We start from the raw sequence: 115,343 nt of genomic DNA, 5'->3' as shown, positions 1-115,343 counted from the left end.
ATTGTCTCTCTAGTTAAATACTTTTTAGCGAATATTCTTGCATTTTTCCCTAATTGCTCTCGTTCCTGTTTATTTACAATGACATATTTTAATGCCCGTGCCAGTTCTATTGCATCTCCTCCCTCAACAAGAATACCTGTCTTAGAATGGCGAACAAGTTCAGGTATACCTCCCGATGGCGTAGAAATGACACAAACTCCACTATGCATTGCCTCTATAATAGAAATAGGTAGGCTATCGTTTAAAGTTGGAAGTACAAAAATATCAGTTTTACTTAAAATATCTGGAACATCATTTCTTTGCCCTAAAAACTCTACCATGGAAAGATTCAAATGATTAACTTGATCCTCTAACGAATGCCTCATCTCACCGTCTCCGACAATGAGAACTTTTACATTATCTGTGTATTTCTTTCCGATTTGTGAAAGAGCATCAAGTAATATGTTATGGCCTTTTCTTGGACCTAATCTAGCTACACATGTAATGACGATTTTCTTATGTGATGATGATGTATTTTCAGTATGATACTTATGGGGATAATCAATGCCAGTTAATACAGTTGTCATATTCTGTTGTTTTGCCCCTAACTTCATTAATGGACGGCGAAATGAATCGCTGAGAATAATAATATGATCTGCATTATCAATTGCCTTTTTTTCTAAGACCATATGATAAAACTCTTCTAGCGAACCCTTTTTAAATATGCCGAACTTTATACGATTAAAAGTAAACATACCATGAGGTGTGAATATTAATCTTTTTCCATACTGTTCATTGATTCTTCCTAATATATTAGCTGTAAATATATCTTGCGCATGAAAGATATCATATTTTTTAAAGTTAATATTTTCGAGCAGCATTCTTTCGTAAATATACATATTTTTTTGATTTCTAATAATTGTGCTATTAGAACTTCCATATCGTGTATTAAAAAAACTTTTTAATTCCGGAACAACCGCTTGACGCATCTTTTCGGCTCTACTTTTAGAAAATTGATTAGGAGATACGATGTCTACGTGATGGCCTTGTTTTCTTAACCCTTCACTAAGTGCCGTAATATAATTTGATAACCCCCCAATATGAGGATAATCCCAAAATGTAGCAATTAATATTGAGAGCTTTTTCTTTTTATAAGTCTTTGACTCTCTATTTATATTACGCTCTTCCACTGTATCCTTCTTTTTTTGCATCGAGTATGCATGAACTCCATAATACTTATCTAATGTTTTAATTACATAAGAATAAGGAAACTCAAATCTCTTTTTCACTTCCAAACCCTCCTTATCACTTCGAATGCCTCGGCATATGGTACACCGACCGTCATTCCCCTTACTCTTCCTAAATATTGAACCCCTTCGTATGAACGAGGATGCGGAAAATCTCTCATTTCTACATCGTAATGTTTAAGCGCAGCAATTTTCGAATCTATTTGATCGGTAATGTTCACAAAATAATTGGGTTTGAAAGATTTATCATTCGTGTGGATATTCCACTCGCTTGAGGAAACGGTTTCAAATGTAATCAATTCGATTGGTTGTTGGTTTGATAGGGGACGTGTCGCAGTCAAAACCGCTTGAAAAGTAACGTAGTGATCTTTATTGAGGTCTCCATAATGATGGGTAAAGATTTTGCTTGGTTTATAGATATTTATTAATTGTTCAATTTCTTTCGTTAATTGGTGCAGTGGAATTAGTTCCAACTCTAAATTACTGTGCTCGAGGAATATCACCTCTTCAATACCAATCTCCTTGTTTGCACACCTGCCTAATTGCTGTATGTGATGAGCTTGCTCTTTTCTTCCTAGAGCAGTAATGATTGAAATTACTTGATGGCCTTCTTCTACTAATCTTTTTAAAGTCCCGCCAGATCCTAATAACTCATCGTCGGGATGTGCGCCAATGACTAATATACACTCTTTCATTAGTATTTTCACTCCTTGTACTACCTAATTTATGATTAGTACCACAAAAAGAAACTGTCATTAGCGGAAAACTTGTTTTTATTTATTACTAATAACCAATGGTTCAGCTATATAAATACATGTGTATTTCTCCCTATGAGATAAAGAGCACCTTTTATCACCAATGTGAATATCTTAGCAATTAGCTATACACAAACAGGTATCGGCCGTATATTTTAGAAAAGCAAGAATCAAAAACCAGAAATGGCTTTCATATTAAAGTGATAACCCCCTGACAATTCGTTTTTTATTAGTACTTCATCCATGAATTGTATACGGAAGGATGTGCTTTCTTCACACCTCTTAAAAATTCCTGATCCAGCCCAAATTTTTGAAATCCTTTTAATAACTTAGTAGGCACTTTACTATTTGAAGTAAAGGCTCTTTTATGATCAATGACTTTTAGCTGTCCTTCTTCATTTATTAAAACGTGTCTCACTTCCGTATCCCATCTAGTAAATCCTAATTTTTTCAATTCGCCCAACATTAGTATTATTTTTCCAGTTAATTCTTCTGTAAATTTTTTTTCTCTTTTCAAATGACGTGCAAGTGATATTCCCTGTACATACTCCATAACAATATAATTGTCTCCATATTCATACAGTCGTGGAATAATAGGTGATGATTGTCCAACTTTAAGAGCTTCCAACTCTTGTTTTTGCGTTTTTTCTAGAAAAAATACTTTCACACATTTATTATGGGATATTTGATATACTTCCCCATCCTTCCCATCTCCAATGAGCTTATATTTTTCTATATCTCCTCTACTTACTCTTCTTGTATTAAAGTATGATTTCATTTCATTTCTCCTTAATCTAGATTTCATATTTTTGTAATCCCTTCATCTCATATTCTATGATTCTTCACTCGCAAATGTACCCTAGATTAATATATATTTTTATAATTTAATTCAATTGAAAAATGATTAGTAGTTGATACGTGATGGAATGCCTCTGTTTTAACAAGCGGGGTACTATTAACTATTTTTATTATATTCTTATAATTAAACTAGGTAATAGTGTTTTATCAAACGTAAAATAGAAAAAAATCATTCTATTCATTCTTTCTAGTATTGGAATATTCATAGAAAGGTTTCGTCGTTTTCATTCCATTCACTTATTGACTAAATCATTTTCAGTGGTTATTTGCTACGTTCAATAAAGTGAAACTTCCATCAGTGGGGATCTTACTGCTCACGTATAGCAGGATAAACGGGGATTCGTTGATATTTATTGAAAAATGAATAAGAAAAAACCACCTTTAAAACACGCAGGGCATAGCCCAGTTTAAGGTGGGGATGAATTGCCATCACATTCGTAAAAGTATTTTCGCACCTAGGCGAATGTATGTTCTTTTTAGTATTTTGTAGTATCATAAAGGAAAGAAGGAGGTGAAAATGATGAAGAAAGAATATGCAGCCTATCAAATTGAGATCAAAAGAGGTGATAAATTATACCCTTACTTCCTAGAAATATGTCAAAACGCAAAAAATCTCTACAATACAACAAACTCTATATTCGCCAAGTGTATACAGCTACTCAATAACAAGAAGTTCTCTACACATTACAAGTACATATTGAAATCATGAATGAAAATCAACTTTATACGTACCAAAAACACGTGCACAAACAGAAAGGAAAACTTCATCTCGAAACATTCGCTTTTCTTATCGCATCTATTTTGTTTTATTTTCTTGGTTATTCATTGCTGCTAATACTTGAAGTTGCTGTTTAGCTTTCTTTAAAGCAGTATGAAAATAATTTTGCAACAGACGTAAGGTCGGATTATCAAAATGATATTGTTCTAACACATTCTCCCATGTCTTACTCTTCATGAATGTATTCCATGTCAAGCGGCAATGTCCACTTCTCTTTACCTCTTTAAATACCCATCTCTTCATTTTCTTTCTACCCTTATCAGTCAAAGAGCCACTTTTCACAAGGACTAGCTCCACATTTCTCTTATAACGTTTACGAATGTCTTTTTGTTTAACTGCTGTAAGAAAAATATTTGCCGTGTTCTTGGCATCGTCAAAGGCGCGATGTTGTTTTCCTTCCCATTCTAAAGCCAATTGTGCTACTGCAAGTTTCAAACTAGGTGGATTTACAAATAATTCTTTATATGCATGAAATACAAATCTCTGTAAATCAAATCTTCTTTCTTTCTCAAGATTAGGACATTTCACATTATATCGTGCACAATCTTCTGTTAGAAATCCATAATCCTCTTTTCCCCACGTTACAAACATGTAATCTTCTTCCAAAAACTTACGAAAGCGCTCAATTACTTTCGGGAATTTTTCTGCACCTTTTACATCTTGTTTTGTAATTCCTGTTAATTTTGTTGTATGACGAGATAGGGATGCCGTTGGTTTCACTAATGACGAAAAAACTTCGATGATGCTCATTGTACTTGCTTCAATCTTGACGGCTCCGATATCAACTATTTCCGTCGGAGCATCTGATTGATAAGGTCTAAAATTCCGCTCAATATCAAATACAATATAATATTTTGGTTCATACATACCACATACCTCTTCCTTATCACTTCTTAACAGTATATCCCTTATTTCCAATATGTATTAACAATTACTCATATTTAAGGTATTAAAAAAGAGAAGGGAGTTCCCTTCTCTTTCACTTCAATTATTTTTTTGTTACGTTAGTAGCTTGTGGTCCACGGTTACCTTGTTCAACTTCGAAAGTAACTTCTTGACCTTCTTCTAAAGTTTTGAAGCCGTCGCCTTGGATAGCTGAGAAGTGAACAAATACGTCTTCTCCACCTTCAACTTCGATGAAACCGAAACCTTTGTCAGCGTTAAACCATTTTACTTTACCGTTTTGCATGAAAAAATCCTCCTAAAATATGTACCTTAATGTACATGTCCATTTTCTACCATTTTACAAATAATCATCAGATAAAAAAACTGTAACCAAGAGAAGATTTAACATTGCTATCCCCTCTGAAGTTACAGCTTATTTAAATCTCTATGGTATTAAAAGTAAAATGGTTTAACCTCACTATACACCTTTATTAACATAAATGCAAATTTTTATTTTTAAAATTTATGTAAAGTGTACCTTAACACCCTTTACTTCATATAGCCCATGACTTGAACGAATCACAAACTTTGTTTTATTGTTTTCCTCTATTTTGTCTATTTCTTTCTAAATGAGATTCACTTATTTTTCCTATCATTATGAATCTGACCGTTTTTATTGTGATTTAACAATACACCTTCATATTTTTCTCTTGCCAAATTATTCATACCATCTTATTGTATAGGAATCTACGCTATAAAAAAGCAGTGATTGCACCAAAAACCATATATGTCTATTTGGTTTTTTCGACATCTTTGTCTAGCTCTGACCGTTTCTATGCATGGCCAGATGCTCTCATCTCACTAAAAAAAAGGGGTTTTATGTCGGGTTTTTAATTGGTATATAAAAGTTGAATTATATAAGAGGAGTTTTCAGAATGAAAAAGTATCTAAAAAAAGCAATAAAAATATCCTCCATTTTATTACTTGTTTTCATTGTAATTGGTGCTGGTGTTTTGTTTGGTACTCCGTATGGACATAAATTACGTGTAATTGCTGCGGAAAGTATTCTAACTTCACAACATCGTGATTTGGCAAAATTCACTTTTTTATCACAACAAGAACTGGAGGATATCTCGAATTCAATTAATAATCCAAAATGGAAAAATAGCCAATCCGGTGGTCTTCAAAAACTTACAAAACAACAATTAGAAGCGAAAAAACATATGCCCCTTCATGTGAAAATCGAAACCGTTCAAAAAAAGTATGCGGATCATTATTTTGAAGGCAAACTCATGACAATTAGTAATCCTTTTAATGTAAAGCTTGTAACACAGCAAGGTACACAAGGTAACGATGTTGGTGAAAAAATTTACGTGATGGCGAAGCGGAATCATGCACTTGCTGCGGTAAATGCAAGTGGGTTTTCGGATGAAACAGGACATGGTGGCGGTAAAGTTGGTCTAGGCATTGTGATTGAAAACGGACAAGTTATTCATACACCTCAAAATGATAATACACCAGCTATTATCACGGGTTTAACAAAATATGGGCAAATGATAACAGGCGACTACTCTGCACAACAATTGTTGAATAAAAATGTTGTTTCTGCAGCTGGTTTTATGCCCCAACTTATCGTAAATGGTGAAAAAATGCTTACGAATGACGGTGGCTGGGGATATGGCCCGCGAAGCATCATGGCTCAAAAAAAAGATGGCTCAATTATGTTTCTTATCGTAGATGGTAGACAACCTCACAGTATTGGCGCTTCTTTAAAAGATTGTCAGGACCTTTTATATGACAAGGGCGCTGACAACGCGATGGCTATGGATGGCGGCTCTTCTGCAACTATGTATGCCTTAGGAGATATATTAAATATCCCTTCTACTTTATCTCATAAGTCTCGCTATCTTCCAAACTGTTGGGTTGTAACTACTAATAAAGATCAAAAAGTGGATGTTACAATTGACGGTCACCCGGCAGAAACTTCGAAGCTTGCGGAAGTTACAGGAACATCTGCTGTTGCTTCTAACAAAACAAAGAGCAGCTAAGTATCTCACAGATACGTAGCTGCTCTTTTCTATTTCATTCATACTGCTATATTTTATTTTTTGAAGATACCGAATGGCTTACCAACCGGTAATACAATGTTTCCGAAATGTGTATTTAATACTGCAGCTGCTGATCCGTAGAATGAAAGCAGTGAAATAAGCAGTTCAGAAATTGCTGCTAATTTATGCATTGCATGTGGCATAACACCTAAAGTACTAAATGAAAGGCCTATAAATAAGAAATCAATAAGTACAAAAATCGTAAATAATACTTTATGTGTTTCCATTGCGCCAATTGTCATAAACAAGCTAAAAATTAAGTAACCAACAAATGCTACTCCAAGTTGTTTTGGATCCACACTTGCTGCTAATTTTCCACCAAATACGCCAAGCTGAATTAGCCATGAAGTACCAACACCAAACCAAAATAATGCGAATCCACCAAACGCTGTTGTACCGAATGTATTATTGTGCTTTGCATCGTTAATGCAAGCAAATAATTGAGCAAAACCTCCTAAGAAGATCGCCCATGGCAATACAAATGAAATACCACTTGTTAAGCCAAGTTTTTGTGAGGACGCAACAAGTGTAACCATTGCAAGTCCAAATAAACCTAGTGCAGACGGATCTGCTGTTGTCATTTTCACATGATGTGTAGTTTGCTTTTCCATAATACCCTCCTGATTTAAACACATACTTGAATACAATACTGAAATCAGAAGGTACTGTCAATCTTTTTTAATACATTCACACAAATTACATATTTCCATATAAACGATATACATACTCCCCGACTTCTAACGGTTTAATGTTTATGTTTAGTACATCCTTTATCGGTACCCATATCGGAATGTATTCGCCTCGGTCCCTGCCATTTTGTATATATTCCTCACCCTTTCCATTACCAAACGTACCACCTACAATGATTGCTTCATAAAAATATTGTGTCCCATTGTAGCTCACCTTCTTGGCAAGTCGCGTAATTTGTATATGTATCCCAAGTTCCTCATATACTTCTCTAACTGTTGCTTCTTCTGAGGTTTCTCCTTCCTCAATACCACCGCCTGGAAACACATATTAAACATCTTTACCTCGAATCCTTTTTATAAGAGCTAGTTTTCCTTCTTGTGTAATAATTGCTGCGCCTCGATCTCGCATTCTTATAACATCTCCTCATAATATTATTTTTTCTATTTCTACCTCTTTCAACAACTTCATTCATTGATAAAGTAAAACTTCCATTAGTGGGTCCAATCTTAAGATAATGATTTTACTGCCCTCGAATAGTTGACATAAAAAAACTAGACAACCTCGTCTAGTTTTAGGATAAGGAAGATCGTAAAAAACCAAAACGTATAGCATGCTCTATTTCATCTGTCATCGCTCGAAAAAAAACATCTCGAACTGCTAAGTTTTGCGTTAGCAAATAGGCATTCCGATAATCTTCATACGCTTCTAATTCATCTTCATACGCACGTTCTAATCCCTCTTTATAAGAAGAATATTGCGTTTGTACTACTTGATACGTTGGCTGTTGCCCCGTTAATGTTGTAAACAATTGTATAAACTGCTGTAAATGAACTTTTTCATCTTCTAATGCATGTGAAATATCTTTCTTATGTTTCGCATTTGGCGCTTCGTTTACGAGTCGGCTATAAAAATCAATTGCGGCAGCTTCGCCTTGGATCGCCTCTAAAATCGCTTGCGATACTTGTTTATTAGTGCCTTCATTTACTCGATAAAATTGATAATACGAATTAGGATTTACATAGTACATATCTATTCCCCCTCAAAACAATGCATTACTTTATTGTATGTAGGGGTAATTATTTCGTTCAGTTTCGTTTCGCTTATAAAGTGAAACTTCAATCATGGTTATATTATACGTATTAATGAACATTAGAAAAAACTCGTTATTAACGAGTTTTTTCTAATGTTTGGATTCTAAAAATAATAGAACCGACTCCATTATTAATTCACAACCAATTTCTTTATATATTTTATTCGATGTAGGATTGGCTAAATCAGTGTATAATGAAGTCATTTCATATCCATTGTCCAACATACGTTGGCTCAGTGCCGATACAGAATTCTCATCTTTTTCTAAAGGTGCAGAATTTGTGACAATAACTTGTCGCTTATGTGTTTGAAGCATGACGAACACAAGCTTTTCCTCTTTTATAGCTGTTGCCATGAATAATGGAAGCTGAGAGGATCGTAACACACCCAGTATTAAATTATTCTCTTGCTCATATGTTTCTAAAAAAGGAAGAACATCATTTGTGAACTACCCACCACTTAACGACCTTACGATCTGTTTGAAGTGGGGGCTTCAAAAGTCAAAAGACCTTCTCTTTTATTGCTAATTCATCCATAAGCCTAGCGGCTCATGTCCAAAGCCTTGAATTCGCGGCGTCCCTACCGCTAATAAAATCGATACAAACTACGCGATTAGATTTTGTTCGCGCAGAACACGAATGCCATAATATTTTAGATTACGACCCGCATTGTAATCTCTATCGATTTTCGTGCCACAATGATCGCACGTATAGATTCTTTCAGATAATTTCAACTTATCTTTTTTGTGATTACACTCACTGCATAATTTACTCGATGCAAAATACTGATCCGCAATGATGTAATGTTTGCCTTTTTTCTTAGATTTGTACTGTAACATCGTTCGAAAAATACCAAATCCATTATCATGCAGCTTTTTCCCTAAACTCAGACATTGGGCAAGGTTACTTAAGTTCAAATCTTCTACAACAATGGCGTGATAATCATTGGTTATCTGATTACTTTTCTTGTGTAGAAAATCTTTTCTTTGTTTTTTTGCTTTTGTTGTTACTTTTTGATATTCTTTCACTTGCTTTTCATAATTTTTACTATATACGATATTTCCTGTTTCATCTGTTTTTGCATTGTTCTTCTTGCGAGCTAAGGATTTATTTATTCTTCGCTGCCTTTTTTCTATGATTTTGTTATACCGACTGTACTGAGCTGTTCGTCCTTCGCTGTCTACATACAATTCGCTTTGACTGTAATCTAGTCCAATTACTTCGTCAGCATTCACTAATTCTACTTGTTTTTCATTTGGACAAAAATAATCAACAGAAAGAGAAACAACATATTTTGTTCCTTCTCGTTTAATTGTTGCTTTTTTTATGGTTCCATCAATCGGTAATTCTCGATGTAGATGAATAGAAATACCTTCTTGAAACTTTGGAATACATAAAAAATACGAACCGTTTTCTTTTGTGATTTTTATGTTTCCGTTGGTCTGATTGGTAGTATAGCTTAATTTCCCCTGTTTTTTACTATGGAATTTAGGCATACCTTTTATGTCTTTTAACGTAGGAACATACCCTATTGTTTGCATCTTTTTACGAACTGACTTTTTATATTGGATAGGTTGTTTCGCGTAGGTTTCATTATATTTTTTAATGGCTGCCTGGAATCTCATTTTTGCGTCATTATAAACAAAAGAATCATTACTTTTATCTAAGTAATCATATCTGGTTGTAATCGCTGTATAATTCGGAATTTTATAATGAATAAATCCACCTTCAAAACCCATAGATTCTAAATATTCATACAAACCAGATACATATTCGTTATACACTTTTCGTTCACACCCAAACGATTTTTCTAATTTCGTTACTTGTTCAGATGTGGGAAAAATAGCGTATCGAAATGCATAGGTAGACCATCCATCCGGTAACGACTTTTTTGTTCCTTTTATATGTACACCCTCTTTTGTGGTTGCCATATACATTCTCCTTTCTTTCGTATTTTCATATTTATTATATCGCATAGTCTCAAAAGTACATACAAAGAACATATGTAGGCGATCTCATCCCCCGCCTACTCGCTGGGCTACGCCCCTCTCGCTCCTTGAGGAAGGGGACTTCTTTTCGGAAAGTTGTTAAATTGGGTAAAGTTTGTATATATATGGAGTCGTATCACTATAATCTCTTCTCTCTTTCCTAAATATATAGTGATATATTGGCGATTTAAAAGAGAAATCCTTCTTTATCCCGCATTAACGGGCAGTAATACTCCCGCCTCAAAATACAGCACAAGCAAAGAAGTTAGGCGGGAGATAAACTGCCCGTAAAAGCCCGATTGGTTCAACTAATAATCAGTGGGGGATAAAGACCCCCCACTGATTAAAGTTTCACTTTATTTTATGAGTTTACAATCGTTCTAACAATTGCATTCACTTGTGTTTCAGCTTCGCTAAGCCGCTTTTTCACATCTTCTAACGTTTGTTTTTGGTTTGCGACATTCACTTTTCTTTCTCTAATCATCCGTTGCATTTGTTCGCGGCTCGGTCCTCCATATACGTTTCTCTTTGCAACAAAAGAATGAGGTGAAATCATTTCTTTCCACTCATCTTCTGCTAGTACAACATGCAGTTCTTTTTGTAAATACACATTAATATCAGCAAAGTTTAGTTCATGCAAATCCTTTTTCTGTTCTTCTGAAAATTTTGCTATATAACTAGCTGCTTGATGAGCACGGCGAAATGGAACATCATACTTCCGAGTTAATGAATCAGCTAATTCAGTTATCGTAATTGCATGCCTATTGGCGCGACTTTGTAAAATCCCCTTTTCAACTGTCATTGTACGTACGACCGCATTCATTACAGAAACAACTCGAATAGCTTTCTCAAACCCTTCATATAAATGAGGCTGTAAATCATCTTCTGTATCGACTATATCTCCAAACGGGGTATTATGAATCATTTGAAAAACTGTAAACGCTTCTCCCCAAATACTACTCGCGAGAGATCTAGCATGTTCAATAGATACTGGATTTCGTTTTTGCGGCATAATACTACTAATTTGCACATAAGGATCTGCAACTGTAATGCCGCTATATTCTTTCGTAGCCAATAATAAAAAGTCTTGGAGCCATCTACTTGTATTTGTCATCATTATCATAAGTGCGCTACTTGTTTCTAATAAATAATCAGTACTTGCAATTGCATCATATGAATTTTCAATTACCTTCGAAAAGCCAAGAAGATCCGCAACGCGCTTTCGGTTAATTGGAAAACTCGTTGTAGCAAGCGCCGCTGCCCCTAAAGGAGATTGATTTACAGCACGATACGCGCTCCATAAACGCTCCGTATCACGCCCCATCATATCATAGATGGCAAGTAAATAATGTCCAAACGTTGTTGGCTGTGCTGGCTGTGTATGCGTATATGCTGGCATAATCGTTTCCATATGCTCATCGGCCTGCTCTAGAATACCATCTTGCAGTAACATAAAATGTTCGATGTATCGGAGTAAATAACGTCGTAAGCTCATCCGATACATCGCCACTCCCATGTCATTTCGACTTCTCCCAATATGCATATTGCTAATACAATCACTGTCTGCTTCTTCTTGAATCAGATGCTCAACTAAAAAAAAGAGGTCTTCATGCTCTTTACTATATACAAGCTTGTCTAATGGGATCGCTTTTACTTTTTCTACTGCCATTACAATTTTTTTAGCATCTTGTTTTTTTAACAAACCTTCTCCTTCCAACATAATGACATGTGCATGATGTATACGAAACATGTCATTTAACAAATAATTTCTCTGAAAATAGAATATGTTTTGCAGTATACAATCTGCATATGTCTTACCAGGAAAGACTACTCCTTCCCGTTGCAAAAGCTTCTCTCTCCCCTCCTGCATTTCAAATAGCTCCCCTCGTCTATTGATTATTAATCATCATACCCAGCTACTTAAAATAATGTGTTTATCCAAAGAAAAAAAACCGATGCATACACATCGGTTTTACTTAATAATAGTTGCTTTATATTTGTCGCTTTGTAATATCTGAAAATGCAAATTAAGTAAATGTTTACGTAATTCAGCACTGTCGTCTTCATTTACATCATTTGCCAAAAAGACAATTTCTGTACAGTTCCCCTGTTTATCTGTAGCATATACAGCTTTAGATAATGCCCATGGTGTATAGCCGTTTTTTTGACCAGCATGTCGAAAAACTTGGCGATACTTTTTCCCTTGCATATCTGATTCTACAAGTTGTGCCCATTCTTTCTCTTCTTCTTTTGTAAGATTCCTCTTATGATTTGCTTTCTCTAATAAAATCATATAGTCATTCGCAGAAGCGGCCGGAAATCTATCTGACCATATTTTTTCATACTTTTCTCCTAAGAAAAGTGGAATTTCATTTTCCAACTGCGAGCCTTTTTTCTTTAAACGCTCATGCATTAACATCGCATATTTACGATATTCTTCTTGCGACATATTTTTCAACTTACTTTCTAGTTGCTGTTTCGGAACATGCAATTCCTTGTGTAAATATCCCGGAATATACAAAGATGCAACGATTGGAAATAACGGCTGATGTGATGGCAATCCTAGTTTATTTATATTTGCATTAATATTGTCAATACCAAGACGATCCATTAAATACTCTGTATTTGCATTTGAGCTAAATTTCATCATTCCTCTTGCAATTTCTTCTAGCGTAACAGCATTTTCCTCTATAAGACCTTTTTTCATTAAAACTTTCTGCCATCTTTCATGGGCACCGCCGTCTGTCTTTGGTATATAATAATGATTTACATCAGCCAATGATACAAGCTCATTTGGATCAATTTTTCCTTCTCCAACTTGTTTTGTAAATTCTAATGCTACAATAAGCTTCATCGTACTCGCTACAGGTAATACAACATTAGAATTTACAGAATACACCAATTTATCATTTCGTTTTACTAACAATGCGCTGTTTTTTTGCTCTTTATTTTCTTCTACAAATGACGCAACATACTGTGCATCATCATAATTTGAACTCCATACTTTTTTTGTTAAAAAATTACCCGAGATAATAAATGCGAATAAACCAATTATCCCCACACACAATCCAATTGTTCTCAAATGGAATTCCTCTCCTAAATTTTCTCTTTTAATCTATTATATAATTCATATTCAAAACAATAGAGGCAATCTGTAGATTGCCTCTATTGTAACTTGTAAACTTGCTCATTGTCTATGTCATTATCCGAATAAAATCTTCAAGAAATTTCTTATAGTGTAACTTCCAGCCGATTCTCACCCAATTTTTCATCGCCTCTGCACTTGGCTTCGGTCTAAAATCAGCAATACTTTCCCCTTTTGCAAGACCATCTACGTCAACTTGAACACGACGATATACATATTCCATCAAAGAAGGATTCGCAACAGCCATCATTGTGACAACATCATGAATCGGACTTCCTCCTATTTTAGGATTTAATTTTTTATAAGCAGCGTAATAATAATTAAAAATGGGTTCAATCAATTCATTAAAATTTGTTTTTGTCTTCTTTGCGATATATATAACAGTATTAGGCGTAATGATTGCTTCATTCGTTACATTTAGCGGGATTAACGTAACATGTTCAGCATATTGCATTACTAAATTTGAAGCAATCGCATCTCCGTGAAAATTTGCTTCTGCAACAGGAGTAACATTGCCTGGGACAAGAAACCCTCCCCCCATTATGTAATACTCTTTTACACTTTTCATCAGTTCTTTTTCTAAAATAAAAGCCGTTGCTAAACTTGTTGAGCGCCCTGCATCAACGATAATTAGCTCCCCTTTGTATCTTTTAATAATCTCAAATATTTCACAAAACGGCCTCACATTCGCTTTAACCGTTTCAGGTGGCCGAATAGGACCTAATCCTTCTTTCCCATGTATTTCTGGATAATATGTTATAAATTCTCCTGATAAAGGAATCTTTGCTCCATTAATAATTGGAATATCTTCTCTTCCAGCTATTTGTAATAAATATGCTGCATTATTTGTGGCTTGTTCTTGTGTAACGTTTCCATATCCTGTCACAATGCCAACAATATCAATATCAGGATGTAATAAACCGTAAATGATTGCCAATGAATCATCAATACCTGGATCTCCAAGAAACAGTACTTTTTTCAAGGCATTCAACTCCATCCTATCAATTGCTATTACTATATGAACAAAGAAAAGTATGCAGAAGTAAATTATAAGCATTTTTAATTTCATACATAAAACATTATAAATAAAAGGTAATCCGCCAAAGACGCTTTGGGAACAATCATTTTGTAGAGTACTACGATAAAGTGAAACTTTATTTCATGTCGAATCGCCGATATATTGCAAAGAACGGTCGAAAACGAAAAAAAGACTGGCTTCAAAAGGCATTTATGTGCCTTTCTAGACAGCCTCTAAGACCGTTGAAAAAACTTCAGTTGCTTCATGTAATCAATAGCCTTCGTTTTATTCTTTTGTTCAGAAACATATATTGCTTCGTTTTTAACTCTAAAATAGTTATTAAAGCTTTCCACTGAGAAAACGCCTTCAGAAATCGCTTTTTTAACTGCACAGCCAGGCTCTGTTGTATGAGTGCAATTAGAAAACTTACATTTCATGGATAACTCTAATATATCTTCAAATCCATCATCTAAGTTTTCTACAGAATCTATTATTTCAAATACCTTTTTATTCAACTTCATTTTCCAACCCCCACCACTTTTTAATATTTCATAATCATCATTTTATTCTATCATATTGCATACAATTGCAAAACATCCATTTACCTTATATAAACCCATTCAATTAAAGCACGCATTAGTTGAAAAAGCTTTGTTTGTCAATCCTAATACGTTCCTTTAATATTTTATACATCATAGACTACCTTTCTAAACACTGAATATGCACTAAATAATATAAAAAGAAGAGGCACTATGCCCTCATATTTGACATAGTAGCCTCTTCTTTCTATAGTACGTTTCATAATATTCTCTTTTTATCAAATTTGTTGCAACTTACGTGAAAACAACATGCTTCCTATAATATATGCAATAAGTGCTAAACAGACCGGAAATACGACCGTGTGAATACCAAAAGGATTAGGGAGAAGCAAATGAAATCCCATATAAGAACCTACTCCAACAATAATAGAAGCAAGTGCCCCGGCAGCATTTCCTTTTTTCCAATACAATCCAAGTACAAGTGGCCAAATAAATGCTGCTTCTAAACCACCAAAGGAAAATAAATTTAACCAAATTAAAAAATCAGGCGGTTTAATCGCTGCAGCATAAACAAGTAGGCCAACAATTGCTGTAATCCAGAGTGTTCCACGTTTTACTGTTTGATCCGCAGCATTTTCGTTTATATAATTTACATAAATATCTTTAATAATGGAAGAACTCACAAGTAACAATAATGAGTTCACTGTCGACATAATAGCTGCCATTGGAGCTGCTAAGAAAATACCAGCGAGCCATGGCGGCAATACTTTCATCGCAAGCAACGGCATTACTTTATCCGGTACATCCACTCCTGGCAAAACGACACGAGCGAATACACCTGTTAAATGCATGCCAATCATAATTGTACCAACAACAACAGTACCGATAATTAAAGCTTGATGCATCGCTTTTGAATTTTTATAAGACATAGCACGCACACTAATTTGCGGCAAGCCAACTACTCCAACACCAATTAAAATCCAAAATGATGACACATACACTTTTGTTAAACTACCATCTGCTCCAAATGGCGTTAAAAGATTTGGATTAATTTGTACAAGCTCTTGCATGATATTTGAAATACCACCGCCTGCAACAATTGTACCAATTAAAATAATTGTCGTACCAACTAACATAATAAGACCGAGTATTGTATCTGAAAGCGCAACAGCACGAAAACCACCCATTAAAACATAGACAAGTACAAAAAACGTAAATAGAAATAAGGACGTTGTATATGACATACCTGTTAATGACTCAATTAATCTTCCGCCGCCAACCCACTGCGCAACAGTTGCTGAAAACAAAAAAATAATAATACATAGTGCTGATAAAATAACAACAACTTTATTATTATATCTTCCTTTCAAGTAATCAATTAACGTAATAGCTTCCATTTTCCTTGCAATAATCGCAAATTTCTTTCCAAGTACAATTAAAACAATATAACCCGTTACAACTTGAATAGACGCCAATAATACCCAACCAAGACCCATATTGTAGGCAATGCCAGGTCCACCGATAAAGCTACTTGCACTTCCGTAAGTGGCAATCATCGTCATTGCTAATAATAATCCGCCTAGTTCGCGGCCACCAAGAAAATACTCTTGCAAAAATTTGTTATGCGCAGTTGCTTGCACACGTCTCGATGCATATACACCAATTAAAAATACAACGATAAAAGATAACATCATTGGAATAATTACATACCAGTTCATTTTCATTCCTCACTCTTTTCTTCCTCATCAAACGAAACATCTTGAAATACGAAACGAACAACAAAGATAATAAGTAAAACCATTACAACAAATCCTACTATACAACTATAAAAGAACCAGGCTGGAAATCCTAATACATATGTATACTCTTTTGGATTACCGCTACCTAATCCATATGCAAATCCGTACCATAACAGAAAGTTGATAACAGCAAGTCCAATTCCAATCCAAGCTTCACGATGTGCAATACGAAAACGTGGATCATCATGATGTCGATTCATTTCTTTCCCCTCCTTCCACGGTGTATTATTATAACATTCTTTGTATAGTTTTTCCTACAAAAAAACAAAATGAACACCTTTTCCGAAAAACATTTTACTTACTTTTGGTTTATCACCAAAAGACAGGGTGACATACAAGATGTTCACTCCACTCCGAGTGGACGCTTTCCGCGGGAGTCGCCACTCTCCGTTCCGTTTTTCAATAAATCACCTCCATGTTACGGGGATGAACCTCACATCAAAAATTTTACATATTTTTAACAATTTCAACGTAAATAAAGATTGAAATTTCTGATTTTTTAAGTTACGATTGAAATTAGATGTCATTCACCTAGTTTATCTGACACCTCCTCTTTTATTTGGAATAAACGTAGTATTTTGCTGCGTTTACATTATATATTTTTAAGGGGGTTATACAATGAGTCAACTAGCTGTGAACCTTCATGAAAAAGTAGAGAATTTTTTGCAAGGAACAAAAAAGTTATATGTAAATGGAGCTTTTATCGAAAGCGCTTCAGGGAAAACATTTAAAACACCAAATCCAGCAACTGGAGATACGTTAGCGATTGTATACGAAGGTGGCCGTGAAGATATTCATAAAGCCGTCTTAGCAGCACGCCTCGCATTTGATGAAGGTCCATGGTCACGTATGAGCGGTGCTGATCGCAGCCGTCTCATGTACAAGCTTGCCGATTTAATGGAAAAACATAAAGACGAGCTTGCACAGCTTGAAACTTTAGATAATGGAAAACCGATTCAAGAAACAACAACTGCAGATATTCCTCTTGCAATTGAACATATGCGTTATTATGCTGGCTGGGCAACAAAATTAGTTGGTCAAACGATCCCTGTTTCAGGAGATTACTTCAATTATACACGCCATGAACCAGTGGGTGTCGTTGGTCAAATTATCCCTTGGAACTTCCCTCTTTTAATGGCGATGTGGAAACTAGGTGCAGCACTAGCTACTGGATGTACTGTTGTACTAAAACCAGCCGAACAAACTCCCCTTTCCGCACTCTATTTAGCTGAACTAATTGAAGAAGCTGGATTTCCAAAAGGTGTAATTAACATTGTACCTGGATACGGAGAAACAGCTGGTCAAGCTCTTGTCAGTCACCCTCTCGTCGATAAAATTGCATTCACAGGCTCAACTGATGTTGGAAAACACATTATGAAAGAAGCATCTCAATCTTTAAAACGTGTAACATTAGAACTTGGTGGTAAATCGCCAAATATTATTTTACCTGATGCTGATTTGTCTCGCGCAATCCCAGCTGCACTTTCGGGCGTTATGTTTAATCAAGGGCAAGTATGTTGCGCTGGATCTCGCCTATTTATTCCAAAGAAAATGTATGATAATGTTGTCGCAGATCTTGCTTTGTATTCCAAAAGTTTAGTACAGGGTGCTGGATTAGATCCGCAAACAACAATTGGTCCCCTTGTATCAGAAGAACAACAAAACCGAGTGATGAGCTATATCGAAAAAGGAAAAAATGAAGGCGCAGAAGTATTAGTTGGCGGAACGAAACCTTTCGAAAATGGTTATTACATTTCTCCAACAATTTTCGCAGCTGTACAAGATGAAATGACGATTGCAAAAGAAGAAATTTTCGGCCCTGTCGTTGCTGCAATGCCATTTGATGACATTGACGAAGTGATTGAACGTGCTAATAAATCAGCATATGGATTAGCAGCTGGGTTGTGGACAGAAAACATGAAAAATGCGCATTATGTCGCAAATAAATTGCGAGCTGGAACGGTATGGGTAAACTGTTATAACGTCTTTGATGCAGCATCTCCGTTTGGAGGTTATAAACAATCAGGTCTAGGACGCGAAATGGGTTCTTATGCGTTAAATAACTATACAGAAGTAAAAAGCGTTTGGATTAACTTAAACTAGAAGAAAGGTCTTGCCAATTGGCAAGACCTTCTTCATTTAATAAGATTGGTGAGCGGCTTCTACAAACCGCTCACCAATCTTTATACTTGCAATCCCCCGCTTACATTTAACACTTCTCCAGTAATATAGGAAGCAAAGTCTGACGCTAGAAAGGCAGCTGCATGTGCAATGTCATGCGGCGTTCCAATTCGCCCTGCTGGAATTGCGGCAATCATCTTTTCTTTTACTTTGTCCGGTATAGCTTTCGTCATATCGGTATCCATGAATCCCGGACAAATTGCATTACATGTAACACCAAATCCAGCTGCTTCTTTTGATGCTGTTTTTGTTAATCCAATTACACCCGCTTTCGCAGCAGCGTAGTTTGCTTGGCCAATATTTCCCTGCCAACTAATCGAAGAAATATTAATAATGCGTCCATATTCTTGTTTACGCATATGTAAAAGCGCTGGTTGCATACAATTAAATACCCCTGTTACATTTACTTGCAGCACTTGTTCCCATGCTGTTTTTTCCATTTTATGCAGCATTGCATCTCGTGTAATCCCTGCATTATTTACTAAAATATGTAACTCACCGTATGTTTGAATGGCATACTCAATTAATGATTTTGCATCTGTATGACTGCTTACATCACAAACATACGCCCTTACATCATATCCTTCCTGTAACAATTCAGATGTTGCACTATTTAGACCTTCTTGATTCATATCACTTAGTAATACTTTTGCTCCTAAAGTGCAAAATACACGTGCAATTTCTTTTCCAATTCCTTGCGCCGCACCAGTGACAACAGCTGTCTTCCCCTCTAAAAAGTTCATTCTTCTCCCCTACTTTCCAATATATTTTCTATATATTTCGTCTTTTGTATTTCATTTTCCTTTTTGTATAAAAAAGTCTATTTGTGTCACACTATAATTGCAACTTAGCAAAACACAAGGAGATTGTGTGAAATGAAAAATAAGAATGTACAGCAAAACAAAGTATCTGACGGTATTGATGTTGCATTTTCTCGAGAACTTGCTGATCAAGATGACTTAGAAGCACAAGCGCGTGCAGATGCTGCAGATGCGCGTCAAAAAGGTCACTCAAACAAAAAATAAACCGAGAATATGTCTCGGTTTATTTTTTGTATTTTTTCACATAATGTGCAAAGGTCAGTAAAGGAAATAAACGATGATAACTATGATAACGAATATAAAACTCTCCGGGAAGTCCTACTCCAGTCGGATATTCAATATTATGAAAGGCGTTTTCTAACAAATAATTGATTCCGTTTTGAATAGATGGTGTTTCCATATCACATACAGCAATTAGCGCATCTAGAGCCCATGCAGTTTGAGAAGGTGTACTAAAAGACGTTGAAATAAATCGTTTCTCCTTACTACTTTTGCACGATTCCCCCCAGCCTCCATCACGATGTTGAATCATCTCTAACCACCGTACTGCTTTTTCTATTGCTGGATGATTATTTGGTAAACCATTTGCCCGCAGACCTGTTACAGCAGCCCATGTACCATATATGTAACAAACTCCCCATTTTCCATACCAAGAACCATTTTGTTCTTGATTACGTAAAAGCCACTGCATTGCACGGTGTAAATCATAACTGTTTATTTCATCCGGTGCATACGTTCCAAAAAATTCAAGTACCCTTCCTGTTAAATCTGCTGTAGACGGATCGAGAATCATATCTTCTGCGCTATCGAGAGGAATATGCATAAACATATGCTTATCAACATTCTTCTCAAATGCTCCCCAACCCCCATCTTTATTTTGCATTCCAAGAATCCAATGTATCCCTTCATTCCAAGCTCGTTTCACTTTCTTATCTTTCTTTGTGATAGAAGTAAGTGAACGCAGCGCTGCTATTGTATCATCACAATCTGGTACAATCGTATTCGTATCAGTAAACCCCCATCCGCCAGGAGGTAAAGAAGGTGCATGAACATGCCAATCTCCGTAAGAGGTATGCTGCTTCCTTAATAAATAACGATTTGCTCGTTCAATCATCGCATCCTCTTCTGACACATTTGCTTCTTGCAAAGCGTAACTTAAAAGAGCAGTATCCCACACGGTTGAAGGTGAGTTTTGTAAATGGGCACCATTTTTTGTATTCCATATGTACGACTGTATCCCTAATACAGCTTTCTCGATAATAGGAGAATGTATAGAATGACCGAGAGCAAGGAGGGCATAAATCATATAAAAAGTAGCGCTCGCATAAGTGTAAAGTGTTCCATTTCCTTCTATACGTTCTAACATAAAACGTTCCGCTGCTTTATACCCTTTTTGATGAAGTGTATACGGATACGAAATTAGCTTTTTTCCTTCAGATAAAATGGTTTGCCAAACTGACGAACGCTGAGAATGAAACCAATTTGATTTATTTGCACCCACTATATGATTCAAATCAGGAACGTCAATTTCTCCTACTACAAATTTCTTATTCATACAAATAATCGTAGGCACGAAATGAATGCGAGCAGTATTACTCACCTCATACATACTGAACGGGGAATGATCCGGTAGAAAGAAAAAAGGCATAGGGAAGTGAAACAATGGAGGATAATTGTATTGTCCATGCAATGCTAACATCAACTTCGTCATAAAGTGAGCATTTGTAATTCCACCTTGTTCGCGAATAAATTGTTCTGCACGGCGCATAATTCTGTCTTCTTTCTTATATTCTCTAGAAGCTAACAATGCAACATAAGCTTGAATGGTAGCAGAAAGATTCCCATTTGGCTCATCTTCATACAACTTCCACATTCCTTCATTTGCTTGCAAAGAAGTAAGCCTTGCTACAAATGGTTCGATTTCTTTTTCTTTTCTTAACAAACGTAACAAGAAAATCATCGCGCAATCCGTAAGCGGGGCTCCTTCAAAACAAAAGCGCCATGTTCCATCTCTTTGCTGCATCGTACGTAACGCTGTAACCTGGCGCTCCATTTCGTATTTTACTTTGTCATACAATTGCATAGATATCCCCCCTTCTTCACTGAATCCATATACGATATTCAAAAACATACGTAAATATGCGCAAAACAAAAAGCAAAGTAAGGTTCATTCCTTACTTTGCTTATGAACAATAACAAATCGCAACAACAATTCCTAAAAGCGCCCCGATAACGACTTGGTATGGCGTATGTCCGACAAGTTCATTCAATTTTTTATAATCCGTTTGTCTTCCATGGAAAAAATCATTTAAAATTTTTGCTTGTTTACTAACAGCAAGTCTCACTCCAGATGCATCATACATGACAATAATCGCAAAAATCGTTGCAATCGCAAATAGAGAGCTCGACATTCCTTCTTCAATTCCGATTGCCATTGCTAATGCTGTGACGGTGGAAGAATGAGAACTCGGCATTCCGCCAGATGCAAAAAACTTCGCAAAATCAAATTCTCTGTTTTTTACTAAGTTGATGATCACTTTTGTAAATTGCGCTAAAAACCATGCAATCACTGCAGACATTAATGGGTTGTTATGTAAAATTGTTTCCATAATTCGCACCTCACCGCTTATAATGGAATATCCTTACTTTCATTATAAAGAAAACGGCATACATAATACTATGCCGTTTTACGAAACTTTTGCAGATTTATTTTTTATAAATTTCGGCTGCTTATTTAACATAAATTTCGTTTTTGCTATCGAAAAGACAAATAACGCAATCCATATAAAGAAAAATGCGATCATGTGTGCATTGGTAAAATGTTCATGAAAGACGAAAATTCCTAATACAAGGCTAATTGTCGGTGCAATATATTGCAAAAATCCGACCATTGATAACGAAATAAGCTTTGTACCTTTTGCAAAATATAAAAGCGGCAGTGCAGTAACAATACCAGCCCCTGCTAGAAGTAATGTCGATGTAATCGATACTGTCCCAAATGAACTAATCCCCTTTGCACCAAGCATTCCTAAATATACAAGAGCTATCGGTGTTACAATCATCGTTTCCATTGTCAGCCCAATCATTGAATCATAATCTAATAATTTCTTTGATAAACCGTATAATCCAAACGTACATGCTAACGAAATTGCAATCCACGGAATCGATCCATAACGAATTGTCAAAATTGCAACTCCAAATGCAGCTAAACCTACAGCAATGTATTGCCAAAAATTAAGTTTTTCTTTTAACACAAGCGTGCCAAGTAAAATACTAACAAGCGGATTAATATAATAACCTAAACTCGCTTCGATGACGTGGTTATGATTGACTGCCCATATGTACACAAACCAGTTCCCGCTAATTAATATAGACGCTATCGTTAATGACATGAATAATTTAGGCCGTTTAAAAAGTTGTACAAACTCGTTCTTAAATTGACCAAAACGTTTAGAAATGAATAAAATGAATAACATAAAAACGAATGCCCAAACGATGCGATGCGCTAAAATTTCTTCTGCAGGAACGTCGTCAATCAATTTCCAATAAAGCGGCAGGATTCCCCACATCATATATGCACTTGCCGCATATATGATCCCTTTTTTTTGCGCTTCCATTTGACTCCCCTCTTTTCTTTTTTCTTCATTATAAAGTGTCCTTCTATTTGATTACAATTTTCCGCTACATAACTTTTTCATCTAAACCTTTTATAATATCCAAAAGACATATACTCCTAAAGCAGCAAGTAATGGAATACCAAACACAAACTTATTTTTATGCGTCTTGTGATGAAACATATACATGCCAATCCAAGCTCCAACACCTCCCCCTGCTGCTGCAATTAAAAATAACGTACTCTCTGGTGTACGCCACTGTTTCTTCTTTGCTTTCCTTTTATCTAGTCCCATCATTATAAAAGCAAGAATATTAATGAAAACAAAATAACTCCATTTCACCATTTTATGAAAACCTCTTTCATACATTTTTTCAATCCATTATTTATCCCGCACTATTGAGCAGTAACTCCCCACTGATGGGAGTTTTAATTTATTATACACTCATTTTATTTTTTAGTTTTATAAATATGGAACAATGATTTTATCTAATCAAACAAAAATTATTGACTACGATAATCATTTTGTGATAACATATAATATTTTACTTATTATCTTATATATGATAGACTTAGATAGGTTACCATATATGGAGGTGGATTATTTGTTTCAAATTGGCGATAAAATTGTTTATCCAATGCACGGAGCAGGTGTGATTGAAGCAATAGAAGAAAAAGAAATCCTAGGAGAAAAACAAAAATATTATGTAATAAGAATACCAATTAGTAATATGGAAGTAATGATTCCGATGAAAAAAATGATACAAGCACGTATACGATTAATTGCCGATATGCTTACATTAGAAAATGTATTACTTATTTTTCAGTACGGCGAATCAGATCATTCACTCTCATGGAAGCAAAGATATACCCAAAACATGGAGAAAATGAAGACGGGTGAAATACAAGAAGGTGCTGAAGTAGTTCGCGATTTAATACGTAGGAATAAAGTAAGAGCACTTAATACAAGTGAAAAACAAATGTTAGACAACGCACAAAAAATTTTAATTAGTGAATTGAGTTTAATTAAAGGAATTACTGAAAACCAGGCAATTGATTTGTTAAATACGAAAGTCGGCTAGGTAAAGAAATCCGGTTTGAATTTGATTTTAAATTATATAAGATACCTAAAACGACAAAATAGCCTAACATCTATTTTGTTTTTTTTGCTTTATGTACCTCAATATGGTATGATTACAAATACGGTTTGATTATAGGAACATTATCCTCTAAGAAAAAATTCTTTTTCCTCTAAATGAATTATTCTCACCACTTTTTATTCCCATACTTCTAAGTATACGATGAGGTTCATTTATCCAAGCGTTGTTTTTGGATATCCCGATTCATACTGGCACGGTCATCGGAGCCGTAAGGACGAAAGAGAGGTAGGGCTTTCGTTGTTTTGAGGTTTCAAAAACGATAATGAATATTTACTGTTCTTATCTTCCATTTTAACGTAAAAACGAGAACAGATTTAAATACATGTTTATATTTGCTCGGTTCATATAAATAGTAAACACATCTTTAGGAATTTTTTAAAAGTTTTTTATATGAAAACAATCAGGACAGTAAAATGGTTTAATAGTGAAAAAGGATTTGAATGTATGAAGTACCAAATGATAGTAATGTTACAGTAAATTGCATTCAAACAAGTTAACAGAGGTCAAAACCTAAGAATGTTGTAAAACTATAAGAAAACGAGAAGAACATGCAACAGTTTGCTGCATGTTCTTTATTATTCTTCTACAGTTTCATTTTCATCTTTACTACTACCATCACCAATAGATTGCGTATCTTTATTCTCCATACAAACCATTGCGTGATAAATTTCTGCATACAATCCAAATACTTGGTACACACTTCCAAGAAACGGCACGAGAATCCCTCTTTTCAAAGTAATACATTCCAAGATTAAGGATTCCCAATCTTTTCTTAATCATTCGTGATTCTATCTTCCTCTTCTATTTGGATATTAAGAAGGTGTAACCATTTCTTATATGGTGCGCTGTTTGAATCGACAAATTCTTTTGCGTATGAGCGATTCCATAGTTGCTTTACAAATAAAGCTGCTTCTTTTTTGGCCATTGATTCTGCACCAGCTCCGTAATAAGCTTTAAAATACTGTTCAATTTCATCAACGAGTAATCGTAATAACTCATCAGAAGTTTCCCCTAAAGTTGGATCATATTTCGCTTCCTTATCATACATCAATATAATGTCTAAAATATTATGAACTTGTTCTTTCCGAAGCCATTTTATATCTTGGGCACCTAATACAAATGAATGTGTATATAAATGCCCTCCATTTTGCAATGCTTTTTCCTGTTCTTCTTCAAAACGAGAAATGATATTTTCATAAATAAATGGATTATGAAGTAGCGCACGGTGCAATTTATACCCTTCATTCGATACATTTTTTCCCATCGATTGAATAAGAGAACTTCGGCCCACTCCGTTATATTGGTAAACGAACTGACCATCCACAGCAGCAAGGCTAATCCAGCGATATATATATGCATATAGTAAAGCGCGATTACATTTCTCATAATCTAACTTCGTTTGCGTTGCATTTAAATCTGGCATAAAGGCTGGCAAATGCCAATATTTATCGAGATGCGGCGTTAAATTTGATTTACGAATGTTTAATTTATTTACGCGGCGATAATACGCCTGAAAGTAATCTCCCTTCTCGTTTGCATTACCATTTCCAAGATGCCCGGACGAAAACTTTGGAAAATCTGGCAGCGATAACCCGTAATGTGCACGATAACATACAATTTCATACGGTGAAAAATCTGTATCAACGGTTTCTTTTTCTTGAAACATCTCTTGAAGCGCTTCTTCATTTAACTCTTTCTGAACAAGTGGATGAATACCCCAATATTGCAATTCCCTGTGATGAGAAACTTTCGGTATAAATGGACTTGCAAGGTGTAATAAATCTTCTATTTTTTCACTGACATACTCTGTTATATCACGTCTTTGAATAGCAGCTTCTTTTCGAAGTGCTTCAATAATATTTAATTCTAGTTTATCTCTGTACCGTTCTTGCAGTTCTTTTTCACAATACGTTAAAATATGTTTTCGATAAAAATCTTCTACTTTTTGCGATTGCCCTTCCTCCGCCCCTACTTCCCGACAATATTCTCGATATAAACTCATATAAATTTCAGTAGATATCTCTTTTGGCAGCACACCATTGTTTACATGGTGATGAATGTCTTTCCATATTTCTTCCTGCATTCGTTCATCTGCTAATACGTAAACATTTGTTGGATTGGTTTTCCCCTCAAATTCCTTACTACGCTTTTGAATGTCTAATAATAAGTTTTCACGAGTTTCTTGTAAATTATCAAAGAAACGTTCCCAATATTGAATCATTTTATCTACAGCTTGATATAATGATTGATACACAAGTTCTAGCAACATTTCTTTTCGGTACTCATTTAACTTGTGTACATATTGGGTGGCGATATCTTGGAATTCTTTACGGAATAAGCGCTGCTCATTATGGAATATCTTTCCAATCCACCCTTGTTGCTGTGCGAGTTCAACACGCCTGACGGCTGTTACCGTTCCTTCAATATTACCCACATTAAACTTCTTATCATAATTTTGAATGAGATTACGCTTTTGCTCATTATTTTCGTGTAAACGATTCATTTTCTCAGTTAACAATTTACGAATTTCATATAACATATACCTTGCAGCTACAGGATGAACAGGATCTGTTTTCTTCAAAAACCACGTATTTAATTGATAGGACTGTCCTTCTGAACCACTTGGCGTAAAACGATCTGCTTCAATTATGTCATAAACTAATGTTGTGACATGCTCATGTACACGGCTTGGAATTGCATACGCATATAACCGCACCGCATGATCAACTCGCGCTACTTCCCCTTTCATTTGCTCCGTAATTTTCAACTTTGCAGCCGAAATTTTACACTCTCGCTGCAACCGGTTTAACTCTTCATCTTTTTGCACTGTACGCTGCACATAACTTTCTACCGAATCAAGAAACAATTTTGCCTTTGATATACCAATTTTTCCACCTTCTGCTCCTTCACGTGCTTCATAATACATTTGTTTATAAAATACATGCGCTTGTTCTGGACGAGTCGCTAAATGTTCTAAATCCTCTAGGAAACTTTTCCCCCGCTCTAGTTTTTCACGTTGCATACCGCGGCGAACATCTTGCTCATACCGACTTTTCTTCTCTAAAAAGAGTCGATCTAAATGAAGCCACGATTCCTCTAGCCCTTGCACAGCCCATTTCAAAGCACAATAACGAAGAACATTTTCATATGGATAAATAAGTTTCGCGACTCCTGCTCCGCAATAACGGGCTCTACCATTTGAATCAGCAAGTTGCTGAATTTGATTATCTTCCTGCGCGAAATGACTTGTTGACATTGGACTAAATAGTTGTAAATAAATCGTATTTGTCATTTGTTCCATATAGTCAGACAAACTATTTAAATGATGCCCATGTAAATTTTCATAATCATATAAAAAGCAATAATTAAATGGTAAGTGATGTTGCATAATTGTATGATTTGTACGACCATCTTCATCGACTTGATCAGGCCTATATTCTAACTCAATTGTAACACCTCCGCGCCGTGATAATTCTCCAGTAGATCCTAATGTAATAGCGTGTAATTCTTTTAATGATGCGTAACCGTTTGCCTGCACTGCTTCAAATTCTTTCCCGCTTATTGTGCGCGTCTTTACGAGAGCGTCAGGAAGCAAGAAAGCGCCGCGAATTAAAATGTTGTGATGTTGCAACTTTTTCCGAAGCATTTCTCGTAAATAAAGGGCAATTTGCAAAAACATCCCTGAACCTGTACCACCAGCTAATGATGTAATAATAATAACCCGTATACCGTACTCTGTTTTATCACTAGTGACCGGAAAAATTTTCTCGATTTCCTGCCAAAACGCTGTTAATTTATCTTCCTTCATTGCTGCGCGAAGTGCTAAGCGGGAAATAACCCGAAGCTGGCCTGCGCCTTCTGTTAACGGTTTATCTAGTATCGTTGGATCAATCGGAAACCAGTCTGGAATTGTTGGATCTTCTGCAATATATTCGCGCGGTGTTTTACTCGAACTCGTTTGCGTCACAAATTTACGAATATGTTGAAAGTGACTTAACGTATTAATATCTGTATCAAAGACGTGCATCGCTACTTTTTTGCGCCGTTCTAGTGGAAGCTTTCGGTAAATATCATGCGTAATCGTGCTGCCAATTCCTCCAAGTCCAATTAATATTGTCGGCACTTGAAAATCCATGTGAATCACCTTCCTATTTATCCCGCTATTCGTGAGCAGCAAGACCCCAAGAGACCAAAGAAGATAGGTGGAGATAACTGCCCATAAAAGCCCGATTGGTGAGAGCTTTCCATGAGTGGGATGAAGAATCCGCCACTCATGGAAGTTTCACTTTATTCACATTCATACTTATATAACTCTTTTCCATACCCACGATCAATGACAACCATTTCGTTCGGATATAACGTTTTATGCTCACGCCCTGCTTCTTCGTCTGTTATAAACATACCATCAATTACCATACCTTGTACTTGAGAATCTTTCGTCACAAATATAGATTTTGAAGCTTTCTTTGCTACAAATGTAACGGACTGTACCGTTTTTCGTTCTGCTCGAAATGGAATGCCAAAATAATGATTCCACCATTTGGTTCGCAACGGTTCTGGTTCAGATTTATATAACCAATCTTCTGCAATTGATTGGTCCCATTCATAATATATAAGCGCCTTTCTATGAAAACGCGGACGAACTACCCATCCAATTATAAGAATTACAACGATAAGTAAGATGATACTAAACGGTAGAACGAACTGAAAAATAATTGCATAACGCTCGAAAAAAGGGACATCACGAATAGAAAACGAAAATTGTTTGCTTACTTTTTGTAATTGTGAATCTTGTAATGTGATGGTAGCCTCAACGGTGCCAGTTTCTGTGAAATTAAATGTGTTGGAGTAATAAGGACGAGGATAGACGTACAGTTGATTTTTATGTTGCTTTATCTCATAGTTGATAGATTTATGAAATGTAACAGTAGCTGTTTTCATTAATTCCTTTACTTCCGCTTCTGACATCGCTTTATCATTTAATAGCGGCTGTATGATGAATGGTGCGCTATGTTTTAAATTCGTTACTTTTTCCGTATAATTTGTTGTTATAACTTGTAATGATAGTTTTGGTATTGAAACAGATTGAATATAAAATTCTTTTGTTTGGCGATAAAATCCTTTTATATTCAAGTGCACATTTCCACGTATCGATTCTTTTTCTACCTTTGTTTCATAGTAAAAGGCTTTCTTTTCACCATTCCACTTCATCTCGTACATTTGGCCGTTTATTTCTATTTGTGCGGTAAAATATGAAGGATCTACTGGAACATTGCTTGGTTTTGCTTCTATAATTGCTGTTTGCCCTTCATAAAATTGTTCTGTTGTTTTTTTCTGTTCTTTTTCATAGGCGGAAATCGTATAATCTAGTGCTGGTTCGACAAGCACTTTCATATTTTCCTTTGAAACTACTTGATCAATATCTACTATATATGCACCAGGTTCTATTACAGCATTATTTTTAGACATAATGTGTGTAATACCACCATATAATCCCATTCCTGCCGGTGCTTGAATCGAAAATTTTGATTGTAAATGGAGTGGTCCTTTTATATTTTGAATACGATACGGTACGTTCTGAGAAAATTGATTAACGAGCGTAATTCGTTTTAATGGAAATGGTGTTGAGATTTCAATTTTATTTCCTACAATATTTGTTTTCACGGCTTCCTCTACTGATGAAAATGGATCACGATTTGCGATGAATGCAGCCGCTTGGTTCACACTGTGAATAACACCATCTTCTCCGCTTGTTGGTAGTACGACTCCATTTATTTGTTGTTTCCAAATTTCTTTAAAGATGTTCATTTGTATTTGCTCTTGCGCTCCTAAATTCTCTTCCATCGTAATTAATACCGCATGTAAAGAAACTTTTTTTGCTTCCATTTCTTTTTTAAACTTACTTAACGTTTCTGAAATTCGTTTTTTCTCACCTTCATCTTGCTTTTCTAACTCATTAAAAGCACCATCAGTTAGAATAATAAACCAGAATTCACGATTGGCATTCACCTGTGCTTCCCTCTTAATCGCTTGAATTGCGGTTTCTACCGATTGAAAAGGTGTATTCGCTTGCTCATTCCATGTTTGAATTTTCTCAATCTCACCCTGTCGCTTACTATTCTCCAAAGAAACTGATTTCTCCCCTGCTGGATGACTCATTGGTACATAAGAAAACGTATCCTTTTCATCTAACATGGCAATCAAGCTTTGCAGTGCATAATTAGCGTATTTCCACCGATCGTTATTACGCATACTTCCAGAATCATCATACACAAGTGAAACGACACGCTGCCTCCCCTCTTCTCCTTTCGCTAAACTAGAAAAAGGGGCCATACAAATAAGTAGTAGAAACAGAATAGATGTGGCTATAATTCGAGTATACATGTTGAAGCTTCGCCACCTTTGTAGACAAATTCCTATGTTTAAACTTATGAAAAGAAATACAAGATATGACTTGTATTTCGAAAAACGAATAGAAATATAATATTATTATGTAAACTATATTTTAAAAATACTGCATATAATCTTTTTATTCTCTTCTAAATTCCATCATAATTTTCTTTCTCATCCTATATTTCTACCACTTCGCATTGACGTACACTTCAAGTTCCTATGCTATATACAATATGTTACTTTCCAATTTAATTTTATATTCGTTTCTATATATTAATGAAAAAACTGACATTTATGCTTTGGAGTTTATATGTAATAGTAATAACTAAAGATCTGCTCTATAATTCAATTTAATTTACATAACTAAATTACTTTAAACTTTATCGCATTTCCGAAAGAAGCACCATCTACATAACGCTGAACAGCAGCTAATTTTTCTGATTCAGAGAATTTATGCATATAAAAAGCACCTCCAATTGTTTTCCCAAAGCCATTTATAACATATGAACTAGCAAATACTTTTTCTTGAAATAAATTTCCATCGTGCGGTAAAATCGCTGTAACACCAGTACGAATATGCATATCTTCTTTCAAAGTAACGTGACCAACTAAAACACCTGTCACATCAGTAATTGCATTCCATTTACCAACATTATATTTTCCAATTTTCATTCCGAGCTCACTCAGTCGTACCCGTTTCATCCTCTCACCTTTTTCTCGATTTTCTTTCTTTTCATTATAACAAAAATGAGAGTGCCATCGATAAGCACTCTCATTGTTTCACATATACTTCTACAACCGGATTTTCTTTTCGGTCTGCATGAAGGCGAATATTACTTTCTTTCGTATCATATATAGTTGATAATAATAAGATGGTTAGTAGGTTAGGAATTTTGCTATCTGTTCCGTATTTTCGTTCAAGCGCTTCTTTATACTCAAACGCAAGATCTCCCTGTATATACGTATACACTTCAAACCCATCTTTTAAATCACAAACAATACTATCAATAATATCGGATCCAACTTGACGCGTCATTTCTTTTCGCAGTGCGTCTATCAATTCCTCCCATGACATTTCATACGTTTGGAACGTATCTGACCGATTCATTTTTATCTCTCCTTTTTATTTCATCTAACAGGAAATCGGATTTTTCATTTCTAGAAAACACTCATTTCCTATCATTCCCGTTTTCATCGTAATTATGAAGGATTAGACAAACGTACAAGCCGCTCTTGTCCTTTTATCATATCGTAATACTGGAAAGAGAAAGGGGCAAAATTATATGAGTTCTCATAAACATTTCGATACATGTCGGCGTTATTATGGGCGAGTCGTACGTATTGAAGACCATAAAGGCAGGATCCATATTGGAAGAATTGTTGATATAACGGATGAATCAGTTTGGATTGAACCCGTTCATCGTAAGCGATTTGACCACGGGTTTGGCTTTGGCGGTAGCTTCGGCTGTGATTTCTGCGGTGGTTTAGGTAATTGTAACCATTGTGGATTTGATGACTGTAGATCTGGTAGATCTCGTAGATGCGGTAGATGTGGATTTGATGACTGTAGATGTGGATTTGGTGGAGGATTTGGAGGATTTGGTGGATTTGGAGCCGTTGAACTTGGTTTTGGATTCATTTTCGGTATTGCATTAGCCGCTTTATTTTTTATATAAAGAAAGGCCAACATGTCGTTGGCTTTTTCATTTTTGACACATAAAAATTCGGTGCCCTAATCTATGCTTATATTGCTGTATAATATGTTCATGCGCACTCCAGGCATTATACAAATCTTGTGAAATAAAATCCGATATATCCATCTCTAGTTGTTCTACGTGTGAAGATATCGTTTCGGCAATCGTTCCGCCTCCTACCACACGCACTGTAGTAAATTGTGCTTCTTGGAAGAGTGCAATCCATTCGTGCTCTGTTAATAGTTGTTCCATTCCATATAAAGTCATAATCTGCGCTTCCTCATGTATTGATAGATGTTGCTCAGCTACCAATTCAATAACAAGTAGGACCCCGCCGCGTTGTAAGACACGATAACATTCATCGATCGTTTTCCTTTTATTCGTAAAAGCAAGAACAGATTCTCCTAACACAATATGAAACACTTCATCACGAAAAGGTAGTGTCTCTGCACTCCCCTTTATGAGCTCAATATTGACTCCATCTTTATTCCATCTCTTTTTTGCTTTTTCAATCATTGTTTCATTCATTTCAACTGCACTTACAACCGATCCATATTGTTTCACAATATAAGATGCTGTCCTGCCCGTTCCGCATCCAATTTCCAATAACTTTGTATATGGTCCTAGTGAAAGTTGTGTTAATATCTGCTTTGTTAATGTAAACCCTCCTGGATGTGCACTACCAATACCAAATGCTGCAAGGAAATCTAAATAAGAATATTGTTTCATAAGTATCTCCTTCTATCTCATACTTAGCGATGGAATGAAACAAATATCATATTGATGAGAGTTTCGTTTTATTGTAGTACTGCATATGTATTCATCGAGCTTCAAAATGTGCACAGAGAAAAGAGGATACGATATCGCATCCTCTTTTCGAACCATTATTTACCTTCTTTTTCAGTGATATATGCCCATTTGTAGCTGTATTGAGAACCAACATTGTGCTTATAAATGTTGTGTACAGTAGGACGTTGTAAAAATGATTTTCCACTTTGGAACATCGGTACGAGTGCTGCTTCATCATCAAGTAAGATTTTTTCAGCTTTACTCATTTCTTCCCAACGTTTTTTCGGATCTGTTAGCAATTCACCCTGAGATTTCTTAATAATTTCATCATATTTTGCGTTTGAATAGCCCATTTCATTTTGAGGATTTCCTGTTTGGAACATATCTAAGAATGTCATTGGATCCGCATAATCTGGGTTCCATCCTGCGTAAGAGAAATCATAATCTTGCGCTGTTTCTAATTTTAATTTTTGCTTGAACGGCTGAAGTTTCATATTCACTTTTAAACCTGGTAAGTTTTTCTCAAGCTGTTCTTTTAAGTACTCACCAATTTTCTTTGCACTATCCGTATCATAGTTTAAGAACTCAACTGTTACTTCTTCTTTACCCAATTCTTTTTTCGCATCTTCCCAAACTTGTTTCGCTTTCTTTACATCCGTTTTGATGCCTGTAGATTTAAATGTTTCACGGTAATCTTTCCCATCCGGACCAGCAGCAAACTTTTCTGGAATAAGGGCATCTACTGGTTTAGAACCATCATTTAATATGACATTTGTTAATGCTTTTTTATCAAATGCCATCGCAATTGCTTGGCGAACTTTCTTATTCTTAAATACTGTATCTTGGCCATTACGTTTTTGGTTTAAACGTAAGAAGAACGTTGACGGTTCTAACAGCGTGCCAAATTCATCTTTATTTGCCTTATATTTATCAACGTATTCAGCTGTTAAACCAACGCGATCAAGTTGTCCACTTTCATATAAGTTCACACGTGTAGATTGTTCTTTTACAACACTCCAATTGATTTCATCTAACTTAACTGTGGATTTATCCCAGTACTGATCGTTTTTCACTACTTTCCAGCCTTGTTCATGCTTCCATTCTGACATTTTAAATGGTCCATTATACACCATCTTATCAGCTTCTAAACCGTATTTATCTCCATGTTCTTTTACAACTTTTTCATTTAGCGGTAAGAAAGATGTAAATGCTGTTAAGCCTAGGAAATATGGAACCGGATTATCTAATTCTACTTCTAATGTATAATCATCTACCGCTTTTGCACCTAAAGAATCAACTGGTGATTTCCCTTCGTTAATCGCTTTTGCATTTTTTATATCGTATGCAATAAATGCATATTCAGCTGCTGTTTTCGGATCTAGAAGACGTTGCCATGCAAAAACGAAATCTTTTGCTGTTACAGGGTCTCCATTTGACCATTTTGCATCTTTACGTAGTTTAAATGTATACTTTTTACCATCATCGCTCTTTTTATGAGATTCTGCGATCCCTGGAATCGGCTTATTATCTTTATCAAGACGATATAACCCTTCCATCGTATTCCCCAAAATAAGGGAAGAAACTGTATCGGTTGATTTTGAAACATCCATTGAAGGAATTTCATTTGCTTCTACTAAGTTTAACACTTGTTTTGCTGCTAACTTAGCTTCAGTTTTGTTGTCTCCACTTTTCGGCTCTGTACTTGCTTTTTTGTCCCCAGCCCCAGAACATGCTGTTAAAGCCACGCTCATCGCTAACACTGGTGCTACTACAGCTGTGATTTTTTTCATCTTTTTCATTTTGTACCCTCCCTAATTTATATGTACGCTATTAACTATGATAATTTTTCTAATAACTTTATGTTTCTATATAGTTATCAGAAAATTCCTATTAATTAATATTCTACAAATTTTTTATTTTTTGTAAAGTGTTATTATTAAAAAAATTATAAAAATTATTTTAATACATCAATTTTTATAATTATTCTATAAAATAAAGTGAAACTTCGATTTCATGTAACTGCATATGTATTCATCGCTTGTCAAAATGTGCACAGTAAAAAGAGAATACGCTATCGCATCCTCTTTTTAAATGACTATTTACTTTCTTTTTCAGTGATATATGTCCATTTGAAGCTGAGTGGGCTACCAACGTTATGCTTGTATACTTTTTGTACAGTCGGACGTTGTAAAAATGATCCTCCGCTTTGGTACATCGGTACGAGTGCTGCTTCATCCTCAAGTAGGATTTTTTCAGCTTTACTCATTTCTTCCCAACGTTTTTTCTGATCTGTTAACCATTCACCTTGAGATTTCGTAACAATTTCATCATATTTCGCATTTGAATAACTCATTTCATTTTGTGGATTTCCTGTTTTGAACATATCTAAGAATGTCATTGGATCCGCATAATCTGGGTTCCAGCCCGCATAAGTCAGATCATAATCTTGTGCAGTTTCTAATTTTAATTTTTGCTTAAACGGCTGCAGCTTCATATTCACTTTTAAACCTGGTAAGTTTTTCTCAAGCTGTTCTTTTAAGTACTCTCCAACTTTCTTTGCATTATCTGAATCATAGTTTAAAAACTCAATTGTCACTTCTTCTTTGCCCAATTCTTTTTTCGCTTCTTCCCAAACTTGTTTCGCTTTCTTTAAATCCGTTTTGATGCCTGCAGATTTAAATGTTTCTCGGAAATCTTTTCCATCTGGGCCATTAGCTAATTTTTCTGGAATAAGAAAATCGACTGGCTTAGAACCATTATTTAAGATTACATTTGTTAATGCTTTTTTATCAAATGCCATTGCAATTGCTTGACGAACCTTCTTATTCTTAAGCACTGTATCTTGACCGTTACGCTTTTGGTTTAAACGCAAGAAGTACGTTGATGGATCTAACGTTGTTCCAAATTCATCTTTATTCGCTTTATATTTATCCACGTATTCAGCTGTTAAACTAACACGATCAAGTTGGCCGCTTTCATATAAGTTCACACGAGTAGATTGTTCTTTTACAACACTGAAGTTAATTTCCTCTAACTTAACAGTTGCCTTATCCCAGTACTGGTCGTTCTTCACTAATTTCCAGCCTTGTTCATGCTTCCATTCTGACATTTTAAATGGTCCATTGTACACCATCTTATCAGCTTCTAAACCGTATTTATCTCCATGTTCTTTTACAACTTTCTCATTTAACGGCAAGAAAGACGTAAATGCAGTTAAGTTAAGGAAATATGGAACAGGATTATCTAATTCTACTTCTAATGTATAATCATCTACTGCTTTTATCCCTAAAGAATCGACTGGCGATTTACTTTCGTTAATTGCCTTTGCATTTTTTAAATCATACATAATGAATGCATATTCAGCTGCCGTTTTTGGATCTAACAGACGTTTCCATGCAAATACAAAGTCTTTTGCTGTTACAGGATCGCCATTTGACCATTTTGCATCTTTACGTAGTTTAAATGTATACTTTTTACCATCATCACTCTTTTTATGAGATTCTGCAATCCCTGGAATCGGCTTATTTTCTTTATCAAGTCGATACAACCCTTCCATCGTATTCCCTAAGATAAGAGAAGAAGTTGTATCTGTTGATTTAGAAACATCCATAGAAGGAATTTCTGCTGTTTCTGCTAAATTTAATACTTGTTTTTCCGCTAACTTACCTTCTGTCTTTTTGTCTCCATTTTTCGGCTCTGTACTTGCTTTTTTGTCCCCTGCCCCAGAACATGCTGTTAAAGCCACGCTCATCGCTAATACTGGCGCTACTACAGCTGTGATTTTCTTCATCCTTTTCATTTTGTACCCTCCCTAATTTATATGTACGATACTAACTATAAGAAACCTTTTGTTTCTACATACTTATCAGAAAATTCCTACTAATTAATATTTTACTAATTTTCAGAATTTTGTAAAGTCTTATTGTTAAAAATTATTTTAATACAGTACTATTCATAATTATTCTATGAAACAAAGTGAAATCTCCATTTCATGTAACTGCATATGTATTCATCACATAGCAAAATGCGTATAGTAAAAGGAGGATACGATATCGCACCCTCTTTTCTCATAATTATTTACCTTCTTTTTCAGTAATATATGCCCATTTGTAGCTGTATTGGCAACCAACGTTATGCTTGTATATATTGTGTACAGTAGGACGTTGTAAGAATGCTCGTCCCGGTTGATACATCGGTACGAGTGCTACTTCATCCTCAAGTAGGATTTTTTCAGCTTTTGCCATTTCTCCCCAACGTTTTTTCGGATCTGTTAGCAATTCACCCTGAGATTTCTTAATAATTTCATCATAGTTCGCATTTGAATAGCTCATTTCATTTTGCGGATTTCCTGTTTGGAACATATCTAAGAATGTCATTGGATCCGCATAATCTGGGGTCCAGCCCGCATAAGACATATCATAATCTTGCCCTGTTTCTAATTTTAATTTTTGCTTAAACGGTTGCAGTTTAATATTAATCTTTAAACCTGGTAAATTTTTCTCAAGCTGTTCTTTTAAGTATTCACCAATTTTCTTTGCACTATCCGTATCATAGTTTAAGAACTCAATTGTCACCTCTTCTTTACCTAATTCTTTTTTCGCATCTTCCCAAACTTGTTTCGCTTTCTTTAAATCCGTTTTAATGCCAGTAGATTTATATGTTTCATGGTAGTCCTTTCCATCCGGGCCAGCAGTAAACTTTTCTGGAATAAGAGCGTCTACTGGTTTAGATCCATCATTTAATATGACATTTGCTAATGCTTTTTTATCAAATGCCATTGCAATTGCTTGACGAACTTTCTTATTCTTAAGTACTGTATCTTGACCGTTACGTTTTTGATTTAAACGTAAGAAGTACGTTGACGGTTCTAATAGCGTTCCAAATTCATCTTTATTCGCTTTGTATTTATCAACATATTCAGCCGTTAAGCCGACGCGATCTAGTTGACCGCTTTCATATAAGTTCACACGAGTAGATTGTTCTTTTACAACGCTCCAATTGATTTCATCTAACTTAACATTTGCTTTATCCCAATACTGGTCGTTTTTCACTACTTTCCAACCTTGTTCATGCTTCCATTCTGTCATTTTAAATGGTCCATTATACACCATCTTATCAGCTTCTAAGCCGTATTTATCTCCATTTTCTTTTACAACTTTTTCATTTAGCGGTAAGAAAGACGTAAATGCTGTTAAGCCTAGGAAATATGGAACCGGATTATCTAATTCTACCTCTAATGTATAATCATCGACTGCTTTTACACCTAAAGAATCGACTGGCGATTTTCCTTCGTTGATCGCTTTTGCATTTTTCATATCATACATAATGAATGCATATTCAGCTGCCGTTTTTGGATCTAATAGACGTTGCCATGCAAATACAAAGTCTTTTGCTGTTACTGAATCACCATTTGACCATTTTGCATCTTTCCGAAGTTTAAATGTATATTTTTTACCATCATCGCTCTTTTTATAAGATTCTGCGATACCTGGAATTGGTTTATTATCTTTATCAAGACGATATAACCCTTCCATCGTATTCCCTAACATAACAGAAGAAACCGTATCTGTTGATTTAGAAACATCCATTGAAGGAATTTCATTTGCTTCTACTAAGTTTAGCACTTGTTTTGCCGCTAACTTACCTCCTGGTTGTTTTTCTCCAGTTTTTAGTTCAGTACTTGCTTTTTTATCCCCCGCCCCAGAACATGCTGTTAGCGCAACACTCATCGCTAATACTGGTGCTACCACAGCTGTGATTTTTTTTATCTTTTTCATTTTGTACCCTCCCTAATTTTATATTTCTACAAATTTGTCAGAAAATTTCTATTAATTAATATTCTACTGTTTTTTTCTTTTTTGTAAAGTTATATTATTTAAAAATTCAAAAAAACTATTTTATTACAGTAATATTTATTAACATTCTATGAAATAAAGTGAAACTTCCATTTCGCATAACACTGCATATGTATTCATCACCCGTCAAAACGTCCACTGATTAAAGTTTCACTTTATGCCACTATCCCTTGAAGGAGTACAACCATTTATACATAAAAAAAGTGATAGCTTCCTCAAATGCATCGAGAAAGCTATCACTCTTTTATATTATTAGGATTTTCCCACAGACTACTATATTATATCCTCATTTGACTCATTCTTATTTTTTGTTTTCTTTTTCAGTAATGTATGCCCATTTATAACTGAAATCGCCGCCAAAAGTGTGAGAAGCGATGTCATGTACGTACGGACGTACTAAGAAAGAGTTACCACGTTGATATATTGGCGCAATTGCTGCATCTTTAAGTAAGATTTTCTCAGCCTTTCCAAGCTGTTCCCAACGAGTCTTTACATCAGTTAATAGTTCTTTTTTACCTTTTTTCACGATTTCATCATACTCTTTATTTGAATAACTCATTTGGTTATGAGAGTTTGTTGTTTCAAACATATCGATGAATGTCATTGGATCTGGATAATCTGGGCCCCAACCACCGTAAGAGAAATCAAAATCTTGACCTGTTTCTAATTTTAATTTTTGTTTAAATGGTTGATTTTTCAAGTTAACTTTTAAGCCTGGTAAGTTTTTCTCTAATTGTTCTTTTAAGTACTCGCCAATTTTCTTCGCATTGTCAGTATCATAGTTTAACAATTCAAGTGTAACTTCTTCTTTTCCTAATTCTTTCTTCGCTTCTCCCCAAAGCTTTTTCGCTTCTTTTGCATCAAACGCTACGTCTTTAATAGAACCACTGAATGTATCACGGAAATCTTTTTTATCCGGACCAGTTGCAAGCGTTGATGGCACAAGGAAGTCAGCTGGCTTTGAACCGTCATTTAAGATAACGTTCGCTAATGCCTTTTTATCAAATCCTTTTGCAATCGCTTGACGAAGCTTCATGTTTTTCAGCGGTGTATCTTGACCGCCACGTTTTTGGTTTAGGCGCAAGAAAAATGTTGATGGATCTAACTCTGTTTTGAACTCATCTTTGTTTCCTTTATATCTATCAACATATTCTGCTGTTAATCCAACACGGTCAGCTTGGCCACTTTCATATAAGTTAACACGAGTAGATAATTCTTTAACTACGCTAACATTAATTTCCTCTAGCTTTACAGTTTGCTTATCCCAGTATTGATCATTTTTCGTATATTTCCAGCCTTGTTCATGCTTCCATTCTGTCATTTTAAATGGTCCATTGTAAACTAATGTGTCTGCTTCTAAGCTATATTTATCGCCTTTTTCTTTTACAACTTTCTCATTCAACGGATAGAATGAAGCAAATGATGTTAAATTAACAAAATATGGAATTGGATTTTCTAACTCTACCTCTAATGTATAATCATCAATTGCTTTTGCTCCTAATGAGTCAGCCGGTGCTTTTCCTTCATTAATTGTCTTTGCATTTTTCAAATCATACATAATGAATGCATATTCAGCTGCCGTTTTTGGATCTAACAGACGTTGCCATGCAAAAACGAAATCTTTTGCTGTTACAGGGTCTCCGTTTGACCATTTTGCATCTTTACGTAGTTTAAATGTATATTTTTTACCATCATCGCTCTTTTTATGAGATTCTGCCACACCTGGAATTGGCTTATTATCTTTATCAAGGCGGTATAAACCTTCCATTACGTTGTTCAATACGATAAACGAAACTTGATCTGTTGCTTTAGAAGAATCCATTGAAGGAATTTCTTGTGTTTCTAATAAATTCAATACTTGCTTGTCTGCTAACTTACCTTCTGTTTGTTTGTCTCCATTTTTCGGCTCTGTACTTGCTTTTTTGTCCCCTGCCCCAGAACATGCTGTTAGCGCCACACTCATCGCTAATACTGGTGCTACTACAGCTGTGATTTTTTTCATCTTTTTTTTCATTTTTTACCCTCCCTAATTATTATGTGTGATACTAACTTTGAGGTATTTTTGACAACTTTATATTTCTGTATAGTTGCCAGAAAATTTCTTCTAATTAACATTCTACTATTTTTCTCTATTTTGTAAAGTTTTATTATTAAAAAAAATCAAAAAATTATTTTTTTACAGTAATATTTATAATTATTTCATGAAATATAGTGAACCTTCCATTTCATGTTGCATATGTATTCATCACACCTCAAAATGTGCACTGAGAAAAGAGGATGCGATATCGCATCCTCTTTTCTCATGATTATTTACCTTCTTTTTCAGTGATATATGTCCATTTATAACTGAAATCGCCGCCAACATTATGCTTGTAAATATTGTGTACAGTTGGGCGTTGTACGAAGGAAGCGCCACGTTGGTAAATTGGGGCAATTGCAGCCTCATCAAGCAATATCTTCTCTGCCTTTGCAAGTTGTTCCCAACGAGTTTTCGGTTGAGTTAATAAGTCTGTTTTTCCTTTTTTAACAATCCCATCATACTCTTTATTTGAATAACTCATTTCATTATGAGAGTTTGTTGTTTCAAACATATCGATAAATGTCATTGGATCTGCATAGTCAGGACCCCAACCACCAAAAGAAATATCATAGTCTTGTGCGGTTTCTAATTTTAATTTTTGTTTAAAAGGTTGATTTTTTAAGTTAATTTTCAAACCTGGTAAGTTTTTCTCTAACTGCTCTTTTAAGTACTCACCAAGTTTTTTCGAATTGTCGTCATCAAAGTTTAATAATTCTAGCGTAAGTTCATCCTTTCCTAATTCTTTTTTCGCTTCATCCCAAAGTTTTTTTGCTTCTTTCGCATCAAATGTTACGGATTTTATATCACCGTTCTCTTTACGGAAGTCTTTCTCATCTGGACCTTTTACAAAGTCAGATGGTACAAGGGAATTTGCTGGTATAGAACCGTTATTTAAAATTACATTTGCCAATGCCTTCTTATCAAACCCTTTTGCAATCGCTTGACGAATCTTTTTATTTTTTAAAGGTGTATCTTGTTCTTTCATTCGTTTTTGATTTAATCGTAGAAAGAAAGTAGATGCCTCTACATAAGATCCAAATTCATCTTTTCTCGATTTAAATTTATCTACATATTCAGCACTTAAACCTACGCGATCAATCTCACCGCTTTCGTATAAGTTAACACGGGTTGATAATTCTTTTACAACGCTGAAGTTAATTTCTTCTAACTTAACTGTTTTCTTATCCCAATATTGATCATTTTTCTTCAGCTTCCAGCCTTGTTCATGCTTCCATTCTGTCATAGCGAATGGACCGTTGTACACTAACGTGTCTGCTTCTAAACCGTATTTACCACCTTTTTCTTTTACAAATTTTTCATTTAACGGATAGAAAGAGCCAAATGTTGTTAATTGAATGAAATACGGAACAGGATTGTCTAACTCGACTTCTAATGTATTGTCATCAACAGCTTTTACACCTAAAGAATCAGCTGGTTGTTTCCCTTCGTTTATTGCTTGAGCATTTTTCAAATCATACATAATGAATGCATATTCAGCTGCCGTTTTTGGATCTAATAGACGTTGCCATGCAAAAACGAAATCTTTTGCTGTTACAGGGTCTCCATTTGACCATTTTGCATCTTTACGTAGTTTAAATGTATATTTTTTACCATCATCGCTCTTTTTATATGATTCTGCCACACCTGGAGTTGGTTTTTGGTCTTTATCAAGACGATATAACCCTTCCATTACGTTATTTAAAGCAAGGAAAGACACTGCGTCAGTCGCTTTAGAAGAGTCCATAGTTGGAATCTCTTGTGTTTCTACTAAACTTAACACTTGTTTTGCTGCCAGCTTACCCTCTGTTTGTTTTTTTTCATTTTTTGGCTCTGTACTTCCTCTTTTGTCCCCCGACCCAGAACATGCTGTTAGTGCCACACTCACCGCTAATACTGGTGCTACTACAGCTGTGATTTTTTTTATCTTTTTCATTTTTTATCCCCCTAATTTTTATGTACGCTACTAACTAGTAGGAAATTTTCTGATAGCTTTATATTCCTGTTAAATTATCAGAAAATTTATATTAATTAACATTCTACTATTTTATTTCCTTTTGTAAAGTATTATTATCTGAAAAGTCAAAAAATATTTTATTACAGTAATTAATCATTCTATGAAATCCCCCAAGAAAAAGCCCCCTCACTATATGAATGCTATAATTCTTTTATTTATTACTACTTTGTTAAACTCGTATAAAACAATCATTTGGATGATATTAAATTCTTTTGCATTTAAAAACCCGGCAAATGCCGGGTTTTTCCATTATTTACTTACCTCTCCTTTTTGCTTCCCTGGATATTTCGCACCTTCATACTTATAAATGTAAACTTTAGCAAATTTGTTATCACCTTTCTCATCGAAAGCAACTTTCGTAATAACACCATCATATTCTTTTATAGCCCGAACCGCATCGCGTACTTGTTCACGTGTTGGATACTTGCCATCATTTTTCTTAATAGCATCTTTAATTCCTTGTAAAATTACGCCAGCTGAATCATATCCATATGCAGAGTATGCTTCCACATCTTTTTTGAATTTCTCTTTATATTCTGTTACAAATGTTTTCCCTTTCTCTGTTGCTGTTGGTGCTGTCGCTACTGTTGTATAATACGTATCTTTTAATCCGTCTTTTGCAACTTCTGCCATTGTTGGAGAGTCAATACCGTCACCGCCCATAATTGGCGCTGTAACTCCTTTTTCACGTGCTTGTTTTACTAAAACAGATCCTTCTGAATACATACCACCAAAATACACAATGTCTGGCTTTTTCGCGACAACTTGGTTCAACACACCACTAAAATCTTTCTCACCTACCGTTATCCCTTCATAGCCGACAATCTTTGCACCTAGCTTTTCTGCTTCTTTTTTAAATGCATCGGCTAACCCTGTACCGTACGCCGTTTTATCTTGAATTACAAAAATATTCTTTGCTTTTACTGTTTCAAGTGCAAATTTCGCCGCTGCTGGACCTTGGAAATCATCTCTTGCAACAAGGCGTGCAACAGTCTTTAATCCACGCTCTGTTAAGTCAACTGCCGTACTTGATGGCGATACCATAACAAGATTTGCCTTCTCATATGTTTCAGAAGCTGCAATAGATACACCTGACATTAAATGTCCGACAACGCCTAATACTTCTTTATCAGCTGCGACAGACTGAGCATTGGCAACCCCTTTTTTCGAGTCACCTTGATCATCTTGCGGCACAAATTGCAATTCAAAACCTAGTTTTTTAAACTCAGCTTTTTGTTTATCTACTGCAAGCTGCGTTCCAAGCTTAATGGATTCTCCAAACGCAGCTGACCCACCAGAAAGAGGAGATTCTGAAGCAATTTTAATTACTTTACTTGTCTTTTCTTCATTTTTCGTAGTAGCTGAATTATCATTTCCTTTACTCGTACACCCTGCCAGCATTCCCGCTAATAAAACACTTGATAACAAATACGATATCTTTTTCTTCACAGTACTCCCCCTAATATTTCATAATATTTTTAATATTTAAAATACTAATCTATACATAAAGGGTGTACAATAAAAATCGTTAGTGTTTTCTCGTATAATTCCGACATGATTTGCTAACACACAAAAAGAGTCAGTACATACACTGACTCTACCATTTCACTTTAATTCCTTGCTGATTACTTTGTAAACAAGCTGTAATAACACGAATGACATTTAGAGCTTCCTCAGCAGTAACAGGTGGCATTTCTTGTTTCATTATCGCATCTCGCACACCTTTATAATAGGTCTCATAACACCCTATTTCTGTTGGAATGCGAATTTCTTGTTCCTCTGTAGAAAGAACAGTATACATATGTATAGCATCTACTCCATAGTCCACGTCACCAGGTTTCATTCCTACCTTTAGTTGCCCTTCTTGGGAATCCATTCCATATTTTACAATCGAGCCTTTTTCGCCGTGAATGCTAAAATGAGGACCTGCATATTTAACATGACTACTGCTATGAAGGATAACACGCATTTCTTCATAATGAAGAATAATATGAAAATAATCATCTATTTGCGATCCAGGACGCTGATTGATAACATCTGCATAAACTGCTCTCGGCATTCCAAATAGATGTAATGCTTGATCAATGAGATGTGAACCTAAATCAAACAAAATTCCTGATCCTGGCAAATCATGTTCCCGCCAACGATCGCGAACATTCGGACGAAATCTATCAAAATGAGCTTCATATGTATAAACTTTACCAATTGTATCATCTTGTAATAGTTTTTGAACCGTTCTGAAATCGTTATCCAAGCGGCGGTTATGATAGACACTTAACACAACGTCATGCCGCTTTGCCAGCTTTATCAATTCTTCTCCTTCTTCAACAGATACGACAAAAGGCTTTTCAACGACAACATGTTTACCGCAGAGAATTGCTTTTTTTGCATATTCAAAGTGCGTTGTGTTAGGAGATGTAATGATAATAAGATCAATGTTCTCTTGCATAACAAGCTCGTCAATTGTTGTCACAACTTCAACATGTGGTAATGATGCTTTTACTTTCTCTTCTTGTGAAGAAACAATCGCACGAATTTCGTAGTCTTCGATTGTTTGTAGCAGCGGAATATGGAAGGTTGTACTAGAAAAACCATAACCTACAATACCAACACCTATTTTGTTCATAAAACCCCTCCAAATTATGTATGGAATATAATGAAATTTTATTATATCAACTTATCTTTTTTCTACATAATGTTTTGCTTTTTATAATGGTAATATATAAGCACAAATTTAAAAATCGACATAAAAAACCTCTTTCTTTTTAGACGGGCCAGAGCATCTGCCATGCCTTGGAAGAAGAGCTAGACAAAGATGTCGAAACATTATAATGAATTTATATAGATTAACATACAAAAAAGCTGCCCTACTTAGGACAGCCCTCATCCTATGCTAAATACGCTTCTTTCACAAATTCATTATGCATCAATGATTTTCCTTCTCCTACCATTTTAATTTCTCCGGTCTGAATCACATATCCCCGATGCGCAATTTGCAACGCTTGAAACGCATTTTGTTCAACAAGTAGAATTGTCATTCCTTCTTTATTGAGCTCTGAAATAATTTCAAAGATTTGCTCAACAATAATTGGCGCCAGTCCCATTGAAGGTTCATCTAGCATAAGTAAATGAGGCCCACTCATTAGCGCACGTCCAATTGCAAGCATTTGCTGTTCACCACCACTCATCGTGCCGCCCTTTTGCTCTAGCCGCTCTTTCAGCTTTGGAAAATAGTGAAAAGTACGCTCCATCCGTTCATTCACTATTCTTTTATCCTTTACTGAAAATGCTCCCATCTCCAAATTTTCTTTGACGGTGAGGCGTGAAAAAATACGTCTTCCCTCTGGTACATGAGCAATTCCGGATAAAGCTGTTACGTGCGGAGATTGTTTCGTAATTTGTTTCCCCTCAAACGAAATTTCTCCTGACTTCGGTATAACAAGGCCACTAATCGTCTTTAATGTCGTTGATTTCCCTGCCCCGTTACATCCAATAAGCGTAACAATTTCACCTTTTCCTACAGAAATATTAATGCCTTTTAACGCGTGAATGCCACCATAATACGCATTTATATTTGTAAGCTCTAGCAAATTACTCCCCTCCCTTTTATTCCGCATTACTTCTCTAACACTGCGCTTTTTCCTAAATACGCTTCGATAACTTTTGGATTGCTTCGAATATCTTCTGGTCTTCCTTCTGCAATTTTTTCCCCGTGATCTAATACAATGATATGCTCAGAAATCTCCATGACAAGTTTCATATCATGTTCAATCAATACAATTGTTATATCTAGCTCTTCACGCATACGATAAATAAGAGCTGTTAATTCCTTTGTTTCTTTTGGATTCATTCCGGCTGCTGGCTCATCGAGTAGCAATACTTGCGGTTTCGCTGCAAGCGCCCTTGCAATTTCAAGGCGCCGCTGTGCCCCGTACGGTAAATTTTGCGCTTCCTCATTTAACAAGTGAGCTAATCCAACATAATCTAGAAGCTCATATGCTTTTTGCTGCGCTCGTTCTTCTTCTCTCTTTACTCCTGGCAAATGTAACAGAATCCCAAAAAGATTACTTTTCAAATGATTGTGTAGTCCAACCATTACATTTTCAAGCACCGTCATATTGTTAAAAAGACGAATATTTTGAAACGTACGAGCAATACCATGTTTTGAAATATCATGCGGTTTCAAACCAGCTATCTTCTCTTCTCCAAGTAGAATGTCACCTTCATCTGGTTTATACACGCCTGTTACCATATTAAAGAACGTCGTTTTCCCTGCTCCATTCGGTCCAATTACAGCTGTAATGGATCCTTTTTTCACTTTCATATCAACACTTTTTACTGCAACGAGCCCACCAAAACGTTTTGTAATATTTCGCACTGTTAAAATCGTCATATTCTCACCCCTAGGCTCCAAATACATTATCTTTTTGTGTTTTCGATTCGACTTGTTTTATCCTATCTATTTTCAATTGCTCTTCGTTAAATTTCCGATTTTTCGCAGGTATAAGTCCTTGCGGTCGATACAAAGCAAATAAAATTAAGATTCCACCAAAGATGAAACGTTGCATTTTAGCTGGAGATAGTGCATCCGGAATTGTAACCGCTCCACTTAAGTTTAATTGGTTTAGCCAGTTTGTTAATTCAGTAAGTACTTGTAAATTTAAAATTGTCATAACAGCTGCTCCTAAAATAACACCAGGTACACTCCCCATACCACCAAGCAATACCATAACAAGAATGGTAATCGACTCTAGTAATGTAAAACTTGTTGGATCGACAAAAGTTTGTTTCGCAGCAAAAACAACACCCATCATTCCTGAAAATGATGCACCGATTGCGAATGCTAACAACTTTGTTTTCACAAGTGGAATTCCCATCGCTTGAGCGGCAATTTCATTTTCACGAACCGCCTTCCAAGAACGGCCTACTCTCGAGAACTCTAGCCGTTTTACAATAAAAATTACGAGTAATAAAATACCGAGTACAATGTAGTACACTTGACTTGATTGTAAAAATGTAAACCCAAATAAGGAAGGTGGTTTTACGGAAGATAAGCCCATTGCACCGTTTGTAATATTAACCGGTTTATCTAAATTATTAAAGATAATCCGGATAATCTCCCCAAACCCAAGTGTCACAATCGCTAAGTAATCACCTTTCACACGTAAAACCGGGATACCAAGTAAGACTCCAAATACTGCTGCAATAAAACCGCCTAGCAAAATGAAAATCCAAAAACTTTCTCCTGACAGTGGATATTGACCAAATGGCATAAAGTTATTTGCTTGAGCTGTCGCAAAAATACCGTATGTGTAGGCTCCTATTGCAAAAAAAGCAACAAATCCTAAATCTAGTAATCCCGCAAAGCCAACAACAATATTTAACCCGAGCGCCATTGCAATATAAATTCCAACTAATGTTGCCACTTCCATATAAGATTGATAAGCAGGACCGCCACTTGCTGTAAATGGAAGCAATATTACTAATACAAATAGCCCTATTAACCATTTCCATTTACTATGAAAATTTGTAAAATACAATAATAAAAGAGACAATAGTAGTAGTAGAAATGCTGTTACTGACTTTTGGGCAAAATATAAACTTGCAGCAGTAATCCCTATATAAAGGACTAATAGTATAAGTTGCATCTTCGTATTTTCCCTTATCGTTTCGAACCAGTTTTTCATGATCATCACCTACACTTTCTCGGCAACTGCTTTGCCGAAAATTCCTTCTGGTTTAAAAATCAATACGAGAATAAGAATTCCAAACGCAAATACATCTTTATATTCAGCTCCCAATATTCCAGAAGATATAATGGATAAATTTGCAGCCGCAAACATTTCTAGCAGTCCAAGCAATATACCGCCTACCATTGCACCTCGAATATTACCAATGCCCCCTAATACAGCTGCCGTAAAAGCTTTTAGGCCTAAAATAAAGCCAATGTACGGATCTATTGTTCCATATTGGACAGCAAACAGGACACCTGTTGCTCCGCCGAGTGCGGAACCGATAAAAAACGTAAGAGAAATTACTTTATTCACATTTACCGACATTAATGAAGCAGTTTCACGATCTTGCGCAACAGCACGCATCGCCATTCCCCACTTTGTTTTATTGACGAAAAAGTCTAAAGAGAGCATCATTATAACCGCAAGTACGAGGAGAATAAGTGAAGAGCTTTTAAGCTTGGCGTTATTAAAAATAGACAGAATTGCTGAAGCCTGTAGTGTAATTTGATCATTAAATAAAGTGGGACCTGTTATAATGTAATTTCCTTTTTTTAATTCAGCGATAAAGCGAACGATATCTTGCAGTAGAAAAGATACACCAATTGCTGTGATTAACGTAATAAGTTTCGGTGCTTTTCGAAGCGGTCGATACGCAACCCTTTCTATCCCCATCCCAAGAAAACCCGTGATAAGAGATGTTGCAACTAAAACAAGTAACAACGCTAGCAAAGCTGGCATAACCGTCATTAGGCCAAACCCCATAAAGATAAGGAAAATTGTTGTGCCAATAAAAGCACCCGTCATAAAAATTTCTCCATGAGCAAAATTGATAAGTTCTAATATCCCATATACCATCGTATATCCTAACGCAATAACTGCGTACACTGCACCAAGTGTTAATCCGTCAATTAGCACTTGAGGAAGTGTATGCATTATTTCTCCAAACATTAAAATTCCTCCCTTTTATTTTTCTCTAAAAAAGGTACGGAACATAAGTACCGTACCCATATCACTTTACTTCTTCTCTACTTCTCCTTCTTGTCTTCCTGGATATTTTTGCTCTGCAAATTTATAAATATATACTTTTGCAAACTTATTATCACCTTTGCTATCAAACCCTACTTTTGTTACCGCTCCTTCAAAATTATTTGTTTTTCGAACAACATCGCGTACTTGTTCCCTTGTTGGCATTTTATTGTTATTTGTTTTAATCGCATCTTTCATCCCTTGCAATAGTACACCCGCAGCATCATACCCATAAGCTGAATATCCTTCTACCTCTTTATTAAATTTACTCTTATAATTATCTGCAAATTTCTTTCCTTTTTCCGTTGTTTTCGGATCAGCAGCGATAGACGTGTAATATGTGTTTTCAATAGAGGTACCCGCAATTTCTACCATCGTTGCTGAATCCATACCATCACCGCCCATAAACGGAATCGTAAGACCTTTTTCACGCGCTTGCTTCACTAACAGTCCACCTTCTGCATATAGACCACCAAAGAAAATTAAATCTGGTTTTTTTGCGAGTACTTTATTTAATACACCGTTAAAATCTTTTTCTCCGACCGTAATGGATTCATAACCTGCAATCGTTCCACCTAATTTTTCAACTTCTGTTTTAAACGCTTTTGCTAAACCTGTTCCATAAGCTGTTTTATCATCAATAATAAAAACGCTCTTCGCCTTCAGTGTTTGTAGCGCAAACGCCGCCCCAGCAGGACCTTGAAAATCATCTCTTGTACATATACGATTTACTGCTTTCAAATTACGATCCGTTACTTCAACAGCAGTATTTGTAGGCGATACCATAACAACATTGTTTTTCTCATACACTTCAGACGATGGAATTGCAACGCCTGAATTCATATGTCCAACGACACCGAGTATTTCTTTATCAGCACCAATAATTTGTGCGTTCGCAACACCTTTTTTCGGATCAGCTTGATCATCATATGGCACAAGCTGTAGTTCATAACCTAACTTTTTAAACTCTTCTTTTTGTTCTTCTATTTTCAATTGTGCACCAAGTTTAATTGCTTCTCCCTGCGTTGCAGACCCACCAGAGAGCGGTGATTGCGTCGCAATTTTTATGACCTTTCCATTCCCAGATCCCGTACTTGTTGTATCAGTATTACCATTTGTTTTATTGCCGCATCCTGTCAATAAACCAAACATACATACCGCCGAAAGAACCAAAGCAAAGTTCTTCTTTTTTATCATCATATACCCCCGTCATTTTTTCTGAAGATTTAAAATATTTAGTTAAATAATAATAGAAGTGTCTAATTTGTACAACACCATTCCTCAGACAAATTCAGACAAAAAAACCCGACTCCTATAGAGAATCGGGGTTTTTCTTACTATTCTTTTTTCTGCGGCCACGTTTCCACAACATAACCAACATCGCTTACATCTATTAACAAACTTCCGTTACTATAACGATCTTTATTCCGAAGTGTTTGCGGATCTATTTGTTCTATTACTTGTTTTTCTGTCCGCATACAAACTACTTCATCATTTCGAACAATTTCCACACCGACAATTCGATATGGATTCTTTTTCAATTCTTTAAAGATAACAAGACCACGCTTTGCTCTTGTTGATTTTTCAATTTCTGCTGCTTTTAATCGTTTTACTGCCCCCCGCTGTGTAATGAGAACGAGCGCGTCTTTTTCAGAATTAACGGGAAGACCGCATACAACGTAGTCATCTTCCTTCACATTCATTCCTTTCACACCAGCTGCCCTCACACCAACTGGGCTTACTTCTTCTTCATTGAAAATAAGTGCATAGGCACCATGTGTTGTAAGTAGAATATCTTTCGTTCCATCTGTAACAAAAATATCGACGACTTCATCATTTTTCTTTAAATTAACCGCGACAAATGCACGTGAATAACGCTGCACTTTATATTGATTCAATTCTGTTTTCTTAATCATGCCATTTCTAGTGACAAACATAATAAATCGCTTTTCTTCCTCAAAATTCGGAACAACAGTTGCAAAGACGAGCGTTTCATCACGGTCTAACGAAACGATATTCGCAACGTGCTGTCCTAAATCTTTCCATCGAATATCTGGCATTTCGTATACTGGAAGATAAATATAATTCCCTTTGTTTGTAAATAAAAGAATGGTTTCCGTCGTATTCGTATCAAAGCGATCTAATAATAAGTCGCCTTCTTTCATACCGAAGTCTTTTCCATTGGAAGCATTATGAGATCGCCAACTTGTACGCTTTACATAACCTTCCTTCGTTACTGTCACAATCACATCTTCTTGTGGAATCATGACTTCCACATCAATCTTAATTTCTTCAATTTCTTCTTCAATCACAGAACGACGATCGTTACTAAACGTTTTCTTAACCCTCTTCAAATCTGTTTTAATGACCTGAAGAAGCTTCTTCTCACTTTGAAGAATAGCTTGTAACTCTGAAATTTTCTGCTGTAATTCTTCAGCCTCTTTTTCAAGAGCTGTAATATCTGTGTTTGTTAAACGATACAATTGAAGCGACACAATTGCTTCTGCTTGTACTTCTGTAAATGAGAATTTTGCAATTAAGTTATCTTTTGCATCACGCTTATCCTTTGAAGCACGAATTGTCGCAATGACTTCATCTAAAATAGAGAGGGCCTTCATTAAACCTTCAACAACGTGTTGACGTTTCTCTGCCTTGTTTAGTTCGTACTGTGAGCGCCTTGTTACGACTTCCTTCTGATGCCCAATATAAGAATCTAAAATTTTCGGAAGTGTCATCAAGGTTGGACGGCGATTATAAATCGCTACCATATTGAAATTGTATGGTATTTGTAGTTCTGTATTTTTATATAAATAATTTAAAATACCTTCTGCATTTGCATCTTTTTTCAATTCAATAACAATTCGCAGACCTGTACGATCTGTTTCGTCACGCACTTCAGCAATTCCATCTAATTTCTTATCTAAACGAAGTTCATCCATTTTCTTAACAAGATTCGCTTTGTTTACTTCATAAGGAATTTCTGTAATAACAATTTGCTGCTTTCCACCGCGAATTGTTTCCACTTCAGCTTTTCCGCGAATGATGATTTTTCCTTTTCCTGTTTCATACGCCTTCTTAATACCATCAAGGCCTTGAATAATTCCGCCTGTTGGGAAATCTGGTCCTTTAATGACCGTTAATAATTCATCCACATTACAGTTTGGTTTATCAATGCGCATCATCGTCGCATCAATAACTTCGCCAAGATGATGCGGTGGAATTTCAGTTGCATAACCAGCTGAAATTCCCGTAGATCCGTTCACTAAAAGGTTGGGAAACATAGCTGGTAATACAACTGGCTCTTCACTTGTATCATCAAAGTTTGAAACAAATTCCACTGTTTCTTTATCAATATCACGCAATAACTCAGACGCAATCGGTGATAAACGAGCTTCTGTATAACGCATTGCTGCCGCCGGATCACCATCGACACTACCATTATTTCCATGCATTTCAACTAATACGTTTCGTACTTTCCAATCTTGACTTAAACGCACCATTGCTTCATACACGGAAGAATCACCGTGGGGATGATAGTTACCAATTACGTTACCAACTGTTTTTGCGGATTTACGAAATGGTTTATCGTGAACATTTCCTTCCACATACATGGAATATAAAATGCGGCGTTGCACTGGTTTTAAACCGTCGCGCGCATCTGGAAGCGCACGATCTTGAATAATATATTTACTATAACGTGCAAAGCGATCGCCGAGCACATCTTCAAGCGGGAGGTCATGAAACTTCTCTGCCTGCATGTTATTCCACCTCCGTTGCCATAATCATTTCATTTTCTAGAATATTGCCTTCTTCTTGCATACCAAACTGAACATTGCGTTCAATCCATTTACGACGAGGCTCTACTTTATCACCCATCAATGTTGTCACGCGTCGTTCTGCTCTTGCAGCATCATCAATTTTCACGCGAATTAATGTGCGTGTCTCTGGATTCATCGTTGTTTCCCATAATTGATCTGCATTCATTTCACCAAGACCTTTATAACGCTGAATTGTATAACCTTTACCAACCTTTTTTATCGTGCCATCTAACTCTTCATCTGACCAAGCATATTCAATGACTTCTTTCTTTCCTGTCCCTTTACTTACTTTATATAAAGGAGGAAGGGCAATGAATATTTTCCCCGATTCAATAAGTGGCTTCATATAACGATAGAAGAAAGTTAATAGCAGAACTTGAATATGCGCTCCATCTGTATCCGCATCGGTCATAATAACAATTTTGTCATAATTGATATCTTCAACTGAAAATTCTGTTCCAACACCGCCGCCAATCGCATAAATAATCGTGTTAATCTCTTCATTTTTGAAAATATCCGCTAGTTTCGCTTTCTCTGTATTAATTACTTTTCCGCGAAGTGGTAGAACAGCTTGGAAACGACGATCACGTCCTTGCTTTGCTGAACCACCTGCAGAATCGCCCTCCACTAAATAAAGCTCGTTCTTTTGCGGATTACGTGATTGTGCTGGTGTCAGCTTACCACTTAATGTTCCTTCTGAGCGTTTTTTCTTCTTACCGCTTCGTGCTTCTTCACGCGCTTTTCTTGCTGCCTCACGCGCCTGCGCTGCTTTGACTGCTTTTTTCACAAGAAGCGTTGCCACGTCTGGATTTTCTTCTAAAAAATACGCTAAATGCTCTGATACAACAGCATCAACGGCTGAACGTCCTTCACTTGTTCCAAGCTTCCCTTTCGTTTGCCCTTCAAATTGAAGCAACTCTTCAGGAACACGAATGGAAACAATTGCAGCTAATCCTTCACGAATATCCGTTCCTTCTAAATTTTTATCTTTCTCTTTTAACAAAGAAACTTTGCGCGCATACTCATTAAAAACACGAGTCATCGCTGTTTTAAACCCTGCTTCGTGCGTACCGCCATCTTTCGTACGTACATTATTTACAAAGGAAAGAATGTTCTCCGAATACCCATCATTAAATTGAAAAGCTAATTCTGCTTCAATACCATTTTGTTCTCCAGTAAAATATACAACCGGATGTAAAGAATCTTTCTCTTCATTTAGATATGAAACAAACGCTTCAATTCCTGTTTCATAATGAAAAACGTCTTCCAAATCGTTACGTTTATCTTGAAGAACAATTTTCATACCTTTTAATAAAAATGCTGATTCACGTAATCTTTCGCATAACGTTTCATAGTTATAATTCGTTGTGCTAAAAATTGTTCGATCTGGTTTAAAATGAATAGTTGTCCCAGTATCTTTCGCTTTCCCAATCTTCTCAAGTGTCGTAGCCGGAACACCACCATTTTCAAAGCGCTGTTCATATACATAACCATCTCGTTTAATTGTAACAACAAGCCATTCAGACAGTGCATTTACAACGGAGGCACCAACACCGTGTAATCCACCACTTGTTTTATAACCGCCTTGTCCAAATTTACCACCAGCATGAAGTACAGTTAAAATAACTTCTGGTGTAGGCTTTCCAAGCTTATGCATTCCTGTCGGCATACCGCGCCCTTTATCTACTACACTTATACTATTATCTTTATGTATGATCACTTTAATTTCATCGCCAAATCCCGCTAACGCTTCATCAACTGAATTATCTACGATCTCATATACTAAATGATGTAATCCACGGCTATCCGTACTCCCGATATACATACCCGGTCGTTTTCGAACGGCTTCAAGCCCCTCTAGCACTTGAATTGCATCTTCATCATATTGAAACTGACGCTTAGCCAAACTCCTTGCCCCTTCCTATCCAAAAATCAGAACGTATGTTTCTTATTATAGAATAACGCCTTTTCCTTACTTTTGGCAAGTCACGTTATGTCTTTTATATACTATTTTCATAAGAAAAATCCTTGTTTGTCACAAGGATTCCTCTACGCTACTATTTCAGAAAAGTAATTGTTTGTCAAACGAAACATGGATATGTATTCCAAAACAACTACATCTTCCACCATTTTATAATCAACAAAATGATAATCATCCAAAATGGAGTGACAAGCAGCAATCCCCATAAACAACCTTTAAAAACTTCATGATGAACACCTCGTCCATCTTCTTTTCCTTATTATATGAATAGGAACCTAATAAATTTCACAAATAAGACTTATCCCGCTATTCGCGGGCAGTAATACCCCCACCTCAAGATTAGACGAAAGCATTGTCCAGTTCCACATTTCTTTGTTGTCCAGCTCTAGCAGCTAGAATCTCCGGTCATTTCGCCCCCTCAGACGAGGTAAAAGCGCCTCTCTGCCTTGTGCGTAGGCATCCTGCGATTCTGAGCAAGCCGCTTCCACTTTTCTTAAAAAGTTAGATGGGGGATAAAGCCCGATTGGTGTGGGCTGATAATCAGCGGGAGATAAAGCTTTCCACTGATTAAAGTTTCACTTTACCTTGTCATTGCATGCTCAACTTTAATGCAGCGATTCATAATGACAGTATAGCCTTTTTCTTCCAAAAAATGATATGTTTCTTCGTCTTGTAAACCTAATTGTGTCCAAAATGTACCCGCTTCAATCTGAACAAACTCTTTTGCAACATCCATTAAAAACTCTGAACGACGAAATACATTGACTATATCAACAGGCTCATTTATTTCAGTTAGCGATTTTACCGCTTTTTCTCCCAATACAGTATCTACCGTTGGGTTAACAGGAATAATACGGTATCCCGCATCTTGCATCGCTTTTGACACCATATAAGAAGTACGCTCTGGATTATCAGATAATCCAACAACTGCAATCGTCTTACTATTTTTCAAAATCTCTCCAATTTCCGTACGAGTTGGATTTTCAATTGTCATATGTAATCCCTCCTGTTCATTTAGTATAGCCGATAAAGAAAGTCTCTTTCAACATGAAAGAGACTTTCTTTATTAATTCGAGTTAGTAGTAGCAGCTAACGTAACTGTTTTCTTTATTTTCTCACCATTACGATACGCTGTTACTTCGATTTTATCGCCAACTTTTTTCTTCTCGTATAAGTACTTACGGAATTGCACTGCATTTTCTATTTTTTGGTCATCAAAGCCAACAACAATATCATATTTTTGCAATCCTGCTTTTTCTGCTGGTGATGCTGGTTCAACCTGCGCTAACAGAACCCCACCTGTAATATCTTTCGGTAATTTTAATTGACTTAATGCATAGCTTGGAATTTCTTCAAGACCCCTTACTCCAACACCCATAACAGGGCGTTTTACTTCACCGTATTTTTCAAGTGCATCAATGACTGGTTTTGCGACATTAACCGGAATTGCAAAGCCAATTCCTTCTACTTCTTGCTGTGCAATTTTACTAGAGTTAATACCGATTACTTCACCATTTTGGTTAAATAGTGCACCGCCGCTATTCCCTGGGTTAATTGCTGCATCCGTTTGAATTACTTGTGCTTGCCAATCAGGGCGTTTATCCCCATTAATATCAACTGGAATTTCGCGGTCTTTACTGCTGATAATCCCTTCTGTTACACTGCCATCAAAGCCAAGTGGGTTACCAATTGCAATTGCAGATTCTCCCGCACGGATTTTATCTGAATTTCCTAGAGTGGCAACTTTATTAATATTTTTCCCATCAATCTCAACGACAGCTAGATCTAGCCATGGATCTTTTCCTACTAATTTTGCTTCAACCTTTGTTCCATTACTTAACTTTACTTCTAATTTATTTGCACCGTCAACAACGTGGTTATTCGTTACAACCAGCGCCTTATTTCCAACTTTTTTATAAATCACACCTGATCCTGATCCTGCCTCAGATTCTTGCCCTTGTGGATCGGCAGAAAATGGATCTACACTTTTTTGAAAGTTAATTACACCGACAACTACTTCTTTCGCTCCCTCAATCATACCAGGAAGATCTGTTTCACCTTTTGTCTTATTTACAACCGGAACGACCGTTCCCTGTACTTTTGATTGTGAAACGACACTGTTATTTACCCAAGGCATATACGGAGCCGCAACGCTAATTGTCACAGCACCGATCACAGCACCGACAACCCCTGTGAAAAAATATCCTTTTTTGCTTTTTGATTTTACAATCTCCGTCCGAGTTTCATTTGTCTCTGGTTGATCATAGTATCCCATAATTTACTTATCCCCTCTCTGCTGAAATCGTATTTTCAGTATATACACGATGTGTGTCCTTTCTGTGAACTCATCGTGAAATCCAAACAAAAAAATACTACCATATTCATTGTAAAAACATATACAAAAGATTGTACATGCAATCAATATAAAGGTGGATAAATAGCTCAAACTTCTACTCTTCGAATTTATATCCTACACGAATGACTGTACCTATATGCTTCGCTTTATCTCCTAATTTATTTCGAAGTTTCTTAATATGCGTGTCTACTGTGCGATCATCTCCGAAGTAATCATATCCCCAAAGCTGATCTAATAAATGTTGGCGAGATAATACAATTCCTTTATTCTCCATCAAATAAACAAGTAGTTCAAATTCTTTATGTGTTAATATTACTTCTTCCCCTTCAACTGTTACCGTACGCGATAAACGATTCACATCAATACCAGCAAGTGATAGCATATTTTCCTCCACTTGCCCTACTGCGCCGTCAGCACGCTTTAGTAATGTCTTGGCACGAGCAACTAAAATCTTCGGACTAAACGGTTTTGTTACATATTCATCCGCCCCTAATTCAAAACCAAGTAAAGTATCATCTTCATCGGAGCGAGCTGTTAGCATAATAATCGGTACGGCTGATTCTTTCCTTACACGTCTACATACAGACCAACCATCAATTTCTGGTAGCATTATATCTAATATAATTAAATCCACGGAATGTTCCGCAAACAGTTCTAATGCTTGCTTTCCATCTTCCGCTTCAATCACTTCAAAACCTTCATTACGAAAATAATCACTAACAATTTCTCGTAATCTTCTTTCATCTTCAACAAGTAAAACTGTTTTATTCAATCCTATCCCGTCCTTTTACTCTTTCAATCGAATAATACGTTGATTCGAACTCCCTCGAAACGGCAAGGTGAGATCTCGACTCTCTAGCTCAAATCTTCCATCTACTAGTACATCAGCATAGTCCAACAGCTCTATCATATCATTATTTTGCGAATTCTGTATCTCTTCAAACGTATAACCTGTGTAAATCCATAAATTTTTTTGTAAATTTTTCACGTTTTTTGCCAATTCTTTTATTTCAGTGGCTTGAAAAAATGGATCTCCGCCCGAAAATGTTACATCAGTAAGGGGATTTTTTTCAATCTCATTTATGATTTCTTCTTTTGTCATCTCAGTCCCATTACAAATATTCCAAGACTGTGGATTATGACAGCCAAAACAACGATGCGGACAGCCCGCAAAAAATACGACTGTCCGCAATCCTTCCCCATCTACCACACTATCATGAATGATGCTCATTACTCTCATGAGTGTTTCACCCGCTCCTTTTCTTCACTACGCTTCGCGCTGTTCCACTTTGACATGTCTCCTACAAGATATCCAGTAATGCGGCGAATTCTTTCAAAGTCATGTTCATTTGCATTCTCACAGCTTGGACATTCATTTCCAATTATCCCATGATAACCACAACACTTACAGCGATCGACCGGGTGATTAATGGATCCATATCCTACACCATATTGGGCCATTGCCTTCACAATTTGCTGTAAAGCCTTTTGATTATGAATAGCTGCTCCGTCAAGCTCAATATACGTAATATGACCACCATTACAAAGTGCGTGAAACGGTCCTTCTAAACGAATTTTATCAATGGCATGAATAGAATAATAAACAGGAATATGGAATGAATTTGTATAATAATTATGATCTGTTACACCTGTAATTGTTCCAAATTCAGCTCGATCTTTTTTAATAAATTTTCCTGATAATCCTTCTGCCGGAGTTGCAATTAAAGAGAAATTCAATTGATGTTCCTCTGTTGCTTGGTCCATTTTCTTTCTCATATATTCGATAATTTCATAACCAAGCTTCCAAGATTCTACGTCTTCCCCATGATGTTTTCCCGTCAAAGCAACTAAACATTCTGCAAGACCTATAAAACCTATACTTAATGTACCTTGTTTTAAAATTTCAGCTACAGAATCTTCTGGTTGCAGTTTTTCGCCGCCGCGCCATACTCCTTGGGAATATAAAAATTGAAAATCTCTTGCTTTTTTCGTCGATTGATAGGCAAATCTCTCTAATAATTGACAAATACCTAGATCAAGATAATAATTTAATGCTTCAAAAAATGCTTCTTTAGAACCACTAATACACGCTAATTTCACTAAGTTAATAGAAGTAAACGATAAATTCCCTCTTCCAATCGCAGTTTCTTCTCCATGAATATTAGACATGACACGCGTACGACATCCCATATAACACACTTCACTTTCAGGACGCCCATCATAATATGCTGCATTAAATGGTGCATCTAAAAATGAAAAGTTAGGGAATAATCGTTTCGCCGTCGTTTCTATAGCTAATTCAAACAAATCATAATTGGGATCTTTCTCTTCAAAATTTACTCCCTTTTTTAACTTGAAGATTTGAATCGGAAAAATTGGTGTTTCTCCTTTTCCTAATCCAGCTTGAGTCGCTCGTAATAATTGTTTAATTAATAATCTTCCTTCTTTTGATGTATCTGTTCCGTAATTAATAGAAATAAACGGAACTTGCCCCCCGCCTCTGCTATGCATGCTATTGGAATTATGAATAAATGCCTCACACGCTTGATACGTATCATTTTCTGTTTCTTTCCATGCAAACTCTTCTATTTGCTCAGCTGTTAATGGATATGTTGCTAAACGTTTTTTATTTCGTTCAAACGTTTTTCTCACATATAGCGCCAAATCCACGTCAAAAAGCGCAAAAGATTGTCCACCATGTTGCATATTTTGATTCGCTTGAAAAATAATAGAAGAAAGCGCCAACGCACTTTTAATATCTTGCGGCTGTCTCATATGTCCATGCCCTGTATGAAAACCGTTTTGAAGCATCTCTGCTAACGGAATTTGTGAACAAGTTGTCGTACCTGTTGCATAAAAGTCTAAATCATGTGGATATAAAACATTTTGATCAATTGCTTGTTTCACTTTCTCAGAAAGCAGTTGCTCTACCGCATAATACCTTGCGCTCTCAGAAGCAAATTTCCCCATCATTCCCATTGGAGATCGACCGTCAACATTCGCATTTTCTTGTATTAAATCTTGTTCATTTGCATGAATAATTTTCGCGAAAATCTCCTTTAGATTTTCATCATATTCACTTTTTTTATTCATTTCTCGATTCATTCCTTAACCCCCAACAACATCTTGTTCGTTTACTACAGAAATGATACTACATATAGTAAGAGTGGATCTGTGATAAATGTAACATTCTTGTGAAAGTTTTTTTAAGATCTATTGAACTTTCCCCTTATATTTCCAAGTTAAATTTTATCTTACAAAAAAGAAATGTGATCTGTACAAATGTATGGTACAATATACGGGAAAAACTCTTTTTACCCTTTATCAACACATTTGAATAAAGGAGACTGAACTTATGCTTACATATCTTTTATTTATCGTTGCCTATTTACTTGGTTCGATTCCATTTGCACTTGTTGTTGGAAAAATTGGTTATGGAATCGATATTCGCGAACATGGCAGCGGAAATTTAGGAGGAACGAATACATTTCGTACGTTAGGGAAAAAAGCGGGTTTTATTGTTACAATTGCTGATGTTTTAAAAGGGACATTAGCTACAGCACTACCGATCATTTTTGGATTAAACGTTCATCCGCTTTGGTTTGGATTAGCTGCGGTACTTGGTCATGTGTACCCAATTTTCGCAAAGTTCCGCGGCGGAAAAGCAGTTGCTACTTCTGCTGGTGTACTATTATGCTACGCACCACTTACCTTTTTAGTATTGGCTGCAGTCTTTTTTACCCTACTCTTTACGACGAGATACGTTTCACTTTCTTCTATGATAGCAGCTGTCGTTGCTGTTATCGCAGCAATTATAAACGGGGATAAAATCTTCATTGTTGCCATGTGTTTATTAGCTGGTATGGTTATTTATAGACACCGTGCAAATATTGGACGAATTATAAATAAAACAGAACCAAAAGCAAAATTAACAAAAAAACACAAATAAGATTGTGACCCACATAACGCAAAAAGAGAACGCAAAGCATATAAATGGCTTCTTTTTGCGTTATTTTTTATACTAAAAGAAAAGCGATTATGTTGGAGGAATACTAGATGAACATTTCAGTATCAAAAGAAGCACTAAACTGGTATAAAAACGAGCTTGGTTTACAAACAGGCGATTGTCTTCGCTTTTTCGTACAATACGGTGGATGTAGCACTGTTCAAAAAGGGCTTTCATTAGGGATTCGTAAAGATGATCCAGCTACTCCTGTTGTACAATTCCAAGAAGATGGTATTACTTTCTTTATCGAAGGCGATGATGAATGGTTCTTTGACGGACATGACTTATCTGTTACATTTAACGCTGATGATGAGTTCCCGCAATTTCATTATATAAAATAAAAAAACGTGGCCTACGCCACGTTTTTTTATTGCTTTTTAATCTTCTCGTATGTCTCATACCACTCTGGGTACAACTTTTTAAATGACACTGGACGAAAACCTTCTTTTTTAGCACAAATATTCGTTGTAAATGCTGTAATACAACGTTCACCATTTCCATTATAAATTTCATAGCCATATACAACACGTAGTGGGCTCACAGACTCCACCCATGTTTTCACAATAGCTTTTTCTCCGTAACGCATTGCTTTTCGATATGTAATTTGCAAATCAAGTACAGGAGATACAATCCCATCATTCTCCATTTCAACATACGAAAACCCTAAATCTTGAATTAATTTCGTACGGCCAAGTTCTAACCATACTAAATAATTTGCGTGGTACACGACACCCATTTGATCTGTCTCTGCATAACGGATGTCAACCTCCTGTTCTGCTATAAACATTGTTTTAACTCCTTCTCACTTGCATTTCTTTCTACACCTTTAATCATAATACAGAGAATATGAAAATAAAATAGAAGCGGCGGATCTTTTCCTTAAAGGAGTGAGCATATGCTACAAATCATAACTGTACGAAGCGGCGATAATGTGTATAAATTAGCTAAGCAGTACGGAACAACAGCAGAAACCATCGTGAAAGATAATGGGTTAAATCCAGCTGAAACACTCGTCATCGGGCAAGCATTAATTGTGAATACACAAGGAAATACCTACTTTGTACAACCTGGCGATAGCTTATATAAAATTGCCTTAACCTACAACGTTCCTCTCGCTAGCCTAGCAAAAGTAAATCATTTATCATTAAAATCCGCACTTCAAGTCGGACAGCAGCTTTACGTACCAAAAGGGACAAAGAAAATTATTGAATCGATTGCCTACTTACAGCCCTCTACAATTCCGATTAAGGAAAGCTTAATTGCTTCCACCAAAGCGGTCAATGCATATTTAACCTATTTGGCCTACTTTAGCTTTGAAGCAAAACGTGACGGAACACTGAAAGAACCTACACAAACATCTGAAATCGTTTCAATTGCCAAACAAGGACAGACAATCCCAATGCTCGTGATTACAAATCTTGAAAATGGAAGTTTTAGTCCCGAATTAACAAGCGTTATTTTACGCAATGAAACAATTCAAAATACGTTTATTACAAACATTTTACAAACTGCACAGAAATACGGAATGCGTGATATTCACTTTGATTTTGAGAATTTTGCACCAGCAGACCGCGAAGCATATAATCAATTTTTACGCAAAGTAAAAACACGTCTTCCAAAAGGATATACGCTCAGTACAACCCTCGTCCCAAAAACAAGTTCAACTCAAAAGGGACCTGCTGCAGCTCATGACTATAAAGCACAAGGTGAAATTGTTGATTTCGTTGTCATTATGACATACGACTGGGGATGGCAAGGTGGACCACCTCTTGCAGTATCTCCAATTGGTCCTGTCAAACAAGTCATTCAATATGCAAAATCACAAATGTCGCCTCGTAAAATTATGATGGGGCAAAACTTATACGGATTTGATTGGATTCTTCCATTCAAACCAGGAAATCCTCCTGCAAAAGCAGTTAGTTCAATTGCTGCTGTTTCACTGGCCCGGAAACATAATGTCCCAATTCAATATGATTTCATTTCCCAAGCTCCTCATTTCAATTATTACGATGCAAATGGAGTCAAACATGAAGTATGGTTTGAAGACGCTAGGTCCGTTCAAAGTAAGTTTAATTTAATTAAAGAACAAGGAATTCGCGGCATTAGTTATTGGAAAATCGGCTTACCTTTCCCGCAAAATTGGCGTCTCCTGTCTGAAAACTTTTCCATTACAAAAAAAGGCTGACAATTGTCAGCCTTCTCCTACTCATTGCGATATGCCGCTTCCTCTTTAATTTCTTTTCGCATTCCTTCAATACTTTCCATGCGGCGCTCATTTTTCGCCTCGATCGCTGCACGGTCTTTCTCATTTGAAAACTCTGCAGCTTCTCTTGCTTCGTTCATATTTTCAATTGTGTTATATATCGCCTCTTGCAATTTCTCAACGTTATCACTGCGATCATCTGGGTTGGGACTTGTTTTATATTGTTCTGGCATCCTGTCTTCCTCCTTTATTGAAATTACATACAACATTAGTTTGTAAAAAAATTCTTTAATTATGTATACAAAAAGGATCCTACATTATGGATTAAGAATATAAGTGCCTTTTCGAACCGGACGTTCTGCTGTATTATGGAAGATGTGTACCTTTCTGTTTTTAATTGGAAGTTTTTTCACTTCCAACCTACTAAAAAGAATGATGTTATATGTCAATAAGGAAATGTTTCAACAGAGAATATGACACAGACAAAGATGAAAAATGATTTTCAAGGTGCGAAAAATGATTAGATTAGCTTAGTTTACATAACCTTTTCAACAAATTTCTAATTTAAGGGGTACTTGGAATGAGAGAACGCATTATAAGAGCTTTTATTGAAGAGATTCATGATAAAGGCCTAAAGTTTACAATGGATGATTTAGCAAACCGGATTGGTGTAAACAAACGATACCTTTATCAACATTTTTCTTCAAAAGTTGAAATTTTAGAGTTAATTATTGATCAATCGTTATCAGAGTTCGATGAAGAAACAGAACAAATTATGAATAATGCCTCTTTAAGCTTGATTGAAAAAATAAAACAGATTTGTACTGTATTACCTAATTTCGAATTTTACGACTTCAATGTGTTGGAACAAATGAAACGCTATTATCCGGAACAATGGAAAAGAGTAAATGATGCTTTGAATGAGTGGGAAGCTCTACGTTTGTTACTCGAAGAAGGTATACAGAAAGGTGAAATCATTGAAATCAATCCAACACTTGCTGTAAAGCTGATTATAGATGCCACAAATTCTGTCTTTGATCGACGTTTTTATATGGAAAATAATATTACCTTACCGGAAGCACTCTCTTCTATTGTAGACGTATTATTATTCGGCCTAGTCAAAAATAAATCATAATAATAATTAAACTAAAAACCGAGCATGGAACATTCATTCCATGCTCGGTTTTGTTTTTATAAAAGATCTTTATACATCCTGAATCACCTTGAAGTTTATTTGTTTAAATATTCTGAATTTAATAATCGAAGTAAGGAAGCAATTGACATATGCCACAAATATTTAGACAAAGTATTTAACTGTGCTGATTGATTACACGCCTAATTATACATTATTTCAAATTGATCTCATAGTTCATTTTATAGTTCTTTTTCAAAAATTCTGGGCAATCCCATTCGCAAACAAGATCTTTAGCCAAAGAAACGATCCAGCCCTTTGTAATATGATGTCTTTCCCCATCAACAGCAATAAACACTTCACCGTCTGTCACATAGAAAACTTCCTGCTCTTCTACATGCCAAGCTCCTTTATTAGGTTCACCTACCCACGCTTCCCAAGTGTCAACACCTAATTGTTTCGCTTCTTCTGCTGTAAGTTTTTTCGCAAAAAACATGATAATCCTCTCTCTTTCTTATAGGTAATGATTCTATAAACGTGCTGTCTTAACATTCGTATCTTTTAAACGTTTGAACTCTTTTGTTATAAAGTATATGGCAATGAGAACGCCTGGAATTTCTGCAGCAGGACCTGCGTACCATACACCTTCTACACCCCAGAATTTCGGGAAAATAAACATGAATGGGAATGAGAAAAACAACATTTTGCTAACGTTAATAAACGTTGCGATCCAGTTTCTCTCTTGGGATTCGAAATAACCAGATATAAGCAAGCTAACTGCATTAAACATAAACAAAGAGTTGAATACAACTGTCGTCCAAATGCCTAATTTCTGTAATTCAGGATTACCACCAGAAAAAAATGATACAATCGGGTCTGCAAAAATAATTAGTAATGCTGTTGCAATCAAAAAGAAAGCAACCGTAAAAATGAGTCCAATCTTAATCGCTTGTTTAACACGATCAAGATTGCCCGCACCGTAATTATAACTAATGATCGGTTGAAGTCCCGTCATCCCACCGAGTGCTGCTAAGGCGAGCAAATTTGTAATATAACCGTTTTGAATGGTGAAAGCAGCAACGTGTAGCCCACCACCGTAGCTTAGCAGTAAGTTATTGAAAAAAATAATTGCAAAAAACATCATGAATTGACTCGAAAAAGATGCAAATCCTGTCCAAGCCACCTCACCAATTGTCTTGAGCCTAATCATCATATCTTTTATTTTTGGTTTAAGCTTTGTTTTCCCAAACCAAAAATAAAAGATTAGTAAGGCAGGGATCGATTGTGAAATTGTATTTGCCCACGAAGAGCCCATCATCCCCATATCATATTTCACTACCATAATCCATTCGGTAATTCCCGCAACAACTGCTGCAATTAACCAACTGTTCATTGATAATACAGGCTTTTCATCAATATTGGTTAAAATACTTAATACAACCGCCAATATCGTTATTGGCAATGAAATCCACAATAGCCGGCTATATTGCACCGCATATGGAAGTGCATCCTGACTTGCTCCGAATAAAATCATGATTTGATTTTCAAAGACTAATCCAAGTACAGCTAGCAAAATAGAGACAAATAGAGTAAACCATAAAGTTTGCCCCATAATACTCCTAGCTTCTTCAATTTCCCCTTTTCCAAGTCGAAGTGAAATGACCGCTCCGGCTCCTATACCAAAAAGAACACCGAGCATACGGGTAATAACCATGACCGTAAATCCAATCCCAATCCCTTCTACTTCCAGCTCCTGAAAGCCACTAACAAAATAGCCATCGACAACTGATACCACTCCAAGAATCGCATTCGCCATAATTCCTGCCAAAGCAAACCGGAAATATAGTAAAGGAATACTTTTGGTTCCTAGTGTTGAATCTTTTACTTGCTTTTGCTTTATTTCTGCGGTTTCTTTCTTAGGTGAGGGGTGATTTCCTATTATCTCCATTCACATACCCTCCTAAAAATAATTTATAAAGCAAGTTAAGCCAAGTTAATTCACATACCATCCTACAGGTTTAGCATGTTGGTGAATATTGATTTGTTTCGTTTCCATAAAGTGTTCGAGCCCAGCACTACCTAATGCACTGCCGATTCCACTTTGCTTATATCCCCCCCAAGGAGCGTCTACATAAGCAAGATGATAACTATTAATCCAAGTAATTCCCGCACGCAATTTACTAACGACACGTTTTGCTCGGTCCATATCTTCAGTAAATACAGCGCCAGCTAATCCATAAATGGAATCATTAGCTTTTTGAATTGCATCTTCTTCATCTTTAAACTTCTGCACAACAAGGACTGGACCAAAAATCTCCTCTTTAACAATACGCATATTATTGTTTACATCAGCAAAGATCGTTGGCGCAACAAAAAATCCTCGAACAAGCCCATTTTCTGTTAAGCGCTTACCACCACAAACTAATTTTGCACCTTCTTCGATTCCACTCTTAATATAATGTAAGACGTCATTCATATGAGTCTCGTTTGTGAGGGCTCCCATTTCAATTTCTTCACTTTCTCCGTTGCCGACTACAATTTTATTTGCACGCTCAGCCAGTCTTTCAACAAATTTATCATAAATTGTTTCTTGTACAAGCAGACGAGATGCAGCTGAACAAACTTGCCCTGCATTATGAAAAATACCGAACATCGCATTATCGACTGCGGTTTCAAAATCCACATCGTCGAACACAATAAGTGGAGATTTACCTCCCAGTTCAAGTGAAATTTTTTTCATATTTCCCGCAGCTGCGTGCATAATATTTTGCCCTGTTTTTGTTCCACCGGTAAAGGCAACCTTATCAACATCATGACTCTCGGCAAGCTCATTCCCAACCTTTGATCCAGGTCCCAATACAAGGTTTGCCACTCCAGCGGGAATCCCAACTTCCTCAATAATTTCAAATAATTTGAATGCGCTTACAGGAGTGACCTCCGCAGGCTTAATTACGATTGTATTCCCTGCAGCAAGTGCAGGAGCAATTTGCCAAACAGCTAACATAAGCGGGAAGTTCCAAGGTACGATAAGCCCACAAACACCAATCGGTTCATGAATAATGATTGTTTCCGAAGAATCAGCACGGGTGTATGATTCTTTTTTCATACCTTTGATTAAGTCCGCATAATAGCGGAAACATTGAATCGACACTGGAATATCCACATTGGTTGTTGCACGAATAACCTTACCGTTATTTGCAGTTTCCAAACGTGCAATTTCAGCCGCCTTCTCTTCTAGACGATCTGCAATTTTATATAGATATTCAGCTCTTTCTTCGGCTGATAAATCTGACCAAACTCCACTGTCAAACGCTTTGCGTGCCGCCTTGATTGCCACCTTTGCATCCTCTTCTGATCCATCAGCAGATGTTGCGATTACTTCTCCAGTTGCAGGATTAATCACCTTTCTTCTAGAACCAGATAACGCTTCTACCCATTCTCCATCAATGAACATGTTAATTTTCACAAGTACCTCTCCTTTACGCAAAAATATCCAGCAGTTTGAAACCAATGTGCGCTATATTTACAAGCATCGTTTTCTGGTTATGGAACGGAAATGATTTTAGACGTTCCTTTTCAAATCGATATCCACCCGCACTCCCGGTAACAATCCATTCCGCCAATAACTTACCAAACAATGTTGAAAGAGATGCCCCGTGGCCCGTATAACCTGTTGCAAAATATGCACCTTCTTTGGATCTACCGAGAACCGGGAATGTATCAATTGTAACCCCGATAAATCCACCCCAACGGTAGTCAATTTTGCTCCCAGCCAGTTTCGGCATCAAGTTTACCATCGCATCGTAAACTTTTTGATATACGCTATCATCTAAATTTGGACGAATATCGCCACCGCCAAATACAATTCGGTTATCTGGTGTACGACGGAAATAGTAAAGGAAACTACTCGTATCAAAAACCATGCGATCTTGAGGAATGACAGTATTCAACAATGATTCTGGAAGCGGTTCAGTTGCAATAATACGTGCTGAAATTGGCAGGACACCTTTATTTAGTTCATTCATGATCTTTCCAGAGTAACCATCCGTTGCCATAATAATGTCTTTCGCAATAACAGAACCTTTTTCCGTTTCAACTTTCACACTATTTTGACCGTAATCGATGGATAATGCTTTAGAATGTTCAAAGATTCTTGCACCAACCGATTTAGCTGCTTCTCCTAAACCAATTGCATAATTCAATGGATGGAACGAGTAACTCAAGTCGTCGACTAAGCAACCATGATAAACTGGTGAATCGATCTCTTGATGCATTTGACTTCGATCAAGTACTCTTGATTCGTACCCAAAATTTTTATTCAAGTAATCGCTTTCAAGTTTTAATTCTTCAAAATGCTTAGCTTTGTATGCCACTACAATGTGACCTGTATTTCTAAAGTCACAGTTGATTTGATGTTCATCAATAATTTGTTTTACAAGCTCAATACTATACAAAGAGAGATCATTGAGCTGTTTCGCCTCATCAGAACCATACTTTTTAGCAAGCTGCTGCATCGTTGGCTTAAAGCCCGGCAATACCATCCCACCGTTACGACCGCTAGCACCGTATCCGATCGTTTCTTGCTCTAAGACAATGACATTCTTCCCTAATTTTTGTAAATGATAAGCAGAGGAAAGACCTGTGAAACCAGCGCCAATAATAACAACATCCGCCTCTTCATTTCCTACTAGAGTTTTTCCTTTCTCATAGTTGTTTGCAGTCGCTTTCCATAGAGAGAGTGTATTCATTTGATTCATTTGATTCATCTAATCACTTCCTTTTTCCTGTGTGTTTAATAGAGTCATTTTAGTGGAGATATTGATTGAAAAGGTGTAAGAAATTTGTTCTACTACTGGAGTTATGGGGAATCTTCTATTAGAAATTGAATGTTATAACCCTTGTAACTAAAAATGTTATTATAGTTACTTGTTAATTATACTGAAAATAATGAATTATTCAATAATTTTTTAATTTGATTTTAAATTGCTTAATATTACATAAGTAACTCATACATTTAATTCCTTATTTGATTTAAAAAAGGCCGCTACTGACCTGCTCCTTTTGTTTAAAGCTTGGCATGTGGCAGGAAAAGGCCCTGACCGCTTCTATGCGCGGCCAGACGCTCTCGTCCTCTCCTAAATTTATGTCAGCTTTTCAATTTGGATTTATATAAAATAAGAAAGTACACCACTTAAAAAGTGGTGTACTTTCTTATTTTATAAGGTAAATCGCCTTCTTCTTAACCGTTATCAACAATTGGTTGTTTCCCTGATTTATCTTGCATTTGTTTTCCTTTATTACCGCCCGCTGATCTTGACTGCATCCCAATCTGATTTGGTGCAAAATCTTGTGGTTTTTTCTTTGGATTACCCATTATATCGCCTCCTTACAACTAGTATCATTCTAGTTGTAAGAATTATTCAGCCTGTTTAAAAATACGTATTTCGTAGCGCTTTTCTAATTTTTCTTCAATCCGTTCAATCGCATCACGATCATTAAGTAGTTGCCGTTTATTTTCATTCACAAGCTCTTCAAACGATTTTCGTCGAGTTCTTCTCATACTGTTCACCCTTTCTTTCGTATTACTAGTATGAACAGCAAAAAAACACTCTAATCAGATTTATGAGAAAATTTTATTTTCGCACATGAAATGTAACTAACACTTTAAGAACGCTGCAATATTTGGTTTATTTCCTCATACGCCCCAAGAATCACACCTTCAAAAGCAACTAAATCTTCAGGCTGATCAATCATGATTCTTGTAAGACCCCATTCACTTTTCGTCGCAGCTTCACAAATAACACTCGGATACAATGCTACTATTTCCTCTTGTTCTTTATTTGTTAATACATATCTTTTTCTTCCTTTTAGCTTAATCCTCGCAAATGAATACATTGCTTTAATGTCCAAATACTTCCCGACACTTGCGTGATGAATGACTGTTGTATCTTTATTATGTTTTTCCAATATTGCTTTTACAATCTCATAGGCTCTTTCTTCTTCCTGTGTTATAGCTTTAGAAATCACCTTTTTTACTTTTCCGCCCTTTAGCTCTACACACTTTTGATATACAGCTGCACAAGTGAAACAATCATCTAATGCATTGTGAGAAGCCACTTCAATTTGTAACAATCGTTTCAGAGTTTCTAATTTATGATTTGGTACTTGTTTTATATATCGTTTTGCTAAACTAAGTGTATCAATCACGACATTTTTCGGTGTGCCAATTCTTAATCGTTCCATATTACTCTTTAAAAACCTCATATCAAAAGATGCATTATGAGCAATAATTGTATCTTCTCCAAGAAATGAAACAAACTCTGGTAATACAATATCAATTGTCGGCGCGGCTGCAACATCAAAATTCCGAATCCCTGTCAACATTGTAATCCGACTTGGAATCATTTTCTCTGGATTCACATACGAAACAAATTGATCCGTGCAAATATGATCTCGATATCGAATTGCAGCCATTTGAATAATACTATCTTGATAAGGATTAAACCCTGTCGTTTCAAAATCAATTACAACATAATCACCTGTATAATTTCCCATAACCTTCTCCTCAGCTTTTTTATTTATATTATAACTTAATATACTATAAGAAACTCAACTGTATATCCATGCTCACTATTCGAAATATAAAGCTGCTATTCAAAATACTACATGACCGCTACTATGCACGGCTAGATGCTCTCTCCCCCCACTAAAAAAAGGGATTTTCCAACTTGTATATAGCTTTTAAATAGAAAATAGGAATGGTACACATGCCATTCCTACTTGCATCTTTACTTTAAATTTGCAACTCTTTTCTCCATTTCATTCACCGTCATCGGTCCAATAAATTTATCTTGGATAACACCTTTTGTATCAACAAAATATGACGTTGGAATCGTAATGACTTTATAAGTAGTTGTTACCTTTATTTCTGTATCAAGTAGAATTGGAAAGGTAACCCCTTTCTCCTCTGCAAATTTTCGAACCTTCTCTTTTCCTTCTGATCCCTCTGACGCTGTATAATTTACCGCTAATATTTCTACATCATTTTGGTATTTACTATAAAACTCCTGCATATCAGGCATTTCTCTTTGACACGGACCACACCACGTTGCCCAAAAGTTCAAAATTACCTTCTTCCCCTTTAAATCAGAAAGCTTAACCTTAGTACCGTCAAGCTTGGACAATTCAAAATCAGGTGCCGCCTTTCCGATTTCAATGCCATTTTGCGCAATTACTTCTTTCTCATCGTTTGTACTTTGTTCTTGATTATCTGTTACTTCTACCTTCTCTTTCCCAAACTGCTGATAGATTGCATAACCGGCTAAACCTACTAACACAACAACAATTGCTATTTTCCTCCACATATACACCATTCCTTATATTTTATCTTTGTCCCCCTAGAGCTCCAAAAAAACAGTTTTACTTTATTTTAGCTTATACGGAGAAAGATGGAAATATTCTCTATGGGAAGAAATGCATATTCTCTTGAAAATGCAGGAATTTTCTGTTGGTGAATTGTATATTAAAAGTATAGAATTCCCTAAAAGATGTGTTATAAATCCCCAAAAACATACAAACCTCAAGATAAATACTCCTTCTCTTCAATACAATGATTACATAAAGAGAAAAAATATTAAATTTCCCAAAATTATATTTATACTAAGAATTTTATAAAACGAGTGGAGGTTTTCCGATGAAAAGGTGTTCAAATTTTAATACTACATTCAGTAATAAGCAGCTATTTCTAAGAAATAATTCTCATAAGCTCGTTTGCGAGAACTGTAAGGAAGGACTAATCGTTACAAAATTCTCCTTATTCATGTATACTTTTTTTACCATTCTCATATGGTTTTTTATTTTTAAAAGCTCATTTCCTATAGAAATAAAAGTAACTATCACGATATTGTATGGTGTTCTTTCTAGTTTTATTTTGCAGTCTCTTGTTTGCTCGTATAAAGTTAGGAAATATTGAAGGGGTGATTACCATATCAGAGATTACACAAGTAATAATTACTTGGGCTGGGTTCTTTGCTCTTATTTTTCTCTTGATAAGAAGTGTAAGAGTTATGCAGCATCGTAATTGGCAAGCATTTATAACCATACATTTCGGAAAAGATTTCATCATTACTTTGAATATATGGATTATCTTACTTTGGATTTTTTATGCAAACTTTCCAGGACAATTCACTTACATATTAGACTTCTACTACAGAGACTCCATTCTGTTTATAGCCTTAGAATCGTTATTAATCGGTATGATTTGCGGAGCGGCTATTTACTTTTTTACTAAAAATAAATACGGCAGTATTTTCTTAAGTGTCCCATTTAGCGCATTATATCTTTTTCTTGTATATCATTACTCATTTCATCTGTTTTTAATGGTAATTGAATTGAGTATGTCGTACCTTTTCATTAATTGGATTGAAAAGAAATACAAGTGAAAATTACTATTTACAAAAAAGAGATCAAGTACGGATCTCTTTTTTGTATAAACATAAATTTAAAATAATTAATGACCCATATATGATAAAACAAATTTTCCAATCCATATAAAAACAAGTAGCCAAATGCATATGATAAGTATTGCTGTTATCCAATTCTTAGGTTTATTTACAAGTGATTTTTCTTCTATTTTTCTTTTACAATCCTCTAATACTTCTTCAGGGATAAGTTTTAATGCCAAATAAACACCGATAGGAACAAGAATAAGATCATCAAGATATCCTAAGATTGGAATGAAGTCCGGGATTAAATCGATAGGACTAAAAGCATAGGCAACAACGAGCATCGTAAACAGCTTAGCATGCCATGGAACTCTTTTATCTTGGTATGCTAAATACAGCAGAAGAACTTGTTTCTTTAAATTCTTTGCCCACCTTTTCATTTTCTGTATAATTGATAATTCTTTTTCCGTTTGTACCCGTTTATTTTGACTCAAAATAGATCCCATTCATTTTCTTGTAATTTTGCATTCACTATTCAAGATTCCCTACTTTCTCCCAATCAGTTTTCAAAATCAAATAAACTAAAGCATCATTTGATTGATTTCCTTGATAAATATAACCTCTCAACAATCCTTCTTTCTGAAACCCTAATTTTAATAACAAATGAGAAGATGCCGTATTTTCAGGGTATGTAATTGCTCCAATCCGAAATAGATCAAGCTTTTGAAATCCATATGCTAACACTTCTTTTACTGCTTCAGATGCATATCCTTTTCTCCAAAAAGCAGGGTGAATATCGTAACCTATCTCTGCTCGTTTACTCCAAAGTTGTAAATTGTTAAAACCTACTGTACCAACAAAATCACCTGTTTCCTTCACAACGATTCCCCAACGAATCGCTCGTTTTTCTTGAAAATTTTTCGCAAAAGAATTAATCATTTGAATGGCTTGCTCTATCTCATTAAAAGGCTTCATCCCATAGTAACGTGTTACCTCTTCAATTGAAAAAATGTCATATATATTTTGGCTATAGGTCTGATTTATCTCGATTAAGCGTAGACGTTCTGTTTCTAATATTGGGAACATAACTATGTCTCTTCCTTTCGAATTGTTTTTATGAAATTAGTGAAAAAATATTTTAGACCATAGAAGTATGTATTACACTATTAAAAAATTGTTTTAGACTGATAAAGTGTCCCTGCTATGAAAACATCTTTTGTTTACCTAACTTGTGCTAATTATATATATCCAGTTTAATTTTCCGACATATAAGTCACTTCTATGAAAAATACAACATGACTGCTACTTGCTTTTTCTTTTTGTTTTAAACCTTGCATGTGGCAGAAATAGGCCCTGACCGCTCCTATGCCTGGCCAGATACTCTCGCCATCCTAAAAAGAAAGAGGGTTTTTTATGTCGATTTTTTAATTTGTACGTATATAAATTATTAACCCTATATTATTTCATTAATTTTCGGACTACTTCTTCTAGAGCCATTCCTCTTGAACCTTTTACCAAGACTGCATCTTCCGGATTACATACGGACCGGATTTCTATAATAGCCTCTTCTTTTGTGCGAAATGCCTTCACTTTTCCTTTTTTATATCTAGGTTTTGCTTCTTGTGCAATCATGTTCGCAAGTTCTCCAATTGTGAAAATGTAATCTATTGTGTCGGGATTTACTATCTCACCAATTTCTCGGTGGTATTTTTCTTCCTCTAGACCCAACTCCAACATATCACCTAACACAATAATTTTCTGTTTGTATCCTACAAGTTGTTCAAATGTTTCGATCGCTGCTTTAACAGAAGAAGGACTAGCATTCCAAGCATCATTAATAATTGTAGCCCCTGATTTTGCTTTCAACATTTCAAATCGCATTTCTGTTATTTCTACTTGTTTTAATCCTTGTTTAATTTTCTGTCGATTTAAATTGAATTGTTCACCAACTTTTATAGCAATAATAGCGTTGTAAACATTATGTTTTCCATGGAGAGGTATAAAATAAGTTGATTTATCGTTTAATGTAAAATCGATTCCTTTTGAATGTTCTTTCATAGACACAGGATAAACATCATTTAAAAAAGATTCACCAAATTTGATACATTTAATCTGATTGGAGTTAAGCAACGTTTGAATTTTTTCATTTAAAAGAGGTTCATCCCCGATGTAAATAAGTAAACTTTTTTCCTTTAAGTTCATTACTATTTCAAGTTTTGCATCTGCTATTGCTTCTCTTGAACCCAATGTTTGTATGTGCGATTGTCCAATCATTGTGATAACAGATATATTCGGTTCAGCAATTTCTGACAAACGTTGAATTTGTCCGCGTTCACTCATCCCCATCTCTAATACTGCTATTTCACAATCCTCTTCAATTTCTAGGATTGTTAATGGTAAACCAATTTGGCTATTCAAATTACCTTTTGTTTTATGAACTTTGTATGTTGTATTTAATACAGAGTTAATTAAATCCTTTGTTGTTGTCTTTCCGTTGCTTCCTGTAACACCAATTATATTGACAGACAATTGATTTCTGTAAGATCGTGCTAAGTGTTGCAAAGCTACTAATGTATCATTTACAAAAATTAATGGTATATCTTTCGGTGGATTTGGCTGAGATTTCTCCCACAAAGAAGCAATAGCTCCTCGCTGTATCGCCTCTTCCACATAATCATGACCGTTCTTTACCCTAACAATTGGGATAAATAAATTGCCCGGTCTTATCGCTTTCGAATTAATAGAAACCCCTTTTATAAGATGATTATGATATTTCGTCTGTAAACCTTCTCCGATTACCATTTGTTCTATTTCAAGCAATCTTCTTTGAATCAAAATAGTCACTCTCCATTTATAATTATTTCTACTATCTCGTCTACTAATTTTATTTCATTGAAATTAATCAAATATGAATAAAGAAATCTAATTAGGTTGACGATTCTCAATCTGAAATATTTTTTAATGGAATACCAAAAAGCCGGTTATACCAGCTTTACACATTATATTCTTTATTTATATTCTCATTAACCACTTTAGCACTATATATAAAGCCTACAAATGCAAGACCATAGAATCCCAAACTCAGTACTTGTTTGATAATAATCCCTTTACTAAAGGCTTCAGTTCCAAAATTTTGTATAAGCTTGGTCATCACTGCTGCAAGTGAAGCAAAACGTAATGAACTTAAATATCTTCAATACATTAGATTCGAGAAAAAGTTTTCTCATAATAGTGCGACATATATAGCGAACGTTTTTGTTGTTAAAACAAGTTATGAGCAACAAAACAGCTAAACATGAGTTATAATAGACTTCATTCCACAATGCCTGTATTGCCGAATTAGAAAGTACTGTCAATAAAGTGCTGTCAATAAGATTTCCTAACAAAACCAATACTAATAGATTCAATCATTTTACTTGTTGAAAACGATATAAGCTATAAGTTACCCCCGGGACAGTCGAAAGTAACATTGCATAGTGTTCTCCCAAAATTTTTCTTCAAAAGGCTTTGTCCCCTCTTTTTTAACAGCGAATTCTATGCTTCTAACCATCTTAATCCAATTACACATCTAATTTACTGGTATAAATACAACGCCATCAAAACATTATCTGCATATCGACCATCCTCAAATTTAATCTGCCGTTTCTCTCTGCCCTCTTCTTTAAACCCGATTTTTTCATGTAGCTTTATCGCTCGTTCATTTGTTGAGAAAACACCTAAACAAATTTTTTCTATACCTTTTTGTGTTTTTGCCCAATCTATTAATTGTGAAAGCAATTTTGTTCCGACACCTTGATTACGATAACCTTCTAAAATTCCCATGCCAAATGAGCCAGTATGATTCAGGCGTTTCATAGAATTTCTTGTGAAAACTAGAAAACCAACAATTCGTCCACCATCTTCTGCAACAAATGTTATGCCGCCCTGCTGACTAATTGTAATTGTTTTCTTTCGCTGCGTTTCAATATCAACATGAAATTCTTCGCTAGTGGGGATAAAAAATTCATTTTGAGAAATAATGCTCTTTCGAAGATATAAAATTTCCGCTGCATCGCTTTCTGCTGCCTCTCTTATGAACAATTCAATACCCTCTCCCTATAGAACTTTATTTAAGTTACTGTATTTCTCTATTTCTTTTGATGTATTATACTTTTTGAAACGTATTCACTACATGCAACAACTCCCGTAAATCCTCAATAACATGCTCATCTATAAACGGCTGTCCCCAAAATGTATCCTTCTTCCATATTGCATGCATTCCTACATTCCTAGCCGCTATTACATCATTCTCTGGATGATCGCCTATGAATATACTTTCTTCTGGTTTGACACCTAATCTTTCTATAGCTCTTAGGAAGATGTCAGCCTGTGGTTTTTTTATCCCCTCTTGTTCGGACACTAATATAGTATCCATATGCTTCTCAATATTAAGAGCATGAATATTCAGCAATTGAAATTCAGTAAATCCATTTGTGATCATACCTAATAATAACCCTCTATTCTTAAGCTCCTGTAAAACATTCTTCATATGAGGAAAGGGTGTACAGTGATGTTGAAAGTTGTTTATATAATCCTCTAATAATTGCTCCCAAGTTAAACTGGAAATAGCATATTCTCTAAGCAATTGCTCATATACTTTGTCTTTCCAAACATAACCCTTATTATCTAATTCAATGAACCGAGTTACATATTGTTCTTCAGTTATATGATTCAATTCATTGATATACCTTTTATATTGGTCTCTAATGAAGAGATTAAGAGAATGATCTCTGTCTAATAGCGTTCCATCTAAATCGAAAATAACAGCTTTAATCATATTGACTCTCCTTATTTCGAAATTTTGCGATTATTTAAAGTTGTATGTTTTATATTCTCCATTATTTGATGAAAGTCTTAAAATATTACTGTCTTCTGGTATCCCTTCAAAATAAGCAGCAATACAACCTGTTGTACATCTATGTCCGGATAACAAGATATTTAACTCTTTCTGACCGTATTTACTTTCAAGTTCATTCATGAAACTGAAAACTCTTTTCACGTAACAATTCGGTTCTTCAACACCGTTATAAACACTCGTATCGGGCACAGCTCCAGCCATTTTTACTTCACCTTTTTTTAATCCATCAGCTTCTCCTAAATCAAAAACATCAAGTCTTTCATCAATTATTACTTTAATACCTGTTGCTATTTCTGCTGTTTGAATTGCTCTTTCTTGCGGGGAGGAAAATATGTAATCGAATTTTATACCTTTCAAATCGTCTCTTAAACACTTCGCCTGCTCTATACCATGTTCATTTAAAGGTAATCCAGCTCTTCCTTGCAGTCTTCCTTCTTTGTTTAAATCTGTTTGTCCGTGTCGAACCACATAAATCATTGCTCCATCCTCCCATTACTTGCGAGTTTTCCCCCTCTGATTGATAACTTTTCTTATCACTTTTATAGTCTTCTTACTATTTATATAGTAAGCTTTATATTTTCTTTTGGTACCCATCCTTCTTCAAGAGTAAGAACTCTTTGACACCAAATCCATCCATTAAGTTCTTTTAAACCAACTAAATGTACACCTTCATCAACATCCAACTCTTTTGCGGTATAATCTTCCTTAGCAATACCTTCTGTCCCTTTCCATTGGATAATTTGCGCTGGCACCCATCCTGAACTATTTTTATCGACTATCGTACAAAAGTACCAATTCATCCACTTCTCCGGTCCATTATATTTTTCTCCAATAGTAAATGACTGCCCCTTAACTAAGCTAATAGGATTCGGATAATTCGTCCTATGACTTTTTATAACTACATAATTCATTACGAATCCCTTCTTTCTTATCTACGTAATACTATAAATTCACCTATTTCCTGTAAATTCGACAAAAAGTATAGTGAATCCTTTTACAGAAAAAGCAAAAAAATCATTCTTGCACTTTCATTAACATGCTCCCAATTGTATCCGCTCCATTTTTTAAGGTTGCTTTTACATTTCCTGATTCTTTAAATGTGTAAGGAGACATCTCATAAATTTCTTTGATTTTAAACTTCTTATTTACATCTTGTTTCGTTGTATCTGTAAGCAAAGACATTTTCGGCTCCCAAACTTCTACTTTTCCAGATGGATAAGTGATAACCATTTGAGCATCCGCTAGGCGAATATCTTCCCAAAGTGTGATATACATGTGGGTTTCTTTTCCTTTTTTAATCAATTCATCGGAATAATATCCTAACTCCCCAATGTTTCCAAAGACCGTATATTCCTCATTATTCACTTTAATATCAACAAATGGAAGTTTATATGTCATTTTATGATATATACCGTAAGCAGTACAAAGAACACCCGTAACTGTTAATCCTAAAAGAAACTTTTTTAGCTGTTTTCCTTGAAAACTTACCATCATCGCTGAGTTTGCAGCAATTTTTTCTGCTAATAAAAAGACGAGAACAACAATTAAAATTCCACTCCCGATCAAAATATACATAAGATTCCCTCCTTTGATATAAAAAAGATGAGCTGAAATTCCTTCGCCACTTAGATAAGTTATTTCAGTTCATCTTTTTTATAAACGGTACGACTTTCTTCAAAACGATGCATCTTTGTTTCAAACCGACAATTTAAGCATTCAAAATGATCCCCATAATGAATAAACCATGCCTCCAACAAAAAATGCTAAACCTAAAGCAAAAACAGTCAAAGCGAGTATTACATTTTTATTATTTTCCATAAAATTGTCTCCTTGTACTTTTGTATTTGTTTAATTTTTTATACTAAAAAACCTTTAGTCGTAATTACGTCTAAAGGTTATCATCATCATACTTCTCAGTTTATAAAAGTTTATATTCTTCCTGTTTTCACCGCTCTAGCCCAATCTAAGCGACCGTTTATTTCACTTTTGTTAATTGCTCCATCTCGATTATAAGGAATATGTAATTGCTCTATCATCCAATCATTTTCTTGTTTTGTAACAATTGTATAATTAGCAAATGGTGAACCTGATTCCATTTTATGATAGATTGGTAATTCATCTTCATAAGCAGGTAGCCCAACACTTCCTGGGTTAATAATTATTTTATCATTTGGAAGATAAATGACTCTTGATATATGTGTATGCGCACAAAAGATAAGCCTTTGTGGAATACCATTTACTAATTTCATAATATCTCCTGTCTTTTTAAGCACTGATCCACTAGCGTTCATTTCCTCTAACAAATATATTTCATCACTTGTCGGTGTTCCATGACAAAAATAAAAATCATCTGTTTGTAAAAAATTAGGTAAATTAGAAACCCACTTTTTATGCTCATCCTCTAATAAATTCTGTACATATTGAACTGTTAAATTAGATGTATTAGACTCTAATAAAATTCGATCGCAATTCCCTTTAATACTTTGAATATTTTGGTTCATTAAAAGATCATAGGTTTCCAGTGGAAATAAAGGACCATATAAGCTATCCCCTAAATTATAAATAGATTGAATCCCTCGGTTATTAATATCTGTTAGTACAGCTTGTAAGGCATCTTTATTTCCGTGAATGTCGGCTATTATCGCGATTTTCATACCAATTACCCCTTCAGAATTTATAGTTTCGCTTTTATTTCATCATAAATATGAAAAATTCTGCCCTCAATTTATATAAAATGAATATTCACGCTATTATTATACATTAATTGGAAAAAGCCGACACTAAATATTTTTAGGATTAGCTCTTGCTATTAAACATCGTGACTCTATTTCAAATTCACATATATGCGGAAGTTTAACAAATTAGAAGCAAGCAAACTGTGGGTTTGAAATAAAGTCGTATCGTTTTGAAAAAAGATTAACCGAAAACTCTTTATACTTTCCCGCTTAATCTTAAGGAACTAAAGCTACAGTTTAATGGAGCAACACATTTCAAATTCCTGTTAAAATATATATGAAAATGGAACTTGAATAAAAGAATGGAGTGAAAAACGTTGAAAGAGAAAGTATGTCCTAAGTGTAATGCTAATCAAATTGAGAAAGGGATTATAAATGCAGGCAGCGGAGTAGTTCATATGTTTTCCTATAACAACCCAAGAAGTCAATCTTCACCGATATCTTCATATTTTTGTTTGAATTGTGGATATATTCTAGGCTTATATGTTGAAAAGCCAGAGATCTTTTAAAGTAAAATATTACATCAGTCAGTATGTTAGTTGAAGAAGGAATACAAAGCAGTCAAAATTTTTTATAAAACAACGATTTAATTTACCATGGGAAGAGCTTGTATTGATGATTTATCAAAATTAATAACAATATTTCAGACCTACACAAAAAACTGGAGCTGTAGTACATACAGCTCCATTCCTCATATTTCACTCTTGGCAGTATTCACTTATATACCTTCAAAATGTTTCCAATACGATCTTCCCAATCGTACTTCCTGTTTCAATCATCGCATGTGCTTTTCTAATATTAGCTGCATAAATTGGTGATAACGTCTTGTTTACAGTCGTCTTAATCACATTTTGATCCAGTAATTCGCTAACTTGATTTAACAAAAGATGTTGATTCATCATATCTTCAGTCTGGTACATAGCTCTTGTAAACATGAATTCCCAAACAAATGAAGCACTTTTACTTTTTAATAACCCTAACTCTAACGGTTTCTCATTTTCTACAATTGAACAAATTTTCCCCTGTGGTTTGATTACTTCTGCCATGCCGCTCCAGTGTTGATCTGTATTATTTAAGCAGAAAATATAATCAACTTCTTCTATTTCAATTTGTGATAATTGTTTTTTTAATGATTCATGATGATTGATCACATAATCAGCACCTAAACGTTCCACCCACTCTCTCGTCTCCTTTCGAGAGGCAGTTGTTATCACGTTAAGGCCAGCCCATTTTGCTAATTGGATGGCAATAGAACCTACACCGCCTGCACCGCCAATGATTAAAATATTTTTCAGTTCATTCTTTTCCTTATTGTTTACATCAATTGCTAAGCGTTCAAACAAACCTTCCCACGCTGTAATCGCAGTTAAAGGAATCGCAGCTGATTGTGCATGGGTCAAATTTTTCGGTTTCACCCCAACAATTCTCTCATCCACTAGATGATATTCACTATATGTACCTTGTCTAATAATACTTCCTGCATAGAAAACTTCATCACCTGGCTGAAACAAAGTACACTCTTCTCCAACTTCTACAACAACGCCGCTAGCATCCCAGCCGAGTATTTTATACTCTTCTTCTTTCTTATCTTTTGGTGCTCGAACTTTTGTATCAACAGGATTAACAGAAATAGCATGAATTTTTACAAGTAAATCCTTTCCTTTCGGTATTGGACGTGGTAATTCAATATCGATTAAACTGTTCTCATTTTCGATAGGTAAATATTCTAATAAACCAACTGCTTTCATATTCATTCCCTCCGCTTCATAAAATTGAGCTTCTCTTTACATTATAAATTGCAAAAATTCATAAAAGATAAGGACTATCACATATTGATCATGACTAATATGTGATAGTCCTTTTATTTGTTGGTTGTGTTACATATGTAGACGAACAATGTTTAATTTTCGTAATAGGGATAGCGTTACATACCCCCTAGAAGACATCGCATTCATTTCTGTTGACTTTATCAATTCTTCGGTAGTATTTGCAATTGAATTCATGTTATCACAAAGATAAAAAAACATGTAGTATATTTTAGTATTGACATAACATTTAAATTATTTTTATACTGTTAATAACATATTACTGTTAATGACAGTAATATGTTATTAACAGTGTCGACTTTAATGTTATGTTAACGAAAAATTTTTTTTACATTTAAATTAGGAGGTTATATATTTCATGAAACATACAGGAAGACATACAGGTGCATTTCTTTTGCTGTTTTTAACAGAGGGAGATTGCTATGGAGGGAAACTTCTGCAGAAATGTGAAGAAGAGCTTCCCATCAATCCAATTGATAGTGCCATCATATATCGCACACTAAAAAAATTAGAGAAAGAAGGCGCTGTTGAGTCTTATTTGGATACAACTGATCAAGATAAGCCGATAAAGATGTACAAAATTACTACAGTTGGAAAAAGAAAATTAGAAGATTTTCAAGTAGATATTGAAGAAAAAATTAAGAATTTATCATTTTTCTTAAACAAATATAAAGAATGGAAGGAGTATGATCATGATTAATGGTGTTATCCTTTACGCTATCGCTATTATTCTTATCAGTATCTCTTTTATAAAGGATCGAAATAAAACAAAAGATGCTCTATTAAAGTCATGGAAAATGTTTCGTAATCTTATACCTTCCATGCTATCAATTATGCTTTTCGTTGGACTATCACTATCTATATTAACGCCTTCCTTCATTTCTTCCATCATTGGGGAAAAATCTGGATTCATCGGTATTGTTTATTCAGCAATAATTGGCTCTGTTGCACTCATTCCAAGCTTTATTGTGTTTCCGCTAGGAAATACATTAGTTCAAAATGGTGCGGGCCTCCCTCAAGTTGCGGTATTAATGTCTACATTAATGTCAGTAGGAATCACAACTTTACCGATGGAACAAAAGATATTTGGGCGAAGTTTTGCTTATTCTCGTAATGCATCTGCATTGTTAATGTCTCTCATATTCTCGTATATTATTTGGGTGGTGATGGTATGAATGAATTAAAAAGATATCGTTTCTTTTTCATTTTACTATTTGGACTCATTATATTGACTTTTATAAACCAATCGTTGGGATGGAACGCATTTCAATTAACAGGAAAAAGTATTTTAGATATGCTGTTTCTACTTCCTCCTGTCTTAATATTCGTAGGGTTACTTGACCAGTGGGTGAAGAAAGAAACATTAATTAAATATATGGGGGAAAAATCTGGCATCTATGGCATCTTGTTCTCCCTATTACTAGGAGGAATTGCAGCCGGTCCCCTCTATGTTGCTTTTCCAATCGCGGCACTTTTATTAAAAAAAGGAGCGAGCATACGATATATTGTATTTTTTCTAGGAGTTTGGACAACTGCAAAATTACCGGTTATGGTGTATGAATTTGCTTCATTTGGAGCTAAATTTACAATCATTCACATTTGTTTTGGTTTATTATTTTTCTATTTAATGGGTGTTATTTTCGAAAAATTTTATGACCACCGACAATTGTTAAAGTATGATATAACGAAAGAAGTTTAGATTTAGATCAATAAGTCTTTAAACTCCTCAATCACAGATTCTTTTGTAACTGTAGATTTTAAATAACATTTGATCAAAAATCCTTTATAAATCAGCATTTTAAGATAGGAATCATCTTACATCACCATCAACTTAAGAATTTTATAACGACCCTAAACAAAGAATTTGTACATTTTCATCTGAGGTGTCAAATTTCTCATTTTGGGATAGTTTCTTTTCTTAGCTTGATGGCGATGGGGTCGCGTCACATGCCCATCAAACTTACATTTTGAAATGCCCCCAAAACGAAATTTTTATCTTTTCGTAGGTGTCTATGAGGATTTAGTTCATTTTTTCGTTTTGGGGTAATTCTGAATTCTTAAGTTGATGGGTATGGGGAGGCCCCCTTTTTAGTGGTTAAAGTTACTCTATCTTTTAATATTTACATGTGGAGGAGCTATTTAAACTAATGATGGGGTTAGTACGAATAAAATATGATTAGGTTCATCACTCTTGTTCAAAAATCGGTGTTTAACATTTGGTGGAATGCGTACGACATCTCCTTCATCTAAAAAATATTCGGTTTCTTCCAGTTCAACATATGCTTGACCTTTCATAACCACAGCAATCTCTTCTTTATCGTCATGTGAATAATGACTCTCTGTAGTAGTAGTATGCGCATTCAAATCCATCATTAAGAGTTCAATATGCGCCTTCATAAAATCTGGTGTTAATACATCATAGACAATATCGTTTAAAAAGAGCTTCTACATCTCCATAGGTCATCGGTTTACCTCTGTTCTTACCGCGCAGTTTGACGAATACAAAGTTGGTTTCGGTATCCGCTTCTCATTATAGTCTGTTTAAGTTATGTCAACTCCTTATTTTTAGGGATTCGATTGTACTAAATATTCGTGTATATACATCCTTAATATTTGCTTCATTTACATTATCATTGTATAGTCCAAAACCCCAACTTTGAATATTTTCACCCTCTTGAAAATAACCCGTCGCATATTCACCTGATTCTACTTTTGGAAAATCTTCATAAGATACTTTTTCATAAACAAAAGGAATATATGATTTTTTTGTCTCAATAAAGAAAAATGGAATCCCTGTCTCTTTATATACTTTCGCATATTTACTATCGGCAGCCTCTGACAAATGCTCCTTCATAATAAAAACGGCATCAAATTTTGATGCAAGTGTTTTCCCTTCCTCTAACTCATTCAAAGTTATAGTTGTGAACTTCACGTTTTCTTCTCTTACTTGTGGAGCATTTCCTATAATACCGATGTTTAAGCTCTTCCCTTTATATAGGGATGAGTTAACTGTATTAGAATTACATCCAGCTAATATCATTAAAATGAAAAAGAAAATGGGAAGTGTTTTCCTCATTAGCAAAACCTCCTTTAAAAATCATAACGAATCCACTTATTAGATAAAGAAAAACATTTACATGAAGCGCTTCTAACTACCTTGTATTCATTTGGTCACAGACTGAGAAGAAAAATTCAAGATAAAGTCACCCTACAAAGGTTTCTTGTTCATCCATTGGATACAATTAAAATTTTCCGTATATTCATTTCACATATAGAGGTATTGACACATCGCCATCAAGTTAAGAAATGCATTGTTCCCAAAACGAAAAAAATGAGCCGAGTTCTTATAAATAACTGTAGAAAGGTAAAAATTTTCGTTATGGGGGTGTTTCAAAATATTTTTTTATCTCTCAACATTTAACAAATTATAGGAATTAAAAATATGAGATGTTTTCTAATTTAGCCTTATTTGGAACATCATCAATGATTACAATTTGATAGGCACTGTCCCTTCCTTTTGCGGGCGCAAAGATCAAGTGAATTTTAATGTAAGCAAATATGTATAGTTAGCTTTCATTTCCCTGCAATCATTGACTTTGTCCATATTCTCCTTATATCCTCAAAATCAGCAAGAAAAGTATAGATTCAAAACATTATAAAGAGGTAGTGACAGGGTTGCTGTCATAGACCGCAAAGTATCGCTTATAAACTACTAAGTTTCATTACCAAAAACCCCTTCCGTATTCTAAGAAAGAGACATCCTATTCACCTAATCCTTGTTATCAGTAGTTACTTTAATTAATTTTTTACTTAAAACAACACTTCTGTAATTTGTAATTTCCCAATTGATATATTCAATAAAACGATATCCCTTATCACCATAATATTTAATAAGATGACCGGCTCCCTCAGCTGTATCTAATGCGAGCTCCTCTATCCCTTCTTTTATTGCTAACTCTTCAACTAATTCAATCAACTTTCTTCCGATTCCCATTGATTGATAAGAAGGATGGATGCCAAACTGGCCTATTGTTGCTACATTATCTTTGTTATACCAATTACATCCTTTGTTTTTCTCTGGTGAGTAATAAGAAATTGAACCAATAATTTTATTATTTCGAATGGCAACAAGGCATAATGCCTTGTTAATTCGTTCAAGAGTAATACTAGAATCCTGATGACTTGCCAGATAATTAAAACCTAAATCAGCCAATTTTTTATATGACTTATTTAATACTTGGGTTAACTGTTCAATATCATCTTTCTTATTATCGAAAACACGAATATGTATCCCGTTATAACAAGCTAAAATATTTTTTTGAACTGTGCTCACATATATACCCCCTTTTCTCTATCACATCACTTCCAATAATCTTTCATTAAAACAGTAGACCAATTTGCTTGTTTAATTTCATTCTTAGGAAGAAATTCCTTCATTACAGGTTTAATATCAATAATAGGCGTTCCATCTATTGCATCTAATCCTTTTACCACTAACTTATTTCCAGTATGCTCTATCAATTCAACTGTAGTTACACCCAATTTATTCGGTCTATTTTTCCCTCTTTGCGAAAAAATGCCAACTTTCGGGAAATTAGGGTTATTTCTTGGGTGCCTTGCTTCATACTGGACTTTATCATCAGATACTTTATCAAAGTAAAAAATCACTTCTAAGTGTGAAAAATCTTCTATTCCTTGTAATGCAGATTTATTTAATTCATCAGTTAGTTCAATTACTGAAAAAACACAACCCCAATTATCATCTCTCATTTCTTCACGAGAATTATGAACATATGCAACTGGTTTAATTGTAATTTCCATATAAATCCCTCCAGACACTCCTTTTTATTAATCCTATAAGACATTTAGCGATAATTAAATTTTGTTTTTCTTATTAATTTAATAAGTTTTACTAATAACCTACTAAAAAAATATTTCACTCTCTTAAATTATTTCTATTATGGGTCCCACCCCATGCCCATCAAACAAAGTTAAAACCACATCTTCAAAATAAAAAAACGCTATGCTTATCGTAAGAAGTTTATGAGAAAGGATGGTGTTTTTAATGAATCCTACTATTTCAAATGAACTGAATCTTTTCGCACAAGAGCTACAATACTTTTTATCTCCAGTAGCCCTACAAGATATCGCCAACCAAGTTGGCTTTGTACAGCGATTTAGTAAGTATCAAGCAAACGAACTCATTGCCCTTTGCGTATGGCTCAGTCAAGAAATTGCTAGCACATCACTTACACAATTGTGCAGTCAGTTAGAAGATTCCACTGGAGTACTTATGAGCTCAGAAGTACTGAATCAACGCTTTAATCCAGCTTGATATGACACAAATGCTGTCTGGTCTAATCCCTGGTGAAACGATGGAAATCCCCGAGGCATACATTATCCAAAATTAGAAACTTCCAGCACATGTTTGCGTTTAACCGACGATCAAACGCAAACACGTCTGAAAAACCAAGCGATACGTAAAAAGAAAAAAGCATTGTCATGAATGATAAAAGTAAACGTTTAATGGGCATGAATGTATATATCACGAACACGTCGCTAGAAGAAGTACCGACGAACTACGTGCATTCATTATATTCACTTCGTTGGCAGAGTGAAATTTTGTTTAAAACGTGGAAGTCATTCTTTGAAATTGATGAATGTAAAAATATAAAAAGAGAACGCCTAGAGTGTGACTTATATGATTACAGATTACTTTCCGTTACTGTTTCAAGCGATAGCCGTTGGCACAGAAGAACTTTTAAAAATTCTGCATCGCCTTTATCAGCCGCTCAAAAAAACGGTCGTAAATGTCATAGGTATAAGAAGATGACGGTCTTTGATATTCTAGGGATTGTGTATAAAACGACGGTGAAGCATAGACAAGCTGCATAGCGAAAAAATCGCATTTTAATAGGCTTCTTTAGCATGCCTACTTTTTTATCACTTGCTAGTTTTGAAACCAGGATCATTTCGTATCTAATAATTTACTTTATTAGCTTGATGGGCATTGGGTATTGACAGCAAAACGTGAATTTTATACGCTAAGACAGTTTCTAAAAGTGAAATCTCATCTTTGCTATTGTAAAAAACGACTAGCCCCTCTTTCGAGGAGCTAGTTGACGTAAAATTCGTTAGCGGAAGTCATTTTAAAATCCTACATGTGGACTTTTTCCTTATTCCAACGATAAACCACCAAACTAAAGCTAGAAGTAGTATGAGAAGCGGTATTCCCTGAACACAGAGAAATCCTCCCCAAAAATCAAGTTCAGTACTATCTGGGGGAGCTGTTGCCATTCCACCTATAAAAAAAGCCATTGGAATTGCGAGTATATTTATCCCTAAACTGACCATTACGAATGATAGATTTTTTTTCCTGATTTTTGGTGAATCAGACTTGATAATTACGAATATTCCAGTGCCGATTAGAAAAAACAGTATTACATAAAGCTCATTAAGGTATCCCATAATATTCCTCCGTTATCCTAATTGTACCATTAGCAAGGACACTTTTGTGCAAGTTTGGATGAATAGGATATTCATGCTCGGTTAACATAACGTAACATTATCGGGATTCAATGTATTTAGGAGACTATTAAAAGTCCTCCAGATTGTTTAACTGGGGGACTTTTGTGTTCATATAATTCTCGTTAGCGGAAGTTAAATAGGTATGTTGTCGTCTCTTATTTTTCTGCTAAATCGGTTTTCAATTTTACACCATAGAAGGTAACAAACAATACCTACCACAGCACTTATAGTATTTAAGATTACGTCATCAATGTCTGTACTTCTACCTTCGCCTAATCCAAATAGAGCTGATATACAAGTCTGTATGAATTGAATGAATTCAATAGCCACTGTACAAAGGAATGAGTACCAGATAGCTTGTCTAATACTTATTACCCACTTAAAATACAGCATAGCAAATGTAAAAGGAGCAAGCATAATTCCATTTCCGAAGACTTGATAAAAAGCAGAAGGATTATGTTGCAATATATCTATAATTCCTTTGAATGGTATCAGATTGACTGATAATGTAATCATTCTTTTTATTTCCTCTGTTGTGTGATTCATTTGAGAGTAAAAGAAGCTAATTTTAATTGTCTTCATATACAGGAAACAAAAATATATAGAAAAACAACTACCAATGATCCAATCAAAAATATTTTGAAGTGTTGTACGTTTTAAAAGAATAGCTAGCAGAATCAAAACAATTATCATGTTCAATACAATTTGGAAATTGAAATGCGATAATAAGTCCCAACTGAAAAGAATAAGAGGTATACTTAATAATCCATACTTCTTCATAGTGTTCATCTAAACTCCTTATGTTCATTTCTACAACCTCCCCTTATTCAAGAGAAGGGAAAGATTACCTGTTTCAATATCCTATATTAATCTATTTTTCCATTATAATCCATGTTTTTTAGATAAAAATGACTTAAGAAGTTTTTTGCATGCTGGATTTATGTCAGGTTAACATAACGTATCATTATAAGCAGTAACCAAGTCTCAGGAATCCGTTCATACCAAGAGTTTGCCAGCTTTCTGTTCCCTCTGCTGTATGCAGGATTTCATACATCCCTGTCACAACAGCATTTGACAGTTCAAACTGCTCTCGTATCCTGCATATCCTTAGCGTATAAAATCAACATTTTCCTGAACTCTACCCCTACTATAGTTATAAATTCATTATTTCCTAAAACAACAAATGAACTAGACTCCCATAGACAACTAAGAAGAGATAAAATTTTCGTTTTGGGGGTACTTTAAAATCTTAGCTTGATGGGTATGGGCGATACCCCAGAAACAGATTATTGGTAATAAACTTGTTCACCATTTAGGTAGATAGTGCCACCATCATGATTGTTAAATCTAAGAGAGTAATAGGTTTTTTGAGAAGAAGGGACTATATTTATGCTTTAATCGCCATTCATAATCGGACTTAATTATTTGTTCTAAGGAGTACTGGGGTTGCCATCCTAATATCTCTTTTGCTTTTATACAATTTGCTAAAATATTAGCTGGATCACCGTTACGTCTTTCTACAAATCGATAGTTTAATGTTTGTTTCGTCACGCTCTCAACTTTTTGTACAATCTCTAATACAGAATATCCTTTTTCAGTACCTAAATTGAATAAATTCGAATCATTACCAGATAATAAATATCGCATACCCAAGGTATGTGCATTTGCTAAGTCTAAAACATGAATGTAATCTCTTATACATGTTCCATCTTTTGTATCATAATCATTCCCGAAAATTAACAATTCGTTATTTTGTCCTAAAATGGTTTTATTTGCATTTGGAATAATGTGAGTAGTATTTAACATCGCTAAACCATTTGACGCATCCAATTCTGCTCCAGCAACATTGAAATACCTGAATATCACATATTTCATGTCGTATCTATTAGCTACCCAATGAATTAATTTTTCTCCTGCTAATTTTGTTTCTGCATATGGATTAACAGGTGATGTTGGTGTGTTTTCTGTTGCAGGTGAATGGATACAATTGTCACCATAAACAGAAGCTGTTGAAGAGAACATAATATTTTTAATGTTATTTTCAACCAAAGCTTCTAATACCATTTGAAGACCCAAAACGTTAGCATTATAATAATCAAATGGTTGTTCCATACTTTCTTTTACAATTATTTTACCAGCACAGTGTAAAACAGCATCCACTTGTAGTTTGGATAATAGGGCAGAAAATTCCGTTTTATCCGTTACATCTAATTGGTAAAATTCAGCTCTATTGTCAACAGCTTCTCGATAGCCTGTGCTTAAATCATCGACTACAATCACATTAAATCCGTAATCTAGCATTTTCTTTGTAGTATGCGAACCTATGTATCCTGCACCGCCAGTTATTAATATTGTCTGATTCATATTTTTCAGCTCCTAATTATAATAGTATGTAATGTTTTTTATTTGACCAATCATCCTGGATTATTGTTAAATACTCCAGCACCAACTACCACTTTGATTTCTTCTTTTAATAACATTTTATTCTCCTCTTATTTTTTACATATATAAAATCCTACATCTTTCGGATCACGCCATACTCTACCATTACGTGCTAATATATTCTCGGCTTCAAATTTCAACCAATTTATCATATCAGTGTATAGGTCTGTATCGTGAGGTATGTTTAAAGATGGAAACATACTGATAATATAATTCACGATTGGTTCAGGTTGTTCAAAAATTAATGAATTAGAGATAACTTTTTCTTCCACTTTATTAAACGTCGAACTTAGAATTTCTTTTGCATTTTCTATGCAAAATGGCGCGGCGGGCGAAACTCTTTCAGGGAAACCAAATTCAATTAACATGTTATTACAAAGTTCTCTAATCTTCGGTAATGATTCACATGAATTTGTAGTAGTAAGTAGTCCTCCATTTGGCTTAATTACTCTTTTAAAACCTTCAATTGTGCTTTGAAGATTTGGAACATGATATAGCATATGTCTTGCGACCAACCAATCATACGAATTACTTGAAAACGGAAGCTTTCTTGCATCTCCAATTATCCACTCAATATTTAAATTCTTTTGTTGAGATAGCTTATTTGCTTCTTCAATCATATTAGATGACTGATCAAGTCCAGTAAGATGTCCTTTATGCCCCATTGTTTGTAATAGTGAAAGGAATGCACCTGTCGCACATCCAATATCAAGAACCTTTTCATCATGTGTTAAATTTAATAGTTTGATAACCCACTCATCTAAATTAACACGTTTTTCTTCGTACAAAACATGTGTATCCATTCGTACTTGCAAATGAGTACTAGCTCCATATTGACGCTTAACATCATCCATTTTTTGTGATTCCACCTTTGCACAAAAATTTTGAATAGCATGAGTTAGAAACTCTGTTTTGTTTATTCCTTCATATACTAATGCGTCTTCAAAGTTTTCTAAAATTGTTTCATTAATTCTAAAATGAATACTCTTTCCTTTGATGTTGTTTACCTCCCTATTTTTTATCAATAAAAACATAGCACAATTTAAAATTTTCAGTAAGTTTTTGTGTACACAAATTGTTTAAATTCTTTTTTATTGAGTAAACAAGTTCTCCTAATATTGCAGAACAAAATATTAAAGCGGTTGCAATTAAGTAAATAATAAATTTAATATTTGCTATTATTTTAGCTCTCCTTTTTACATTAATTATACAAATAAATTAGATTTTAAGATGATTTGTGGTGTACTATGATTAAGTATTTCTTGCAACATGGGGTCCCACCAATATGAATGAATTAATCGAATTTTTGAGGAGCAATACAAGGTTCCAAAGCCTTTTTTGACTGAGGATACAAAAGAACGGATTGAAAGAGCATTAAAATAGATTAATACTCCATAAATTAATATAATGTAATATGTATGTCCCATTATTTAGAAATTGAAAGGAGTCATTGTAATGATTATTTGGAGAGGTAAGGGACTGTTAGTAGTCCTAGCATTCATTTTAGGGAATGTGATAAATGCAATCCCTTTTATTATTTTGCAAGTGAACACGCAACATAACCCTGGATTTATTTTGAATGGAATATCTTGTACTATATTTATAGCGATAATTAATTATTTTTTAACTAAAAAGTTTATATCTGATAGTGTACGAACACTCGTCGATGAAAAAACCGGAGAAAGAGTTCAAATAAAAGATAACTCTGCATTATTTTTCATTCGAAATAAGTATTGGACTTGGATTATTTTAGTTTTAGGTGTTGCACTTACTATTGCTGTTAGTGCGCAATTATCATAATTTTTTTATTATTATATAAGGGATCACCATGTCATTTAAAAAAACTCTGATCTTTTTAAAATCAGAGTTTTTTATATTAATTATTTTTAATAATTTAAATTACATATATTCATAAATTGATTTTATTTAAAATAAAATTTTTGTTCATGGGTTTCTGTACCTCTTTATTTATAGTGTTTTGAATGTATACTTTTCTTTCTAATTTTGAGGATATTAAGGGGATTGGAATAAAATAAATATTTTCGGTAATTTGAATGTAAACTAATAGTTGAAAGTTTACATTCATTTTTTCATGTAAATATCTAAAAATTTTAACTATCATGTTATAAAGATAGATTATCGAAATTTTTGCGTAATATTAAAGTAATTTCTAAAAAAACAGTTATACTAAGCCACAAAAAAATAATTATAAAAAGACAATTAATAATTATTATTAAATAGTTTTTTGACTCTTTTTTTAGCTCTGTATTTAGTGCTGAAATGAAATTAATTTTCAATAAAATTAAGACTAAAAAAAATAATAAATTGAATAAAAAAATATCCATTATGGAACCCCTTTGTATGTTTTGGTAATAAGCATCATTTATTACCAAATATACACAATTTTTCATTGCAGAGTAAGTCCAGATAGATAAAAAGGTAAACTTTTATTAAGGTGTATCGCCACATACCCATCAAGCTAAAAATAACGAGTTACCCCAGAATGAGAAAAATGTACAAAATTTTCATTCTGGGGTGGTTTCTTTTGTTAGGTTGATAGCCGTGTGGCAGGATTCTATAATCAAGATTATCGGAAGTCATACTGATCATGTGGTCCAGTAAAGTTTCCCGTTTTTTTCTTCGGTAAACTGTAATCCAATTTTCTGTAAAACCTTAATAGACGGTTGATTATCTGGAGAACAAGTAGCTACAACTTTCTTAACACCTGATTGAGAAAGTCCCCATTGAACAAGCGCTTTTCCCATTTCGCTCGCATATCCTTTTCCTCTTTGATCCGGCACTATACTATATCCTATGTTTATAGATCCTTCCTCATTAGGACTACCTTTAAAACCCATATCACCTATAACTGTGTTCGTTTTTTTATGTATGATTAGCCCTTCCCACTTATTTTCTAAAGGAGTTTCTTTAAACTTACTAATCTTGTAAGGGAAAAATTGTTGGTATTCTGGTAAAGGCCATTCAGAATGCACATTTAATGAAATTTCCTCTGTAAAAGTATGTTCGTTTTTCATTACCTTCTCCATCATTTCGACTGTAAATGTAGTCATAATAAGACGATTTGTATGTAGTTCTGGCATATTAATTTCTCCTTTTATTTATATAAAATTTATTAATGGTAGTAATTTAATTTATATTGTTTATCTGTCTTTTAATTTCATTTTTACCGATTTGATAACCGGAAATTGCTCCAAGTATCAATAAGAAAAAGACATTCCAATCAGATTTACCTGTGAAAAAATTAAATACTAAAGAGCATACAAAAGCTCCAACTATGAATAAAAATAACGGATGAAATTTCATTATGTATTCTCCTTTTTTATAAAAAACAATATAACTATATTCGGAAAGGAAGATGGAAAATCCTGTTTTATATTATATTTATATAGGGTCACCTTACATGCCCATCAATTCAAGAGATTTTAATACTCTCAAATAGGGGTCCTGCCGCTTGATTAAATCGTTGATTCAATCCCTCAGGACTGATGAGCACTTCTGTTGATGCTTCCAAACAGCTAAATAATTGAGTTAAAGACGTCGTAGCGATATTTTGACTCATCCATACACATAAAGCGACTAAATCTTTTGCTTGGTATTTACTGGTTCGTTGAACGAAACCAACATCTCTAGCAAAATCTCGTAAGATATTTGGAGATAAAGAGCTTTGAATCTCTTGAGCAAATAGTTGTAATTCATCAAATATAGAAATAGACATACAAAAAACGCCATCCTTTCCTATGATTCTACAGAAAGAATAGCGTATTTTTTCATTTTAGGGGATGTTTTGTTTACAGAAAATTCGATATACTCTCATTTAAAAAGGGTGATGGATTTTTGAATATAACTTGCTATGTTTCAGAAGATACTTATAAATACGTAGTAGCAACCGTTACAAAAAGACTTTTACTCTACAGCGAAATATTTCTCCATATTTTTTCTTTTTCAGCATTCATTATTAATTATTAATTATTAATTATTAATTATCAAATTACTAAACATAAATATGCTACCCTTTTCACTCCAATTTTAGGAATAGTCTTGTCTATAATAGCTTTTTCTATAATAATTCATTTCTTGTTTCAAAAAGTAAAGCCTATAATATTTATACGTAAGATAGTTAAAAAAACTTGGGGTAATAGGAAACATTTCGCTTGAACTCCACAATAAAAAAATATATATAACCTCTAACGGCGAACAATTAGAATACAGTCTTAACAAAATACATAGTGTAAAGGAATTAGATTCAGCATACTGCATCATAATTCCGAAACGTACCCATATTGTAGTTCCTAAACATTTTGGGATAGATAATGTAGATGAGAAAGAATATACAAACAATCTTCAACTGATTATAAAAGAAATACAGGACGTTCAATCAGGGTGATTAATACTAACAGGGGAGCACTCCGTGTCTATTAAGTTAAGGAATTAGTGTTCCCAAAAACGAAAAAATTAAATTCCCCTACTTCTTTTCTTATTTATCCAAAAAATTCTTTAGTTTTCAAATTAAAAAGCGATGAGGTGAGATAAAAATGAAGACTTGCCCCAAATGCCGTTACAAAATAAAAAAGAAAACCCTCTTTTTAAGAAATAGCTCTCGTAAACTTGTTTGCCCAAACTGCGATACAACATTACATGTAACAAAAAACCATCTAAGAATATCCTTCATGATGATCAAAAATACATCGCTCAAAATATTATTTGCAACCATAATAAAAGGAAGTTTACAAGTATGAATAAAAAAAGGGATCTACTTTTCATTAGAAAAGCGAATCCCTCTTCTTTTATCTTTAAATAAGTCTATTTTAGAGTATATTAAAATCCAAACCACTCACGCTACGCTACGATAATTTTCTTGTTTTTCTTTTTGCTGACTAGGTTGTCGAATGAAAATAGCGATAACAAATGACACGACACACAATGCACCAATCACCATAAAAGTTGGTTTAATTCCACCTAAAGTTGCACCGATAAAGGAACCTGTAAGTGCCCCAAGACCAAAGCCTTGATATACAATGCCATAGTTTTTACTATGATTTTTTAGACCGAAGAAATCACCAACAATAGCTGGGAAAATCGTGATATTTCCACCAAAGCAGAAAGCAACACTTGCTACACAGGCGAAATAAATACCATAATTTAAATCTACAAAACTGAGAACAAAAACAGATATAGCTATAACGGCAAACGTTACAGAAACAATTTTTAAACGGCTGATTTTATCTGACAACGATCCTAAAATGAGACGGCCAACCGTATTAAAGATCGCAACCATGGCGACAGCGTTAGCTGCTGTTGCTGCGTTAAGTCCTACGAGTTGAACACCGATATCTTTTACCATACCAATTAAGTATAAGCCACTCATACATGATGCAAAAAACATAATGAATAACAGATAAACTTCTTTTGTGCGCAGCATTTCTTTTGTTGTAAAGTCATGACTTTTTGTTTCATGTACTGTATCTTGTTCAGGGGCTTGATGGATTAAACAAGCGCCTACCACTACCATAACTGCAACAATTAATCCCCAATATAAAAACGCTTGTGATACACCAACTGAATCAATGAACTTTGTGTTAATGTATTTAAAAATTAGGCTACTCGTGCCATAAGCAGCGACAGATATACCAGAAATTAAACCTTTACGCTCTGGAAACCACTTTATTAAATTTGATAGTGAAGTAATATATGCTGTACCATTTGCGTAACCTACAACAACGCCTGCTAGTACATAAAGCATTGGTAATGAGGACACTTGTGAACTAAGCATCAAGCCAATTCCTAAAGCTAATCCGGCTATCATAATGAGTTTACGAATTCCCCATTTCTCTTGTAATTTACCCGCAAACAAAGTTGCAAATGCTAAAGAAAAACTAGTGATTGAGAAGGTTATCGCAACAGCGTTAAGACTCCATCCGTATTTACTCACTAAAGGTTGATTGAATAAACTCCATGTATATATCGTTCCAAGTCCCATTTGTACAATGACTGTACCGAGGACAACAAGCCACGGATTAATAGATGAACGTTTCATACCGTCCTTCCACCTCTTTCGATTTGATAGCTTTATTGTATATGATGTAAATGATTGCGTAGGCACTTACAACACAGAGCGTCAAATATATGAAATCAGTTACAAAAAAAGAAGGATGAAATACAAAAAACTGCTTGTTAAATACAAAGCAGCCTCTTTAATTCTTTTGCATAAGTACAGCTTACAGGCACTTTTGGATCCTCTTTCATAAAGTGAAACTTTAATCAGTGGGGGGTTCTTCATCCCCCACTGATTATCAGCCCTCACCAATCGGACTTTTACGGGCAGTTTATCTCCCGCCTAACTTCTTAAGAAAAGCGGAAGCGGCTCGTTCAGAATCGCAGGACGCCCACGCCCTTGACGAAGGCACTGAAAAAGTGATTACTTTAAAAAAACAACATGTATTTTATCAATATACAGAAAACAAAAAGTGTTTCATCATCTGTATATAGTAGGTGGTGAACTCCTTTTTCTTATAAGGTGGACTTTTTCAATGGCCTCGCCCTTGACAGAGAGGCGCTTTTTCCCTCGTCCGAGGGGGCGAAACGGCCGGAGATTCTAGCCGCTAGAGCTGGACAATGCTTTCGCTGAATTTTGAGGCGGGAGTATTACTGCCCACGAATAGCGGGATAAAATAAAACAGTAAATCAAAAAAGATGTAATATTCATGAAACAAACTTCTTTTCAAGTTTCTCTCATTGAATTATTACATCGATTGTTTAAATTTATATAATACAATATTTCACATCTATCTTATTTGATTTTTCACCCCTGTTAAAAGCTATACTACATATTTTTATAAATGATTAAAGAATTACACCTGAGAAACTTCCTTTTAATACTTCTTTTTCAAATTGATTCATACATGTAAACGCCGCAGTAATTTTTGTGCGATTTTTTTCATCCAGTTCAAATTGTTCAATAATTACATCACAACGGATCGTATCACCACTAAAAACTGGACGTAAAAATTCAAAACCCATCTTACGAGCCAATACATTATAATCACCGCCAACTTTCGTAGGGAGTGTTGATGTTAAAAGTCCTTGTACAACAAATCGCCCTTGTTCATCTGGTGTCACATGATGAACGCCTTCATCCTTTGATACCTTCGTAAATAATACAACATCTTCTTTTGTAAACGTTCGTTCAAAGGTGATTATTTCGCCTACTTGTAATCCCATCGATACCCCTCCTCAAAAACATTTCATGATTCACTTAATTTCACTGTTCGAATATACTTAATTTTTTCTGTACGTAAAAGTACTTGTTGTTAAAGACTCTTTCCTAAAAATAAAATATACACTTAGATTCTTACATAATCCCTTATTAATAAATCAGATGAGACAGGCTCGATACCAATTTCCCGTGACCAAACAGACAGTTGTCCAATGTGATGAATTTCATGCGTAATGATATGACGAATAATTCTTTCATAAGTAAATGAAAATGAATTACCATTCTTACTCTTAACTTCTAAAATTCTCTCCCCAGTATCAAGAGCATATGACTCTAGAAATCTCTGTGTTACTGGTTTTGTTATAATTGAAAATGTCTTTACATCACTTAGGCTAGAAATTGTATTAATATCTTTTTTAATAACAGCAGTCCCTTGCATCTGATTAATCCATAATTGTTCGCAATCAATCACATGAAACAAAGTATGTATAATGCTCCCCATACCGCCTGCACGCTTTTTCGTTAGCTCTTCAATCGCAATTGTTTCACACCACTTAAACCATTCTTCTCTAACTTGCCAATTATAATGACACAAATCTATCAAAGAAATCACTCCATACAAAAAATGTCCGTTCTTTATATACTTAAATAATTCCGTACTTTCTAAGAGCAAAGTCGATCCCATCTTCACTTGACTTTTTCGTGACGAAATCTGCAACTTCTTTTAATTGTTCATTCCCATTTTCCATAGCAATCCCAAGTCCTACTAATTCCAACATGTCTATATCATTCCCTCCATCCCCAAACGCAATAGCCTCTGATTTATCAATGCCAAAATACTGTAATACACTTTTAATCGCTAAAGATTTAGACACTTCTTCTTGTAACACATTTAATACAAAAGGATGCCATCTGCTAAACGTTAAATGCGGGAACTTATGAATATATCTCTCTACTGTTTCATCAGTAGCATACAAACACATCAAATAGACCTCTTGATTATAAATATGTTTATTTATATTTGGATAAGCATTCAATGACAACGTTTCATTTAGTGCTTCTAGTATTGCTTTATCTTCTACACCGTTCATACTAAAGTCTTCTGTAAAGAAAGATAGACCATTATTCTCAATATTTGCAAATTCAACAACTTCTCGAATAACATTTTTATCTATCGGTACTTTATGAAGAATCTCTTGTTTATGCTTTACATAAGCTCCATTGGCTGTAATGAACGTATCCACTCCTAATTCTCTTATTTCATCGCACATCGATAGCGGTCTTCCTGTTGCTGCAACTACTCTTATCCCTCTATTCTTTAATACTTTTATAGCTTCTTTCGTTTTATTTGAAATACTACCATTTTCATGATGTGTAAGAGTTCCATCAACATCAAAAAATACAATTCTATAATCCATATGATAACTCCTTTACAAATAAATAAATACATAAATCAAAAAAATCACCCTAAAGTGAAAAATCAGAAATTTAACACCCTAATAATATAAGTCTAAATATATTATTTAGCAACAGTTCTAAAAATAAGAATTACCAATCTCCATTTACTGTTCATATATAGTTTTCAAAAAGAAATAAACACTTAAAGCATATAATCACTTTAAGTGTTTATTTCTTTTTCTGTATAAATCCCGCCAAACCAAACAGGAACCTATACATAATAAGAAGATATAATTATATAAATAAAAATATCACCTAACAACTTCATTTTCTTTTCCTTGATGTGTATAAGCGAATCATTTGGCAAACCGCAGATCATCTTATAGGGATATTCATTAATATATTCAGTGATAATAGACTCTTTTTCTTCTGTGTAACGCGAAAAATTTCAAAGAAGGTTCTACTTCATTCATAAACCATCTTAAGTGTCTCCGCCTTGTACCCCTCTGCTAAAGCATGGAATATAAATTGTTCTTTTTGCGGAGATGCTTTCGCTAAAAATAACGTTCCCTCTTTTCCATTGACTTCTATATAGTTTACCAAATAACCCTTTTTGGCATGAATGTACCACTTGCCGTCGTGCTGCAAAGTTGTTGTTTCATTTGTTTTTTTCTTTGCTTCCTCCCATTGTGCTTTGATTGCTTCTGGGACGAGATTATCGATATTCCCAGTCGTCATTTGCGACTGGTCCTTTTTAAACAGTTCTTCTTTTTGGTATCCTGTTAAATCTGGTGTAAATCTTTTACTATCAATAGGAATATTGACTTCTAAGCTTGTGGGATATAAATAATCAGCCACTTTGCCAACCGTATCATACGTTTCATATTTTACGAGAATTCCCGTATCTTTATCGACCCAAAAACGGAAGGATTTGTTGATTCGTTTGTTGATATCCCCTTTGATAACAAGCGTATTATGCCCCAATAACTGTTCGTTTTGCTTTTCAATCTCCCAAGTATTCAAATTTCTCGTATAGTTCGAAGCTATTTCATAAGGGAATAGTGAACTCATCGCTTCACCAATAATAGGTCTTTCTCGATAATCTGTTACGTTATCTCCTTCGCCATTTACTGAAAATGCATTTTCAATCTTTAATGGCTTAGAACGTTTTGCTTCTTGCCCATATCTCATTTCTATATACATACCTGTATCTTTTCTAAGATCCCACATCGTACCGTTATTGTAATAATGAGATGTTACCTTTTCTATTTCATTTTCCACACGAGTAGTTTTACTATAACCACCTGCTTGATTATGCAAACTAAGTTCATAATTAATTACCCTGTCACCTGTATTAACAGAATGAATTTTAAATTCACCTTTAGCAGTTTCAAAATTATCAACTGTATTCAGCATTTTCGTCAGTATCTCTTCTTTTGTCATATCCCCAAAATATTCTTCCTGCTTAGGAGGAGTATATACCGTTCCCACTTTTTTTGTTTCTGTCAATGTTACTTTTTTGGAAGCTTGTCCTTTCTGCTGTTCGTTTGTCCCATCTGCACGTGCATTTAACAGAGAAAATAATGAAACAACCACCACAGTAATTACACCAAGCGCAGACCAGCGATACGATTTCTTTTGAAACTTTTTAATCATGAAAATCCTCCTCTTTAAAGCTCTTTTATTTCTGATTAGATTCGCCAAACCTGGTACTTGGTAATAGTTAGAGTAATGTTCTAAAAGATTGATAATGGTATATCCATATGCGATTTTTTCCTTTTCCTCGAAAAACGTGAGCGCAAGTGCATCGCATGCGATTTCTTGATCTTCCCGCATGCATGAGTAGGCATACCAAAGAATTGGGTTAAACCAATTCAAAACTAACAAGCAATACATAATCCAATTAACACAAACGTCCCTTCGCTTAATATGAGCTAACTCATGATGAAAAATATGTTGCAGTTGCTGCTCATTAAGCCGGCTAATATGCACACTCGATACTAATACTTTCGGATGAAAGAATCCAAATACTGTCGGACTTGAAATTTTCCCAGCTAACAATAGCGGGATATTTTGCTGGATGGACATGGATCTTTTACATTTTTCAAAGATGTTAACAACCCTTTCTTCTGTAATAACAGGTTGTTGTTGTATGTAGGAATATAATCTTCTATTGATAAGATAAGTTGTGAAACCTAGTATGATAACACCCATTACCCAAATGTATGAAGCGATTTTATAAAAAGAAATGGAGGTATCTTTTTGCTTCTTATTTTGAGCGGGCTCTACTATATGTTTCTTTGTTGTCTGAGGTGTATGATCGGTGGAGCTTGTCTCTTCTGTAACTGTACTGGTATTTTGCATATTTTCCATCTCATGCACGCGCTCGTTTTTTGAAGAAACAACAGGTTGATTTTGAGTAAAAGTAGTCGTTTTATAACCATATGAAAGGAGTGAATACATACTATAAGAACTATCAGGTGACCAAGGCAGCAGCAATCTTACAATCAAAATCATCCATAATAAATAGTGCCACCTTGGACTTAGCTTGTTTCTTAACAAGACTTTGACACACAAAATAAGTCCCACTAATACACTTGCCATCACAGATGTTTCTATAACCCAATCAAATACGAGCGGGAGATAGATATTTATAAATCTATGTATCATTTCTATCCCCCCTTACGCTGATTCTCTTCATTCTTCTCATCAAGGATTTGTCTAAGTTCGTTTATGTCTTCTGAAGATAATTTTTCTTCTTTTAAAAAGTTTACAAGAAGCGGTTTAAACGCCACCCCACAAAAACGTTTGAGAAGAGACCTTGTTTCTACTTGTAGATAATGATCTTGTGACACTAAAGGATAATAGGCGTACATACGCCCTTTTTCATGATGATAGGAAACAGCTTCTTTTTGAACTAATCTGTTCATCAGTGTTCGAATCGTTTTTGGATTCCAATCTACAATCAATTCTAGTTCTTTAATCACCTCATTTGCTGTTTGAGGAGATTTTCCCCAAAGAACTTTCATGATTTCTAATTCAGCCTCAGATATTCTAGGTAATTCCTTCATTATATATCCCTCCCTATATTACAAATGTAATCTTAAATTCGATATTACATTTGTAATCAGATAATGTCAATAATATTCATAATATTTTCATTAACTATATCAATTGATTAGTCTCTAAAATATAATTCATACATGATGTTGCTATATCAAACATAAGAGAAGCATCTGATGAATAAATTAAATCGCTCCGATATTCTAGAGAAAATGGTAAATAATATTAGAAATAGCTTGTCAAATTTTATTCTTAGAAATACAATAATCGCCTACCCATAAATTTGGTAGGCGATTATTAAAGTTATAAAAAAAATGCTTCACTTTTTCATAAAATGATATTTCACGAACAATAAAACTATTTTATTTTGGAAGGCGAATTGTTACACATAACCGCCTTTCTAAATATTTATTTTAGCCAATATAGATTTAACAAAGTTTGTTTTGTCATCTGTATATTTAAATTTATTATTTGGATTAGCCTTTGAAAGTTGAATCTTTAACTGTTCATACTCTATCCGAGCAGTTTTATTATTTTTTAAGTAATCTCTAAAACACAATTGTTCAATTAAATATTTATTCCCCTTCTCATACATATGAATTTGATGTGTTCTCGGTTCTCCCTTATTAAAATAATATCTCTCGGGTAATACACCTTTTCTATACCTATAATTTAACCGTTCTAGCTTAGCAATACATTCCACACCATTTTCAAAATTCTTTAATTCAATCGCAATATCAATAATAGGTTTTGCACTCAAGTGTGGAATAGAAGTACTTCCAATATGGTGTATTGTCAAAATGTATTCTCCAATTTGTTTTTCAATTAATTGTTTCTCTTTTAAAAATTCGGCTTCCCATTCTTCAGTCCAAGGAACTAAAAAAACTTCACCACGGGGTAACCCTAACATTTGATTCACTCCTCCTGCATACAACCCTTTTCTTTACGGATTAAATATCAAAATATTCTCTCTTTCATTCCTGTCTTAGGTAAATATTTTTGTATGTAGTGCCAATTCACTTGAAACTCTAATGGTTCACGGTCAAGGCGTCCCCATTCGTCGAATGTAGAATAATACTCAAGAACTTTACTCATCGTTTGTTTTCCCCTTTCTATAGAGTTAGTGATGTAAGTTTCGAATCTTTCTTATATACACTTTCCCTTGAATTCGACATTACAATTTTAATTCTACACCGTCAATAAAATTCTGATTTTTCACACCAATTACACATAACGGTTTCAACCCACTGATACTCCTCTTTTCGTAATCAAATAAAACCACGGTCGAGAAGTAAAATTAGCCGTAGTTTTTAAAAGTCATTACATTTTTATCAGGTTTAAATTTTGACTTACAGCTAACCTTGAGTTGAAGAATATCGTGTTCCAGGTCAGCATTACTTTGCAACATAGTTGTGTGGATGAGGTTCTACTTTAAGAAAAGTTTCAAATGTTTATGAAGGAATAGAAATTGTAAGTATTTCAGTTATTGTGGAGAAAATCCTAAATAATAACTAAAATAACACAGGAAATCAAAATTAAAACCACTTAGTAAATAGTCTATATCTTCATGTCTAATTCTCTATTTGAATTATAGAATTGTAGCCATCTATCAGCTTCACTAATCATCCATTTTCCAAATTCATTTAAAAATAATAACAGTACTTTTGTATCGATTACAGGTGTTATTGCATATTCAAGTGCTTTTCTCATATCCTGTTCCTTTTCAGGAAAATATTTCGAAAACAATTTATAAGCAGGATATAAATCTCTTGTATATGTGTTTTCTTTCATTATGACAAGTGCAAGTCCAGCTCTTACTATAACTTTCATAATCCATTTGCAACAATCTTTAATATCCTCTATATCAGAATTATCTTTAAGATCCTCACAAGCATTTTTAATTTGAGCTTGTAAGTAAATAAGGTGGTCATTTGCTAAAGCTTCGTTAGCTTTATATTTGGGTAATTGAGGTATCAAATCCTCTCCAAATACACATATTCCATGGGTTTTAAGTATAAAACTCATTATAGAAAAAGATGAAGTATTTAGAATATCTTCTATGGAGTAGAAGCTTAGTTCAATGCCATCTACACAATCATATTTTTGATTTAAACTGTGTTCTATTTTTTTCACCCAATTTAACTGTAGTTTATTAGGCTGTTGCTTAGTCACCGCTATTGTATCTAAGTCAGCTACACCTTCAATGCCTATCCCTTTTGGAATTGATCCTCTTATGTATACACTATGTAAATCGTCTTTGAGATAGGTCGAATAAGCATTAATCACATCATGAATTACAAGGGAAAAAATGGGATTTATTTTATTCCTATCTGACTGGTTGATAATATATCCATCTTTATCTGTAATGCATAGACTTCCGATTTCTTTAATAGTAGTCATTACATCGCCCCTATTGTACTCTTTTTTGAGTAATATACTGCAAGTAAATTAAACTCCACATGCAAAAATATTGAAAAAACAATTGATAGTGAGTAATCCGTAATCACACCAAATATGATTCCCCCAGAAAATGCGAACAGCATAAACTTTATGCTAGTCTGATTAAAGCTGTAATATTGTAAGTGAGCTACAGCGAATAGAAAGGAAGATATTAAGATCGGTACCGTAACTGGTATGTAAGCTATTTCAAAAAGAGGGTATATTGGGAATGAATTGTTAAGTATTGGTATCATCATCCCTCTAAAAATTACTTCTTCAAAAATAGGATACATAATTACAAAGTTTAAGATATTCTTTTTCCCGCTCGGCCTATATCCTGAGTATCGTGAAATGAAAATATTCGTTATCGCGGCAATCAAGATTAATAGAACAATTGGTTCGTAGTGAATTGGTAAACGGAATACATAATTGTCTTCATAAAAATAATTAATTACTGTCAGCAGTGTTCCCCATATATAAATAATCTCATTTTCTATCTTTCGGTACAACGTCCTTCCAATAATAACGCCCACTGTAATATCAACAATTTTATATGAAAAAGCTAATAAAACAGCAAGTACCAAAGCAATAAGGTAGCTCATATCGATTTACCCCCTTTTTTTAATTTTATATATATTGATTATTTGAAGTGAGAAAGATTAGTTGCATATCGTTCCATAAAATAATAACGTAGCCATCTTCTTTCAAAATCCGCTTGAATTCTACTTTACACAATTGTTTATCAAACCAGTGAAATGCCTGTGCAATCATAATTATATCTATACTCTGTTCTTTTAATTGCGTTTTTTCAGCGAGCGCATTAATATATTCTATGTTTGTATTAGCCGAACAATATTGTTTGCACTCATTAAGCATTTCTTCATTCGGTTCAACTGCTAAAACTTTACAACCTAACTGACATAACATATTAGTAAGTAACCCTGTTCCTGCACCAATATCAGCGATGATAGATTGTGTTCCAATTCCAAGTTCTTTCATTTTATTGATAATTTCTTTTGGATAAGTCGGTCTACCAATCGCATATTCTTTCGTTTTATCGTTAAATTCAGTCCCCATAAAATACTACCCTTGTGTATGTAATAAATTTATATGACATTAAAAATCTCTAGCGCGTATTATCTAATATATCATATTTTCTTTTAATTCTTATTATTTGTTCAATATATAATTATCGTTGAGTGACAATGACTAGGTATACCAATTCCATATCAAAAAATGAACTTGTATGTTTATATCGTGTTGAATCGCCAATATATTGCAAAGAATGGTCGATAACGAAAAAAAGAGAAGATGACTCTCGTCATCTTCCCTTTTTTTGTTTCAGCGTAAATATTTATACTAATCTATATACTATTGTTCATTTAGAACATTGACACCTAAACTTAGTTAGAAACCTTAGACTCTTCTAATTTCTCACGAAGAACCATTTGTAAGATACCGCCGTGACGGTAGTAGTCGATTTCTACTTCGCTGTCGAAGCGTGCTACTACTTCAAATTGTTTTTTGTTTCCATCAAGGTCAGTCGCAACTACTGTTACAAGGTCGCGTGGTTTTACTGTTTTATCGATTTGAATTTCAAATGACTCAATACCCGCAAGACCTAATGTTTCTGCACTTTCGCCGTCTTTAAATTGCAGTGGTAATACACCCATTAATACAAGGTTGCTGCGGTGGATACGCTCGAAGCTTTCTGCGATAACTGCTTTGATGCCTAAAAGGTTTGTTCCTTTTGCAGCCCAGTCACGTGAGCTTCCCATACCGTAGTCTTTTCCAGCGATTACAAGAAGACCTGTGCCGTCTTGTTTGTATTTCATTGCTGCATCATAGATAGATGTCACTTCGCCTGTAGGCCAGTACGTTGTGAATCCACCTTCTGTGCCAGGTGCGATTTGGTTTTTAATGCGGATGTTCGCAAATGTACCACGCATCATAACTTCATGGTTACCACGGCGAGAACCGTAAGAGTTGAAGTCAACTGGCTGCACGCCATTTTCTAATAAATAGCGGCCTGCTGGTGTGTTTTTACCGATAGATCCTGCTGGTGAAATGTGGTCTGTTGTTACAGAATCGCCAAATTTACCAACTACGCGTAGTCCTGAAAGTGCTTCTACTTCACCTGGTTCTTTAGATAATCCTTCAAAGAACGGTGGGTTTTGGATATATGTTGAGTCATTATCCCAAGTATATAACGCTTCGTTTGAAGTTTGGATTTCGTTCCAACGTTCGTTGCTGTTAAATACTTGTGCATATTCTTTCTTAAATAGTTCAGATGTTACAACGTTTTGTACAACTTCTTCGATTTCTGCCGCTGTTGGCCAAATGTCGTTAAAGTAAATTGGGTTGCCGTTTGCATCGTTACCGATTGCATCATTTTTCAAGTCGATATCTACTGTACCAGCAAGTGCGTATGCAACTACAAGCGGTGGTGATGCTAAGTAGTTTGCTTTTACAAGCGGATGAATACGACCTTCAAAGTTACGGTTACCAGATAATACAGATGTTACTAATAAGTCATTTGCAGCAATTGATTCTTCTAATTCTGGAGCTAATGGACCAGAGTTACCGATACAAGTTGTACAACCATAACCTACTGTTTGGAAACCTAGTTGATCTAAATAAGCTGTTAATCCAGACTTATCTAAGTATTCCGTAACAACTTTAGATCCTGGTGCTAATGATGTTTTTACATAACCAGGTACTTTAAGTCCTTTTTCAATTGCTTTTTTCGCAACTAAGCCTGCACCAATTAATACATATGGGTTAGATGTATTTGTACAGCTTGTAATTGCAGCAATTGCAATTGCACCTGTATTCATCGTTACTTCTTCATCTTGTAATACAACTTTCACTTCTTTATCAAATTCTTGCTCAGCGAATCCAAATCCTTGGTTACCAACTGGCGCCACAACAGCTTTACGGAACTCATCTCTCATGCCAGAAAGAGGAATTAAGTCTTGTGGACGTTTCGGACCAGAAAGGTTAGACTCGATTGTATTTAAATCAATTTCAACAAGATCTGTATAAGTTGGATCTTGGCTATCTGCTGTATAGAATAAGCCGTTTGCTTTACAATATTCCTCAACGATACGAATTTGTTCTTCGCTTCTTCCTGTTAAACGTAAGTAATCTAATGAAATATCATCGATTGGGAAGAATCCACAAGTTGCACCGTACTCTGGTGCCATGTTAGAAATTGTTGCACGGTCAGCTAATGGCATGCTTTGTAAACCGCTACCGAAGAATTCAACGAATTTTCCAACTACACCTTTTTGACGTAATACTTGTGTTACTTTTAATGCAACGTCTGTTGCTGTTGTACCACTTGGAAGTGTACCTGTTAATTTTACACCGATTACTTCTGGTACTGGGAAGTATGAAGGCTGTCCAAGCATTCCAGCTTCTGCTTCAATACCACCTACGCCCCATCCAAGAACGCCGATACCGTTAATCATCGTTGTATGAGAATCTGTTCCTACTAATGAATCTGGGTATGCAACAAGTTCACCTTCAGCATTTTTCACTGCATGAACAACTGGTGCTAAATACTCAAGGTTTACTTGGTGAACGATACCTGTTGCTGGTGGAACTGCACGGTAGTTATCAAATGATTTTTGTGCCCAGCTTAAAAATTTATAACGTTCTTCATTACGTTTAAACTCTAAATCCATATTAAATTGAAGCGCATCTGCTGAACCTGCTCTATCAACCTGTACAGAGTGGTCAATAACAAGATCAACTGTAATTTCTGGATTGATTTTATCAGGATCTCCGCCCATATCCGCCATTGCTTTACGAAGAGAAGCTAAATCAACAACAGCTGGAACTCCTGTAAAGTCTTGTAAGATAACGCGAGATGGTTTAAACGGTACATCGATATCTTGAATATCTTTCGTTCCCCATTTCGCTAAATTTTCAACATGCTCTTCTTTAATAACACGGCCATCAACTTGACGAAGTACTGACTCAAGTAATACTTTAACCGAATAAGGTAATTTAGAAACATTACCTGCCCCTGCATTTTCAAGCGCTTTCAAACTATAATAGTGATACGTATTTCCATCTACTTCAAATGTTGCGCGAGTGTTAAATGGATTGTGTTTTACCATTATGGTTACCCCCCTGTTAAACGTGACTAAAGTTGTCTGAATATAAAATGTAGCCAAATTTTTCAATACCTTACGATAATATATTATTACAACTTATTGGATAAGTAAACAATAAGAAACTTATGGTTTCTCATAAGTTTTCTTTATAACCTCGTTGTTGTATAATAATTTTCCCGTTAACAGATACTATTCCTATAAAGTGAAACTTCTTTTTAGAAGGTATTTTACTTTATAAACGAATCGAATTATTCAAATTCTTATGGCCAATTAAGGGGGATAATAATGGGAAAACGTAAAGCAAATCATGTTATTCCTGGAATGAACGCTGCTTCTGCACAAGGACAAGGTACAGGATATAACGAAGAATTTTCAAACGAGCCATTAACACCTGCACAACGCCAAAACAATAAAAAGCGTAAAAAAAATCAATAATTTAAAATCCCAAAAGATCATCTTTTGGGATTTTTCAATGCTTGTACTTTAATAACTCTGACACTTTCACAAATCGATACCCTTGTTTTTGCAAGGCTGGCAAAATTTCTTTTAATGCTTCAACTGTTTGGCTTCTATCGGTTCCGCCGTCATGCAGTAAAACAATATCACCACTTCTTGCATTGTTTAAAACATGTTGTACAATTTTATCTTTTCCGGGATTTGACCAATCCTTTGGGTCTTGATGCCAGGACCATAATACAATTTGATACCCTGCTTCTGTCGCTGTTTTAAACACCGATTCATTAATATAACCACCAGGAGGACGGAAAAGGAGTGGTTTCTCGACCCACTTTTCCAAATATTTTTTCCCCTGTAGAATATCATTTTCGAGCCTTTGTCCTGATGCATTGCGGGCATACAAATGCTTCATTGTATGATTTCCAATTTCATGACCGTCTTTTAATACTTGTTCGATTAAATATGGATTATTTTGTATTCTGAAGCCAATCATAAAAAAAGTTGCTTCAGCATGATATTCGCGTAAAATATTTAAAATTTGCGGTGTATATGTAGGATGAGGACCATCATCGAAAGTAATCGCTATTATTTTTTCATTTGTTGGTACTTCCCACGTTACAAACCCAGTTGGCTCTAACTCTTTTCTCATTAACATTTTTGCTTCGGCTTTTTCAATTCCTATCAAGCTTAACAATACGATTAGACAGCTGATTATTATGCGGTTCGTTTTTTTAATCATTATTATCCCTTTTTATGTGAAAAGGCTGCTGAAGACACTCAACAACCTATTAATCACGCACTTCCTCCACATTTTGCATAATATGCTCTAAATCTTGTTCGTATTGCTGTAATTGCTTTCGCTGCGTTTCAGAAGCAACTTCTAATGCATTTTGGATTTGTTCATATGCCTCTTGCACTTCTTGTCGTAAATGTTTTAAATCCTGAGCATAATTTGGATCATTTTTTACAATGTTGTTATATACATTTTCTGCATCTGTTATTCCTTGCTGTGCAGCTTGAAATGCTTGTTGTTTATCCTTATGGTACGGCATAATCATTCCCCTTTCTGTCATTACTCTCCATTATCATTTACATTTTTCTCAAAAAACATTCTCGTATAAATTTATGAAGTTCTCTCATCCTAATATAAAGCGGAACTTTATGCTGAGGTGTTCTTCTTCAAATAATTCGTTTCGCTAATCGAGCTCTACCGTTTATCAAATGAATCGCTAAAGTTTAATAAAAAAAGGGGTAGTAAAAATGGAGAAAAACAACAGCAAATCCATTCGAAAAAATTCACCGCAAGGACAAGTTTCTGGTGGCCAACCAGAACCATTAAGCGGGTCACACAAAGTTAAAAATCGTCAGCATTCACGCCAAAAAAATCATGCTCACCACGATATGTAAAAAAAATAGACAGTGCATGTGCACTGTCTATTTATCATATATTAATGCTATTTTCTTTTCTTTTTTAACCACATTTCCTCTTTCCCTTTCACCTCTAATTTCAAATTGAATATCGTATTATGAAGGAAATTTTACGGAGGTATTCTTACAATGGGCAAGAAAAAGAAAAAAGACTGCCATTTTCATGTTGATGGCTTTGAAGAATGGATGAATCAATTTTGCTCCGATTTATACGCAAACGCCCCCTCTCCTAACGATATTCACGTTGACCTGTTTGAAACAGAACAAGAATATATTTTAGAAGCTGATATCCCAAACGTAGTTGAGCAAAATATCCTTATTAAAAAGATGGAGACAGGCCTACAAATTAACGTATTTTGTAATAATCCTGCCTTACAGCATATGATTTTCTTACCAAGCAATATTATATATAAAAAAATGTTAGCCTATTTGGAGAATGGTCTTCTTACCATTCACATTTCTAAAACAGAAACAGCACAATCAACAGAACGTACTGTTTTCTTTATAAAATAATCGTATACAAACTTATTAAGTAATACAAAAAATGCCCTTTCTACAACTGGAACAATGAATACGAAAAAAGGTGGCTGACTGTAGTCATCCACCTTTTTCATTTCAAAACCTTATCCCTAAATGTAAACTCACATTACATTTGCATTTCCTATTTTTTCTTCTGTCGTTCTTTTACGCAGTAAACTTCTTGTCACGAAAAGAATCGGAAATGCAAGCAGAGTGAGGGTCGCCAAAATTGTAAAAATCGTAAAACCACTCTGATAGCCATAATAATCTAGCAGAAGTCCGCCAAACCACGGACCAATAACAGCACCGATTCCAGAGAATCCCATTGCCCCAAAATAAGTTCCCTTTAAATTCGAAACCGCAATTTGATCAATAAACATATCTGTCATGCAAAACATTAATACTTCTCCAATTGTGAATATGATTGTACAAGTAAAAACAGCCCACATTGATTCTGCAAATCCAAACCCACATAATCCTGCACTAACAAGTAAGGTACCGATCATAATAGATACGAGCGGTGTATACTTTTTACACACTTGAATGAGTGGGTACTGAACAATTACTACAGTAATTGCGTTTAGTGTTAATGCATAAGAAAATAATTCCACTCCATTTTCAAATTGATGAGAGTTCGCAAAATATTGAGAAAGCGTTGATGAAAACTGTGCGTATCCTGTTGTACTAATGATAATTCCTATTAACGCAACTAAAAAGACAATATCCTTTCTTATAATGCGTAAGGAATCTATAAAAGTAACTCGTTCACTTCCCCCTGTTTTTTCTTCTCCAATACGATACCTGCGAAATTGCAATATGAGTATAATTGTATATAGAACATACATAATAGCTGCCATAAAAAATGGTATTGTTGATTTAGCACTGCCAATCTGAAGACCAACAAGTGGCCCAATCGCGACACCAACATTAATAGCGCCGTAACGTAAGTTAAACACCATTAAACGATGCTCCGGTTTTGTCAAGTCAGATAATAAAGCACGAGACGTTGGCTCAAAAAATGAACGACACATCCCATTTAGTGCATTTAGTAGAAAAAATGCCGCTACATGCTCTGCAAATCCAAATCCAATAAAGACAAGAATCCAAACTAAAATAGAGGATAACATAATCTTCTTTCGCCCATAACGATCTGATAAATTCCCGCCAATAAAACTTGCGAATACACCAACTAATGCACTCGTTCCAATAATCGCTCCTGTAACACCTGCTGATATTCCTTTTGCATTCGTTAAGTAAATCGCTAAAAATGGAATGCTCATCGATGTTGCAAACCTTGCAAATAACGTTCCAATAATGATAGTCATCCCAACTGGATGAATGCTCCCTAACTTCCCCTTCATCACTTTCACCTTCTCTATGTTTAAATACTATGCAAAGAAAAAGAAAGCTGAAAAGCAGCTTCCTTTGAAAACATAATTTTCGTTTCCTTAAACACGAGCTGTTCGTTTCAGCTCCATATCAATACCATATGTAAACTGTAATTCTTTTAATACTTCCTCTAATGTAATATTCACATTATGTTTACTATTAAATTCGGCTACACTGTTCTCTACTTCTTCATGTGTATAAGCATATTCCCCAGAAATGAAACTTTTCATATCAAAACATTCATTCATACAAATTTGAACGAGGAGTTGATCATACATAGAAACAATATCTTCTTTTTTCCATAACAATTCTTTTACATATAACCGATCAAATGTTACACTTTCACGGTTACATTCTTTTAAATGACGGGTCATTTCATACAATTCTCGGTATAGTTCTGAAATATTTGTGTTTAGATGAATCAGTTTACGTACGCCATTTTCATACAACATATCATCCACCCCCGTTATGTTCCCTTTTTCTTATTATAGCAAGAAAATTCTAAAAAAGAGAATTTTTCTTATGAAATATTAGGAAAATTATACGTATTGTTTTACAATGAATACTCCCCCACTTAGCAAGCTTGAAATGGAGGTTTCTAACGTTTCGACCTAACGGACGATTAACGTCAGTGGAGTTAACACACTAGCGAGCTGTTCCACGCCTAACCCCTCTATCCCGTTTGTC

Annotated in this window: 109 protein-coding genes and 7 pseudogenes (1 of these 116 running past the window's edge); 20 read left to right on the top strand and 96 right to left on the bottom strand. The window is 35.0% G+C overall.

The window, feature by feature from the left end; genetic code table 11:
- The 3 genes from BM211_RS13000 to BM211_RS12990 form a co-directional block, all read right to left on the bottom strand.
- Positions 1-1,268, bottom strand: the 5' portion of a protein-coding gene (locus tag BM211_RS13000; protein WP_035430801.1) for a glycosyltransferase family 4 protein. 64 nt of this gene lie to the left of the window's left edge; only the first 1,268 of its 1,332 coding nucleotides appear in the window; its start codon is at positions 1,266-1,268; the stop codon falls past the left edge of the window.
- Positions 1,265-1,921, bottom strand: coding sequence for a PIG-L deacetylase family protein (locus BM211_RS12995; protein WP_035430802.1), 657 nt, complete (start codon positions 1,919-1,921; stop codon positions 1,265-1,267). Before BM211_RS12995 ends, BM211_RS13000 begins: the two co-directional genes overlap by 4 nt.
- Positions 1,922-2,210: 289 nt before the next feature.
- Positions 2,211-2,759: a protein kinase family protein gene (locus tag BM211_RS12990; protein ID WP_035430803.1), complete on the bottom strand. Its 549-nt coding sequence runs from the start codon at positions 2,757-2,759 to the stop codon at positions 2,211-2,213.
- A gap of 248 nt (positions 2,760-3,007) precedes the next feature.
- On the opposite strand from BM211_RS12990, the gene BM211_RS27545 reads away from it, so the two are divergent.
- A complete protein-coding gene (locus tag BM211_RS27545) occupies positions 3,008-3,121 on the top strand; it encodes a DUF1361 domain-containing protein (protein ID WP_141771636.1) in 114 nt (37 codons plus the stop codon).
- Between the two features lie 514 nt (positions 3,122-3,635).
- On the opposite strand, the gene BM211_RS12980 is transcribed toward BM211_RS27545, so the two are convergent.
- Both BM211_RS12980 and cspD read right to left on the bottom strand, forming a co-directional pair.
- Entirely contained in the window at positions 3,636-4,484 is an 849-nt protein-coding gene (locus BM211_RS12980; RefSeq protein WP_035430807.1) for an exonuclease, read from the bottom strand.
- Positions 4,485-4,605: 121 nt separating this feature from the next.
- A complete protein-coding gene (cspD, locus tag BM211_RS12975) occupies positions 4,606-4,806 on the bottom strand; it encodes a cold-shock protein CspD (protein ID WP_035430809.1) in 201 nt (66 codons plus the stop codon).
- A gap of 631 nt (positions 4,807-5,437) precedes the next feature.
- On the opposite strand from cspD, the gene BM211_RS12970 reads away from it, so the two are divergent.
- Positions 5,438-6,550, top strand: a complete 1,113-nt coding sequence (locus BM211_RS12970; protein ID WP_035430810.1) for a phosphodiester glycosidase family protein — start codon at positions 5,438-5,440, stop codon at positions 6,548-6,550.
- 53 nt (positions 6,551-6,603) lie between these two features.
- On the opposite strand, the gene BM211_RS12965 is transcribed toward BM211_RS12970, so the two are convergent.
- The 11 genes and pseudogenes from BM211_RS12965 to BM211_RS12915 all read right to left on the bottom strand — a co-directional run bounded on the left by BM211_RS12965 (position 6,604) and on the right by BM211_RS12915 (position 17,077).
- The gene (locus tag BM211_RS12965; protein WP_035430812.1) at positions 6,604-7,221 is read right to left on the bottom strand and encodes an acetate uptake transporter; all 618 of its coding nucleotides are present in this window, start codon (positions 7,219-7,221) and stop codon (positions 6,604-6,606) included.
- A gap of 85 nt (positions 7,222-7,306) precedes the next feature.
- Positions 7,307-7,624: an NUDIX domain-containing protein gene (locus BM211_RS12960; protein WP_256217099.1), complete on the bottom strand. Its 318-nt coding sequence runs from the start codon at positions 7,622-7,624 to the stop codon at positions 7,307-7,309.
- A gap of 247 nt (positions 7,625-7,871) precedes the next feature.
- Complete coding sequence (locus BM211_RS12955; RefSeq protein ID WP_035430816.1) at positions 7,872-8,327, bottom strand: ferritin family protein; 456 nt, start codon at positions 8,325-8,327, stop codon at positions 7,872-7,874.
- A 153-nt stretch (positions 8,328-8,480) separates the two neighbouring features.
- Positions 8,481-8,642: pseudogene (locus tag BM211_RS12950) on the bottom strand (GNAT family N-acetyltransferase); the annotation flags it as partial.
- A 351-nt stretch (positions 8,643-8,993) separates the two neighbouring features.
- The gene (locus BM211_RS12945; RefSeq protein ID WP_177206933.1) at positions 8,994-10,319 is read right to left on the bottom strand and encodes an RNA-guided endonuclease InsQ/TnpB family protein; all 1,326 of its coding nucleotides are present in this window, start codon (positions 10,317-10,319) and stop codon (positions 8,994-8,996) included.
- Positions 10,320-10,737: 418 nt separating this feature from the next.
- Positions 10,738-12,246 (bottom strand): argininosuccinate lyase, encoded by a 1,509-nt coding sequence (argH, locus tag BM211_RS12940; RefSeq protein WP_035430817.1) that lies wholly within the window; start codon positions 12,244-12,246, stop codon positions 10,738-10,740.
- 102 nt (positions 12,247-12,348) lie between these two features.
- Positions 12,349-13,458, bottom strand: a complete 1,110-nt coding sequence (locus tag BM211_RS12935) for a serine hydrolase (protein WP_035430819.1) — start codon at positions 13,456-13,458, stop codon at positions 12,349-12,351.
- Positions 13,459-13,570: 112 nt separating this feature from the next.
- Positions 13,571-14,518, bottom strand: coding sequence for a nucleoside hydrolase (locus BM211_RS12930; protein WP_035430821.1), 948 nt, complete (start codon positions 14,516-14,518; stop codon positions 13,571-13,573).
- 254 nt (positions 14,519-14,772) lie between these two features.
- Positions 14,773-15,060, bottom strand: a complete 288-nt coding sequence (locus tag BM211_RS12925; protein ID WP_090997850.1) for a ribosome small subunit-dependent GTPase A — start codon at positions 15,058-15,060, stop codon at positions 14,773-14,775.
- A 296-nt stretch (positions 15,061-15,356) separates the two neighbouring features.
- Positions 15,357-16,796: a sodium/pantothenate symporter gene (gene panF / locus BM211_RS12920; protein WP_035431046.1), complete on the bottom strand. Its 1,440-nt coding sequence runs from the start codon at positions 16,794-16,796 to the stop codon at positions 15,357-15,359.
- A 2-nt stretch (positions 16,797-16,798) separates the two neighbouring features.
- On the bottom strand, positions 16,799-17,077 hold the full coding sequence (locus tag BM211_RS12915; RefSeq protein ID WP_035430825.1) for a YhdT family protein: 279 nt from the start codon (positions 17,075-17,077) through the stop codon (positions 16,799-16,801).
- A 418-nt stretch (positions 17,078-17,495) separates the two neighbouring features.
- Here BM211_RS12915 and BM211_RS12910 point away from each other — a divergent pair, with 418 nt between their 5' ends.
- Complete coding sequence (locus tag BM211_RS12910; protein ID WP_035430826.1) at positions 17,496-18,980, top strand: aldehyde dehydrogenase family protein; 1,485 nt, start codon at positions 17,496-17,498, stop codon at positions 18,978-18,980.
- Positions 18,981-19,060: 80 nt separating this feature from the next.
- Here BM211_RS12910 and fabG read toward each other — a convergent pair whose 3' ends face one another.
- Positions 19,061-19,801, bottom strand: a complete 741-nt coding sequence (fabG, locus tag BM211_RS12905) for a 3-oxoacyl-ACP reductase FabG (protein WP_035430827.1) — start codon at positions 19,799-19,801, stop codon at positions 19,061-19,063.
- Between the two features lie 132 nt (positions 19,802-19,933).
- Between fabG and BM211_RS12900 the strand changes: the two genes are divergently transcribed.
- Positions 19,934-20,083, top strand: coding sequence for a YfhD family protein (locus tag BM211_RS12900; RefSeq protein WP_035430828.1), 150 nt, complete (start codon positions 19,934-19,936; stop codon positions 20,081-20,083).
- 19 nt (positions 20,084-20,102) lie between these two features.
- Here BM211_RS12900 and shc read toward each other — a convergent pair whose 3' ends face one another.
- The 4 genes from shc to BM211_RS12880 form a co-directional block, all read right to left on the bottom strand.
- On the bottom strand, positions 20,103-21,962 hold the full coding sequence (shc, locus tag BM211_RS12895; protein ID WP_035430829.1) for a squalene--hopene cyclase: 1,860 nt from the start codon (positions 21,960-21,962) through the stop codon (positions 20,103-20,105).
- 100 nt (positions 21,963-22,062) lie between these two features.
- Positions 22,063-22,488, bottom strand: coding sequence for a divergent PAP2 family protein (locus BM211_RS12890; RefSeq protein ID WP_035430830.1), 426 nt, complete (start codon positions 22,486-22,488; stop codon positions 22,063-22,065).
- Positions 22,489-22,566: 78 nt separating this feature from the next.
- Entirely contained in the window at positions 22,567-23,496 is a 930-nt protein-coding gene (gene rarD / locus BM211_RS12885; protein WP_090997847.1) for an EamA family transporter RarD, read from the bottom strand.
- Positions 23,497-23,586: 90 nt separating this feature from the next.
- Positions 23,587-23,835 carry a DUF1294 domain-containing protein gene (locus tag BM211_RS12880; protein ID WP_035431063.1) on the bottom strand — a complete coding sequence of 83 codons (249 nt, stop codon included), beginning with the start codon at positions 23,833-23,835 and terminating at the stop codon, positions 23,587-23,589.
- Between the two features lie 247 nt (positions 23,836-24,082).
- Here BM211_RS12880 and BM211_RS12875 point away from each other — a divergent pair, with 247 nt between their 5' ends.
- A complete protein-coding gene (locus tag BM211_RS12875) occupies positions 24,083-24,574 on the top strand; it encodes a CarD family transcriptional regulator (RefSeq protein WP_081904803.1) in 492 nt (163 codons plus the stop codon).
- Between the two features lie 653 nt (positions 24,575-25,227).
- Here the strand turns inward: BM211_RS12875 and BM211_RS12870 are convergent.
- From BM211_RS12870 to BM211_RS12850, 5 genes are all read right to left on the bottom strand, one after another.
- On the bottom strand, positions 25,228-25,368 hold the full coding sequence (locus BM211_RS12870) for a hypothetical protein (protein ID WP_035430926.1): 141 nt from the start codon (positions 25,366-25,368) through the stop codon (positions 25,228-25,230).
- Between the two features lie 56 nt (positions 25,369-25,424).
- The gene (locus tag BM211_RS12865; protein WP_035430929.1) at positions 25,425-28,787 is read right to left on the bottom strand and encodes a tubulin-like doman-containing protein; all 3,363 of its coding nucleotides are present in this window, start codon (positions 28,785-28,787) and stop codon (positions 25,425-25,427) included.
- A gap of 152 nt (positions 28,788-28,939) precedes the next feature.
- Positions 28,940-31,036, bottom strand: coding sequence for a vWA domain-containing protein (locus BM211_RS12860; RefSeq protein ID WP_035430932.1), 2,097 nt, complete (start codon positions 31,034-31,036; stop codon positions 28,940-28,942).
- Between the two features lie 372 nt (positions 31,037-31,408).
- Positions 31,409-31,747, bottom strand: a complete 339-nt coding sequence (locus tag BM211_RS12855; protein ID WP_035430934.1) for a P1 family peptidase — start codon at positions 31,745-31,747, stop codon at positions 31,409-31,411.
- Positions 31,748-31,817: 70 nt separating this feature from the next.
- Complete coding sequence (locus tag BM211_RS12850) at positions 31,818-32,153, bottom strand: hypothetical protein (RefSeq protein ID WP_035430937.1); 336 nt, start codon at positions 32,151-32,153, stop codon at positions 31,818-31,820.
- Positions 32,154-32,328: 175 nt separating this feature from the next.
- Between BM211_RS12850 and BM211_RS12845 the strand changes: the two genes are divergently transcribed.
- Positions 32,329-32,721 carry a hypothetical protein gene (locus BM211_RS12845; RefSeq protein WP_090997844.1) on the top strand — a complete coding sequence of 131 codons (393 nt, stop codon included), beginning with the start codon at positions 32,329-32,331 and terminating at the stop codon, positions 32,719-32,721.
- 27 nt (positions 32,722-32,748) lie between these two features.
- On the opposite strand, the gene BM211_RS12840 is transcribed toward BM211_RS12845, so the two are convergent.
- The 20 genes from BM211_RS12840 to BM211_RS12740 all read right to left on the bottom strand — a co-directional run bounded on the left by BM211_RS12840 (position 32,749) and on the right by BM211_RS12740 (position 61,486).
- Positions 32,749-33,468, bottom strand: a complete 720-nt coding sequence (locus BM211_RS12840; protein WP_090997841.1) for a class I SAM-dependent methyltransferase — start codon at positions 33,466-33,468, stop codon at positions 32,749-32,751.
- 155 nt (positions 33,469-33,623) lie between these two features.
- Complete coding sequence (locus BM211_RS12835) at positions 33,624-35,327, bottom strand: peptide ABC transporter substrate-binding protein (protein ID WP_035430946.1); 1,704 nt, start codon at positions 35,325-35,327, stop codon at positions 33,624-33,626.
- A 296-nt stretch (positions 35,328-35,623) separates the two neighbouring features.
- The gene (locus BM211_RS12830; RefSeq protein ID WP_035430949.1) at positions 35,624-37,327 is read right to left on the bottom strand and encodes a peptide ABC transporter substrate-binding protein; all 1,704 of its coding nucleotides are present in this window, start codon (positions 37,325-37,327) and stop codon (positions 35,624-35,626) included.
- Between the two features lie 274 nt (positions 37,328-37,601).
- Positions 37,602-39,305: a peptide ABC transporter substrate-binding protein gene (locus BM211_RS12825; protein WP_090997838.1), complete on the bottom strand. Its 1,704-nt coding sequence runs from the start codon at positions 39,303-39,305 to the stop codon at positions 37,602-37,604.
- Positions 39,306-39,684: 379 nt separating this feature from the next.
- Positions 39,685-41,397 carry a peptide ABC transporter substrate-binding protein gene (locus tag BM211_RS12820; RefSeq protein WP_035430954.1) on the bottom strand — a complete coding sequence of 571 codons (1,713 nt, stop codon included), beginning with the start codon at positions 41,395-41,397 and terminating at the stop codon, positions 39,685-39,687.
- A gap of 292 nt (positions 41,398-41,689) precedes the next feature.
- Complete coding sequence (locus BM211_RS12815; protein WP_035430957.1) at positions 41,690-43,396, bottom strand: peptide ABC transporter substrate-binding protein; 1,707 nt, start codon at positions 43,394-43,396, stop codon at positions 41,690-41,692.
- Positions 43,397-43,726: 330 nt separating this feature from the next.
- Positions 43,727-44,878 carry a branched-chain amino acid ABC transporter substrate-binding protein gene (locus BM211_RS12810; protein WP_051957239.1) on the bottom strand — a complete coding sequence of 384 codons (1,152 nt, stop codon included), beginning with the start codon at positions 44,876-44,878 and terminating at the stop codon, positions 43,727-43,729.
- Positions 44,879-45,074: 196 nt separating this feature from the next.
- Positions 45,075-46,103: an oxidoreductase gene (locus BM211_RS12805; RefSeq protein WP_090997835.1), complete on the bottom strand. Its 1,029-nt coding sequence runs from the start codon at positions 46,101-46,103 to the stop codon at positions 45,075-45,077.
- Positions 46,104-46,365: 262 nt separating this feature from the next.
- A complete protein-coding gene (locus BM211_RS12800) occupies positions 46,366-47,094 on the bottom strand; it encodes an ABC transporter ATP-binding protein (protein WP_035430965.1) in 729 nt (242 codons plus the stop codon).
- Positions 47,094-47,870, bottom strand: coding sequence for an ABC transporter ATP-binding protein (locus BM211_RS12795; RefSeq protein WP_090997832.1), 777 nt, complete (start codon positions 47,868-47,870; stop codon positions 47,094-47,096). The genes BM211_RS12800 and BM211_RS12795 overlap by 1 nt, the downstream gene beginning before the upstream one ends.
- 10 nt (positions 47,871-47,880) lie before the next feature.
- On the bottom strand, positions 47,881-49,164 hold the full coding sequence (locus BM211_RS12790) for a branched-chain amino acid ABC transporter permease (protein WP_035430970.1): 1,284 nt from the start codon (positions 49,162-49,164) through the stop codon (positions 47,881-47,883).
- 9 nt (positions 49,165-49,173) lie between these two features.
- Complete coding sequence (locus BM211_RS12785; RefSeq protein WP_090997829.1) at positions 49,174-50,160, bottom strand: branched-chain amino acid ABC transporter permease; 987 nt, start codon at positions 50,158-50,160, stop codon at positions 49,174-49,176.
- Positions 50,161-50,226: 66 nt separating this feature from the next.
- Positions 50,227-51,435, bottom strand: a complete 1,209-nt coding sequence (locus tag BM211_RS12780) for a branched-chain amino acid ABC transporter substrate-binding protein (RefSeq protein ID WP_035430975.1) — start codon at positions 51,433-51,435, stop codon at positions 50,227-50,229.
- A 140-nt stretch (positions 51,436-51,575) separates the two neighbouring features.
- Positions 51,576-53,996: a DNA topoisomerase IV subunit A gene (gene parC, locus BM211_RS12775; RefSeq protein ID WP_090997826.1), complete on the bottom strand. Its 2,421-nt coding sequence runs from the start codon at positions 53,994-53,996 to the stop codon at positions 51,576-51,578.
- Position 53,997: 1 nt separating this feature from the next.
- The gene (gene parE / locus BM211_RS12770) at positions 53,998-55,962 is read right to left on the bottom strand and encodes a DNA topoisomerase IV subunit B (protein WP_035430979.1); all 1,965 of its coding nucleotides are present in this window, start codon (positions 55,960-55,962) and stop codon (positions 53,998-54,000) included.
- A gap of 655 nt (positions 55,963-56,617) precedes the next feature.
- Positions 56,618-57,031 (bottom strand): CoA-binding protein, encoded by a 414-nt coding sequence (locus tag BM211_RS12760; RefSeq protein WP_035430981.1) that lies wholly within the window; start codon positions 57,029-57,031, stop codon positions 56,618-56,620.
- Between the two features lie 72 nt (positions 57,032-57,103).
- Positions 57,104-58,312: a S1C family serine protease gene (locus tag BM211_RS12755; protein WP_035430983.1), complete on the bottom strand. Its 1,209-nt coding sequence runs from the start codon at positions 58,310-58,312 to the stop codon at positions 57,104-57,106.
- A gap of 175 nt (positions 58,313-58,487) precedes the next feature.
- The gene (locus BM211_RS12750) at positions 58,488-59,165 is read right to left on the bottom strand and encodes a response regulator transcription factor (RefSeq protein ID WP_035430985.1); all 678 of its coding nucleotides are present in this window, start codon (positions 59,163-59,165) and stop codon (positions 58,488-58,490) included.
- A 15-nt stretch (positions 59,166-59,180) separates the two neighbouring features.
- Positions 59,181-59,633: an anaerobic ribonucleoside-triphosphate reductase activating protein gene (gene nrdG, locus BM211_RS12745; protein ID WP_090997824.1), complete on the bottom strand. Its 453-nt coding sequence runs from the start codon at positions 59,631-59,633 to the stop codon at positions 59,181-59,183.
- Positions 59,630-61,486, bottom strand: coding sequence for an anaerobic ribonucleoside triphosphate reductase (locus tag BM211_RS12740; protein WP_090997864.1), 1,857 nt, complete (start codon positions 61,484-61,486; stop codon positions 59,630-59,632). Before BM211_RS12740 ends, nrdG begins: the two co-directional genes overlap by 4 nt.
- 262 nt (positions 61,487-61,748) lie before the next feature.
- On the opposite strand from BM211_RS12740, the gene plsY reads away from it, so the two are divergent.
- On the top strand, positions 61,749-62,342 hold the full coding sequence (gene plsY, locus BM211_RS12735; RefSeq protein ID WP_090997820.1) for a glycerol-3-phosphate 1-O-acyltransferase PlsY: 594 nt from the start codon (positions 61,749-61,751) through the stop codon (positions 62,340-62,342).
- A gap of 107 nt (positions 62,343-62,449) precedes the next feature.
- Positions 62,450-62,740, top strand: a complete 291-nt coding sequence (locus BM211_RS12730; RefSeq protein ID WP_035430991.1) for a HesB/YadR/YfhF family protein — start codon at positions 62,450-62,452, stop codon at positions 62,738-62,740.
- Positions 62,741-62,766: 26 nt separating this feature from the next.
- Here BM211_RS12730 and BM211_RS12725 read toward each other — a convergent pair whose 3' ends face one another.
- Positions 62,767-63,186, bottom strand: coding sequence for an acyl-CoA thioesterase (locus BM211_RS12725; RefSeq protein WP_035430994.1), 420 nt, complete (start codon positions 63,184-63,186; stop codon positions 62,767-62,769).
- Between the two features lie 108 nt (positions 63,187-63,294).
- Here BM211_RS12725 and BM211_RS12720 point away from each other — a divergent pair, with 108 nt between their 5' ends.
- Positions 63,295-64,584: a glycoside hydrolase family 18 protein gene (locus tag BM211_RS12720; RefSeq protein WP_035430997.1), complete on the top strand. Its 1,290-nt coding sequence runs from the start codon at positions 63,295-63,297 to the stop codon at positions 64,582-64,584.
- A gap of 17 nt (positions 64,585-64,601) precedes the next feature.
- Here BM211_RS12720 and tlp read toward each other — a convergent pair whose 3' ends face one another.
- Positions 64,602-64,835 (bottom strand): small acid-soluble spore protein Tlp, encoded by a 234-nt coding sequence (gene tlp / locus BM211_RS12715; RefSeq protein WP_090997817.1) that lies wholly within the window; start codon positions 64,833-64,835, stop codon positions 64,602-64,604.
- 347 nt (positions 64,836-65,182) lie between these two features.
- Here tlp and BM211_RS12710 point away from each other — a divergent pair, with 347 nt between their 5' ends.
- Entirely contained in the window at positions 65,183-65,737 is a 555-nt protein-coding gene (locus tag BM211_RS12710; protein WP_035431003.1) for a TetR/AcrR family transcriptional regulator, read from the top strand.
- 211 nt (positions 65,738-65,948) lie between these two features.
- Here BM211_RS12710 and BM211_RS12705 read toward each other — a convergent pair whose 3' ends face one another.
- From BM211_RS12705 to BM211_RS12670, 8 genes are all read right to left on the bottom strand, one after another.
- The gene (locus BM211_RS12705) at positions 65,949-66,230 is read right to left on the bottom strand and encodes a cupin domain-containing protein (protein ID WP_090997814.1); all 282 of its coding nucleotides are present in this window, start codon (positions 66,228-66,230) and stop codon (positions 65,949-65,951) included.
- Between the two features lie 33 nt (positions 66,231-66,263).
- Positions 66,264-67,682: an MATE family efflux transporter gene (locus BM211_RS12700; protein ID WP_090997811.1), complete on the bottom strand. Its 1,419-nt coding sequence runs from the start codon at positions 67,680-67,682 to the stop codon at positions 66,264-66,266.
- A 45-nt stretch (positions 67,683-67,727) separates the two neighbouring features.
- Positions 67,728-69,200, bottom strand: coding sequence for an aldehyde dehydrogenase family protein (locus tag BM211_RS12695; protein WP_090997808.1), 1,473 nt, complete (start codon positions 69,198-69,200; stop codon positions 67,728-67,730).
- A gap of 13 nt (positions 69,201-69,213) precedes the next feature.
- Complete coding sequence (locus BM211_RS12690) at positions 69,214-70,500, bottom strand: NAD(P)/FAD-dependent oxidoreductase (RefSeq protein ID WP_090997805.1); 1,287 nt, start codon at positions 70,498-70,500, stop codon at positions 69,214-69,216.
- A 473-nt stretch (positions 70,501-70,973) separates the two neighbouring features.
- Positions 70,974-71,108: an acid-soluble spore protein N gene (locus BM211_RS12685; protein WP_035430695.1), complete on the bottom strand. Its 135-nt coding sequence runs from the start codon at positions 71,106-71,108 to the stop codon at positions 70,974-70,976.
- A 42-nt stretch (positions 71,109-71,150) separates the two neighbouring features.
- Positions 71,151-71,294 (bottom strand): FbpB family small basic protein, encoded by a 144-nt coding sequence (locus BM211_RS12680; RefSeq protein ID WP_081904788.1) that lies wholly within the window; start codon positions 71,292-71,294, stop codon positions 71,151-71,153.
- Positions 71,295-71,398: 104 nt separating this feature from the next.
- Entirely contained in the window at positions 71,399-72,289 is an 891-nt protein-coding gene (locus BM211_RS12675; RefSeq protein ID WP_090997802.1) for a 3'-5' exonuclease, read from the bottom strand.
- 233 nt (positions 72,290-72,522) lie between these two features.
- Positions 72,523-73,098: a peroxiredoxin family protein gene (locus BM211_RS12670; RefSeq protein WP_035430699.1), complete on the bottom strand. Its 576-nt coding sequence runs from the start codon at positions 73,096-73,098 to the stop codon at positions 72,523-72,525.
- A 702-nt stretch (positions 73,099-73,800) separates the two neighbouring features.
- On the opposite strand from BM211_RS12670, the gene BM211_RS12660 reads away from it, so the two are divergent.
- Positions 73,801-74,175: a hypothetical protein gene (locus BM211_RS12660; protein ID WP_141771635.1), complete on the top strand. Its 375-nt coding sequence runs from the start codon at positions 73,801-73,803 to the stop codon at positions 74,173-74,175.
- A gap of 68 nt (positions 74,176-74,243) precedes the next feature.
- On the opposite strand, the gene BM211_RS12655 is transcribed toward BM211_RS12660, so the two are convergent.
- From BM211_RS12655 to BM211_RS12600, 11 genes are all read right to left on the bottom strand, one after another.
- Positions 74,244-74,672, bottom strand: coding sequence for a YkvA family protein (locus tag BM211_RS12655; protein WP_256217098.1), 429 nt, complete (start codon positions 74,670-74,672; stop codon positions 74,244-74,246).
- A gap of 37 nt (positions 74,673-74,709) precedes the next feature.
- A complete protein-coding gene (locus BM211_RS12650; RefSeq protein WP_090997792.1) occupies positions 74,710-75,264 on the bottom strand; it encodes a GNAT family N-acetyltransferase in 555 nt (184 codons plus the stop codon).
- A 372-nt stretch (positions 75,265-75,636) separates the two neighbouring features.
- Positions 75,637-77,013 carry a UDP-N-acetylmuramoyl-tripeptide--D-alanyl-D-alanine ligase gene (murF, locus tag BM211_RS12645; protein WP_035430705.1) on the bottom strand — a complete coding sequence of 459 codons (1,377 nt, stop codon included), beginning with the start codon at positions 77,011-77,013 and terminating at the stop codon, positions 75,637-75,639.
- Positions 77,014-77,170: 157 nt separating this feature from the next.
- Positions 77,171-77,329: a hypothetical protein gene (locus tag BM211_RS26755; RefSeq protein WP_218160806.1), complete on the bottom strand. Its 159-nt coding sequence runs from the start codon at positions 77,327-77,329 to the stop codon at positions 77,171-77,173.
- 422 nt (positions 77,330-77,751) lie between these two features.
- On the bottom strand, positions 77,752-78,258 hold the full coding sequence (locus BM211_RS12640; RefSeq protein ID WP_090997789.1) for a GNAT family N-acetyltransferase: 507 nt from the start codon (positions 78,256-78,258) through the stop codon (positions 77,752-77,754).
- 64 nt (positions 78,259-78,322) lie between these two features.
- The gene (locus BM211_RS12635) at positions 78,323-78,994 is read right to left on the bottom strand and encodes an HAD family hydrolase (RefSeq protein WP_090997786.1); all 672 of its coding nucleotides are present in this window, start codon (positions 78,992-78,994) and stop codon (positions 78,323-78,325) included.
- A gap of 30 nt (positions 78,995-79,024) precedes the next feature.
- A complete protein-coding gene (locus BM211_RS12630; protein ID WP_090997783.1) occupies positions 79,025-79,552 on the bottom strand; it encodes a histidine phosphatase family protein in 528 nt (175 codons plus the stop codon).
- A gap of 80 nt (positions 79,553-79,632) precedes the next feature.
- Positions 79,633-79,986 (bottom strand): SH3 domain-containing protein, encoded by a 354-nt coding sequence (locus BM211_RS12625; protein WP_090997780.1) that lies wholly within the window; start codon positions 79,984-79,986, stop codon positions 79,633-79,635.
- A gap of 103 nt (positions 79,987-80,089) precedes the next feature.
- Positions 80,090-80,650 (bottom strand): hypothetical protein, encoded by a 561-nt coding sequence (locus tag BM211_RS12620; protein WP_090997777.1) that lies wholly within the window; start codon positions 80,648-80,650, stop codon positions 80,090-80,092.
- Positions 80,651-81,003: 353 nt separating this feature from the next.
- Positions 81,004-81,729, bottom strand: coding sequence for a metallophosphoesterase family protein (locus BM211_RS12610; protein ID WP_090997772.1), 726 nt, complete (start codon positions 81,727-81,729; stop codon positions 81,004-81,006).
- An 809-nt stretch (positions 81,730-82,538) separates the two neighbouring features.
- A complete protein-coding gene (locus tag BM211_RS12600) occupies positions 82,539-83,558 on the bottom strand; it encodes a zinc-binding alcohol dehydrogenase family protein (protein WP_090997769.1) in 1,020 nt (339 codons plus the stop codon).
- 436 nt (positions 83,559-83,994) lie between these two features.
- Here BM211_RS12600 and BM211_RS12595 point away from each other — a divergent pair, with 436 nt between their 5' ends.
- From BM211_RS12595 to BM211_RS12585, 3 genes are read left to right on the top strand one after another with little or no spacing between them, the layout of a single operon-like run.
- Positions 83,995-84,336, top strand: coding sequence for a PadR family transcriptional regulator (locus BM211_RS12595; RefSeq protein WP_090997766.1), 342 nt, complete (start codon positions 83,995-83,997; stop codon positions 84,334-84,336).
- Positions 84,329-84,811 carry a hypothetical protein gene (locus BM211_RS12590; RefSeq protein ID WP_090997763.1) on the top strand — a complete coding sequence of 161 codons (483 nt, stop codon included), beginning with the start codon at positions 84,329-84,331 and terminating at the stop codon, positions 84,809-84,811. The genes BM211_RS12595 and BM211_RS12590 overlap by 8 nt, the downstream gene beginning before the upstream one ends.
- On the top strand, positions 84,808-85,335 hold the full coding sequence (locus BM211_RS12585) for a permease (RefSeq protein ID WP_141771634.1): 528 nt from the start codon (positions 84,808-84,810) through the stop codon (positions 85,333-85,335). Before BM211_RS12590 ends, BM211_RS12585 begins: the two co-directional genes overlap by 4 nt.
- A 440-nt stretch (positions 85,336-85,775) precedes the next feature.
- On the opposite strand, the pseudogene BM211_RS12580 reads toward BM211_RS12585, so the two are convergent.
- From BM211_RS12580 to tsaA, 5 genes and pseudogenes are all read right to left on the bottom strand, one after another.
- Positions 85,776-86,063: pseudogene (locus tag BM211_RS12580) on the bottom strand (cupin domain-containing protein); the annotation flags it as partial.
- A 1-nt stretch (position 86,064) separates the two neighbouring features.
- Positions 86,065-86,163, bottom strand: a pseudogene (locus BM211_RS27125) (transposase); the annotation flags it as partial.
- Between the two features lie 24 nt (positions 86,164-86,187).
- The gene (locus tag BM211_RS12575) at positions 86,188-86,712 is read right to left on the bottom strand and encodes a hypothetical protein (RefSeq protein ID WP_090997758.1); all 525 of its coding nucleotides are present in this window, start codon (positions 86,710-86,712) and stop codon (positions 86,188-86,190) included.
- A 693-nt stretch (positions 86,713-87,405) separates the two neighbouring features.
- Positions 87,406-87,969, bottom strand: coding sequence for a GNAT family N-acetyltransferase (locus BM211_RS12570; protein ID WP_090997757.1), 564 nt, complete (start codon positions 87,967-87,969; stop codon positions 87,406-87,408).
- Between the two features lie 26 nt (positions 87,970-87,995).
- Positions 87,996-88,457, bottom strand: coding sequence for a tRNA (N6-threonylcarbamoyladenosine(37)-N6)-methyltransferase TrmO (gene tsaA, locus BM211_RS12565; RefSeq protein ID WP_090997754.1), 462 nt, complete (start codon positions 88,455-88,457; stop codon positions 87,996-87,998).
- Between the two features lie 244 nt (positions 88,458-88,701).
- Here tsaA and BM211_RS12560 point away from each other — a divergent pair.
- Positions 88,702-89,531: pseudogene (locus BM211_RS12560) on the top strand (transposase).
- Positions 89,532-89,780: 249 nt separating this feature from the next.
- Here BM211_RS12560 and BM211_RS12555 read toward each other — a convergent pair.
- From BM211_RS12555 to BM211_RS12540, 5 genes are all read right to left on the bottom strand, one after another.
- The gene (locus BM211_RS12555) at positions 89,781-90,104 is read right to left on the bottom strand and encodes a hypothetical protein (RefSeq protein ID WP_090997751.1); all 324 of its coding nucleotides are present in this window, start codon (positions 90,102-90,104) and stop codon (positions 89,781-89,783) included.
- Positions 90,105-90,296: 192 nt separating this feature from the next.
- Positions 90,297-90,857: a VanZ family protein gene (locus BM211_RS12550; protein ID WP_256217101.1), complete on the bottom strand. Its 561-nt coding sequence runs from the start codon at positions 90,855-90,857 to the stop codon at positions 90,297-90,299.
- The gene (locus BM211_RS26750) at positions 90,793-90,972 is read right to left on the bottom strand and encodes a hypothetical protein (RefSeq protein WP_218160804.1); all 180 of its coding nucleotides are present in this window, start codon (positions 90,970-90,972) and stop codon (positions 90,793-90,795) included. Before BM211_RS26750 ends, BM211_RS12550 begins: the two co-directional genes overlap by 65 nt.
- Positions 90,973-91,511: 539 nt before the next feature.
- Positions 91,512-92,528, bottom strand: coding sequence for a UDP-glucose 4-epimerase GalE (gene galE, locus BM211_RS12545; protein WP_090997745.1), 1,017 nt, complete (start codon positions 92,526-92,528; stop codon positions 91,512-91,514).
- A gap of 128 nt (positions 92,529-92,656) precedes the next feature.
- Positions 92,657-93,640: a class I SAM-dependent methyltransferase gene (locus tag BM211_RS12540; RefSeq protein WP_090997742.1), complete on the bottom strand. Its 984-nt coding sequence runs from the start codon at positions 93,638-93,640 to the stop codon at positions 92,657-92,659.
- Between the two features lie 259 nt (positions 93,641-93,899).
- Between BM211_RS12540 and BM211_RS27120 the strand changes: the two are divergent.
- Both BM211_RS27120 and BM211_RS12530 read left to right on the top strand, forming a co-directional pair.
- Positions 93,900-93,983: pseudogene (locus tag BM211_RS27120) on the top strand (YolD-like family protein); the annotation flags it as partial.
- A gap of 78 nt (positions 93,984-94,061) precedes the next feature.
- A complete protein-coding gene (locus BM211_RS12530; RefSeq protein WP_090997739.1) occupies positions 94,062-94,406 on the top strand; it encodes a hypothetical protein in 345 nt (114 codons plus the stop codon).
- A gap of 806 nt (positions 94,407-95,212) precedes the next feature.
- On the opposite strand, the gene BM211_RS12520 is transcribed toward BM211_RS12530, so the two are convergent.
- The 15 genes and pseudogenes from BM211_RS12520 to acnA all read right to left on the bottom strand — a co-directional run bounded on the left by BM211_RS12520 (position 95,213) and on the right by acnA (position 110,867).
- Positions 95,213-95,653, bottom strand: a complete 441-nt coding sequence (locus BM211_RS12520) for a GNAT family N-acetyltransferase (RefSeq protein ID WP_256217097.1) — start codon at positions 95,651-95,653, stop codon at positions 95,213-95,215.
- Between the two features lie 100 nt (positions 95,654-95,753).
- Positions 95,754-95,930, bottom strand: a complete 177-nt coding sequence (locus BM211_RS12515) for a D-alanyl-D-alanine carboxypeptidase (RefSeq protein ID WP_141771633.1) — start codon at positions 95,928-95,930, stop codon at positions 95,754-95,756.
- A 121-nt stretch (positions 95,931-96,051) separates the two neighbouring features.
- Positions 96,052-96,342: pseudogene (locus BM211_RS12510) on the bottom strand (IS4 family transposase); the annotation flags it as partial.
- Positions 96,343-97,458: 1,116 nt separating this feature from the next.
- The gene (locus BM211_RS12505) at positions 97,459-98,661 is read right to left on the bottom strand and encodes an L-lactate MFS transporter (protein ID WP_090997726.1); all 1,203 of its coding nucleotides are present in this window, start codon (positions 98,659-98,661) and stop codon (positions 97,459-97,461) included.
- An 806-nt stretch (positions 98,662-99,467) separates the two neighbouring features.
- A complete protein-coding gene (locus BM211_RS12500) occupies positions 99,468-99,845 on the bottom strand; it encodes a hotdog family protein (RefSeq protein ID WP_090997723.1) in 378 nt (125 codons plus the stop codon).
- Positions 99,846-99,967: 122 nt separating this feature from the next.
- Complete coding sequence (locus BM211_RS12495; RefSeq protein ID WP_035434491.1) at positions 99,968-100,444, bottom strand: DinB family protein; 477 nt, start codon at positions 100,442-100,444, stop codon at positions 99,968-99,970.
- A 40-nt stretch (positions 100,445-100,484) separates the two neighbouring features.
- Positions 100,485-101,258 (bottom strand): Cof-type HAD-IIB family hydrolase, encoded by a 774-nt coding sequence (locus BM211_RS12490; protein WP_090997717.1) that lies wholly within the window; start codon positions 101,256-101,258, stop codon positions 100,485-100,487.
- A 445-nt stretch (positions 101,259-101,703) separates the two neighbouring features.
- A complete protein-coding gene (locus BM211_RS12485; protein WP_090997715.1) occupies positions 101,704-103,908 on the bottom strand; it encodes a M56 family metallopeptidase in 2,205 nt (734 codons plus the stop codon).
- Between the two features lie 2 nt (positions 103,909-103,910).
- Positions 103,911-104,309, bottom strand: a complete 399-nt coding sequence (locus tag BM211_RS12480) for a BlaI/MecI/CopY family transcriptional regulator (RefSeq protein WP_090997714.1) — start codon at positions 104,307-104,309, stop codon at positions 103,911-103,913.
- A 392-nt stretch (positions 104,310-104,701) separates the two neighbouring features.
- Positions 104,702-105,211: a GrpB family protein gene (locus BM211_RS12475; RefSeq protein WP_090997711.1), complete on the bottom strand. Its 510-nt coding sequence runs from the start codon at positions 105,209-105,211 to the stop codon at positions 104,702-104,704.
- Between the two features lie 68 nt (positions 105,212-105,279).
- Positions 105,280-105,396: pseudogene (locus BM211_RS25965) on the bottom strand (class I SAM-dependent methyltransferase); the annotation flags it as partial.
- 462 nt (positions 105,397-105,858) lie between these two features.
- A complete protein-coding gene (locus BM211_RS12470; RefSeq protein WP_090997708.1) occupies positions 105,859-106,701 on the bottom strand; it encodes a nucleotidyltransferase in 843 nt (280 codons plus the stop codon).
- The gene (locus BM211_RS12465) at positions 106,701-107,342 is read right to left on the bottom strand and encodes a CPBP family intramembrane glutamic endopeptidase (RefSeq protein ID WP_090997705.1); all 642 of its coding nucleotides are present in this window, start codon (positions 107,340-107,342) and stop codon (positions 106,701-106,703) included. Before BM211_RS12465 ends, BM211_RS12470 begins: the two co-directional genes overlap by 1 nt.
- 25 nt (positions 107,343-107,367) lie before the next feature.
- On the bottom strand, positions 107,368-107,817 hold the full coding sequence (locus BM211_RS12460; protein ID WP_090997702.1) for a class I SAM-dependent methyltransferase: 450 nt from the start codon (positions 107,815-107,817) through the stop codon (positions 107,368-107,370).
- A gap of 326 nt (positions 107,818-108,143) precedes the next feature.
- Entirely contained in the window at positions 108,144-110,867 is a 2,724-nt protein-coding gene (acnA, locus tag BM211_RS12455; protein WP_035434123.1) for an aconitate hydratase AcnA, read from the bottom strand.
- A gap of 282 nt (positions 110,868-111,149) precedes the next feature.
- Between acnA and sspO the strand changes: the two genes are divergently transcribed.
- Positions 111,150-111,299 carry a small acid-soluble spore protein O gene (gene sspO / locus BM211_RS12450; protein WP_020063103.1) on the top strand — a complete coding sequence of 50 codons (150 nt, stop codon included), beginning with the start codon at positions 111,150-111,152 and terminating at the stop codon, positions 111,297-111,299.
- 34 nt (positions 111,300-111,333) lie between these two features.
- Here sspO and BM211_RS12445 read toward each other — a convergent pair whose 3' ends face one another.
- Together BM211_RS12445 and BM211_RS12440 are read right to left on the bottom strand one after the other, a co-directional pair.
- Positions 111,334-112,059, bottom strand: coding sequence for a polysaccharide deacetylase family protein (locus tag BM211_RS12445; RefSeq protein ID WP_035434122.1), 726 nt, complete (start codon positions 112,057-112,059; stop codon positions 111,334-111,336).
- A 49-nt stretch (positions 112,060-112,108) separates the two neighbouring features.
- Positions 112,109-112,372, bottom strand: coding sequence for a hypothetical protein (locus BM211_RS12440; protein WP_035434120.1), 264 nt, complete (start codon positions 112,370-112,372; stop codon positions 112,109-112,111).
- A gap of 208 nt (positions 112,373-112,580) precedes the next feature.
- Between BM211_RS12440 and BM211_RS12435 the strand changes: the two genes are divergently transcribed.
- Positions 112,581-112,727: a small acid-soluble spore protein P gene (locus BM211_RS12435; protein ID WP_035434119.1), complete on the top strand. Its 147-nt coding sequence runs from the start codon at positions 112,581-112,583 to the stop codon at positions 112,725-112,727.
- A gap of 150 nt (positions 112,728-112,877) precedes the next feature.
- Positions 112,878-113,261, top strand: coding sequence for an Hsp20/alpha crystallin family protein (locus BM211_RS12430; RefSeq protein ID WP_035434118.1), 384 nt, complete (start codon positions 112,878-112,880; stop codon positions 113,259-113,261).
- Between the two features lie 128 nt (positions 113,262-113,389).
- Here the strand turns inward: BM211_RS12430 and BM211_RS12425 are convergent, their stop codons facing one another.
- The gene (locus BM211_RS12425; RefSeq protein WP_051957329.1) at positions 113,390-114,628 is read right to left on the bottom strand and encodes an MDR family MFS transporter; all 1,239 of its coding nucleotides are present in this window, start codon (positions 114,626-114,628) and stop codon (positions 113,390-113,392) included.
- An 87-nt stretch (positions 114,629-114,715) separates the two neighbouring features.
- The gene (locus tag BM211_RS12420) at positions 114,716-115,108 is read right to left on the bottom strand and encodes a hypothetical protein (RefSeq protein ID WP_090997699.1); all 393 of its coding nucleotides are present in this window, start codon (positions 115,106-115,108) and stop codon (positions 114,716-114,718) included.
- Positions 115,109-115,343 lie beyond the last annotated feature (235 nt).

Origin of the sequence: Bacillus sp. 491mf (assembly GCF_900112415.1) — a bacterium.
Taxonomy (GTDB): Bacteria; Bacillota; Bacilli; order Bacillales; family Bacillaceae_G; genus Bacillus_A.
Note: the sequence above shows the minus strand (reverse complement) of the source record. Positions and strands in the feature narration are given on the sequence as shown.

Coding starts and splice junctions, on each gene's coding strand:
- BM211_RS12995 (WP_035430802.1), bottom strand. CDS start 1,921: ATGAAAGAGTGTATATTAGTCATTGGCGCACATCCCGACGATGAGTTA.
- BM211_RS12990 (WP_035430803.1), bottom strand. CDS start 2,759: ATGAAATCATACTTTAATACAAGAAGAGTAAGTAGAGGAGATATAGAA.
- BM211_RS12980 (WP_035430807.1), bottom strand. CDS start 4,484: ATGTATGAACCAAAATATTATATTGTATTTGATATTGAGCGGAATTTT.
- cspD (WP_035430809.1), bottom strand. CDS start 4,806: ATGCAAAACGGTAAAGTAAAATGGTTTAACGCTGACAAAGGTTTCGGT.
- BM211_RS12970 (WP_035430810.1), top strand. CDS start 5,438: ATGAAAAAGTATCTAAAAAAAGCAATAAAAATATCCTCCATTTTATTA.
- BM211_RS12965 (WP_035430812.1), bottom strand. CDS start 7,221: ATGGAAAAGCAAACTACACATCATGTGAAAATGACAACAGCAGATCCG.
- BM211_RS12955 (WP_035430816.1), bottom strand. CDS start 8,327: ATGTACTATGTAAATCCTAATTCGTATTATCAATTTTATCGAGTAAAT.
- BM211_RS12945 (WP_177206933.1), bottom strand. CDS start 10,319: ATGGCAACCACAAAAGAGGGTGTACATATAAAAGGAACAAAAAAGTCG.
- argH (WP_035430817.1), bottom strand. CDS start 12,246: ATGCAGGAGGGGAGAGAGAAGCTTTTGCAACGGGAAGGAGTAGTCTTT.
- BM211_RS12930 (WP_035430821.1), bottom strand. CDS start 14,518: ATGGAGTTGAATGCCTTGAAAAAAGTACTGTTTCTTGGAGATCCAGGT.
- BM211_RS12925 (WP_090997850.1), bottom strand. CDS start 15,060: ATGAAGTTGAATAAAAAGGTATTTGAAATAATAGATTCTGTAGAAAAC.
- panF (WP_035431046.1), bottom strand. CDS start 16,796: ATGAACTGGTATGTAATTATTCCAATGATGTTATCTTTTATCGTTGTA.
- BM211_RS12915 (WP_035430825.1), bottom strand. CDS start 17,077: ATGAATCGACATCATGATGATCCACGTTTTCGTATTGCACATCGTGAA.
- BM211_RS12910 (WP_035430826.1), top strand. CDS start 17,496: ATGAGTCAACTAGCTGTGAACCTTCATGAAAAAGTAGAGAATTTTTTG.
- fabG (WP_035430827.1), bottom strand. CDS start 19,801: ATGAACTTTTTAGAGGGGAAGACAGCTGTTGTCACTGGTGCGGCGCAA.
- BM211_RS12900 (WP_035430828.1), top strand. CDS start 19,934: ATGAAAAATAAGAATGTACAGCAAAACAAAGTATCTGACGGTATTGAT.
- shc (WP_035430829.1), bottom strand. CDS start 21,962: ATGCAATTGTATGACAAAGTAAAATACGAAATGGAGCGCCAGGTTACA.
- BM211_RS12890 (WP_035430830.1), bottom strand. CDS start 22,488: ATGGAAACAATTTTACATAACAACCCATTAATGTCTGCAGTGATTGCA.
- rarD (WP_090997847.1), bottom strand. CDS start 23,496: ATGGAAGCGCAAAAAAAAGGGATCATATATGCGGCAAGTGCATATATG.
- BM211_RS12875 (WP_081904803.1), top strand. CDS start 24,083: ATGGAGGTGGATTATTTGTTTCAAATTGGCGATAAAATTGTTTATCCA.
- BM211_RS12865 (WP_035430929.1), bottom strand. CDS start 28,787: ATGGATTTTCAAGTGCCGACAATATTAATTGGACTTGGAGGAATTGGC.
- BM211_RS12860 (WP_035430932.1), bottom strand. CDS start 31,036: ATGTATACTCGAATTATAGCCACATCTATTCTGTTTCTACTACTTATT.
- BM211_RS12855 (WP_035430934.1), bottom strand. CDS start 31,747: ATGAAACGGGTACGACTGAGTGAGCTCGGAATGAAAATTGGAAAATAT.
- BM211_RS12850 (WP_035430937.1), bottom strand. CDS start 32,153: ATGAATCGGTCAGATACGTTCCAAACGTATGAAATGTCATGGGAGGAA.
- BM211_RS12845 (WP_090997844.1), top strand. CDS start 32,329: ATGAGTTCTCATAAACATTTCGATACATGTCGGCGTTATTATGGGCGA.
- BM211_RS12840 (WP_090997841.1), bottom strand. CDS start 33,468: ATGAAACAATATTCTTATTTAGATTTCCTTGCAGCATTTGGTATTGGT.
- BM211_RS12835 (WP_035430946.1), bottom strand. CDS start 35,327: ATGAAAAAGATGAAAAAAATCACAGCTGTAGTAGCACCAGTGTTAGCG.
- BM211_RS12830 (WP_035430949.1), bottom strand. CDS start 37,327: ATGAAAAGGATGAAGAAAATCACAGCTGTAGTAGCGCCAGTATTAGCG.
- BM211_RS12825 (WP_090997838.1), bottom strand. CDS start 39,305: ATGAAAAAGATAAAAAAAATCACAGCTGTGGTAGCACCAGTATTAGCG.
- BM211_RS12820 (WP_035430954.1), bottom strand. CDS start 41,397: ATGAAAAAAAAGATGAAAAAAATCACAGCTGTAGTAGCACCAGTATTA.
- BM211_RS12815 (WP_035430957.1), bottom strand. CDS start 43,396: ATGAAAAAGATAAAAAAAATCACAGCTGTAGTAGCACCAGTATTAGCG.
- BM211_RS12810 (WP_051957239.1), bottom strand. CDS start 44,878: ATGCTGGCAGGGTGTACGAGTAAAGGAAATGATAATTCAGCTACTACG.
- BM211_RS12805 (WP_090997835.1), bottom strand. CDS start 46,103: ATGAACAAAATAGGTGTTGGTATTGTAGGTTATGGTTTTTCTAGTACA.
- BM211_RS12800 (WP_035430965.1), bottom strand. CDS start 47,094: ATGCGGAATAAAAGGGAGGGGAGTAATTTGCTAGAGCTTACAAATATA.
- BM211_RS12795 (WP_090997832.1), bottom strand. CDS start 47,870: ATGACGATTTTAACAGTGCGAAATATTACAAAACGTTTTGGTGGGCTC.
- BM211_RS12790 (WP_035430970.1), bottom strand. CDS start 49,164: ATGAAAAACTGGTTCGAAACGATAAGGGAAAATACGAAGATGCAACTT.
- BM211_RS12785 (WP_090997829.1), bottom strand. CDS start 50,160: ATGTTTGGAGAAATAATGCATACACTTCCTCAAGTGCTAATTGACGGA.
- BM211_RS12780 (WP_035430975.1), bottom strand. CDS start 51,435: ATGATAAAAAAGAAGAACTTTGCTTTGGTTCTTTCGGCGGTATGTATG.
- parC (WP_090997826.1), bottom strand. CDS start 53,996: ATGCAGGCAGAGAAGTTTCATGACCTCCCGCTTGAAGATGTGCTCGGC.
- BM211_RS12760 (WP_035430981.1), bottom strand. CDS start 57,031: ATGACAATTGAAAATCCAACTCGTACGGAAATTGGAGAGATTTTGAAA.
- BM211_RS12755 (WP_035430983.1), bottom strand. CDS start 58,312: ATGGGATACTATGATCAACCAGAGACAAATGAAACTCGGACGGAGATT.
- nrdG (WP_090997824.1), bottom strand. CDS start 59,633: ATGAGAGTAATGAGCATCATTCATGATAGTGTGGTAGATGGGGAAGGA.
- BM211_RS12740 (WP_090997864.1), bottom strand. CDS start 61,486: ATGAATAAAAAAAGTGAATATGATGAAAATCTAAAGGAGATTTTCGCG.
- plsY (WP_090997820.1), top strand. CDS start 61,749: ATGCTTACATATCTTTTATTTATCGTTGCCTATTTACTTGGTTCGATT.
- BM211_RS12730 (WP_035430991.1), top strand. CDS start 62,450: ATGAACATTTCAGTATCAAAAGAAGCACTAAACTGGTATAAAAACGAG.
- BM211_RS12725 (WP_035430994.1), bottom strand. CDS start 63,186: ATGTTTATAGCAGAACAGGAGGTTGACATCCGTTATGCAGAGACAGAT.
- BM211_RS12720 (WP_035430997.1), top strand. CDS start 63,295: ATGCTACAAATCATAACTGTACGAAGCGGCGATAATGTGTATAAATTA.
- tlp (WP_090997817.1), bottom strand. CDS start 64,835: ATGCCAGAACAATATAAAACAAGTCCCAACCCAGATGATCGCAGTGAT.
- BM211_RS12710 (WP_035431003.1), top strand. CDS start 65,183: ATGAGAGAACGCATTATAAGAGCTTTTATTGAAGAGATTCATGATAAA.
- BM211_RS12705 (WP_090997814.1), bottom strand. CDS start 66,230: ATGTTTTTTGCGAAAAAACTTACAGCAGAAGAAGCGAAACAATTAGGT.
- BM211_RS12700 (WP_090997811.1), bottom strand. CDS start 67,682: ATGGAGATAATAGGAAATCACCCCTCACCTAAGAAAGAAACCGCAGAA.
- BM211_RS12690 (WP_090997805.1), bottom strand. CDS start 70,500: ATGAATCAAATGAATCAAATGAATACACTCTCTCTATGGAAAGCGACT.
- BM211_RS12685 (WP_035430695.1), bottom strand. CDS start 71,108: ATGGGTAATCCAAAGAAAAAACCACAAGATTTTGCACCAAATCAGATT.
- BM211_RS12680 (WP_081904788.1), bottom strand. CDS start 71,294: ATGAGAAGAACTCGACGAAAATCGTTTGAAGAGCTTGTGAATGAAAAT.
- BM211_RS12675 (WP_090997802.1), bottom strand. CDS start 72,289: ATGGGAAATTATACAGGTGATTATGTTGTAATTGATTTTGAAACGACA.
- BM211_RS12670 (WP_035430699.1), bottom strand. CDS start 73,098: ATGTGGAGGAAAATAGCAATTGTTGTTGTGTTAGTAGGTTTAGCCGGT.
- BM211_RS12660 (WP_141771635.1), top strand. CDS start 73,801: ATGCAGCATCGTAATTGGCAAGCATTTATAACCATACATTTCGGAAAA.
- BM211_RS12650 (WP_090997792.1), bottom strand. CDS start 75,264: ATGTTCCCAATATTAGAAACAGAACGTCTACGCTTAATCGAGATAAAT.
- BM211_RS26755 (WP_218160806.1), bottom strand. CDS start 77,329: ATGACCAAGCTTATACAAAATTTTGGAACTGAAGCCTTTAGTAAAGGG.
- BM211_RS12635 (WP_090997786.1), bottom strand. CDS start 78,994: ATGATTAAAGCTGTTATTTTCGATTTAGATGGAACGCTATTAGACAGA.
- BM211_RS12630 (WP_090997783.1), bottom strand. CDS start 79,552: ATGATTTATGTGGTTCGACACGGACAAACAGATTTAAACAAAGAAGGA.
- BM211_RS12625 (WP_090997780.1), bottom strand. CDS start 79,986: ATGAATTATGTAGTTATAAAAAGTCATAGGACGAATTATCCGAATCCT.
- BM211_RS12620 (WP_090997777.1), bottom strand. CDS start 80,650: ATGTATATTTTGATCGGGAGTGGAATTTTAATTGTTGTTCTCGTCTTT.
- BM211_RS12610 (WP_090997772.1), bottom strand. CDS start 81,729: ATGAAAATCGCGATAATAGCCGACATTCACGGAAATAAAGATGCCTTA.
- BM211_RS12600 (WP_090997769.1), bottom strand. CDS start 83,558: ATGAAAGCAGTTGGTTTATTAGAATATTTACCTATCGAAAATGAGAAC.
- BM211_RS12595 (WP_090997766.1), top strand. CDS start 83,995: ATGAAACATACAGGAAGACATACAGGTGCATTTCTTTTGCTGTTTTTA.
- BM211_RS12590 (WP_090997763.1), top strand. CDS start 84,329: ATGATTAATGGTGTTATCCTTTACGCTATCGCTATTATTCTTATCAGT.
- BM211_RS12585 (WP_141771634.1), top strand. CDS start 84,808: ATGAATGAATTAAAAAGATATCGTTTCTTTTTCATTTTACTATTTGGA.
- BM211_RS12575 (WP_090997758.1), bottom strand. CDS start 86,712: ATGAGGAAAACACTTCCCATTTTCTTTTTCATTTTAATGATATTAGCT.
- tsaA (WP_090997754.1), bottom strand. CDS start 88,457: ATGGAAATTACAATTAAACCAGTTGCATATGTTCATAATTCTCGTGAA.
- BM211_RS12555 (WP_090997751.1), bottom strand. CDS start 90,104: ATGGGATACCTTAATGAGCTTTATGTAATACTGTTTTTTCTAATCGGC.
- BM211_RS12550 (WP_256217101.1), bottom strand. CDS start 90,857: ATGATAATTGTTTTGATTCTGCTAGCTATTCTTTTAAAACGTACAACA.
- BM211_RS26750 (WP_218160804.1), bottom strand. CDS start 90,972: ATGAACATAAGGAGTTTAGATGAACACTATGAAGAAGTATGGATTATT.
- galE (WP_090997745.1), bottom strand. CDS start 92,528: ATGAATCAGACAATATTAATAACTGGCGGTGCAGGATACATAGGTTCG.
- BM211_RS12540 (WP_090997742.1), bottom strand. CDS start 93,640: ATGTTTTTATTGATAAAAAATAGGGAGGTAAACAACATCAAAGGAAAG.
- BM211_RS12530 (WP_090997739.1), top strand. CDS start 94,062: ATGATTATTTGGAGAGGTAAGGGACTGTTAGTAGTCCTAGCATTCATT.
- BM211_RS12520 (WP_256217097.1), bottom strand. CDS start 95,653: ATGGAGAAGGTAATGAAAAACGAACATACTTTTACAGAGGAAATTTCA.
- BM211_RS12515 (WP_141771633.1), bottom strand. CDS start 95,930: ATGAAATTTCATCCGTTATTTTTATTCATAGTTGGAGCTTTTGTATGC.
- BM211_RS12505 (WP_090997726.1), bottom strand. CDS start 98,661: ATGAAACGTTCATCTATTAATCCGTGGCTTGTTGTCCTCGGTACAGTC.
- BM211_RS12500 (WP_090997723.1), bottom strand. CDS start 99,845: ATGGGATTACAAGTAGGCGAAATAATCACCTTTGAACGAACGTTTACA.
- BM211_RS12490 (WP_090997717.1), bottom strand. CDS start 101,258: ATGGATTATAGAATTGTATTTTTTGATGTTGATGGAACTCTTACACAT.
- BM211_RS12485 (WP_090997715.1), bottom strand. CDS start 103,908: ATGATACATAGATTTATAAATATCTATCTCCCGCTCGTATTTGATTGG.
- BM211_RS12480 (WP_090997714.1), bottom strand. CDS start 104,309: ATGAAGGAATTACCTAGAATATCTGAGGCTGAATTAGAAATCATGAAA.
- BM211_RS12475 (WP_090997711.1), bottom strand. CDS start 105,211: ATGTTAGGGTTACCCCGTGGTGAAGTTTTTTTAGTTCCTTGGACTGAA.
- BM211_RS12470 (WP_090997708.1), bottom strand. CDS start 106,701: ATGACTACTATTAAAGAAATCGGAAGTCTATGCATTACAGATAAAGAT.
- BM211_RS12465 (WP_090997705.1), bottom strand. CDS start 107,342: ATGAGCTACCTTATTGCTTTGGTACTTGCTGTTTTATTAGCTTTTTCA.
- BM211_RS12460 (WP_090997702.1), bottom strand. CDS start 107,817: ATGGGGACTGAATTTAACGATAAAACGAAAGAATATGCGATTGGTAGA.
- acnA (WP_035434123.1), bottom strand. CDS start 110,867: ATGGTAAAACACAATCCATTTAACACTCGCGCAACATTTGAAGTAGAT.
- sspO (WP_020063103.1), top strand. CDS start 111,150: ATGGGAAAACGTAAAGCAAATCATGTTATTCCTGGAATGAACGCTGCT.
- BM211_RS12445 (WP_035434122.1), bottom strand. CDS start 112,059: ATGATTAAAAAAACGAACCGCATAATAATCAGCTGTCTAATCGTATTG.
- BM211_RS12440 (WP_035434120.1), bottom strand. CDS start 112,372: ATGCCGTACCATAAGGATAAACAACAAGCATTTCAAGCTGCACAGCAA.
- BM211_RS12435 (WP_035434119.1), top strand. CDS start 112,581: ATGGAGAAAAACAACAGCAAATCCATTCGAAAAAATTCACCGCAAGGA.
- BM211_RS12430 (WP_035434118.1), top strand. CDS start 112,878: ATGGGCAAGAAAAAGAAAAAAGACTGCCATTTTCATGTTGATGGCTTT.
- BM211_RS12425 (WP_051957329.1), bottom strand. CDS start 114,628: ATGAAGGGGAAGTTAGGGAGCATTCATCCAGTTGGGATGACTATCATT.
- BM211_RS12420 (WP_090997699.1), bottom strand. CDS start 115,108: ATGTTGTATGAAAATGGCGTACGTAAACTGATTCATCTAAACACAAAT.